This window comes from Pseudomonas extremorientalis (assembly GCF_001870465.1).
Taxonomy (GTDB): domain Bacteria; phylum Pseudomonadota; class Gammaproteobacteria; order Pseudomonadales; family Pseudomonadaceae; genus Aquipseudomonas; species Aquipseudomonas extremorientalis.
Genome location: NZ_MDGK01000058.1, coordinates 110440 through 218460, shown reverse-complemented (window position 1 = coordinate 218460; position 108021 = coordinate 110440). Strand labels below are relative to the sequence as shown.

The 108021-nt window shown below is 58.7% G+C and carries 125 protein-coding genes and 1 tRNA gene (2 of these 126 cut by a window edge); 69 read left to right on the top strand and 57 right to left on the bottom strand.

All coding sequences use genetic code 11. From position 1 onward, the window contains the following. The 12 genes from nuoC to BFN10_RS24710 form a co-directional block, all read right to left on the bottom strand. Nucleotides 1–1045, bottom strand: partial view of an NADH-quinone oxidoreductase subunit C/D gene (gene nuoC, locus BFN10_RS24765; protein WP_025858969.1) — the 5' portion only. 740 nt of this gene lie to the left of the window's left edge; only the first 1045 of its 1785 coding nucleotides appear in the window; its start codon is at nt 1043–1045; its stop codon lies beyond the left edge, outside the window. Between the two features lie 72 nt (nt 1046–1117). After that, nucleotides 1118–1792 (bottom strand): NuoB/complex I 20 kDa subunit family protein, encoded by a 675-nt coding sequence (locus BFN10_RS24760; RefSeq protein ID WP_003174719.1) that lies wholly within the window; start codon nt 1790–1792, stop codon nt 1118–1120. Nucleotides 1793–1802: 10 nt separating this feature from the next. Next, nucleotides 1803–2216: an NADH-quinone oxidoreductase subunit A gene (locus BFN10_RS24755; RefSeq protein ID WP_003219575.1), complete on the bottom strand. Its 414-nt coding sequence runs from the start codon at nt 2214–2216 to the stop codon at nt 1803–1805. Between the two features lie 659 nt (nt 2217–2875). After that, a complete protein-coding gene (aceA, locus tag BFN10_RS24750; RefSeq protein WP_003174717.1) occupies nt 2876–4201 on the bottom strand; it encodes an isocitrate lyase in 1326 nt (441 codons plus the stop codon). A 492-nt stretch (nt 4202–4693) separates the two neighbouring features. Continuing rightward, nucleotides 4694–5431: a secretin N-terminal domain-containing protein gene (locus tag BFN10_RS24745; protein WP_071491903.1), complete on the bottom strand. Its 738-nt coding sequence runs from the start codon at nt 5429–5431 to the stop codon at nt 4694–4696. A gap of 228 nt (nt 5432–5659) precedes the next feature. Beyond that, nucleotides 5660–6082: a GNAT family N-acetyltransferase gene (locus BFN10_RS24740; protein WP_071491902.1), complete on the bottom strand. Its 423-nt coding sequence runs from the start codon at nt 6080–6082 to the stop codon at nt 5660–5662. Further along, nucleotides 6075–7241, bottom strand: a complete 1167-nt coding sequence (locus BFN10_RS24735) for a ribosomal protein uL16 3-hydroxylase (RefSeq protein WP_071491901.1) — start codon at nt 7239–7241, stop codon at nt 6075–6077. The genes BFN10_RS24740 and BFN10_RS24735 overlap by 8 nt, the downstream gene beginning before the upstream one ends. 84 nt (nt 7242–7325) lie before the next feature. Beyond that, nucleotides 7326–8696, bottom strand: coding sequence for an adenylosuccinate lyase (purB, locus tag BFN10_RS24730; protein WP_071491900.1), 1371 nt, complete (start codon nt 8694–8696; stop codon nt 7326–7328). Between the two features lie 125 nt (nt 8697–8821). Next, nucleotides 8822–9445 (bottom strand): high frequency lysogenization protein HflD, encoded by a 624-nt coding sequence (gene hflD / locus BFN10_RS24725; protein WP_016969254.1) that lies wholly within the window; start codon nt 9443–9445, stop codon nt 8822–8824. Next, a complete protein-coding gene (mnmA, locus tag BFN10_RS24720; protein WP_071491899.1) occupies nt 9442–10566 on the bottom strand; it encodes a tRNA 2-thiouridine(34) synthase MnmA in 1125 nt (374 codons plus the stop codon). The genes hflD and mnmA overlap by 4 nt, the downstream gene beginning before the upstream one ends. Nucleotides 10567–10625: 59 nt before the next feature. Next, entirely contained in the window at nt 10626–11072 is a 447-nt protein-coding gene (locus BFN10_RS24715; protein ID WP_071491898.1) for an NUDIX hydrolase, read from the bottom strand. A gap of 225 nt (nt 11073–11297) precedes the next feature. Then, complete coding sequence (locus BFN10_RS24710) at nt 11298–13523, bottom strand: NADP-dependent isocitrate dehydrogenase (protein WP_071491897.1); 2226 nt, start codon at nt 13521–13523, stop codon at nt 11298–11300. Between the two features lie 493 nt (nt 13524–14016). Between BFN10_RS24710 and icd the strand changes: the two genes are divergently transcribed. Then, a complete protein-coding gene (gene icd, locus BFN10_RS24705; RefSeq protein ID WP_028616796.1) occupies nt 14017–15273 on the top strand; it encodes an NADP-dependent isocitrate dehydrogenase in 1257 nt (418 codons plus the stop codon). Nucleotides 15274–15349: 76 nt separating this feature from the next. Here the strand turns inward: icd and cspD are convergent, their stop codons facing one another. Then, nucleotides 15350–15616, bottom strand: coding sequence for a cold shock domain-containing protein CspD (gene cspD, locus BFN10_RS24700; RefSeq protein WP_071491896.1), 267 nt, complete (start codon nt 15614–15616; stop codon nt 15350–15352). A 218-nt stretch (nt 15617–15834) separates the two neighbouring features. Between cspD and clpS the strand changes: the two genes are divergently transcribed. Together clpS and clpA are read left to right on the top strand one after the other, a co-directional pair. Next, nucleotides 15835–16203, top strand: a complete 369-nt coding sequence (gene clpS / locus BFN10_RS24695) for an ATP-dependent Clp protease adapter ClpS (RefSeq protein ID WP_071491895.1) — start codon at nt 15835–15837, stop codon at nt 16201–16203. 29 nt (nt 16204–16232) lie between these two features. Beyond that, nucleotides 16233–18503, top strand: coding sequence for an ATP-dependent Clp protease ATP-binding subunit ClpA (gene clpA / locus BFN10_RS24690; protein ID WP_071491894.1), 2271 nt, complete (start codon nt 16233–16235; stop codon nt 18501–18503). Between the two features lie 183 nt (nt 18504–18686). On the opposite strand, the gene infA is transcribed toward clpA, so the two are convergent. From infA to aat, 3 genes are all read right to left on the bottom strand, one after another. Next, nucleotides 18687–18905 (bottom strand): translation initiation factor IF-1, encoded by a 219-nt coding sequence (gene infA, locus BFN10_RS24685; protein WP_002553999.1) that lies wholly within the window; start codon nt 18903–18905, stop codon nt 18687–18689. A 100-nt stretch (nt 18906–19005) separates the two neighbouring features. Further along, entirely contained in the window at nt 19006–19713 is a 708-nt protein-coding gene (locus BFN10_RS24680; protein WP_071491893.1) for an arginyltransferase, read from the bottom strand. Nucleotides 19714–19768: 55 nt separating this feature from the next. Then, nucleotides 19769–20449: a leucyl/phenylalanyl-tRNA--protein transferase gene (gene aat / locus BFN10_RS24675; protein WP_071491892.1), complete on the bottom strand. Its 681-nt coding sequence runs from the start codon at nt 20447–20449 to the stop codon at nt 19769–19771. Between the two features lie 282 nt (nt 20450–20731). On the opposite strand from aat, the gene BFN10_RS29350 reads away from it, so the two are divergent. The 7 genes from BFN10_RS29350 to cysG are packed head-to-tail and all read left to right on the top strand — an operon-like array spanning nt 20732 to nt 28451. Next, nucleotides 20732–20974, top strand: a complete 243-nt coding sequence (locus tag BFN10_RS29350; protein WP_130898110.1) for a hypothetical protein — start codon at nt 20732–20734, stop codon at nt 20972–20974. Next, nucleotides 20949–23357 carry a DNA translocase FtsK gene (locus BFN10_RS24670; RefSeq protein WP_071491891.1) on the top strand — a complete coding sequence of 803 codons (2409 nt, stop codon included), beginning with the start codon at nt 20949–20951 and terminating at the stop codon, nt 23355–23357. The genes BFN10_RS29350 and BFN10_RS24670 overlap by 26 nt, the downstream gene beginning before the upstream one ends. Before the next feature lie 54 nt (nt 23358–23411). Then, a complete protein-coding gene (gene lolA, locus BFN10_RS24665; protein WP_071491890.1) occupies nt 23412–24035 on the top strand; it encodes an outer membrane lipoprotein periplasmic chaperone LolA in 624 nt (207 codons plus the stop codon). Between the two features lie 27 nt (nt 24036–24062). Next, nucleotides 24063–25385: a replication-associated recombination protein A gene (locus BFN10_RS24660; RefSeq protein ID WP_071491889.1), complete on the top strand. Its 1323-nt coding sequence runs from the start codon at nt 24063–24065 to the stop codon at nt 25383–25385. Continuing rightward, entirely contained in the window at nt 25385–25759 is a 375-nt protein-coding gene (crcB, locus tag BFN10_RS24655; protein WP_071491888.1) for a fluoride efflux transporter CrcB, read from the top strand. Before BFN10_RS24660 ends, crcB begins: the two co-directional genes overlap by 1 nt. Before the next feature lie 16 nt (nt 25760–25775). After that, entirely contained in the window at nt 25776–27056 is a 1281-nt protein-coding gene (gene serS / locus BFN10_RS24650; RefSeq protein WP_071491887.1) for a serine--tRNA ligase, read from the top strand. Continuing rightward, the gene (gene cysG, locus BFN10_RS24645; protein ID WP_071491886.1) at nt 27057–28451 is read left to right on the top strand and encodes a siroheme synthase CysG; all 1395 of its coding nucleotides are present in this window, start codon (nt 27057–27059) and stop codon (nt 28449–28451) included. A 105-nt stretch (nt 28452–28556) separates the two neighbouring features. Here cysG and BFN10_RS24640 read toward each other — a convergent pair whose 3' ends face one another. The 6 genes from BFN10_RS24640 to tusD all read right to left on the bottom strand — a co-directional run bounded on the left by BFN10_RS24640 (nt 28557) and on the right by tusD (nt 31993). Continuing rightward, nucleotides 28557–29552 (bottom strand): glutathione S-transferase family protein, encoded by a 996-nt coding sequence (locus BFN10_RS24640; protein WP_071491885.1) that lies wholly within the window; start codon nt 29550–29552, stop codon nt 28557–28559. A gap of 88 nt (nt 29553–29640) precedes the next feature. Continuing rightward, a complete protein-coding gene (locus BFN10_RS24635; protein ID WP_071491884.1) occupies nt 29641–30642 on the bottom strand; it encodes a glycosyl transferase family protein in 1002 nt (333 codons plus the stop codon). Then, the gene (locus BFN10_RS24630) at nt 30639–30974 is read right to left on the bottom strand and encodes a TusE/DsrC/DsvC family sulfur relay protein (RefSeq protein ID WP_071491883.1); all 336 of its coding nucleotides are present in this window, start codon (nt 30972–30974) and stop codon (nt 30639–30641) included. The genes BFN10_RS24635 and BFN10_RS24630 overlap by 4 nt, the downstream gene beginning before the upstream one ends. Further along, nucleotides 30971–31249, bottom strand: a complete 279-nt coding sequence (tusB, locus tag BFN10_RS24625) for a sulfurtransferase complex subunit TusB (RefSeq protein WP_071491882.1) — start codon at nt 31247–31249, stop codon at nt 30971–30973. Before tusB ends, BFN10_RS24630 begins: the two co-directional genes overlap by 4 nt. Beyond that, on the bottom strand, nt 31249–31599 hold the full coding sequence (gene tusC / locus BFN10_RS24620; protein WP_071491881.1) for a sulfurtransferase complex subunit TusC: 351 nt from the start codon (nt 31597–31599) through the stop codon (nt 31249–31251). Before tusC ends, tusB begins: the two co-directional genes overlap by 1 nt. A gap of 1 nt (nt 31600) precedes the next feature. Continuing rightward, nucleotides 31601–31993 (bottom strand): sulfurtransferase complex subunit TusD, encoded by a 393-nt coding sequence (tusD, locus tag BFN10_RS24615; RefSeq protein ID WP_071491880.1) that lies wholly within the window; start codon nt 31991–31993, stop codon nt 31601–31603. A gap of 157 nt (nt 31994–32150) precedes the next feature. On the opposite strand from tusD, the gene BFN10_RS24610 reads away from it, so the two are divergent. Beyond that, nucleotides 32151–33314: a CaiB/BaiF CoA transferase family protein gene (locus BFN10_RS24610; protein WP_071491879.1), complete on the top strand. Its 1164-nt coding sequence runs from the start codon at nt 32151–32153 to the stop codon at nt 33312–33314. Between the two features lie 90 nt (nt 33315–33404). On the opposite strand, the gene BFN10_RS24605 is transcribed toward BFN10_RS24610, so the two are convergent. Together BFN10_RS24605 and BFN10_RS24600 are read right to left on the bottom strand one after the other, a co-directional pair. Further along, complete coding sequence (locus tag BFN10_RS24605; protein WP_071492040.1) at nt 33405–33899, bottom strand: SprT family zinc-dependent metalloprotease; 495 nt, start codon at nt 33897–33899, stop codon at nt 33405–33407. A gap of 127 nt (nt 33900–34026) precedes the next feature. After that, nucleotides 34027–34629, bottom strand: a complete 603-nt coding sequence (locus tag BFN10_RS24600) for a Yip1 family protein (RefSeq protein WP_058425452.1) — start codon at nt 34627–34629, stop codon at nt 34027–34029. Nucleotides 34630–34899: 270 nt separating this feature from the next. On the opposite strand from BFN10_RS24600, the gene ttcA reads away from it, so the two are divergent. Together ttcA and BFN10_RS24590 are read left to right on the top strand one after the other, a co-directional pair. Beyond that, a complete protein-coding gene (gene ttcA, locus BFN10_RS24595) occupies nt 34900–35724 on the top strand; it encodes a tRNA 2-thiocytidine(32) synthetase TtcA (RefSeq protein ID WP_058425451.1) in 825 nt (274 codons plus the stop codon). Nucleotides 35725–35791: 67 nt separating this feature from the next. Further along, the gene (locus BFN10_RS24590) at nt 35792–36463 is read left to right on the top strand and encodes a DNA-3-methyladenine glycosylase I (RefSeq protein ID WP_071491878.1); all 672 of its coding nucleotides are present in this window, start codon (nt 35792–35794) and stop codon (nt 36461–36463) included. 94 nt (nt 36464–36557) lie between these two features. Here the strand turns inward: BFN10_RS24590 and BFN10_RS24585 are convergent, their stop codons facing one another. The 3 genes from BFN10_RS24585 to arsC are packed head-to-tail and all read right to left on the bottom strand — an operon-like array spanning nt 36558 to nt 37913. Beyond that, nucleotides 36558–36965, bottom strand: a complete 408-nt coding sequence (locus BFN10_RS24585) for a DUF2069 domain-containing protein (protein WP_071491877.1) — start codon at nt 36963–36965, stop codon at nt 36558–36560. Further along, complete coding sequence (gene wrbA, locus BFN10_RS24580; protein ID WP_071491876.1) at nt 36949–37563, bottom strand: NAD(P)H:quinone oxidoreductase; 615 nt, start codon at nt 37561–37563, stop codon at nt 36949–36951. Before wrbA ends, BFN10_RS24585 begins: the two co-directional genes overlap by 17 nt. Then, nucleotides 37560–37913, bottom strand: a complete 354-nt coding sequence (arsC, locus tag BFN10_RS24575; RefSeq protein WP_071491875.1) for an arsenate reductase (glutaredoxin) — start codon at nt 37911–37913, stop codon at nt 37560–37562. The genes wrbA and arsC overlap by 4 nt, the downstream gene beginning before the upstream one ends. A 115-nt stretch (nt 37914–38028) precedes the next feature. Between arsC and BFN10_RS24570 the strand changes: the two genes are divergently transcribed. Next, nucleotides 38029–38490 carry a TlpA disulfide reductase family protein gene (locus BFN10_RS24570; RefSeq protein WP_071491874.1) on the top strand — a complete coding sequence of 154 codons (462 nt, stop codon included), beginning with the start codon at nt 38029–38031 and terminating at the stop codon, nt 38488–38490. Between the two features lie 78 nt (nt 38491–38568). Here BFN10_RS24570 and BFN10_RS24565 read toward each other — a convergent pair whose 3' ends face one another. The 4 genes from BFN10_RS24565 to BFN10_RS24550 all read right to left on the bottom strand — a co-directional run bounded on the left by BFN10_RS24565 (nt 38569) and on the right by BFN10_RS24550 (nt 43379). Next, nucleotides 38569–38973, bottom strand: coding sequence for an META domain-containing protein (locus tag BFN10_RS24565; RefSeq protein WP_071491873.1), 405 nt, complete (start codon nt 38971–38973; stop codon nt 38569–38571). Continuing rightward, nucleotides 38970–39410, bottom strand: coding sequence for a hypothetical protein (locus BFN10_RS24560; protein WP_071491872.1), 441 nt, complete (start codon nt 39408–39410; stop codon nt 38970–38972). The genes BFN10_RS24565 and BFN10_RS24560 overlap by 4 nt, the downstream gene beginning before the upstream one ends. A gap of 71 nt (nt 39411–39481) precedes the next feature. After that, nucleotides 39482–40471, bottom strand: coding sequence for a 2-hydroxyacid dehydrogenase (locus BFN10_RS24555; protein WP_071491871.1), 990 nt, complete (start codon nt 40469–40471; stop codon nt 39482–39484). A 154-nt stretch (nt 40472–40625) separates the two neighbouring features. Continuing rightward, entirely contained in the window at nt 40626–43379 is a 2754-nt protein-coding gene (locus tag BFN10_RS24550; protein WP_071491870.1) for a response regulator, read from the bottom strand. A 205-nt stretch (nt 43380–43584) separates the two neighbouring features. Between BFN10_RS24550 and BFN10_RS24545 the strand changes: the two genes are divergently transcribed. Both BFN10_RS24545 and BFN10_RS24540 read left to right on the top strand, forming a co-directional pair. After that, entirely contained in the window at nt 43585–44313 is a 729-nt protein-coding gene (locus tag BFN10_RS24545; RefSeq protein WP_071491869.1) for a response regulator transcription factor, read from the top strand. Further along, complete coding sequence (locus BFN10_RS24540; protein ID WP_071491868.1) at nt 44300–45670, top strand: sensor histidine kinase; 1371 nt, start codon at nt 44300–44302, stop codon at nt 45668–45670. The genes BFN10_RS24545 and BFN10_RS24540 overlap by 14 nt, the downstream gene beginning before the upstream one ends. Here the strand turns inward: BFN10_RS24540 and BFN10_RS24535 are convergent. Further along, entirely contained in the window at nt 45667–46182 is a 516-nt protein-coding gene (locus tag BFN10_RS24535; protein WP_071491867.1) for a DUF2062 domain-containing protein, read from the bottom strand. The two genes, BFN10_RS24540 and BFN10_RS24535, sit on opposite strands and share 4 nt — an antisense overlap. Before the next feature lie 135 nt (nt 46183–46317). Between BFN10_RS24535 and BFN10_RS24530 the strand changes: the two genes are divergently transcribed. The 8 genes from BFN10_RS24530 to murB all read left to right on the top strand — a co-directional run bounded on the left by BFN10_RS24530 (nt 46318) and on the right by murB (nt 53148). Next, nucleotides 46318–48543 carry a DNA internalization-related competence protein ComEC/Rec2 gene (locus BFN10_RS24530; protein ID WP_231999506.1) on the top strand — a complete coding sequence of 742 codons (2226 nt, stop codon included), beginning with the start codon at nt 46318–46320 and terminating at the stop codon, nt 48541–48543. Nucleotides 48544–48626: 83 nt separating this feature from the next. Next, entirely contained in the window at nt 48627–49262 is a 636-nt protein-coding gene (locus BFN10_RS24525) for a MotA/TolQ/ExbB proton channel family protein (protein WP_058425437.1), read from the top strand. Next, nucleotides 49259–49687, top strand: a complete 429-nt coding sequence (locus BFN10_RS24520; protein ID WP_058425436.1) for an ExbD/TolR family protein — start codon at nt 49259–49261, stop codon at nt 49685–49687. Before BFN10_RS24525 ends, BFN10_RS24520 begins: the two co-directional genes overlap by 4 nt. Continuing rightward, on the top strand, nt 49687–50697 hold the full coding sequence (lpxK, locus tag BFN10_RS24515; RefSeq protein ID WP_071491865.1) for a tetraacyldisaccharide 4'-kinase: 1011 nt from the start codon (nt 49687–49689) through the stop codon (nt 50695–50697). Before BFN10_RS24520 ends, lpxK begins: the two co-directional genes overlap by 1 nt. A gap of 24 nt (nt 50698–50721) precedes the next feature. Continuing rightward, nucleotides 50722–50907, top strand: a complete 186-nt coding sequence (locus tag BFN10_RS24510; RefSeq protein WP_003174668.1) for a Trm112 family protein — start codon at nt 50722–50724, stop codon at nt 50905–50907. Next, on the top strand, nt 50904–51668 hold the full coding sequence (gene kdsB, locus BFN10_RS24505) for a 3-deoxy-manno-octulosonate cytidylyltransferase (protein ID WP_071491864.1): 765 nt from the start codon (nt 50904–50906) through the stop codon (nt 51666–51668). The genes BFN10_RS24510 and kdsB overlap by 4 nt, the downstream gene beginning before the upstream one ends. Continuing rightward, nucleotides 51668–52132, top strand: a complete 465-nt coding sequence (locus BFN10_RS24500; protein ID WP_071491863.1) for a low molecular weight protein-tyrosine-phosphatase — start codon at nt 51668–51670, stop codon at nt 52130–52132. Before kdsB ends, BFN10_RS24500 begins: the two co-directional genes overlap by 1 nt. Beyond that, the gene (gene murB, locus BFN10_RS24495) at nt 52129–53148 is read left to right on the top strand and encodes a UDP-N-acetylmuramate dehydrogenase (RefSeq protein WP_071491862.1); all 1020 of its coding nucleotides are present in this window, start codon (nt 52129–52131) and stop codon (nt 53146–53148) included. The genes BFN10_RS24500 and murB overlap by 4 nt, the downstream gene beginning before the upstream one ends. A 62-nt stretch (nt 53149–53210) precedes the next feature. Here murB and BFN10_RS24490 read toward each other — a convergent pair whose 3' ends face one another. Beyond that, complete coding sequence (locus BFN10_RS24490) at nt 53211–53882, bottom strand: Bax inhibitor-1/YccA family protein (protein WP_071491861.1); 672 nt, start codon at nt 53880–53882, stop codon at nt 53211–53213. Nucleotides 53883–54034: 152 nt separating this feature from the next. On the opposite strand from BFN10_RS24490, the gene BFN10_RS24485 reads away from it, so the two are divergent. After that, nucleotides 54035–54125, top strand: a tRNA-Ser gene (locus tag BFN10_RS24485). Nucleotides 54126–54252: 127 nt separating this feature from the next. Here BFN10_RS24485 and BFN10_RS24480 read toward each other — a convergent pair. Genes BFN10_RS24480 through BFN10_RS24470 form a run of 3 tightly spaced genes read right to left on the bottom strand, consistent with a single transcriptional unit; the run spans nt 54253 to nt 55800 of the window. Then, nucleotides 54253–55317 carry a tyrosine-type recombinase/integrase gene (locus BFN10_RS24480; protein ID WP_071491860.1) on the bottom strand — a complete coding sequence of 355 codons (1065 nt, stop codon included), beginning with the start codon at nt 55315–55317 and terminating at the stop codon, nt 54253–54255. Nucleotides 55318–55321: 4 nt separating this feature from the next. Beyond that, nucleotides 55322–55558, bottom strand: coding sequence for a DUF4224 domain-containing protein (locus BFN10_RS24475; RefSeq protein WP_071491859.1), 237 nt, complete (start codon nt 55556–55558; stop codon nt 55322–55324). A gap of 11 nt (nt 55559–55569) precedes the next feature. After that, nucleotides 55570–55800: a hypothetical protein gene (locus BFN10_RS24470; protein WP_071491858.1), complete on the bottom strand. Its 231-nt coding sequence runs from the start codon at nt 55798–55800 to the stop codon at nt 55570–55572. Between the two features lie 144 nt (nt 55801–55944). Between BFN10_RS24470 and BFN10_RS24465 the strand changes: the two genes are divergently transcribed. Continuing rightward, entirely contained in the window at nt 55945–56607 is a 663-nt protein-coding gene (locus tag BFN10_RS24465) for a HEPN domain-containing protein (protein WP_071491857.1), read from the top strand. 82 nt (nt 56608–56689) lie between these two features. On the opposite strand, the gene BFN10_RS24460 is transcribed toward BFN10_RS24465, so the two are convergent. Beyond that, nucleotides 56690–58603 carry a DNA cytosine methyltransferase gene (locus tag BFN10_RS24460; RefSeq protein ID WP_071491856.1) on the bottom strand — a complete coding sequence of 638 codons (1914 nt, stop codon included), beginning with the start codon at nt 58601–58603 and terminating at the stop codon, nt 56690–56692. 79 nt (nt 58604–58682) lie between these two features. Here BFN10_RS24460 and BFN10_RS24455 point away from each other — a divergent pair, with 79 nt between their 5' ends. After that, nucleotides 58683–59345, top strand: a complete 663-nt coding sequence (locus tag BFN10_RS24455) for a hypothetical protein (RefSeq protein WP_130898109.1) — start codon at nt 58683–58685, stop codon at nt 59343–59345. A 174-nt stretch (nt 59346–59519) separates the two neighbouring features. Then, complete coding sequence (locus tag BFN10_RS24450) at nt 59520–59783, top strand: hypothetical protein (protein ID WP_071491854.1); 264 nt, start codon at nt 59520–59522, stop codon at nt 59781–59783. A 30-nt stretch (nt 59784–59813) separates the two neighbouring features. Here BFN10_RS24450 and BFN10_RS24445 read toward each other — a convergent pair whose 3' ends face one another. The 5 genes from BFN10_RS24445 to BFN10_RS24425 all read right to left on the bottom strand — a co-directional run bounded on the left by BFN10_RS24445 (nt 59814) and on the right by BFN10_RS24425 (nt 62037). Next, nucleotides 59814–60179 (bottom strand): hypothetical protein, encoded by a 366-nt coding sequence (locus BFN10_RS24445; protein WP_071491853.1) that lies wholly within the window; start codon nt 60177–60179, stop codon nt 59814–59816. An 81-nt stretch (nt 60180–60260) separates the two neighbouring features. After that, nucleotides 60261–60575 (bottom strand): hypothetical protein, encoded by a 315-nt coding sequence (locus BFN10_RS24440; protein ID WP_071491852.1) that lies wholly within the window; start codon nt 60573–60575, stop codon nt 60261–60263. Beyond that, nucleotides 60572–60934 carry a hypothetical protein gene (locus tag BFN10_RS24435; protein WP_071491851.1) on the bottom strand — a complete coding sequence of 121 codons (363 nt, stop codon included), beginning with the start codon at nt 60932–60934 and terminating at the stop codon, nt 60572–60574. Before BFN10_RS24435 ends, BFN10_RS24440 begins: the two co-directional genes overlap by 4 nt. A 495-nt stretch (nt 60935–61429) precedes the next feature. Continuing rightward, nucleotides 61430–61813 (bottom strand): LuxR C-terminal-related transcriptional regulator, encoded by a 384-nt coding sequence (locus BFN10_RS24430; protein WP_071491850.1) that lies wholly within the window; start codon nt 61811–61813, stop codon nt 61430–61432. Then, nucleotides 61813–62037 carry a hypothetical protein gene (locus tag BFN10_RS24425; RefSeq protein WP_071491849.1) on the bottom strand — a complete coding sequence of 75 codons (225 nt, stop codon included), beginning with the start codon at nt 62035–62037 and terminating at the stop codon, nt 61813–61815. The genes BFN10_RS24430 and BFN10_RS24425 overlap by 1 nt, the downstream gene beginning before the upstream one ends. 156 nt (nt 62038–62193) lie before the next feature. Here BFN10_RS24425 and BFN10_RS24420 point away from each other — a divergent pair, with 156 nt between their 5' ends. Beyond that, nucleotides 62194–62505, top strand: coding sequence for a DUF1654 domain-containing protein (locus tag BFN10_RS24420; RefSeq protein WP_071491848.1), 312 nt, complete (start codon nt 62194–62196; stop codon nt 62503–62505). Nucleotides 62506–62542: 37 nt separating this feature from the next. On the opposite strand, the gene BFN10_RS24415 is transcribed toward BFN10_RS24420, so the two are convergent. The 3 genes from BFN10_RS24415 to BFN10_RS24405 are packed head-to-tail and all read right to left on the bottom strand — an operon-like array spanning nt 62543 to nt 64334. Next, nucleotides 62543–63064: a hypothetical protein gene (locus tag BFN10_RS24415; RefSeq protein WP_083351476.1), complete on the bottom strand. Its 522-nt coding sequence runs from the start codon at nt 63062–63064 to the stop codon at nt 62543–62545. Between the two features lies 1 nt (nt 63065). Next, complete coding sequence (locus tag BFN10_RS24410; RefSeq protein WP_071491847.1) at nt 63066–63419, bottom strand: hypothetical protein; 354 nt, start codon at nt 63417–63419, stop codon at nt 63066–63068. Between the two features lie 54 nt (nt 63420–63473). After that, nucleotides 63474–64334 (bottom strand): S24 family peptidase, encoded by an 861-nt coding sequence (locus BFN10_RS24405; protein WP_071491846.1) that lies wholly within the window; start codon nt 64332–64334, stop codon nt 63474–63476. Between the two features lie 109 nt (nt 64335–64443). Here BFN10_RS24405 and BFN10_RS29060 point away from each other — a divergent pair, with 109 nt between their 5' ends. The 7 genes from BFN10_RS29060 (at nt 64444) to BFN10_RS24375 (ending at nt 69125) form a co-directional block, all read left to right on the top strand. Next, nucleotides 64444–64644, top strand: a complete 201-nt coding sequence (locus tag BFN10_RS29060) for a Cro/CI family transcriptional regulator (RefSeq protein ID WP_083351475.1) — start codon at nt 64444–64446, stop codon at nt 64642–64644. A 170-nt stretch (nt 64645–64814) separates the two neighbouring features. Continuing rightward, a complete protein-coding gene (locus BFN10_RS24400) occupies nt 64815–65477 on the top strand; it encodes a phage regulatory protein/antirepressor Ant (RefSeq protein WP_071491845.1) in 663 nt (220 codons plus the stop codon). Next, nucleotides 65477–66220 carry a DnaT-like ssDNA-binding domain-containing protein gene (locus tag BFN10_RS24395; protein WP_071491844.1) on the top strand — a complete coding sequence of 248 codons (744 nt, stop codon included), beginning with the start codon at nt 65477–65479 and terminating at the stop codon, nt 66218–66220. Before BFN10_RS24400 ends, BFN10_RS24395 begins: the two co-directional genes overlap by 1 nt. Next, the gene (locus BFN10_RS24390; RefSeq protein ID WP_071491843.1) at nt 66217–66912 is read left to right on the top strand and encodes a replication protein P; all 696 of its coding nucleotides are present in this window, start codon (nt 66217–66219) and stop codon (nt 66910–66912) included. The genes BFN10_RS24395 and BFN10_RS24390 overlap by 4 nt, the downstream gene beginning before the upstream one ends. Next, nucleotides 66905–67114 (top strand): hypothetical protein, encoded by a 210-nt coding sequence (locus tag BFN10_RS24385; RefSeq protein WP_071491842.1) that lies wholly within the window; start codon nt 66905–66907, stop codon nt 67112–67114. The genes BFN10_RS24390 and BFN10_RS24385 overlap by 8 nt, the downstream gene beginning before the upstream one ends. Next, nucleotides 67111–68439 (top strand): tyrosine-type recombinase/integrase, encoded by a 1329-nt coding sequence (locus tag BFN10_RS24380; protein WP_071491841.1) that lies wholly within the window; start codon nt 67111–67113, stop codon nt 68437–68439. The genes BFN10_RS24385 and BFN10_RS24380 overlap by 4 nt, the downstream gene beginning before the upstream one ends. Before the next feature lie 296 nt (nt 68440–68735). Beyond that, entirely contained in the window at nt 68736–69125 is a 390-nt protein-coding gene (locus BFN10_RS24375; RefSeq protein ID WP_173668590.1) for an antiterminator Q family protein, read from the top strand. A 59-nt stretch (nt 69126–69184) separates the two neighbouring features. Here the strand turns inward: BFN10_RS24375 and BFN10_RS24370 are convergent, their stop codons facing one another. Continuing rightward, a complete protein-coding gene (locus BFN10_RS24370) occupies nt 69185–71011 on the bottom strand; it encodes a P-loop NTPase family protein (protein WP_130898108.1) in 1827 nt (608 codons plus the stop codon). Nucleotides 71012–71303: 292 nt separating this feature from the next. On the opposite strand from BFN10_RS24370, the gene BFN10_RS24365 reads away from it, so the two are divergent. The 26 genes from BFN10_RS24365 (at nt 71304) to BFN10_RS24240 (ending at nt 93419) form a co-directional block, all read left to right on the top strand. Then, nucleotides 71304–71648: a phage holin family protein gene (locus BFN10_RS24365; RefSeq protein ID WP_071491838.1), complete on the top strand. Its 345-nt coding sequence runs from the start codon at nt 71304–71306 to the stop codon at nt 71646–71648. 23 nt (nt 71649–71671) lie between these two features. Beyond that, nucleotides 71672–72409: a hypothetical protein gene (locus BFN10_RS24360; protein WP_071491837.1), complete on the top strand. Its 738-nt coding sequence runs from the start codon at nt 71672–71674 to the stop codon at nt 72407–72409. Nucleotides 72410–72607: 198 nt separating this feature from the next. Next, nucleotides 72608–73162: a terminase small subunit gene (locus tag BFN10_RS24355; protein WP_046035594.1), complete on the top strand. Its 555-nt coding sequence runs from the start codon at nt 72608–72610 to the stop codon at nt 73160–73162. Further along, nucleotides 73125–75188 (top strand): phage terminase large subunit family protein, encoded by a 2064-nt coding sequence (locus tag BFN10_RS24350; RefSeq protein ID WP_083351473.1) that lies wholly within the window; start codon nt 73125–73127, stop codon nt 75186–75188. Before BFN10_RS24355 ends, BFN10_RS24350 begins: the two co-directional genes overlap by 38 nt. Continuing rightward, a complete protein-coding gene (locus BFN10_RS24345; RefSeq protein WP_071491836.1) occupies nt 75179–75391 on the top strand; it encodes a primosomal replication protein PriB/PriC domain protein in 213 nt (70 codons plus the stop codon). The genes BFN10_RS24350 and BFN10_RS24345 overlap by 10 nt, the downstream gene beginning before the upstream one ends. Further along, complete coding sequence (locus tag BFN10_RS24340) at nt 75388–76914, top strand: phage portal protein (RefSeq protein ID WP_071491835.1); 1527 nt, start codon at nt 75388–75390, stop codon at nt 76912–76914. The genes BFN10_RS24345 and BFN10_RS24340 overlap by 4 nt, the downstream gene beginning before the upstream one ends. Then, the gene (locus tag BFN10_RS24335; protein WP_414860442.1) at nt 76880–78973 is read left to right on the top strand and encodes a ClpP-like prohead protease/major capsid protein fusion protein; all 2094 of its coding nucleotides are present in this window, start codon (nt 76880–76882) and stop codon (nt 78971–78973) included. The genes BFN10_RS24340 and BFN10_RS24335 overlap by 35 nt, the downstream gene beginning before the upstream one ends. A 68-nt stretch (nt 78974–79041) precedes the next feature. Then, on the top strand, nt 79042–79356 hold the full coding sequence (locus BFN10_RS24330) for a DUF2190 family protein (RefSeq protein ID WP_071491834.1): 315 nt from the start codon (nt 79042–79044) through the stop codon (nt 79354–79356). Further along, a complete protein-coding gene (locus BFN10_RS24325; protein ID WP_071491833.1) occupies nt 79356–79736 on the top strand; it encodes a head-tail joining protein in 381 nt (126 codons plus the stop codon). The genes BFN10_RS24330 and BFN10_RS24325 overlap by 1 nt, the downstream gene beginning before the upstream one ends. Beyond that, nucleotides 79711–80217 carry a hypothetical protein gene (locus BFN10_RS24320; protein ID WP_231999504.1) on the top strand — a complete coding sequence of 169 codons (507 nt, stop codon included), beginning with the start codon at nt 79711–79713 and terminating at the stop codon, nt 80215–80217. Before BFN10_RS24325 ends, BFN10_RS24320 begins: the two co-directional genes overlap by 26 nt. Beyond that, nucleotides 80214–80819, top strand: coding sequence for a phage baseplate assembly protein V (locus BFN10_RS24315; RefSeq protein WP_071491832.1), 606 nt, complete (start codon nt 80214–80216; stop codon nt 80817–80819). Before BFN10_RS24320 ends, BFN10_RS24315 begins: the two co-directional genes overlap by 4 nt. Before the next feature lie 53 nt (nt 80820–80872). Beyond that, nucleotides 80873–81091 (top strand): hypothetical protein, encoded by a 219-nt coding sequence (locus BFN10_RS24310; protein ID WP_071491831.1) that lies wholly within the window; start codon nt 80873–80875, stop codon nt 81089–81091. A 5-nt stretch (nt 81092–81096) separates the two neighbouring features. After that, nucleotides 81097–81423, top strand: coding sequence for a GPW/gp25 family protein (locus BFN10_RS24305; RefSeq protein ID WP_071491830.1), 327 nt, complete (start codon nt 81097–81099; stop codon nt 81421–81423). Next, entirely contained in the window at nt 81420–82319 is a 900-nt protein-coding gene (locus tag BFN10_RS24300) for a baseplate assembly protein (RefSeq protein ID WP_071491829.1), read from the top strand. Before BFN10_RS24305 ends, BFN10_RS24300 begins: the two co-directional genes overlap by 4 nt. Continuing rightward, nucleotides 82297–82902, top strand: coding sequence for a phage tail protein I (locus BFN10_RS24295; RefSeq protein WP_071491828.1), 606 nt, complete (start codon nt 82297–82299; stop codon nt 82900–82902). Before BFN10_RS24300 ends, BFN10_RS24295 begins: the two co-directional genes overlap by 23 nt. Continuing rightward, the gene (locus BFN10_RS29785; RefSeq protein WP_231999503.1) at nt 82899–84854 is read left to right on the top strand and encodes a phage tail protein; all 1956 of its coding nucleotides are present in this window, start codon (nt 82899–82901) and stop codon (nt 84852–84854) included. Before BFN10_RS24295 ends, BFN10_RS29785 begins: the two co-directional genes overlap by 4 nt. Nucleotides 84855–84856: 2 nt before the next feature. Beyond that, nucleotides 84857–85345 (top strand): tail fiber assembly protein, encoded by a 489-nt coding sequence (locus BFN10_RS24285; RefSeq protein ID WP_083351471.1) that lies wholly within the window; start codon nt 84857–84859, stop codon nt 85343–85345. A 101-nt stretch (nt 85346–85446) separates the two neighbouring features. Then, a complete protein-coding gene (locus tag BFN10_RS24280) occupies nt 85447–86613 on the top strand; it encodes a phage tail sheath subtilisin-like domain-containing protein (RefSeq protein ID WP_071491827.1) in 1167 nt (388 codons plus the stop codon). Between the two features lie 12 nt (nt 86614–86625). Next, nucleotides 86626–87129 carry a phage major tail tube protein gene (locus tag BFN10_RS24275; RefSeq protein WP_071491826.1) on the top strand — a complete coding sequence of 168 codons (504 nt, stop codon included), beginning with the start codon at nt 86626–86628 and terminating at the stop codon, nt 87127–87129. Nucleotides 87130–87140: 11 nt separating this feature from the next. Further along, a complete protein-coding gene (locus BFN10_RS24270; protein ID WP_071491825.1) occupies nt 87141–87449 on the top strand; it encodes a phage tail assembly protein in 309 nt (102 codons plus the stop codon). 148 nt (nt 87450–87597) lie between these two features. Then, on the top strand, nt 87598–90084 hold the full coding sequence (locus tag BFN10_RS24265; protein ID WP_071491824.1) for a phage tail tape measure protein: 2487 nt from the start codon (nt 87598–87600) through the stop codon (nt 90082–90084). Between the two features lie 10 nt (nt 90085–90094). Further along, entirely contained in the window at nt 90095–90940 is an 846-nt protein-coding gene (locus BFN10_RS24260) for a phage tail protein (RefSeq protein ID WP_071491823.1), read from the top strand. Then, nucleotides 90915–91121 carry a tail protein X gene (locus tag BFN10_RS24255; RefSeq protein WP_071491822.1) on the top strand — a complete coding sequence of 69 codons (207 nt, stop codon included), beginning with the start codon at nt 90915–90917 and terminating at the stop codon, nt 91119–91121. The genes BFN10_RS24260 and BFN10_RS24255 overlap by 26 nt, the downstream gene beginning before the upstream one ends. A 97-nt stretch (nt 91122–91218) precedes the next feature. Continuing rightward, nucleotides 91219–92268, top strand: coding sequence for a phage late control D family protein (locus BFN10_RS24250; RefSeq protein WP_071491821.1), 1050 nt, complete (start codon nt 91219–91221; stop codon nt 92266–92268). A 57-nt stretch (nt 92269–92325) separates the two neighbouring features. Next, nucleotides 92326–92859 carry a glycoside hydrolase family 19 protein gene (locus tag BFN10_RS24245; protein ID WP_071491820.1) on the top strand — a complete coding sequence of 178 codons (534 nt, stop codon included), beginning with the start codon at nt 92326–92328 and terminating at the stop codon, nt 92857–92859. Continuing rightward, complete coding sequence (locus BFN10_RS24240) at nt 92856–93419, top strand: lysis system i-spanin subunit Rz (RefSeq protein ID WP_083351470.1); 564 nt, start codon at nt 92856–92858, stop codon at nt 93417–93419. Before BFN10_RS24245 ends, BFN10_RS24240 begins: the two co-directional genes overlap by 4 nt. Here the strand turns inward: BFN10_RS24240 and BFN10_RS24235 are convergent. Both BFN10_RS24235 and BFN10_RS24230 read right to left on the bottom strand, forming a co-directional pair. Further along, complete coding sequence (locus tag BFN10_RS24235; protein WP_071491819.1) at nt 93379–93642, bottom strand: hypothetical protein; 264 nt, start codon at nt 93640–93642, stop codon at nt 93379–93381. The genes BFN10_RS24240 and BFN10_RS24235 overlap by 41 nt on opposite strands. A 179-nt stretch (nt 93643–93821) precedes the next feature. Further along, a complete protein-coding gene (locus BFN10_RS24230) occupies nt 93822–94556 on the bottom strand; it encodes an SOS response-associated peptidase family protein (protein ID WP_071491818.1) in 735 nt (244 codons plus the stop codon). A gap of 389 nt (nt 94557–94945) precedes the next feature. Here BFN10_RS24230 and BFN10_RS24220 point away from each other — a divergent pair, with 389 nt between their 5' ends. Together BFN10_RS24220 and umuC are read left to right on the top strand one after the other, a co-directional pair. Next, nucleotides 94946–95371 carry a LexA family protein gene (locus tag BFN10_RS24220; protein ID WP_071491816.1) on the top strand — a complete coding sequence of 142 codons (426 nt, stop codon included), beginning with the start codon at nt 94946–94948 and terminating at the stop codon, nt 95369–95371. Next, the gene (gene umuC / locus BFN10_RS24215) at nt 95364–96638 is read left to right on the top strand and encodes a translesion error-prone DNA polymerase V subunit UmuC (RefSeq protein ID WP_071491815.1); all 1275 of its coding nucleotides are present in this window, start codon (nt 95364–95366) and stop codon (nt 96636–96638) included. Before BFN10_RS24220 ends, umuC begins: the two co-directional genes overlap by 8 nt. Before the next feature lie 3 nt (nt 96639–96641). On the opposite strand, the gene BFN10_RS24210 is transcribed toward umuC, so the two are convergent. From BFN10_RS24210 to BFN10_RS29345, 6 genes are all read right to left on the bottom strand, one after another. After that, entirely contained in the window at nt 96642–96851 is a 210-nt protein-coding gene (locus BFN10_RS24210) for a hypothetical protein (protein WP_071491814.1), read from the bottom strand. Nucleotides 96852–97232: 381 nt separating this feature from the next. Continuing rightward, nucleotides 97233–98282, bottom strand: a complete 1050-nt coding sequence (locus BFN10_RS24205) for a tyrosine-type recombinase/integrase (RefSeq protein ID WP_071491813.1) — start codon at nt 98280–98282, stop codon at nt 97233–97235. 1 nt (nt 98283) lies between these two features. After that, nucleotides 98284–98526, bottom strand: coding sequence for a DUF4224 domain-containing protein (locus BFN10_RS24200; RefSeq protein ID WP_071492035.1), 243 nt, complete (start codon nt 98524–98526; stop codon nt 98284–98286). A gap of 251 nt (nt 98527–98777) precedes the next feature. After that, entirely contained in the window at nt 98778–99320 is a 543-nt protein-coding gene (locus tag BFN10_RS24195) for a phosphohydrolase (protein ID WP_071491812.1), read from the bottom strand. Beyond that, entirely contained in the window at nt 99317–99538 is a 222-nt protein-coding gene (locus tag BFN10_RS24190) for a hypothetical protein (RefSeq protein ID WP_071491811.1), read from the bottom strand. Before BFN10_RS24190 ends, BFN10_RS24195 begins: the two co-directional genes overlap by 4 nt. Beyond that, nucleotides 99535–99933 carry a hypothetical protein gene (locus BFN10_RS29345; protein ID WP_071491810.1) on the bottom strand — a complete coding sequence of 133 codons (399 nt, stop codon included), beginning with the start codon at nt 99931–99933 and terminating at the stop codon, nt 99535–99537. The genes BFN10_RS24190 and BFN10_RS29345 overlap by 4 nt, the downstream gene beginning before the upstream one ends. 76 nt (nt 99934–100009) lie before the next feature. Here BFN10_RS29345 and BFN10_RS24180 point away from each other — a divergent pair, with 76 nt between their 5' ends. Genes BFN10_RS24180 through BFN10_RS24160 form a run of 5 tightly spaced genes read left to right on the top strand, consistent with a single transcriptional unit; the run spans nt 100010 to nt 105393 of the window. Next, nucleotides 100010–102193: a phage tail protein gene (locus BFN10_RS24180; RefSeq protein WP_162276388.1), complete on the top strand. Its 2184-nt coding sequence runs from the start codon at nt 100010–100012 to the stop codon at nt 102191–102193. A gap of 12 nt (nt 102194–102205) precedes the next feature. Then, nucleotides 102206–103456 (top strand): hypothetical protein, encoded by a 1251-nt coding sequence (locus BFN10_RS24175; RefSeq protein WP_071491808.1) that lies wholly within the window; start codon nt 102206–102208, stop codon nt 103454–103456. A gap of 59 nt (nt 103457–103515) precedes the next feature. Then, entirely contained in the window at nt 103516–104274 is a 759-nt protein-coding gene (locus tag BFN10_RS24170; RefSeq protein ID WP_231999533.1) for an SGNH/GDSL hydrolase family protein, read from the top strand. Nucleotides 104275–104311: 37 nt separating this feature from the next. Beyond that, the gene (locus BFN10_RS24165) at nt 104312–104875 is read left to right on the top strand and encodes a glycoside hydrolase family 19 protein (RefSeq protein WP_071491806.1); all 564 of its coding nucleotides are present in this window, start codon (nt 104312–104314) and stop codon (nt 104873–104875) included. Then, complete coding sequence (locus BFN10_RS24160; protein WP_071491805.1) at nt 104857–105393, top strand: lysis system spanin subunit; 537 nt, start codon at nt 104857–104859, stop codon at nt 105391–105393. Before BFN10_RS24165 ends, BFN10_RS24160 begins: the two co-directional genes overlap by 19 nt. A 311-nt stretch (nt 105394–105704) precedes the next feature. On the opposite strand, the gene BFN10_RS24155 is transcribed toward BFN10_RS24160, so the two are convergent. From BFN10_RS24155 to BFN10_RS24145, 3 genes are all read right to left on the bottom strand, one after another. Next, entirely contained in the window at nt 105705–106439 is a 735-nt protein-coding gene (locus tag BFN10_RS24155; RefSeq protein WP_071491804.1) for a hypothetical protein, read from the bottom strand. A gap of 73 nt (nt 106440–106512) precedes the next feature. Then, entirely contained in the window at nt 106513–107466 is a 954-nt protein-coding gene (locus BFN10_RS24150) for a response regulator (RefSeq protein WP_071491803.1), read from the bottom strand. Next, a protein-coding gene (locus BFN10_RS24145) for an ATP-binding protein (RefSeq protein ID WP_071491802.1) crosses the window boundary here: on the bottom strand, nt 107466–108021 show its 3' portion. The gene runs 1772 nt beyond the window's last position; only the last 556 of its 2328 coding nucleotides appear in the window; its start codon lies off the right edge, out of view; the stop codon is at nt 107466–107468. The genes BFN10_RS24150 and BFN10_RS24145 overlap by 1 nt, the downstream gene beginning before the upstream one ends.

Below are 108021 nucleotides of genomic sequence, written 5' to 3'. Positions count from 1 at the left end.
TGATGGCTTCGATGACCTTATAGGCGCGCTGACGGTCGGTGAAGGTGAAGAACACCGGGGTCATGGCGCCGACGTCCTGGATATAGGTCCCCAGGAACAGCAGGTGGCTGGTGATCCGGAAGAACTCGGCCATCATGATGCGGATGGTGTCGACGCGGTCCGGTACCTTGATACCGGCCAGTTTCTCGACCGAGAGCACGTACGGCAGGTTGTTCATCACGCCGCCGAGGTAGTCGATACGGTCGGTGTACGGGATGAAGCTGTGCCACGACTGGCGCTCGGCCATTTTCTCGGCACCACGGTGGTGGTAGCCGATGTCCGGCACGCAGTCGACGATTTCTTCGCCGTCCAGTTGCAGGATGATACGGAAGGCGCCGTGGGCCGAAGGGTGGTTCGGGCCCAGGTTGAGGAACATGTAGTCCTCGTTGGTGCCGGAGCGCTTCATGCCCCAGTCTTCCGGACGGAAGCGTGCAGCCTCTTCTTCAAGCTGTTGCTTGGCGAGGTTGAGGCTGAACGGGTCGAATTCGGTGGCGCGCGCAGGGAAGTCCTTGCGTAGCGGGTGACCTTCCCAGGTCGGCGGCATCATGATGCGCGTCAGGTGCGGGTGGCCCGGGAAGTCGATGCCGAACATGTCCCAGACTTCGCGTTCGTACCAACTGGCGTTCGGCCAGATACCGGTCACGGTCGGCACGCTCAGGTCGCTCTCGGACAGGGCGACCTTGATCATCACGTCGCTGTTACGTTCGATCGACAGCAGGTGGTAGAACACGGTGAAATCGGCGCCGCTCGGCAGCCCCTGGCGCTTGGTGCGCAGACGCTCATCCACACCGTGCAGGTCATAGAGCATGACGTACGGCTTGGGCAGGTTGCGCAGGAAGGTCAGGACTTCGACAAGCTTGGCACGCGCCACCCACAGCACCGGCATGCCGGTGCGTGTGGCCTGGGCGGTGAAGGCGTCAGGGCCAAAACGGTTATTGAGTTCGACGACCACATCCTGGTCGTCTGCCTTATAAGGCGGGATGTACAGAGCACTGCCTGTAGTCATGGTTTTTTATCGCTTTCGGTCAACGTAAAGAATGAAACCAGGTGTTCGTTCTATTAAAGAAGCGGCGCTGGATCAGACTTCGTCGGGGCTGCGCAGGTTGGTGACTGCGATACGCTGTTCGCGGCGCTGTTCCTTTTGCGAGGGCATCTCGGCGCGGTACACGCCTTGATCGCCGACGACCCAGGAAAGCGGGCGACGCTCCTTGCCAATCGATTCCTGCAACAGCATCAAGCCTTGCAGGAACGCTTCAGGGCGAGGCGGGCAGCCAGGCACGTAGACGTCCACGGGCAGGAACTTGTCCACCCCTTGAACGACGGAATAGATGTCGTACATGCCACCGGAGTTGGCGCACGAACCCATGGAGATAACCCACTTCGGTTCGAGCATTTGCTCGTAGAGACGCTGGATGATCGGCGCCATCTTGATGAAGCAGGTGCCGGCGATAACCATGAAATCCGCCTGGCGCGGCGAGGCCCGGATAACTTCGGCGCCAAAGCGCGCGATGTCGTGGGGCGCCGTGAAGGCGGTGGTCATTTCCACGTAGCAGCACGAAAGACCGAAGTTGTACGGCCACAGGGAGTTTTTACGCCCCCAGTTGACCGCGCCACTCAGCACGTCTTCCAGCTTGCCCATGTAGATGTTTTTGTGGACTTGGTCTTCTAACGGGTCGGAAACGGTTTCCCGCTCGCCGATGGGGTACTGCTCGTTAGGAGCATCCGGGTCGATCCTGGTGAGATTGTATTGCATCGCCAAAGCCTCATTGTTTCAGCTTCGCTTGCCGCTTACGACGAGCTTCCGGAGCCCAGTCAAGGGCGCCCACTCGGAATAGGTAGACAAGACCTGCCAACAGAATTGCTATGAAAACGAGGGCTTCGACGAATCCGGTCCAGCCGCTTTCGCGGACGGACACAGACCAGGCAAAGAGAAAGAGGGCTTCGATATCGAAGATCACGAACAGCATCGCGACCAGATAGAATTTGGCTGAGAGCCGCAAGCGGGCGCCACCTGTAGGCAGCATGCCGGACTCGAACGGTTCATTTTTGCTGCGGCCCCAGGCTTTTGACCCGAGGAGGCTGGAAACACCGAGCATGAAGGCGCAGAGGCCGACAACACCGAGGAGGAAAATGGCAAAGCCCCAGTTGTGGGCCATGAGTCCTGTCGCTTCGGTCATGCTGGAAATCCTTAACAGAGAGCAAAGGTCTCTGAGCTCGAAAAAGTAACGATGCAGTGACGATATGTCGCACTGCAATCAATCGCGGTGATTTTATGGCTAAACACCGGGCAAGTAAAATTCCGATAGCGAAATTATTCGATGGAATAAGCACATAGTGCACCTTCTTGGGGCTGCAGCCCTTGTGTGGCGGGCTTTAGCGGGCATTTAATCAAATGTGTTTTGTTTAACCGGTAACGAAGTTTTCACGAGCTAAATGATAATGAATATTGTTTGCGCGGGTTTTAAGCGGGTGTGTGTGGTGGGGCGGGGGAAGTTGCTGTTACTTGGTTGAATACCGCTTAGTTGCCGACGGGGATCTTTTAACCGATTTGATCCCTGCCAATACCGCTCTGGATCAATGTTTTGCACAAAATCCAGAGCCGCGTCGGCATTTCCAGTGTGGGAGGGGGCTTGCCCCGATGACGGGATGTCAGTTGATACGTCTGTGATTGACCCGCCGCCATCGGGGGCAAGCCCCCTCCCACAGGTTGATCTTCATTTTGACAGGGAGGTTTTTCACGGGGCAAAAAAACGCCCCGAACAGGTCGGGGCGTGATCTTTGTGCGGCACTGCGGTTAGGTCTTCCCTGGGGCCGCAGTGGCCGTGTACTCAGTCAATCAGTGGAACTGCTCTTCTTCGGTCGAACCGGTCAGCGCGGTCACGGACGAGGTGCCGCCCTGGATCACGGTGGTCATGTCGTCGAAGTAGCCGGTGCCCACTTCCTGCTGGTGGGCCACGAAGGTGTAGCCCTTGGCGGCGTCAGCGAACTCCTGCTCCTGCAGCTTCACGTAGGCGGTCATGTCGTTGCGGGCGTAGTCGTGCGCCAGGTTGAACATGCTGTGCCACATGTTGTGAATGCCGGCCAGGGTGATGAACTGGTGCTTGTAGCCCATGGCGGACAGTTCGCGCTGAAACTTGGCGATGGTCGCGTCGTCCAGGTTCTTCTTCCAGTTGAAGGAAGGCGAGCAGTTGTAGGACAGCAGTTGGTCCGGGTATTCCTTCTTGATCGCTTCGGCGAAGCGACGGGCTTCGTCCAGGTCCGGCTTGGCGGTTTCGCACCAGATCAGGTCGGCGTACGGCGCGTAGGCCAGCCCGCGGGCGATGGCCTGGTCGAGACCGGCACGTACCTTATAGAAACCTTCCTGGGTGCGCTCGCCAGTCACGAATGGCTGGTCGTACGGGTCGCAGTCCGATGTCAGCAGGTCAGCCGCGTTGGCATCGGTACGCGCCAGGATGATGGTCGGCGTGCCGGCAACGTCAGCGGCCAGGCGGGCAGCGGTCAGTTTCTGTACGGCTTCCTGGGTCGGAACCAGTACCTTGCCGCCCATGTGGCCGCATTTCTTCACGGACGCCAGCTGGTCTTCGAAGTGCACGCCGGCAGCGCCAGCCTCGATCATGCTCTTCATCAGTTCGTAGGCGTTGAGTACGCCGCCGAAACCGGCTTCGGCGTCGGCCACGATCGGCGCGAAGTAGTCGATGTAGCCTTCATCGCCCGGGTTCTTGCCGGCTTTCCACTGGATCTGGTCGGCACGACGGAACGAGTTGTTGATGCGCTTGACCACGGTCGGCACCGAGTCCACCGGGTACAGCGATTGGTCGGGGTACATGGATTCAGCGGAGTTGTTGTCCGCCGCCACTTGCCAGCCGGACAGATAGATCGCCTGGATACCGGCTTTCACCTGCTGGACTGCCTGGCCGCCAGTGAGGGCGCCCATGCAGTTGACGAAATCTTTGTCGGGACGGAAGGACGGCTTGGCACCTTGTGTCACCAGGTTCCACAGCTTCTCGGCGCCGAGTTTTGCAAAGGTGTGCTCAGGTTGAACCGAGCCACGCAGGCGGACGACGTCAGCAGCGGAATAAGCGCGGGTCACGCCTTTCCAGCGTGGGTTTTCAGCCCAGTCTTTCTCAAGGGCTGCAATTTGCTGTTCGCGTGTCAGTGCCATGGAAGTAAACCTCGTCGCGTGTTCTTGTGGTGGAAAAAATCCATTTGCCAGCCCTGCATTCAAATGCGTGGGCAGGGCTGCTCGCTGACCAGAAGCTTAGGCGGTCATGTCGGGTCTGGCGGGGAATGCGACGGGATGAACGAGTGGCGGGAGGGTGGAGTAGGTACAGGCGGACCGAGAACAGTCTCCGGGCGTCGTGGGCCCTCGGGTGCTCAACAGCGTGTAGCCGGGTTACCTGGTTAGCTTCCGTCCCTCGGGACAACTTCGTTCCAGTCGCAACCTCGTCAAACACGCCTTGTGGGCGGTACAGACACGAATCGGCTCGGGTGGGTAGCTTGGAGCGACGATCCGAAGGCCCTTGCCAGGGCCCCTGATTAGCGGGAGCGAGGCCATCATGCCCATGCTTTTTTGGATCGTCAAATGTTTTGTAGTGCTTTTTTTCAGGCACTACATCTTTAGTCTAATACGACTCGTCAGTCAGTTTTTGGTGCTTCAGTTCAGGGTGTCGACCTTGACCCGTACTGTCAGGTCATCGCGGCCCTGAGTAGAGTAGCTGCGGGTTGCAGAGGATTTGTCGGCCTGGGTCTCGCGATTGATGCCGGCCAGGGTGATCCATTCACCCAGGCGCCCGCTGACGGTTGTGTCGGTACTCTGTACGTTCACTACATCGGGACGCTCCTGGCTCATGCGGTCACGGTTGGTACTGATCGCCAGGTGTACGGTCTCGCCGGTGACGCTGGCGGTCACGTAGAAGCCCTGGGTCACGTTGCGATACTGGGTCTGGTTCTGCAGGCGGCCATAGCTGTCCTGCTGGGTGGTGGTCAGCGGCACGCTCTGGCCGACCTGGATCAGCGCGGGCACGCCTTCACTGGCCTGGATCTGCTGGACGCCGCCGTCGCGGCTGGTGGTGCCGTAGCTGATGATGCGGGTCTGGCTGTCACCGGTGTTCTGCTGGTTGTTTTCGTTGGTGTCGACGGTGATCAGCAGGCGTTTGGCCGGCGTATCCAGCTGGGAAAGCAGGGCGCGCAGGTCCTGGATCTTGCCGGGGTCGGCCTTGACGATAAGTTGGTTGCCGTAGGCGCTGACGGTGCCGTCCTTGCCGATGAAGTTCTGTGCCACCGGCAGCAGGTCGGCGCTGGTACGGTTGCTCAGGTTGACGACTTCGGTGTCGGCCATGGCCGCGGCGCTGGCGGTCAGGAGGAGGGCGGTGAGCAGGGTGCGTAGGGACATGTCCGTTATCTCTGCGAGTCAAAGGCTGGATAGTGCCAGTTTGTCGGCCTGGCAGGTCGCAAATTGAATCGTAGACGGCAAAATGCCCTGGCAGTGCAGGGCATTTATGGTGCTGCTGATATCGCTTTCGCAGGCAAGCCAGCTCCCACATTTGACCGCATTCCAAGGAGTGTACTCGGTCAAGTGTGGGAGCTGGCTTGCCTGCGATGCAGGCGACGCGGTGTCGGATCAGTCCCCGCGCACCATATCCACATGCGGAATCCCGACCTCAAGAAATTCGTCACTGACGATCTTGAAGCCCAGCCGCTCATAAAACGGTGCTGCATACACCTGCGCACTCAGGAACTGCCTGGTCTGGCCACGCTGTTCGGCCACGCCAATCACCGTTTCCATCAGCTTGTCGCCGACCTTCAGCCCGCGCCAGTCCTTGAGGACCGACACGCGGCCAATTTCGCCGCTGGGTAGCAGGCGGGCGGTACCGATCGGAAAATCACCTTCGAATGCAAGGAAATGCACTGCGCCGGCGTCGTCCGCGTCCCACTCCAGCTCCGGTGGAACCGATTGTTCAGCGATAAACACCGCTTCACGAATGCGCCGAATCTCGGCGATATCCTTTTGCCAGTCCGCGACACTTACGTGAATCCTATTCATCGGCAAATCCCAGGCTTCCTTGCTTGACCAATTCACACAGCAGGTCGCGACCGTCTTCGTCTGCCAGCCATTCGCCCAGGTTCTCGCTATGCAGCGCATCGGCCGAACACACCAGCTTCAGCAGTTCACGCAGCTTGCCCGGCAGGTAACGGCTCTGGCCACTGGCAAACAGCAATACATCGTCGTCCACTTCGGACCAGGCCAGGCGCGCACTCGGGTTGCGCACCAGGATCGCACCGTCCTGCAGGCTGTTGAGGAAGTCGTCTTCGCCCAACTCTTCGCCGGCCACCAGTTCAGGATAGCGCGGTTCGGTCATGAATTGGCCGAACCAGGTCAGCAGCATGCGCTCGTCGCTCATGTGCTCGGCCAGCAGGCTCTTGAGGCGGTCCAGGGCGTCGCTCTGGATCTGGTGCGGGTCGCTGACCGGCTGGGCGTCAGCGTCGGTATAGCGCTCTTCGTCGGTCAGGTACTGGCTGAGGAAGTCGGTGAAGTGGGTCAGCACTTCGGCCGCGCTCGGTGCACGGAAGCCCACGGAATAGGTCATGCAGTCGTCTTCGGCAATGCCGAAGTGCGCCAGGCGCGGCGGCAAGTAAAGCATGTCGCCCGGTTCCAGGACCCACTCGGCGCTTTCTTCGAATTCGGCGAGGATACGCAGGTCGGCGTGCTGCAGCAGCGGGCTTTCGGAGCTGCACATCTGGCCGATCTTCCAGTTGCGCTTGCCCTGGGCCTGCAGCAGGAACACGTCGTAGTTGTCGAAGTGCGGGCCAACGCTGCCGCCCGGTGCGGCGAAGCTGATCATCACATCGTCGATGCGCCAGCTCGGCAGGAAGCGGAACTGCTCCAGCAACTCGGCCACTTCCGGCACGAACTGGTCGACCGCCTGTACCAGCAGGGTCCACTCGCGCTCGGGCAGGGTGCTGAAGGCATCTTCGGCGAACGGGCCGCGACGCAGCTCCCACGGGCGCTCGCCATGCTCGATCACCAAGCGCGACTCGACTTCTTCTTCCAGCGCCAGGCCGGCCAGTTCGTCGGCGTCGATCGGGCTTTCGAAATCAGGGATGGCCTGGCGGATCAGCAGCGGTTTTTTCTGCCAGTAGTCGCGCAGGAATTCCCGTGCCGTGATGCCGCCCAGAAGTTGAAGAGGGATATCAGGATTCATGTGTAACCTATTGAAAAAAAGCACTTTTCAGACTGGAATAAAAACGCCCGGCGCGGCCGGGCGTCTCAAAGGGTCTTGCGATGATCAGATGCGCTTGGCTTGCTCTACAGCGTTGCCAATGTAGTTGGCCGGGGTGAGCAGTTTCAGCTCGGCCTTGGCGGCGGCTGGCATGTCCAGGCCGTCGATGAAAGTTTGCAGTGCTTCAGGGCTGATGCCCTTGCCGCGCGTCAACTCTTTGAGCTTCTCGTACGGGTTTTCGATGTTGTAGCGGCGCATCACGGTCTGGATTGGTTCGGCCAGGACTTCCCAGCACGCGTCCAGGTCAGCGGCGATCTTCTGCTCATTGAGCTCAAGCTTGCTGATGCCCTTCAGACTGGCTTCGTATGCGATCACGCTGTGAGCGAAGCCCACGCCGAGGTTGCGCAGCACGGTGGAGTCGGTCAGGTCGCGCTGCCAGCGGGAGATCGGCAACTTGCTGGCCAGGTGCTGGAACAGGGCGTTGGCGATGCCGAGGTTGCCTTCGGAGTTTTCGAAGTCGATCGGGTTGACCTTGTGCGGCATGGTCGACGAACCGATTTCACCGGCAATGGTGCGCTGCTTGAAGTAGCCCAGGGAGATGTAGCCCCAGATATCGCGATCGAAGTCGATCAGGATGGTGTTGAAGCGCGCAATGGCGTCGAACAGTTCGGCAATGTAGTCGTGCGGTTCGATCTGCGTGGTGTAGGGGTTGAAGCCCAGGCCCAGCTCGTCTTCGATGAAGGCGCGGGCGTTGGCTTCCCAGTCGATCTCCGGGTAGGCCGACAGGTGGGCGTTGTAGTTGCCTACGGCGCCGTTGATCTTGCCCAGCAGCGGTACGGCGGCGACTTGAGCGATCTGGCGCTCCAGGCGGTACACCACGTTGGCCAGTTCTTTGCCCAGGGTGGTCGGCGACGCCGGCTGGCCGTGGGTGCGCGACAGCATCGGCACGTCGGCAAAACGGATGGCCAGTTCGCGGATGGCATTGGCGGTCTGGCGCATCAGCGGCAGCATCACGTCATCACGGCCTTCGCGCAGCATCAGGGCGTGGGACAGGTTGTTGATGTCCTCGCTGGTGCAGGCAAAGTGGATGAATTCGCTGACCTGGGCCAGTTCCGGCAGCTTGGCCGCTTGCTCTTTGAGCAGGTATTCGATGGCTTTTACGTCGTGGTTGGTGGTGCGCTCGATCTCCTTCACACGCTCGGCGTGCTCCAGGGAGAAGTTTTCCGCCAGAGCGTCGAGCACAGCGTTGGCTTGCGCGGAAAACGCCGGCACTTCGCTGATGGCGGGGTGAGCGGCCAGGCGCTGAAGCCAGCGCACTTCAACCAGTACGCGAGCACGGATCAGGCCGTATTCGCTGAAAATAGGGCGCAGGGCCTGGGTTTTGCCGGCGTAGCGGCCGTCTACAGGGGAAACCGCAGTGAGCGAAGAGAGCTGCATGGGGTGTTCTCGGACAGTCGGGCAACGAAATGGGGCGCGTATCATACATGAAAAAATCCGCCGGTCCGTTGCCAACTGACCGGCGTATTACGCGTAACGGCTTGAAAATGGCCTGCTGCTGCGACTTATTCGTTGCGCATCAACGGGTAAAGCTCTTTGAGCAATTTGCGACGGCTGATCACCAGCTGCCAACGATGACCACCCAACTGGCGCCACAACCGCGCCGAGCGAATACCGGCCAGCAGCAGGGCGCGGATTTTCGAAGCGTTGTTCGGTTGCTGCAGGTTGCGCATGTCGCCGTGGACCTGGATCCGCTGGCGCAAGGTGCTCAAGGTGTCCTGGTACAGCGCGCCACAGGCCGCGATCACGTTTTCGTGGGCCGGGCCGAAGTGTTCCACCTGGGACTGGATCTGCGGCAGGCGTTTGCCGATGGTTTCCAGCATGTCTTCGCGCTTGGCCAGTTGACGCTCCAGGCCGAGCATCGACAGGGCGTAGCGCAACGGCTCGCGTTGCAGGGTGCTGGGGTCGCGCTCCAATGCGCCGATCAGTGCGCGATAACCTTCGCGCAGCGCCAGGTCGTCGCCGCCGTAGACCTCCAGGGTGTCCTTGGGGTCGCGGATCAGCAGGCTGCCGAGCATGCAGGTCAGGCCGGCCTCGGTGACCTGGCCGGTCTTGGCAATCTTGTCCACCAATACCGCGGCGAGGAACACCCCGCCCAGTGCCGTCAATTGCTCCTGGGTCGGGCTCATGCCTTCTGGCTCCAGGCTTCGGCGATTTCAATCACGCCGCCGCCCAGGCAGATTTCGCCGTCGTAGAACACCACGGACTGGCCAGGGGTGACCGCGCGTTGCGGGTCATCGAAGGTGGCGCGGTAGCCGGTGGCGGTTTTTTCCAGGGTGCACGGCTGGTCACTCTGGCGATAGCGCACTTTGGCGGTCAGGCGACGTGGCGTGCTCAGGTCGATCGGGTTGACCCAATAGATTTCCGAAGCGAGCAGAGCGCCGGAGAACAACAGCGGGTGCTCGTTGCCCTGGCCGACGATCAGCACGTTGTTTTCCAGGTCCTTGACCAGCACGTACCACGGCTCTTCACCGGCGTCTTTCAAGCCGCCGATGCCCAGGCCCTGGCGCTGGCCGATGGTGTGGTACATCAGGCCATGGTGACGGCCGATGACGTCGCCTTCGGTGGTGTGGATCTCGCCCGGTTGCGCCGGCAGGTATTGCTTGAGGAAGTCGCTGAAGCGGCGCTCGCCGATAAAGCAGATGCCGGTGGAATCCTTCTTCTTGGCGGTAGCCAGGCCGTGTTTCTCGGCGATCCTGCGCACTTCGGGTTTTTCCAGCTCGCCTACCGGGAACAGGGTCTTGGCGATCTGTTCGCCGCCGACGGCGTGCAGGAAGTAGCTCTGGTCCTTGTTCGGGTCCAGGCCCTTGAGCAGTTCGGTGCGGCCATCGATGTCGCGGCGGCGCACGTAATGGCCAGTGGCGATCAGGTCGGCGCCAAGCATCATGGCGTAGTCGAGGAACGCCTTGAACTTGATCTCGCGGTTGCACAGGATGTCTGGGTTGGGCGTGCGGCCGGCCTTGTACTCGGCCAGGAAGTGCTCGAACACGTTGTCCCAGTACTCGGCGGCGAAATTGGCGGTGTGCAGCTTGATGCCAATCTTGTCGCACACGGCCTGGGCGTCCGCCAGGTCGTCCATGGCGGTGCAATATTCCGTTCCATCGTCTTCTTCCCAGTTCTTCATGAACAGGCCTTCCACCTCATAACCCTGCTCCATGAGCAGAACGGCGGAAACGGAAGAGTCCACGCCGCCGGACATGCCGACGATGACGCGCTTCTTTTGTGTGTCAGAAGGGGCTGGATCACGCATAGGGTTTCAACGGGTGTCTTGAAAAAGGACGCGATTCTATCAGGCTCAGGCCTTCAAGGCTAAAGAGAAGGGCGGATCAATTCGAGACTGTGGCAGTGGCCGGCCAGATAATCATCGATACAGCGGATGATCAGCTCGCTGCGCCAGTCGTCGCGCAGGTCCATCAGTTCGTCGCGGGTCAGCCAGCGGGCACGCAGGATACCTTCGTCGAGTTGATAGTCGGGGTGGTGTTTCAGGGCCTTGGCGATGAAGCACACCCGTTGGTAGGTCACGCCGTTGCTCGGGGCGGTGTACAGGTAGATGCCGACGATACCGGTGGCCTCGACGTCCCAGCCGGTTTCTTCGAGGGTCTCGCGTACGGCGGCTTCGGTGAGGGTTTCATGCGGGTCGAGGTGGCCGGCGGGCTGGTTGAGCACGGCGCGGCCGCCCTTGAGCTCTTCGACCATCAGGAAGCGGCCGTTGTCTTCGACGAGGGTGGCGACGGTGATATGGGGTTGCCAGGTCATGGTTGCCTCTGGATTTAAGATGCGGTGCTGTCCTGGAACAGGATAACAGTCAGTGTGGGAGGGGGCTTGCCCCCGATGAGGGCGTGTCAGTTGATCTATCTGTGCCTGACCCACCGCTATCGGGGGGCAGGCCCCCTCCCACATTTTGATTGGGTTTTCTCAGCAAAAAAGCACATAAACAGAAACCCCGGCACAGGGCCGGGGCTTGTTTGCATCCTTACAACCTTACTTCAACTTGGCAATCGCCGCATTGAGGGTGTTGCTTGGGCGCATGGCCTTGCTGGTCAGCTCCGGGTTCGGCGCGTAGTAGCCGCCGATGTCCACTGGCTTGCCCTGGACGGCGTTGAGCTCGGCAACGATGGTTGCCTCGTTCTCGGTCAGGGTCTTGGCCAGTTCGCCGAACTGCGCTTGCAGTGCAGTGTCTTCGGTCTGGGCGGCCAGGGCTTGAGCCCAGTACAGCGCCAGGTAGAAGTGGCTGCCGCGGTTGTCGATGTTGCCGACTTTACGCGATGGCGACTTGTTGTTGTCGAGGAACTGGCCGGTGGCCTGGTCCAGGGTCTTGGACAGGACCAGGGCTTTCGGGTTGTTGTACGTCACACCCAAATGCTCGAGGGACGCAGCCAGGGCCAGGAACTCACCCAGGGAATCCCAGCGCAGGAAGTTCTCTTCCACCAGTTGTTGTACGTGCTTCGGCGCCGAACCGCCGGCACCGGTTTCGAACAGGCCACCGCCGTTCATCAGCGGCACGATGGACAGCATCTTGGCGCTGGTGCCCAGTTCCATGATCGGGAACAGGTCGGTCAGGTAGTCGCGCAGAACGTTGCCGGTCACCGAGATGGTGTCCAGGCCCTTGCGGGTGCGCTCCAGGGTGAACTTCATCGCGTCGACCGGCGACATGATGCGGATGTCCAGGCCTTCGGTGTTGTGGTCTTTCAGGTAAGCCTGAACCTTCTCGACCACGACGCCGTCGTGTGCACGCTGAGGGTCCAGCCAGAAGATGGCCGGGGTGTTGCTGGCGCGGGCACGGTTGACGGCCAGTTTGACCCAATCCTGGATCGGCGCGTCTTTGGTCTGGCACATGCGGAAGATGTCGCCGGCTTCGACTTTCTGTTCCATCAGCAGGTTGCCCTTGCTGTCGGTGACGCGGACTACGCCGTCAGCCTTGATCTGGAAAGTCTTGTCGTGGGAGCCATACTCTTCGGCTTTCTTCGCCATCAGGCCGACGTTCGGCACGCTGCCCATGGTGGTTGGGTCGAAGGCGCCATTGGCCTTGCAGTCTTCGATGACCGCCTGGTAGATGGTGGCGTAGCAGCGATCCGGGATCACCGCCTTGGTGTCGTGCAGTTGGCCGTCGGTGCCCCACATCTTGCCGGAGTCACGGATCATGGCCGGCATCGAGGCGTCGACGATCACGTCGCTCGGCACGTGCAGGTTGGTGATGCCTTTGTCGGAGTTGACCATCGCCAGGGCAGGGCGAGCCGCGTAGACGGCCTGGATGTCAGCTTCGATCTGCGCTTGCTGCTCGGCCGGCAGGGCCTTGATGCGCGCGTACAGGTCGCCGATGCCGTTGTTCAGGTTGAAACCGATCTGCTCCAGCACGGTGGCGTGCTTGGCCAGGGCGTCTTTATAGAACTCGGCAACGATCTGGCCGAACATGATCGGGTCGGAGACCTTCATCATGGTGGCTTTCAGGTGAACCGACAGCAGCACGCCTTGTTTCTTGGCGTCTTCGATTTCAGTGGCGATGAACGCACGCAGGGCTTTCTTGCTCAGCACGGCGGTGTCGATGATTTCGCCGGCCTGTACCGAGGTCTTTTCCTTCAGGACGGTGGCGGTGCCGTCCTGGGCGATCAGCTCGATTTTGACAGCATCAGGGCCTTCGATCTGTACGGCTTTTTCGCTGCCGTAGAAGTCGCCATTGCTCATGTGGGCGACGTGCGACTTGGAGTCGGCAGCCCAGGCGCCCATTTTGTGCGGGTGCTTGCGTGCGTAGTTCTTGACCGACAGCGGTGCGCGGCGGTCGGAGTTGCCTTCGCGCAGTACCGGGTTCACGGCGCTGCCCTTGACCTTGTCGTAACGTGCGCGGGTTTCTTTTTCCGCGTCGGTGGTTACGGTTTCCGGGTAGTCCGGCAGGGCGTAGCCCTGGGCCTGCAGTTCCTTGATCGCGGCTTGCAGCTGCGGGGTCGAGGCGCTGATGTTAGGCAGTTTGATGATGTTGGCTTCAGGCGTAACGGCCAGGTCGCCCAGTTCGGCGAGGTGGTCCGGGATAGCCTTGGCACCCAGTTGCTCGGGGAAGCTTGCGAGGATGCGCGCGGCGAGGGAGATGTCGCGGGTTTCCACGGCAATATCAGCGGAAGCGGTGAAGGCCTCTACGATAGGCAGCAGTGAATAGGTGGCGAGGGCCGGGGCTTCGTCGGTGAAGGTGTAGATGATCTTCGAGCGGGTGGGCATATTCGGATTAACTCTCTTCTTTGCTGAAAGCGTGCGCAGAAACTCGAGATGCGCCGGGTGGAGCGCGTTCGTTCAAAGTCATCCATGAGCGAAATGTCGAGGTTTCTTCGCGGTGATGTTGGGTTGCATCAGTCGAGCGTCAAGCGGGTGGACTATTGTAATAGTCCTGCTTTGTAGCGGAAGGCTGTGTTCTAGAGCGGTCCGCCGTCGTGACTCTTTGGTCAGCGGCGGCATTATACATAGGTCGCTATGCTTACGCCGAGCCTTCATACAAAAGGTGTGTCGTCCATTGGTCTAAAGGTCGCAGGTACCTGATTGCGACGAAAGTCGCACGATGTGCTCAAGATTGGCGATTTTGCCTTTGCTTTCAGGCTTGTAGGCGACAAATTATGCTGTTTTCGATGCAAATGAGCATGGCGCGAGGTTTCAGTCGCCATTTATCTGGAGTAGGCTCGAACGCAGCCAGATGTTCAATCCATAGATGGAGTTCAGCATGGGATACAAGAAGATTCAGGTTCCGGCAGTCGGCGACAAAATCACCGTCAATGCAGACCATTCTCTCAATGTTCCTGACCAACCGATCATCCCTTACATTGAAGGTGACGGTATCGGTGTCGACATCAGCCCGGTGATGATCAAGGTAGTCGACGCCGCTGTTGAAAAGGCCTACGGCGGCAAGCGCAAGATCTCCTGGATGGAGGTTTATGCTGGCGAGAAAGCAACTCAAGTCTACGACCAGGACACCTGGCTGCCCCAGGAAACCCTGGATGCGGTCAAGGATTACGTGGTCTCCATCAAGGGCCCGCTGACCACCCCGGTGGGTGGCGGCATCCGTTCGCTGAACGTGGCCCTGCGCCAGCAACTCGACCTGTATGTGTGCCTGCGCCCAGTGCGCTGGTTCGAAGGCGTGCCCAGCCCGGTCAAGAAGCCTGGCGACGTGGACATGACGATCTTCCGGGAAAACTCCGAAGATATTTACGCCGGTATCGAGTGGAAGGCAGGTTCGCCTGAAGCGATCAAGGTGATCAAGTTCCTCAAGGAAGAAATGGGCGTGACCAAGATCCGTTTCGACCAGGATTGCGGGATTGGCGTGAAGCCGGTCTCGAAGGAGGGTACCAAGCGCCTGGCGCGCAAAGCCCTGCAATATGTAGTGGATAACGACCGCGACTCGCTGACCATCGTGCACAAAGGCAACATCATGAAGTTCACCGAAGGTGCCTTCAAGGAATGGGCCTATGAGGTAGCGGCTGAAGAATTTGGTGCGACGCTGCTGGATGGCGGTCCATGGATGCAGTTCAAGAACCCCAAGACTGGCAAGAATGTGGTGGTCAAGGATGCTATCGCCGACGCCATGCTCCAGCAGATCCTGTTGCGTCCGGCTGAGTATGATGTGATCGCCACCCTCAACCTGAACGGCGACTACCTGTCTGATGCCCTGGCGGCGGAAGTGGGGGGGATCGGTATTGCGCCGGGTGCCAACCTTTCGGATACCGTGGCGATGTTCGAGGCGACCCACGGTACTGCGCCGAAGTATGCGGGCAAGGATCAGGTCAATCCGGGTTCGCTGATTCTGTCGGCAGAGATGATGCTGCGCCATATGGGCTGGACCGAGGCGGCGGATTTGATCATCAAGGGCACTAATGGCGCGATTTCTGCCAAGACTGTGACTTATGACTTCGAGCGTCTGATGGACGGCGCCACGCTGGTGTCTTCGTCTGGCTTCGGTGATGCGCTGATCTCGCACATGTAAGCGACAGGGGTAAGAAAACCGGCCACACCGTAAACGGGATGGCCGGTTTTTTATTGGGCGCCTGCTCGGTGGCTGATCAGGCTAATTGCTCTTTTGATTTTTGAGCGACGCCCTCTCTGGCTGTGCCGATGGTGACTGGCGCACTGATTTCGACTGCGTGCTTGCCTTTGGGCCCCTGAACAATGTCAAAGGAGACCGGCTGCCCCGCCTTCAGCGTTTTATAACCTTCCATTTTGATCGCTGAGTAATGCGCAAAAAGGTCTTCATCCTTGCCGTCTTCATTAATGAAGCCGTACCCTTTGGCATTGTTGAACCACTTGACCTTACCGCTTGCCATGCCCATATCCCTCTGCACCAGACTCCATCACTGGAGTATCATCCAGTTTATCCGTCCTAACCCGAATAAATAAGGTTGACTGCGCGGACCTTTTTTACCCACTGTGGGTTCTATTGGTTGTAACACCGTTTCGCCGATAGTCAAGGCGACCAGTCGGTCAGAGTTGAAATTCTGACAGGTCGCCCCCACCACTGTATTTGAACCACTGACGAACCTTTCTTTCCATGCATGCAAACAGCCAGATTCGACTAACATTCAATCAGGATCGACCGGATCAGCAACATGATGACGACGGTTCTGCAGGCATTGCTGTTCAGGAGGCCAAGCCTGCTCTACAGGCGCCGCCGATGTACAAGGTGGTTTTGTTCAATGATGACTACACACCGATGGATTTCGTGGTCGAAGTGCTCGAGGTGTTTTTTAACCTGAACCGCGAGTTGGCGACCAAGGTAATGCTGGCCGTTCACACAGAAGGACGGGCAGTATGTGGAGTGTTTACCCGCGACATCGCCGAGACAAAGGCCATGCAGGTCAACCAGTACGCCAGGGAAAGCCAGCATCCGCTACTCTGTGAAATCGAGAAGGACGGTTAACGCCGACCACTTGGGTATGAGGTGAAGCTATGTTAAACCGCGAGCTCGAAGTCACCCTCAATCTTGCCTTCAAGGAGGCTCGTTCGAAGCGTCATGAGTTCATGACCGTCGAACACCTGCTGCTGGCACTTTTGGATAACGAAGCTGCCGCCACCGTTCTACGTGCGTGCGGCGCCAACCTCGACAAACTCAAGCATGACCTGCAGGAGTTTATCGACTCCACAACGCCACTTATTCCAGTCCACGATGAAGACCGTGAGACCCAGCCAACCCTGGGCTTCCAGCGGGTGCTTCAGCGTGCCGTGTTCCATGTTCAGAGCTCCGGTAAGCGTGAAGTCACGGGCGCCAATGTGCTGGTGGCGATTTTCAGCGAACAGGAAAGCCAGGCAGTGTTCCTGCTCAAACAGCAGAGCGTTGCCCGTATCGATGTCGTCAACTACATCGCCCACGGTATCTCCAAGGTGCCCGGGCACGGCGATCATTCCGAGGGTGAGCAGGATATGCAGGACGACGAGGGCGGTGAGTCTTCTTCTTCGGGCAATCCACTGGATGCCTATGCCAGTAACCTCAACGAACTGGCGCGCCAGGGGCGGATCGATCCGCTGGTGGGGCGTGAGCTCGAGGTTGAGCGTGTCGCGCAAATCCTCGCGCGTCGTCGCAAGAACAACCCGTTGCTGGTGGGCGAGGCAGGCGTGGGTAAAACCGCGATTGCCGAAGGCCTGGCCAAGCGCATCGTGGATAACCAGGTGCCGGACCTGCTGGCCAACAGCGTCGTCTACTCCCTTGACCTGGGCGCCTTGCTCGCCGGGACCAAGTACCGTGGCGACTTCGAGAAGCGCTTCAAGGCGCTGCTCGGTGAGCTGAAAAAACGCCCGCAGGCGATCCTGTTCATCGACGAAATCCACACCATCATTGGTGCCGGTGCGGCCTCCGGTGGGGTGATGGATGCCTCCAACCTGCTCAAGCCGCTGCTGTCGTCGGGTGATATACGCTGCATCGGCTCGACCACGTTCCAGGAATTCCGTGGCATCTTCGAGAAAGACCGTGCCCTGGCACGTCGCTTCCAGAAGGTCGACGTGTCCGAGCCTTCGGTAGAAGACACCATCGGTATCCTGCGCGGGCTCAAGGGGCGCTTCGAGGCGCACCATGGCATCGAGTACACCGATGAAGCCCTGCGTTCAGCCGCTGAGCTGGCGTCGCGCTACATCAATGACCGGCACATGCCGGACAAGGCCATCGACGTAATCGACGAGGCCGGTGCCTACCAGCGTCTGCAGCCGGTCGAGAAGCGTGTAAAACGCATCGACGTGCCGCAGGTCGAGGATATTGTGGCGAAGATCGCGCGGATTCCGCCAAAACACGTCACCAGTTCCGACAAGGAGCTGCTGCGTAACCTGGAGCGCGACCTCAAGCTGACCGTGTTCGGTCAGGATGCGGCCATCGACTCGCTGTCCACCGCGATCAAGCTGTCGCGTGCAGGCCTCAAGTCGCCGGACAAGCCGGTTGGTTCGTTCCTGTTTGCCGGCCCGACCGGTGTCGGCAAGACCGAAGCGGCCCGGCAACTGGCCAAGGCCATGGGTATCGAGCTGGTGCGGTTCGACATGTCCGAATACATGGAGCGTCACACCGTGTCGCGCCTGATCGGCGCGCCTCCGGGTTATGTCGGTTTCGACCAGGGCGGCCTGTTGACCGAGGCGATCACCAAGCAACCGCATTGCGTGCTGCTGCTCGATGAAATCGAGAAGGCCCACCCTGAAGTCTTCAACCTGCTGCTGCAGGTGATGGATCACGGGACCCTGACCGACAACAACGGGCGCAAGGCGGATTTCCGCAACGTGATCGTGATCATGACCACCAACGCCGGTGCCGAAACGGCCGCGCGGGCTTCCATTGGCTTCGCGCACCAGGATCACTCGTCCGATGCGATGGAAGTCATCAAGAAGAGCTTCACGCCTGAGTTCCGCAACCGCCTGGACACCATTATCCAGTTTGGTCGCCTCAGCCATGAGGTCATCAAGAGCGTGGTGGACAAGTTCCTCACCGAGCTCCAGGCGCAGTTGGAAGACAAGCGCGTGCAGCTGGAGGTCACGGACGCGGCGCGCAGCTGGCTGGCCGAAGGCGGCTACGATGCGGCAATGGGCGCACGCCCAATGGCGCGTCTGATCCAGGACAAGATCAAGCGGCCGCTGGCCGAAGAGATCCTGTTTGGCGAGCTTTCCGACCATGGTGGCGTGGTACACATCGACCTGAAGGATGGCGAGCTGACCTTCGAGTTCGAAACCACGGCTGAAATGGCCTGATCGATAGCTACGGGCGTCAATGTGGGAGGGGGCTTGCCCCCGATAGCAGTGTTTCAGTCGCTACATGAGTGACTGATCTACCGCTATCGGGAGCAAGCCCCCTCCCACATTGGTTTGTGGCACTTGGTAAATAGCGCACACACAAAAACGCCCGGCATAACCGGGCGTTTTGTATTGACTTGCTTAGCGAGCGCGGTAAGTGATGCGCCCTTTGCTCAAGTCATAGGGCGTCAGCTCGACGCGCACTTTGTCACCGGTAAGAATACGAATGTAGTTCTTGCGCATCTTGCCGGAGATATGCGCGGTTACGACGTGCCCATTTTCCAACTCCACACGAAACATGGTGTTGGGCAGGGTGTCGACGACAGTGCCTTCCATTTCGAAGCTGTCTTCTTTCGACATGCAGTAAAGCCCTCGGTATCCAGTGAATGGCCCGGTGCAACTGCGCCAGGCAAAAGCGGCGTGCATTGTGCCCGAAAAAGGGTGTTCAAGCCAAGGGGTTCTAGTTAAGCACGACCCATCTTTGATTAATCAGCAGTTCAATGGGCCGATATTGGGTCTTGTAGTTCATCTTTTTGCAGTTCTTGATCCAGTAGCCGAGGTACACCGCCTCCAGTTCCTGGCGCAAGGCTTCGCCAATCTGCCAGAGGATCGCAAAGCGTCCCAGGCTGCGGCGTTCTTCGGCGGGTTCATAGAAGGTGTAGACCGCCGACAGGCCGTTAGGCAACAGATCGGTCACCGCGACAGCCACCAGCCGACCGTCCGCACGAAATTCGTAGAAGCGCGAGAAGGGCAGGTCGCGGACCAGGAACGTGGAAAACTGATCGCGGCTGGGCGGGAACATATCGCCGTCAGCGTGGCGTTGCTCGATGTAGCGCTGGTAAAGGTCGAAATATTCTTCGGTGAAGCGCGGCTTGGCCGACGTCACCGTCAGGTCGGCGTTGCGTTTGAGGATGCGTTTCTGGTTGCGGTCCGGTAGAAACTGCGCAACGGGGATGCGTGCGGGCACGCAGGCATTACAGTTCTGGCAATGCGGCCGGTACAGATGATCGCCACTGCGCCGAAACCCCATCTCCGACAGGTCGGCATACACATGCACGTCCATAGGCTGGCTGGGGTCGAGGAACAGCGTGGTGGCCTGCTCGTCGGGCAGATAGCTGCAAGAGTGGGGTTGAGTGGCATAAAACTTCAAACGCGCCAACTCGGTCATGATCAACCCTCGGATAAGCTTTGAAATAAGTGTAAGCCAGGAGCGCGGATGTCGCCTAGGAAACCCACGGTCCGGCGTTGGGCTGGTCCAGATGGTCGTGCAGGAACCCTGCGAAGTCGCTGCGGGATATGGCGCGGGCACCCAGGCTGTGCAGGTGATCGTTGGGCATCTGGCAGTCGATCAGCACAAAGCCCCAGGCCTGCAATTGATGGGTCAGCGTGGCAAAGCCGAATTTCGAAGCGTTGTCGGCGCGGCTGAACATGGACTCACCAAAAAACAGCTGGCCCATTGCGAGGCCGTAGAGGCCGCCTACCAGTTCACCCTTGTCCCAGACCTCCACCGAATGCGCGTAGCCGCGCTGGTGCAGTTCCAGGTAGGCGCTCTGGATGCCTTCGGTGATCCAGGTGCCATCGGCATAGGCGCGTGGCGCCGCGCAGGCCTGGATAACGGCGGCGAAGTCCTGGTCGAAGGTCACGCTGTAGCGCTGTTGGCGCAACAGTTTGCCCAGGCTGCGCGATACATGCAGTTCGTCGGGGAATATCACGGTGCGTGGGTCGGGCGACCACCAGAGGATCGGTTGGCCCTCTGAAAACCAGGGGAAGCAGCCGTGACGGTAGGCTTGGATCAGCCGTTCGGCGCTGAGATCACCGCCGGCGGCGAGCAAGCCATTGGGTTCGCGCATGGCCTTGGCCAGTGGGGGGAAAGTCAGTGAATCGCGTTGTAACCAGGTCAGCATGGCATCCAGGCTTTACGGAAGGGGAGGGGAGTGGCAGGAATGACACCTGCGGCGGCAGTGCTGATTATTGTCGACCTGGCGCCATCGGACCAGCCCGAATCGGGCATTAAGGTGGATTAGCGTGAGCAGGTGTTTCTGCAACTCTATGCCGGGGGCGTGGTCGTAATCGGGTCTGTTCCATGCAGGCCATTTGCCAAGCTTGCCTTGATTGGTAAAAACAGCTCATAAGCCTTTGTCAGCAAAGACAATGCATGCTCAAATTGAACATCTTGTGACACACAATTGGCTATGCTGCTGGAAGAGCGCCAAGCGGCGTGGCATCAGGGACACAAACCCGTACAATGCGGCCATTGTGGCGTTATCGTCATTTCATCCAGCAATAGTCCGGTGTTAAACAGTAGATTCAACGACGCTCGTTCATTTTTCAGCTGCTCGGATTGGGCAGTATTGGCAGTCATTCAACAGATGGACGCGCTAAAGGCGCAGGAAAAGACCCGTTTTGAAGAAATCCGCCGCAACACCTAAAGCAGCAGTCGTGCCGGCCTGGCGCCAGCACCTGCATTATCGCCTCAAGGAAGGTGCGCTGATCGCGATCGGCGCGCTGTGCCTGTTCCTGATGATGGCCTTGCTGACCTATGGCAAGGACGATCCGGGCTGGAGCCACAACAGCAAGATCGAAGACGTGCAGAACTTCGGTGGCCCTGCCGGTTCCTACAGCGCCGATATCCTGTTCATGGTGCTGGGTTACTTCGCCTATATCTTCCCGTTGCTGCTGGCGATCAAGACCTGGCAGATCTTCCGCCAGCGCCATGAGCCGTGGCAGTGGAGCGGCTGGCTGTTCTCCTGGCGCCTGATCGGCCTGGTGTTCCTGGTGTTGTCCGGCGCGGCGCTGGCGCATATCCATTTCCATGCACCCACCGGCCTGCCTGCCGGTGCGGGCGGTGCGCTGGGCGAGAGCCTTGGCGACCTGGCGCGCAGGACCCTGAATATCCAGGGCAGCACCCTGATGTTCATCGCACTGTTCCTCTTTGGCCTCACCGTGTTCACCGACCTGTCCTGGTTCAAGGTGATGGACGTGACCGGCAAGATCACCCTCGACCTGCTGGAGCTGTTCCAGGGCGCCGCCAATCGCTGGTGGGCGGCCCGTGTCGACCGCAAGCGCATGGTCGCCCAACTGCGTGAGGTCGACACCCGTGTCAACGAAGTGGTGGCCCCGAGTACACCGGACCGGCGTGAGCAGGCCAAGGTCAAGGAACGCCTGATCGAACGCGAACAGGCCTTGAGCAAGCACATGTCGGACCGCGAGAAGCAAGTGCCGCCAGTGATTGCTCCCGCGCCGCCCAAGCCGGCCGAACCAAGCCATCGCGTACAGAAAGAGAAACAGGCGCCGTTGTTCATCGACAGCGCCGTCGAAGGCACCTTGCCGCCGATCTCGATCCTCGACCCGGCCGAAAAGAAACAACTCAACTATTCGCCGGAGTCCCTGGCGGCCGTCGGCCACCTGCTGGAAATCAAGCTCAAGGAATTCGGCGTCGAAGTCTCGGTGGACTCCATCCATCCCGGCCCGGTGATCACCCGTTACGAAATCCAGCCGGCCGCCGGTGTGAAGGTCAGCCGCATCGCCAACCTGGCGAAAGACCTGGCCCGCTCCCTGGCCGTGACCAGCGTGCGCGTGGTGGAAGTCATTCCCGGCAAGACCACCGTGGGTATCGAGATTCCCAACGAAGACCGCCAGATCGTGCGCTTCTCCGAAGTGCTGTCGACGCCCGAGTACGACAACTTCAAGTCGCCGGTCACCCTGGCCCTGGGCCATGACATCGGTGGCAAGCCGGTCATCACCGACCTGGCGAAGATGCCCCACCTGCTGGTCGCCGGTACCACCGGTTCCGGTAAGTCGGTAGGGGTGAACGCGATGATCCTGTCGATCCTGTTCAAGTCCGGCCCGGAAGACGCCAAACTGATCATGATCGACCCGAAGATGTTGGAACTGTCGATCTACGAAGGCATTCCACACCTGCTGTGCCCGGTGGTCACCGACATGAAGGACGCCGCCAACGCCCTGCGTTGGAGCGTTGCCGAGATGGAGCGCCGCTACAAGCTAATGGCGAAGATGGGCGTGCGTAACCTGTCGGGCTTCAACGCCAAGATCAAGGAAGCCCAGGAACGCGGCGAGACCATCGACGATCCGTTGTACCGGCGCGAAAGCATTCACGACGAAGCGCCAAAGCTGACCAAGCTGCCGACCATTGTGGTGGTGGTCGACGAATTCGCCGACATGATGATGATTGTCGGCAAGAAGGTTGAAGAGCTGATCGCGCGTATCGCCCAGAAGGCCCGTGCCGCCGGTATTCACTTGATCCTTGCCACCCAGCGGCCGTCGGTGGACGTGATCACCGGCCTGATCAAGGCCAACATCCCGACGCGCATGGCGTTCCAGGTGTCGAGCAAGATCGACTCGCGGACCATCATCGACCAGGGCGGCGCCGAACAACTGCTCGGCCACGGCGACATGCTCTACATGCCGCCGGGCACCAGCCTGCCGATCCGGGTGCACGGCGCCTTTGTTTCCGACGATGAAGTGCATCGTGTGGTGGAAGCCTGGAAACTGCGCGGCGCACCGGAGTACAACGATGACATCCTCGCCGGTGTGGAAGAAGCCGGCAGCGGCTTCGATGGCGGCAGCGGCGGTGGCGACGATGATGCCGAGACCGATGCGCTGTACGATGAAGCCGTGGCGTTCGTGCTCGAAAGCCGTCGAGCCTCGATTTCCGCGGTGCAACGCAAGCTGAAAATCGGCTACAACCGTGCCGCTCGTATGATCGAAGCCATGGAAAACGCTGGCGTCGTGACCGCAATGAACACCAACGGCTCGCGTGAAGTCATTGCCCCCGGGCAGATGCGCGACTGATCCCGCGCCGCGTGACAGCACGCGGCGCGTCCTGACTACTCAATGAGGACTCCCATGCGCTTTATCCGCATGCTGTTGTTGCCGGCACTGGCCCTGACCGCTGTTTCGGCGCACGCTGACCCGGCCTCCGTCGCCAGCCTGAAGAATCTGCTCGACAAATCCCAGACCCTGACCGCGCGCTTCTCCCAGTTGACCCTGGATGCCGGCGGTACCCAGTTGCAGGAAACCGCCGGCGAAATGGCCGTGCAGCGTCCTGGCCTGTTCTACTGGCACACCGAGGGCAAGGCCGAGCAGACCATCGTGTCCGATGGCCAAAAGGTCACCCTGTGGGACCCTGACCTGGAACAGGCGACCATCAAGAAGCTCGACCCGCGCCTGAACCAGACCCCGGCGCTGTTGCTCTCAGGTGACGTGTCGAAGATCAACGACAGCTTCGACATCACGTCCAAGCAGACCAGCAACGTGATCGAATTCACCCTCAAGCCGAAATCCAAGGACACGCTGTTTGACACCCTGTCCTTGTCGTTCGGTAACGGCGTGATCAACAACATGCGCCTGATCGACAGCGTCGGCCAGCGCACCGATATCCTGTTCTCAGGGGTCAAGGCCAACCAGCCGGTACCGGCGTCCAAGTTCAAGTTCGACATCCCCAAGGGTGCCGACGTGATCCAGGAATAAATTCCCCAGAGGTTTCAAACGCTGCCCATGGACCTGTTTCGAAGTGACCCGATTGCCCAGCCACTGGCCGCACGCCTGCGTTCGACCAACCTGGATGAGTACGTCGGTCAGGAACACCTGCTCGCTCGCGGCAAGCCCCTGCGTGAAGCCCTGGAGCAGGGTGCGCTGCACTCGATGATTTTCTGGGGGCCGCCGGGGGTGGGCAAGACCACGTTGGCGCGGCTCTTGGCGAAGGTCTCGGATGCGCACTTCGAAACGGTCTCGGCGGTACTCGCCGGGGTCAAGGAGATCCGCCAGGCGGTGGAAGTCGCCAAGCAGCAGGCGGGGCAGTACGGCAAGCGCACCATCCTGTTCGTCGACGAAGTGCACCGTTTCAACAAGTCGCAGCAGGATGCGTTCCTGCCCTATGTGGAAGACGGCACGCTGATCTTCATCGGCGCCACCACCGAAAACCCTTCGTTCGAGCTCAACAACGCCTTGCTGTCGCGGGCGCGGGTCTATGTGCTCAAAAGCCTGGACGAGGCGGCGATGCAGAAGCTGCTGCAGCGCGCCTTGAACGAAGACAAGGGCTTGGGCAAGCGCCAACTGAGCGTGAGCGAAGAGGGCTTCAAGATCCTGCTGACGGCTGCCGATGGCGATGGTCGTCGTTTCCTCAACCTGTTGGAAAACGCCTCCGACCTGGCCGAAGACGGCGGTGAGATTGGCGTCGACCTCTTGCAAAGCCTGCTCGGCGACACGCGCCGCCGCTTCGACAAGGGCGGCGAGGCCTTCTACGACCAGATCTCGGCACTGCACAAATCCGTGCGCGGCTCCAACCCCGACGGTGCGCTGTACTGGTTTGCACGCATGATCGATGGCGGTTGCGACCCGCTGTACCTCGCCCGCCGCGTGGTGCGCATGGCCAGCGAAGACATCGGCAACGCCGACCCGCGTGCACTGAGCCTGTGCCTGGCGGCATGGGACGTACAGGAACGCCTCGGCAGCCCGGAAGGCGAGTTGGCGGTGGCCCAGGCCATCACCTACCTGGCCTGCGCGCCAAAAAGCAACGCGGTGTACATGGGCTTCAAGTCCGCATTGCGCGCCGCCGCCGAATATGGCTCGCTCGAAGTGCCGATGCACCTGCGCAACGCGCCGACCAAGCTGATGAAGCAGCTGGGTTATGGCGATGAATACCGTTACGCCCACGATGAGCCGGATGCTTACGCGGCCGGTGAAGACTATTTTCCCGATGAGCTTGAACCGTTGCCGCTCTATCAGCCGGTGCCCCGTGGCCTGGAGCTGAAGATCGGCGAAAAGCTCAATCACCTCGCGCAACTCGATCGACTCAGCCCCAGACAGCGGAGAAAGTAGTGTTCAAGACGATTCTTGCCGTGTCCGCAGCCGGCATCGCTGGTACATTATTGCGTTTCGCCACCGGCACCTGGGTCAGCGCCAACTGGCCCAGGCATTTTTACGCGGCGACCCTGGCGGTCAACCTGGTGGGCTGCCTGATCATCGGGCTGTTGTACGGCTGGTTCCTGTTGCGCCCGGAAGTACCGATTGAAATTCGCGCCGGCTTGATTGTCGGCTTTGTAGGCGGTCTGACGACCTTTTCATCCTTTTCACTGGATACGCTGCGCCTGCTGGAAAGCGGGCAGGCCCTGATAGCCTTCGGGTACCTGGGCATCAGCGTATTCGGCGGGCTGCTCGCTACCTGGGCCGGCCTGTCCTTGACCAAACTTTGATAAACGAGAGACCGACATGCTCGATTCCAAACTGTTACGTAGCAACCTTCAGGACGTAGCGGACCGCCTGGCATCCCGTGGCTTTGCCTTGGATGTTGCGCGCATCGAAGCGCTGGAAGAACAGCGCAAGACCGTCCAGACCCGCACCGAAGCACTGCAGGCTGAGCGTAATGCGCGTTCCAAATCCATCGGTCAGGCCAAGCAGCGCGGCGAAGACATCGCACCGTTGATGGCGGATGTCGAGCGCATGGGCACCGAGCTGTCCGAGGGTAAAGTCGAGCTGGAAAAAATCCAGTCCGAGCTGGATTCGATCCTGCTGGGCATCCCCAACATCCCCCACGAATCGGTGCCGATCGGCGCAGACGAAGACGGCAACGTCGAAGTGCGTCGCTGGGGCACGCCGAAGGCCTTTGATTTCGAGATCAAGGACCACGTCGCCCTGGGCGAACTGAGTGGTGGCCTGGATTTCGAAACTGCCGCCAAGATGTCCGGCGCGCGCTTCTCTCTGTTGCGCGGCTCGGTTGCACGCCTGCACCGCGCCCTGGCGCAGTTCATGATCAACCTGCACACCGGCGAACACGGTTACGAAGAGGCCTACACCCCGTACCTGGTGCAGGCGCCGGCGCTGATGGGCACCAGCCAGCTGCCGAAATTCGAAGAAGACCTGTTCAAGATCAGCCGCGACGGCGAAGCCGACCTGTACCTGATTCCGACCGCCGAAGTGTCGCTGACCAATATCGTCTCCGGCGAGATCCTCGACGCCAGGCAACTGCCGATCAAGTTCGTCGCCCACAGCCCGTGCTTTCGCAGTGAAGCCGGCGCATCGGGCCGCGACACTCGCGGCATGATCCGCCAGCACCAGTTCGACAAGGTCGAGATGGTGCAGATCGTCGAGCCGTCGACCTCGATGGACGCCCTGGAAGGCCTGACCGCCAACGCTGAGCGCGTCCTGCAACTGCTGGAACTGCCGTACCGCGTGCTGGCCCTGTGCACCGGTGACATGGGTTTCAGCGCCGTGAAGACCTACGACCTCGAAGTGTGGGTGCCGAGCCAGGACAAGTACCGCGAGATTTCGTCGTGCTCCAACTGCGGTGATTTCCAGGCCCGTCGCATGCAGGCGCGTTTCCGCAACCCGGAAACCGGCAAGCCGGAGCTGGTGCACACCCTCAACGGTTCCGGCCTGGCCGTAGGCCGTACCCTGGTGGCGGTGCTGGAAAACTACCAGCAGGCTGACGGTTCGATCCGCGTACCGGAAGTGCTCAAGCCGTACATGGCGGGCGTTGAGGTCATTCGCTAAATGGAATTTCTGCCGCTGTTTCATAACCTGCGCGGCAGTCGTGTGCTGGTCGTCGGTGGCGGGGAGATTGCCTTGCGCAAATCCCGGCTGCTGGCCGACGCCGGGGCGGTGCTGCGGGTGGTTGCTCCCCAGATCGAAGACCAGTTGCGTGAACTGGTACTGGGCAGTGGCGGGGAACTGATTCTGCGCGGTTATCAGGAGGCTGACCTCGACGGTTGCATCCTGATCATTGCGGCAACCGACGACGAGCCGCTGAACGCGCAAGTGTCCAGCGATGCCAAGCGCCGTTGCGTACCGGTCAACGTGGTCGATGCGCCGGCCTTGTGCAGCGTGATCTTCCCGGCGATCGTCGACCGTTCGCCCTTGGTGATCGCCGTGTCCAGCGGTGGCGACGCGCCGGTGCTGGCGCGCTTGATCCGCGCCAAGCTGGAAACCTGGATTCCATCCACTTACGGGCAGCTGGCCGGGCTGGCGGCGCGTTTTCGTGCCCAGGTCAAAGGCTTGTATCCGGATGTGCAGCAGCGGCGTGCGTTCTGGGAAGAAGTGTTCCAGGGCCCGATTGCCGACCGCCAGTTGGCCGGGCAGGGCGATGAGGCCGAGCGCTTGCTGATCGAGAAGGTCAACGGCGCGCCGCCTTATGCGCCGGGCGAGGTTTATCTGGTGGGTGCGGGTCCGGGTGATCCCGACCTGCTGACCTTCCGTGCCCTGCGCCTGATGCAGCAAGCCGATGTGGTGTTGTACGACCGTCTGGTCGCGCCCGCGATCCTCGAACTGTGCCGCCGGGATGCCGAGCGTATCTACGTCGGCAAGCGTCGCGCCGACCACGCCGTGCCACAAGACCAGATCAACCAGCAACTGGTGGACCTGGCCAAGCAGGGCAAGCGGGTGTTGCGCCTCAAGGGGGGCGATCCGTTCATCTTTGGTCGTGGTGGCGAAGAGATCGAGGAACTGGCCGCCCATGGCATTCCGTTCCAGGTGGTGCCGGGAATCACGGCAGCCAGCGGTTGCGCGGCATATGCCGGGATTCCGCTGACCCATCGCGACTATGCGCAGTCGGTACGCTTTATCACCGGGCATTTGAAGGACGGGACCTCGGACCTGCCCTGGCATGACCTGGTGGGCCCCTCACAGACCCTGGTGTTCTACATGGGCTTGATCGGCTTGCCGATCATCTGTGATCAGTTGATCAAGCACGGGCGTGCGGCGGATACCCCGGCGGCCTTGATCCAGCAGGGCACCACGTCCAACCAGCGCGTGTTCACCGGCACCCTGGCCGACTTGCCACGCATGGTGGCGGAGCATGAAGTGCATGCGCCGACACTGGTGATCGTCGGCGAAGTGGTGCTGTTGCGCGAGAAGCTGAAGTGGTTTGAAGGCGCACAGTCGCAGGTCTGAACCTTGAAAGCATCGGGGGCAAGCCCCCTCCCACATTGGACTGCATTCCAGTGTGGGAGGGGGCTTGCCCCCGATGAGGCCCTAAAAGCCAGCCAATACGTCGGATCAGTTCCACACGCCTTTGCCAATCAATTGCTTCCGATCGTGCGGTTCATCAAACCCCTGCGACGGCCCCTTCGGCACAATCCCCGTGGGGTTGATCGTGCGATGGCTGGCATAGTAATGCCCCTTGATGTGTTCGAAATCGACCGTCTCGGCCACCCCCGGCCACTGATACATCTCCCTCAACCAATTCGACAGGCTCGGGTAATCCGCAATCCTGCGCAAATTGCATTTGAAGTGGCTGTAATACACCGCATCAAAGCGAATCAGCGTGGTGAAGAGCCGTACATCCGCCTCCGTCAGGTAATCGCCGGCCAGGTAACGATGGTCGCCCAAGTGCTGTTCCAGATGATCCAGCTCGGCAAATACATCATCAAACGCACGTTCATACGCCTGCTGTGAGGTGGCGAAGCCTGCGCGGTACACGCCGTTGTTCACCGCCGGGTAAATGCGCTCGTTCAAGGCGTCGATGGTTGCGCGCAGCGGCTCGGGGTAGAAATCCAGGGTGTTGCCGGTCAATTCATTGAAGGCGCTGTTGAACATGCGGATGATCTCCGCCGACTCATTGCTCACGATGCGCTGCAGCTTTTTGTCCCACAGCACCGGCACAGTGACGCGCCCGGTGTAATCGGCGGTGTCGGCGGTATAACGCTGGTGCATGAAGGCTAAGTCGTCGAGTTTGTCGCCGGTCGAGCCATGGGCCTTGTCGAAGGTCCAGCCATTTTCCAGCATCAACCAACTGACCACGGACACGTCGATCAGGCTTTCCAGGCCCTTGAGCTTGCGCAGGATCAGCGTGCGGTGAGCCCAAGGGCAGGCCAGGGAGACATAGAGGTGGTAGCGGCCGGCCTCGGCTGTGAAGCCGCCTTCGCCACTCGGGCCTGGCGCGCCGTCGGCGGTGACCCAGTGGCGGCGTTGCGCCTGTTCGCGCTGGAACGCACCGTCCGTGCTACTTTCGTACCACTGGTCTTTCCAGTGTCCTTCGATCAGCAAACCCATGACTGGCTCCTTGGCTAATAAGCGTTGGAGCCCAGTCTAAAGGGATGAGTTCGAACTAAAAGCGCAAAGACCGGGGGTTAATCATCGATTAAATCGATTTGTCCCGTGCGATCCAGTATTGCCGGGCCAGTTCAAAGGCCTGCTCCCGTGGGTGACCCAGGCCACGCAAGGCCAGGGCCATGGTGGCGATCAGTGCCAATTGCGGGTAGCTGTCCTCAATGTCGCCGCGCCACACGGCTTTCAAGTGTTCGGGGTCGAGGGTGGCCGGCTTGACGTGGCGTTGGGCGGAGAGGGCGGGCCATTCTTCGTCCCAGCTTTCGCCGCCGGTGGTGCCGTACAGATGGCTGAGGGTGTCGGGGTTGATCTCGACCTCGCCGCCATCGCCCTTGACCACAATCACATTGTCGCCGAGCAGGCCGCTGGCATCGCGGTGCACGCCTTGGTAACCGGGATGGAAAATGCTTTGCAGCCCCAGTCGCGCATTCAGCGGGTTGAGCAGGCGCGCCAGGGAATGGATGGGCGAGCGCAAGCCTAGGGTGTTGCGCAGGTCGATCATGCGTTGCAACTGCGGCGCCCAGTCACCCAGCGGGATAAAGGCCAGGTTGCCTTTTGCATAGGCAGCCTCGACCTGCTGCCAGTTGCGGCACAAGGGAATCTGCAAACCCTCCAGCAATTGCTCGGTGTACAGCCGTCCCGCCGTGTGGGCGCCGCCGCCGTGCATGAGGATGCGCACGCCGTTTTGCGCCAGGCACTTGGCCGCCAGCAGGTACCACGGCAGGTGGCGTTTCTTGCCGGCGTAGGTCGGCCAGTCGACATCCACGTTCAGTGCCGGGGCATCCAGGCGTTCGCGCACGGCTTCGGTGAAACCGGCCAGTTCTTCCGGGCTTTCTTCCTTGTGGCGCAGCAGCATCAGGAAGGCGCCGAGCTGGGTGTCCTCGACTTTTTCGTCGAGCAGCATGCCCATGGCTTCGCGGGCCTCCTCACGGGTGAGGTTGCGCGCACCGCGCTTGCCTTTGCCCAGGATGCGCACGAATGGTGCAAACGGGTGCTCGGCAGGGGTTTGAAGAGTCAGCGGGGCAAAGTCGGTCATAAGCAATTCGTCGGCCTGGGCAGGCCCGCCAGCTTGGCGGCGAGTTTGGCGGGAGTGCCGTTGAACAGTTTGTTGAGGTGCAGGCTGTTGCCTTTTTCCGGGCCCAGCTTCAAGGCGGTGTACTTGATCAGCGGGCGCGTGGCCGGGGACAGCTGGAATTCGCTGTAGAACTGGCGCAAGAGCGTGAGGATTTCCCAATGGTCCGCGGTCAACGCCAGGGGTTCGGCGGCGGCCAGGGCGCTGGCGACTTCCTCGGACCAGGCGTTCAGGTCGACCAGGTAGCCGTCCTTGTCCAGTTCCAGGGTGCGTGTGCCTACGGTCAGGGTGTTCATAGCCAGCTGTTGACCTTGTCGTAGTCGAGCGACAACTGCACGAAACCTGGGTAATCGACGCTGTCGGCCCAGTCCGGCAAGGGCAGGTTGCGCGCCTGCATGTCTTCGGCCAGCACAAACACCTTCACACCTTTGGTTTGCAGCGCCGCGTTGTGCAGCCCATAGGCGCCGTCGCCGCAGAGCAGGATGGCGTCATTAACGCCACAGATACGCAGGCAGCTGTCCAGGCGGCTATCGGTAAACGGGGAGTGGGAAACCACATGTAGAGTCGACATCAGAGGGTTATCACCTGGTCGTAACGGTCAATCAACTGGGAGATCGCAGCGCTGTCCAGCGGCTGTGCGCTGGCGGGTGTCGTGAGGCCGCGTTCGGCCAGGCTATGGTGGCAGGCGAATACCTCGTCGATACCGAACAGGCCCAGCGCCTGCAGGTTGGCGCCGAGGTCCTTCTGCTGCACGGCCTTGGCGTCCTGATGTGGTGCCAGTTGGAACACGCCGTCGTCGAGGAACAGCAGGCCGATGGGCAGATCGAAGGCACCGCCAGCCAGCACGATGTCCAGTGCTTCGCGTGCGCCCGGGCCAGACCAAGGTGCCTGGCGGCTGATCACCAATAGGGATTTGGACATGTCACGGCCCTCCAAAACAGATCAGGCGATCGGCGGCCTGGGCGGCGTCGTGCAATTGCCCCAGGCCCGACAGCTCCCACGGCGCATCGAGGTTGACTGCACTGCGTTGATAACGCATGGCTTCCTCCTCGTTGAGCACGCCACGACGCAAGGCGGCGGCGATGCACACCACGCTGTCGAGTTGGTGCGCGCTGACAAACTCACGCCATTGGCGAGCGATGTCCTGCTCATCCTGGGGCACAACAACCGAATTGGACGCGCTGTACACGCCGTCCTGGTAGAAAAACAGCCGCACAATCTCATGCCCGCCGGCCAGTGCCGCCCGGGCAAACAGCAGGGCGCGGCGCGAGGAGGGCGCGTGGGCGGCACAAAACACTGCAATCGCAAACTTCATGGAACACTCTGCAAGCAAACGTGGGCCAATGATAAAGCCGCCGCCGCGAAAAAGCCCGCCGTGATCAAAACGGTCACTGTCGGTGACCGTTCCGGCGATTGCCGACCGGCGCAAGGCTGCCTAGTCTGTGGGCATTCAAAACCGAAATGGAGTGCCCATGTCAGGTCCCTTGGCGTCCCTCAAAGTGCTGGATTTTTCCACCTTGCTGCCTGGCCCGTTTGCGTCGCTGATGCTGGCAGACATGGGCGCCGAGGTGCTGCGTATCGAGTCACCCACGCGCATGGACCTGTTGCGCGTACTGCCACCCCACGACCAGGGCACGTCGGCCAGCCACGCCTACCTCAACCGCAACAAGCGCAGCCTGGCGCTGGACCTCAAGCAGGCCGAGGCGCTGGAGATCGTACGGGCGCTGGTCAAGGAATACGACATCCTGCTTGAACAATTCCGCCCTGGGGTGATGGAGCGACTGGGGTTGGGGTATGAGGCATTGAAGGCGATCAACCCCCGGCTGATATATGTATCGATCACCGGTTATGGCCAGACTGGCCCGTATAGGGACCGCGCCGGGCACGACATCAATTACCTGGCGTTGGCCGGGGTGGCCAGCTACACCGGGCGCCGGGACAGCGGCCCGTTGCCACTGGGCGTACAACTGGCGGATGTGGGCGGCGGGTCGCTGCATGCGGTAGTGGGGCTGCTCGCGGCGGTCATCGCCCGGCAGCAGAGCGGGGTAGGCCAGTATCTGGATGTGAGCATGACCGACTGCTCGTTCAGCCTGAACGCCATGGCGGGTGCGGGCTTCCTGGCGTGCGATGTCGAGCCTGAACGCGAAAGCCATGTGCTGAACGGTGGCAGTTTTTACGATTATTACCGCTCGCGGGATGGGCGTTGGATGTCGGTCGGCAGTCTGGAGCCTGGGTTTATGCAGCAACTCTGTGACGCGCTGGGACGGCCGGAGTTGGCGGCGCTGGGCCTGTCGCCCACACTCAAGCAGGCGCTGCAGGTTGAATTCGAGAAACGTAGCTTTGATGAGTTGTGTGAGTTGTTTGCCGGGGTGGATGCGTGTGTGGAGCCGGTGTTGAGCCTGAGTGAAGCGGTGCAACATCCGCAGTTAAGGGCTCGGGCGTTGGTCAGTCAGGTGCCCAGGGGGGATGGCTCGAGCCAGGCGCAGATTGCCTGCCCGTTGAAGTTCTCGGAGGGGTTGCCAGCGCCCAGGCATATAGGCGCTGCTGTGGGGGCGCACAGTGATGAGGTGCTGGCGGAGTTGGGGTTCAGTGTTCAGCGCATACAGGATCTGCGGCGGACCAAGGTAGTAGGGTGACTGGATCGACGCCATCGGGAGCAAGCTCCCTCCCACACTCGATAGGCGGCGCGGTCAACAGGTGGGAGGGGGCTTGCCCCGATGAGGCCCTCATTCCACCCGGGTTTCACCGGTAAACACCAGCGTCTGCCGGCACCGCCTGCACAAATACCTTCGGCCCTGAGCCACCATGCCATGGCGCTGGGGCGAGAACGGAAAGTCACTGTCCGCGCACGGGCACTTGTAGATATAGCGGGTCACCTGGCGGCGCTTCACGGCATAGGTGTGGCAACGGTCCGGCGGCAGTTCGTAGACCCCGCGCATGATCAATTGCCATTCCTCGCCATGGGGCTGGATGCGTTCACCAAACAATTGGTGGGCAATCAGGTGCGCCACTTCATGGGCTACGGTCTGCTTGAGGAAATGTTGGCTGTTTTCTCGGTACAACTGTGGGTTGAAGCGCAGCAGGTTCTCGTGCAAATGCGCGACACCGGCCTTCTGGCCCCGCAGCTTGAGGCTGACCTGGGGACGTTTGAAGCTTCGTTTGAAAAAGGATTCGGCTAGCAGGAAACAATCTTCGACGCGGGTATTGAGTTGCTCGGGCATGCTGTACATATCTCCAGAGACGCCCAGTATGCCGCAAAGCCGGGTGTTTCCGAATCTGTCAGGCGCCGAATGGTCATGCATGATGCACAAAGCCACCTTGCGGTGGCTTTGCCCACGGTTCATCTGCTCAGTTGGTATAGATCGGGCCTACGCCCAAGCCCCAGACAATCACGGTAAAGGCCATGATCGCCACCAGCACCACCAGCCCTACGGCCAGTATGGAACTGGAAAACAGGAAGCCTTCATCCGGATCAATGTTCATAAAGGTCGGCACACCTACATAAAGCAGGTACACCGTGTAGCAGATGGCCGCCGTGCCTACCACCATGCCCAGCCACATATGTGGATAGAGCGCCGCCAGCCCGCCGATGAACAGTGGCGTGGCGGTGTAGGTGGCAAACGCCACGCAGCGGGCCATGCTCGGGTTGGCGTCATAGGTACGCGCCATCCAGTGAATGAATGCACCCATCACCGCCACGCCGGCGAGCATCGCGGCGTAGGACATGATGGTCATCCACAGTGCGCTTTCCTGGGTCAGCATCACCGGCGCGCGGTTGCCGATGACCCAGCCGACCTGGGTGGTACCGATAAACGCGGAAACGGCGGGAATCGCCGCGAGAATCAGGGTGTGAGTGAGGTACATGTGGCCGATGCTTTCTTCTTTATCGCCACGGATTTCCCGCCATTCCTGGTCGGGATGGGTAAAAAGCCCCACGACGTGATGGATCATGCCAGTCACTCCTGTCGTTATTGCCATCGCCCCCCATCGGAGCGCCCACGGGCCAAATGGCCTCAAAGGTCCTGGATAGCTGTGCGACCTCTTGTCGCAGTATAGGAAGGGATGACCGGAATAACTGTAGGGCCTTTAGAGCGAATTGCGCTGTAAACGTTGGGGTTAATCGCAGATTGGAATGCAGCCCCCTCCCACATTGGAACTCGGTGATTCTTACCGGTAAAATGCTGGGCTTTTCGTCACACACCTCCAGCGGATCCAAGCGCCATGGGCACTCTTACGGTCAACCAGAACAAACTGCAAAAACGCCTGCGTCGCCTGGCCGGTGAAGCGGTCGCCGATTTCAATATGATCGAGGACGGCGACAAGGTCATGGTCTGCCTCTCCGGCGGCAAAGACAGCTACACCATGCTCGACGTGCTGTTGCACCTGCAAAAGGTCGCGCCGATCAAGTTCGAGATCGTGGCCGTCAACATGGACCAGAAACAACCGGGCTTCCCTGAGCATGTGCTGCCGGCCTACCTCAAGGAACTGGGCATCGAGTACCACATCGTCGAGAAAGACACCTACTCGGTGGTCAAGGAACTGATTCCGGAAGGCAAGACCACCTGCTCGCTGTGTTCGCGCCTGCGCCGTGGCACGCTGTACACCTTCGCCGATGAGATTGGCGCGACCAAGATGGCCCTGGGGCACCATCGCGACGATATCGTCGAGACCTTCTTCCTCAATATGTTCTTCAATGGCTCGCTCAAGGCCATGCCGCCCAAGCTGCGTGCCGATGACGGGCGCAACGTGGTGATCCGCCCGCTGGCGTATTGCAACGAGAAAGACATCCAGGCTTACTCCGACTTCAAGCAATTCCCGATCATCCCGTGCAACCTGTGTGGCTCCCAGGAGAACCTGCAGCGCCAGGTGGTCAAGGAAATGCTGCTGGACTGGGAGCGCAAGACCCCGGGCCGCACCGAAAGCATCTTCCGCAGCCTGCAGAACGTGATTCCCTCACAGTTGGCCGACCGCAACCTGTTCGACTTCACCAGCCTGAAAATCGATGAGACCGCCGCGTCGCGCTTCGTCAATGTTGTGAACCTCTGAGCCCATTCAAGGCTCTGACACACGGCGCTCGCGGGCGCCGTTTTCCATTCAATTGCCAGGAGAGGGCATGCGCGATTACAAGTGGCTGCACGAATATTGTCTGAACCGCTTCGGTTCGGCGGCCGAGCTGGAAGCCCACCTGCCTGTGCCCAAGACTGCGGCGCAATTACGCAAGATCAGTGATGATCGCTACCTGTCGACCCTGGCGTTGCGCGTGTTTCGTGCAGGCTTGAAGCACAGCGTGGTGGACGCCAAGTGGCCGGCGTTCGAAAAGGTGTTTTTCGGCTTCGACCCGGAAAAAGTCGTACTGATGGGCGCCGAGCACCTGGAGCGGCTGATGCAGGACACCAGCATCATCCGCCATCTGGGCAAGCTCAAGAGCGTGCCGCGCAATGCGCAGATGATCCTGGATATCGAGCAGGAGAAGGGCAGCTTCGGCGCGTTTATCGCCGATTGGCCGGTGACCGACATTGTCGGCCTGTGGAAGTACCTGAGCAAACACGGCCACCAGCTCGGCGGGTTGTCCGCGCCGCGCTTTTTACGCATGGTCGGCAAGGATACCTTTGTGCCGAGTTATGACGTGGTGGCGGCGTTGAACGCGCAGAAGATCGTCGACAAGGCGCCGACCAGCCTGCGCGACCTGGCGACGGTGCAGGGCGCGTTCAACCAGTGGCACGCCGAGAGTGGACGGCCGATGTGCCAGTTGTCGATGATGTTGGCGTACACCGTCAACCATTGAGGCCGGGGTGATGCCATCGGGGGCAAGCCCCCTCCCACATTGGATAGGCGGCGCGGTAACAGTGTGGGAGGGGGCTTGCCCCCGATGACGTATTTCAGGCCGCTGCCAACCGCCGGTTCAACTGATGCCGCCAGCGCACATACAACAGTGCCGTGCAAAACACCGCCAGGCTCGCCAGCATCTCCAGCACCCCGAACCACTGCCGGTTCGGGTCATACGCCGCCAGCGCGCCCTTGATGAAATACAGGTTCACCACAAAGCACATCCATGAGTGCCCGCGCGCGCTGCCCAGCAGCATGCCTGGCGCCAGCACCAGCAAGGGCACCAGTTCGATCAGCAGGATCACCCACGGCCGTGCGCCGTGCAGATCAGCAACGAACAGGTAGTACACGCACAGCAACCCCACCAGGCCAAAAAACGCCAGCAGGCTCAGCGCGCGAGCAATTCTGACCCGTGGCTCCAACCACGCCTGGGGCGGCAGGACCTTAGGCTTCCTGGCCACGACCGCCCTCCAGCAGGGTGGCGGTGTTCGCCAGGCGTAGCCCCAGGGCGCGGCACAGGGCGATCTCATGCTGGTCGAGCATGCGCTTGCCGTCCGGCCCGGCGTGATGGCTGGCACCATAGGGCGTGCCGCCGCCCTGGGTATCGAGCAAGGCCTGTTCGCTATAGGGCAGGCCGGTGATCAGCATGCCGTGGTGCAGCAACGGCAGCAGCATCGACATCAGCGTGGTTTCCTGGCCGCCGTGCAGGCTGGCCGTGGAGGTAAACACCCCGGCCGGCTTGCCGACGAGGGCGCCGGTGAGCCACAGGTTGCTGGTACCGTCGATGAAGTACTTGAGCGGCGCGGCCATGTTGCCGAAGCGGGTCGGGCTGCCCAGGGCCAGGCCGGAGCAGTGTTTCAGGTCGTCGAGGCTGGCATACAGCGCGCCTTCCTCCGGAATGCTCGGTGCCACGGCTTCGCACTCGGTTGAGATCGCCGGCACGGTGCGCAAGCGTGCCTCCATCCCGCCTTGCTCGATACCCCGGGCAATCTGCCGGGCCATTTCGCTCACCGAGCCATTGCGGCTGTAATACAGCACCAGCACATACGGCGACGTCACGGCAGGATCTCCAGTACGTTTTCCGGCGGCCGGCCGATGACGGCTTTGTCGGCGGTTTCCAGGATCGGGCGCTCCATCAATTTCGGGTGATCGGCAATGGCGGCGATCAACTGGACTTCGCTGAGGCTGGCGTCGGCCAGGTTCAGGGTTTTGTATTCATCTTCGCCGGTGCGCAGCAGTTGGCGTGCGCTGATACCCAGCTTGCCGAGCAGCGCCTTGAGTTGCGCGGCGTCCAGCGGGGTTTCCAGGTAGCGTACGACGGTGGGGGTGAGGCCACGGGCCTCCAGCAGTTCCAGCGCACCGCGGGATTTCGAGCAGCGCGGGTTGTGATAAAGCGTCAGATCGGTCATGTGCGGGTCGCATCTTGCGTAAGGTGGCGGGTATTCTACCCGTGCAGCGACCTGTCCTTAAACCGTAAGAGGCGATAGGCCGCAGCCAACGTTCATTTTTGCGAAGGATTACCCCATGACAAGGCGACTGATCGGTGCATTGGCGATCATCACAACCCTGCTGCTCAGCGGCTGCGGTAACGATTACGGCGTTGACCAATTTGGCAAGAAGGTGGCGTCCGAACGCTTGGACAAGCAGTGGCTGGTGGTCAATTACTGGGCCGAATGGTGTGGTCCGTGCCGCACGGAAATCCCCGAGCTCAATGCCTTGGCCGAACAGTTGAAGGCGCAGAACGTGGGCGTGTTCGGGGTCAACTTCGACAATGTCCAGGGCGAAGAGCTGAAAGCCGCCAGCGACAAGCTGGGCATCAAGTTCACGGTACTGGCGCAGAACCCGGAAGAGATTTTCGATATTCCACGCAGCGAAGCGTTGCCGGTGACCTACATCATCGATGACAAGGGCAAGGTGCGCGAGACGTTGATGGGCGAGCAGACGGCGGAAGGCGTGCTGGCCAGGCTCAAGGCCTTGCGCGGCTAGGGGCTACCCGGAATCAAATGTGGGAGGGGGCTTGCCCCCTCCCACATTTAGCTTCCATCAATCCATGGATTGGGAAAATCAGCCTTCCTCAAGCCACAGGCGGATCGGTTTGCCCTCGGCCGGCCAGAACCGGGTCTGCTCGATCGGCGAGATATCCCAGCGCTGCACGCCTTGCAGGGCCTGGAAGAAGCGGTGTTCCTGTTCCATCAACGCTTCGGCGCAGAGTTTGCGGGTGCTGCCGATCTGGCCGAAGCTGAGCTTCTCACCGTCGACGGTGTAGGGCGCGAACCAATGGTTGCAGCCGCCGTTGCCATAGGCGCGACCATCGGCGCCGAGGGTGACGGTCAGGTGCGCGTAATCCATCAGCGGCCGCTCGCCAATCCATTCCACCACGTAGCTGTGATCCTGTTTGAGCTTGACCGCGTCGCCGGCACAGCCGGTCAGGCCCGCCCCGAGGGCGGCGAGCAGAAACAGGCCTCTCATTGCGCAGCCTTCTGGCATTTCGGGCAGCGGTGCTTGTCGCCCTCGCTGGTCCAGCCCAACTCGGCGATCCGCGCATTGGCGGCCGGTTGCAGCGGTTCTTTGGTCAGCTTGGTTTCCACCGCAAACTCGAAGTCCAACACGGCGTCGCAGCTGTCGCAGTTGACCTTCCAGGTGTGAATCTCCAACTCCCCGAACTTCGGCCCCTGGGCCATGGCGACCCACTGGCCCGCCGGGCGGATGGAGTAGCGCGCGTCACCTTCGACGGTGAGGCGCATCGACAGGGTTTTACTGCCGCGCAGGGAGACGATCAGAACGTCGCCATGCTTGATCGAGCCACCGTTGCCGGTGACCTGGTAACGGCCCGGCACCAGGGCGCGGCATTCGATCAGGGTGTGTTGCGGGCTCAGCAAACTGAAGCGGAAATCGTGTTCGGCCATGGATCCTCCAAATAGGCGCGGCATCCTATCACGGGTGCTGGCTCATCATGAGCCTGGTATGTAACCGCTGATCATCCTTCGACGAGGTTCTGTGCCCGGCCATCGGCCCAGGCGGCAATGTTGGCCAAAGTCGTGCCGGCGATGGCGGCCAGGGCCTCGCGGGTCAGAAACGCCTGGTGGGCAGTGATGATCACGTTAGGGAAGGTCAGCAGGCGTGCGAGCACGTCGTCCTGCAAGGGCAGATCAGAGCGGTCCTCGAAAAACAACTGCGCTTCTTCCTCATAGACATCCAGACCGAGGTAGCCGAGCTGGCCGTCCTTGAGCGCCTTGATCAGCGCCGGGGTGTCGACCAGCCCACCGCGACCGGTGTTGATCAGCATCGCACCCGGTTGCATCTGCGCCAGGGACCGGGCGTTGATCAGGTGTTTGCTGTCGGCGGTGAGCGGGCAGTGCAGGCTGATGATCTGCGCCTGGGCCAGCAGTTCGGGCAGGCTCACGTACTGCGTGCCCAGGGCCTGGACCTGCGGGTTGGGGAAGGGGTCGTAGGCCAGCAACCGGCAGCCAAAGCCGGCCATGATGTTGGCGAAGGTGACGCCGATCTGTCCGGTGCCGACCACGCCGACGGTCTTGCCCACCAGGTCGAAACCGGTGAGGCCATGCAGGCTGAAATCGCCGTCGCGGGTACGGTTGCAGGCGCGGGGCAGGCGGCGGTTGAGGGCGAGGATCAGCGCGACGGCGTGTTCGGCCACCGCATGGGGCGAGTAGGCCGGTACGCGCACGATGGTCAGGCCCAGGCGCTTGGCGGCGGCCAGGTCCACATGGTTGTAGCCCGCCGAGCGCAGGGCGATCAACCGCGTGCCGCCCTTGGCCAACTGCTCCAGCACCGGGGCGCTGAGGTCATCGTTGATAAAGGCGCAGACTACTTCGTGATGTTCGGCCAGGGCCACGGTGTCGAGGTTGAGCCGGGCGGGCTGGAATTGCAGCTCCAGGCCTACGGGCAACGGTTCGCCGAGAAAGCTGTCGCGGTCGTAGGTTTGGCTGCTGAAAAGAATCACGCGCATCAAAAGGCTCCCCGCAATTAATCAGTTGGAAACGCTGGACAACTGTGGGAGGGGGCTTGCCCCCGATTAGGGTGTGTCAGCTACAGATGCTTCGACTGATACGACGCTATCGGGGGCAAGCCCCCTCCCACAGCTGATCGGCGTCAAAGTCTCTTCAGGCGCTGACCCGCGCCTCACTGGCCAGCCGTGCAATCGCCATGTCGAGTTCGTCCAGCGCATGCATGGCCTTGGCGTCATCCTGCTTGAGCAGGGTTTCGGCACGGTGGCAGGCGGCGCGCAGTTGCGGTACGCCACAGTAACGGGTGGCGCCGTGCAGACGATGCACCCGTTCAATCAGGGCGTTGTTGTCGTTGGCGTCACGGGCGATGGTGATGGCGAGTCGGTCGGCTTCCAGGGAGGCAAGCAACATGGCGAGCATGTCTGCTGCCAAATCAGACTTGCCGGCCGCCAGGCGCAGGCCTTCCTCGTGATCGAGCACCGGAAATTGCACGCCAGGGCCGAGGTTGTCGGTCGCGCGCTCCGGCCCCTGATTGCGCAGGGCCAGGCCGGTCCATTTCAACACCACCTGGGCCAGTTGGCGTTCGCTGATGGGTTTGGTCAGGTAGTCGTCCATGCCGCTTTGCAGCAAGGCGCGTTTTTCGTTGGCCATGGCGTGGGCGGTGAGGGCGACTACCGGCAATGGCGTGCCGCTGCGTTCGCTTTCCCACTGGCGGATCGCCTCGGTGCTTTGGCGGCCGTCCATGCCCGGCATTTGCACATCCATCAGCACCAGGTCGAAGGTGTCCTGCTTCACCGCGTCGATGGCCGCATAACCGCTTTCCACGGCGCGTACCCGGGCGCCCATGTCTTCCAGCAGGGTCTGGACCAGCAACAGGTTCGCCGGGTTGTCATCCACACACAGTACACGCGGTGCCCTACTGGACAAGGGTTCGCCGGGTTCGCTGCGCGTGGGGCGCGGGCTGATCAGGTCGGACAAGGCACGCCGCAATTTGCGTGTACAGGCCGGCTTGGCCTGCAATTGACTGTTGGGGTTGGGCACCGACTGATTGAACAGCATCTGTTCGGTGGTGGGGCACAGCACCAGCACTTTGCAGCCCAGGTGTTCGAGGTCCCACAGGTGCTGGTTGAGGCGCTCGGGCGGGATGTCGTTGGCAGTAACACCAAGGACGGCAAGGTCAATGGCTTGCTCGGTCTGGTGGGCACTGGTAATGCCGTTGGTCAGGCTTTCCAGGCTGGTGAACGGCGTGACTTCCAGGCCGCAGTCTTCCAATTGGTGTTGCAGCGCCTGGCGTGCCAGTTCGTGGTTTTCCAGCAAGGCGACACGATGGCCTAGCAGGGGCGCCGACGGCAGGTCCTCCACGTCGTCGCGGGTCTTGGGCAGGTTGAGGCTGATCCAGAACTCCGAGCCTTCGCCCGGCGTGCTGTCGACGCCGATTTCGCCGCCCATCTGTTCGATCAGGCGCTTGGAAATCACCAGGCCCAAGCCCGTACCGCCGGGTTGGCGCGAGAGTGAGTTGTCAGCCTGGCTGAAGGCCTGGAACAGGGCACGCACGTCCTGGTTGGACAGGCCGATGCCGGTGTCCTGCACGCTGATGCGCAATTGCACGCTGTCTTCCTGCTCGTCCTCGATCATCGCTCGCGCCACGATGGTGCCTTCGCGGGTGAACTTGATCGCGTTGCTGATCAGGTTGGTGAGGATCTGCTTGAGGCGCAGCGGGTCGCCGACCAATGCCAGCGGCGTGTCGCGGTAGACCAGGCTGACCAGTTCGAGCTGTTTGGCATGGGCGGCGGGGGCGAGGATGGTCAGGGTGCCTTGCAGCAAGTCCCGCAGGTTGAACGGAATGCTGTCGAGGACCAGCTTGCCGGCTTCGATTTTCGAGAAGTCGAGGATCTCGTTGATGATCCCCAGCAGGTTGTCGGCGGATTTTTCGATGGTGCCCAGGTAGTCGAGTTGACGCGGGGTCAGCTCGCTCTTTTGCAGCAAGTGGGTAAACCCCAGGATGCCGTTGAGCGGCGTGCGGATCTCATGGCTCATGTTGGCCAGGAACTCCGACTTGATGCGACTGGCCTCCAGCGCCTCCTTGCGCGCCAGGTCCAGCTCGATGTTCTGGATCTCGATGGTTTCCAGGTTCTGGCGTACGTCTTCGGTGGCCTGATCGATGCTGTGTTGCAGTTCTTCCTGGGCGTTCTGCAGGGTCTCGGCCATGCGGTTGATGCCAGAGGCGAGCTGGTCCAGTTCCTGGCTGCCCAGGGGCGGCAGGCGGGTTTCCAGGTTGCCGTCCTTGAGCTGGGCCACGGCTTGCTTGATCTGGCCGATCGGCGCGTTGATGGTGCGGCTGATGCGCAGGGCCAGTGCCGCGGTGCAGATCAGGCCGATGGCGATCAGCAGCAGGCTGGCGAACAGGCTGCGGTAGCCACGCAGCAACATGCCATTGTGGGACAGTTCCACCTCGACCCAGCCCAGCAGGCGGTCGGCTTCATCCGGGATCAGGTCGCCGGCGAGGTTGCGATGGCGGCCAAACACCGGCAGCAGGTAGCGCGTGGCGTCATTGCCGGTGCGTTGCAACAGGTGTGAGCTGTTGCCGATGGGGGCCTGGTTGAGCATGGTCGGGCCGGCGTGGGCGAGGGTCGCACGGTCCGGGCTGAGGAACGACACGGTGCGCACGTCCGGCTGCTCCAGGGACTGGGTGGCGATGCGCTCCAGCAGGTCGGTGTTGCGTGCACTCAAGGCGGGCGCCACCAGTGGCGCCAACTGCTCGGCGATCATTTCGCCACGTTGCAGCAACTGGGTCTGCAGTTCCGACAACTGCATCCAGGTGAAATAGCCGCCCAGCAACGAAGCCATCAGGCTGGTCGGTAATAAGGTCAGCAACAGTACGCGGCCTTTTATCCCCATTCTTGTCAGCACGCCACTCTCCTGCTACCACATTGATATCGATGATTCACACGGGCATCCGGCCCGCGCCACCTGCGCAGTGTAGCCATTTGCGCAGCGCGGAATCTTGCAAATTAATGACATATGGCAATCTTCGCGCCATTCGGCGCCCGGTGGCGATTGCCTGTAGCGGGGTAATCTTGAATAATCAGCCATTGAGAATGACTTGCAGATACTAATGAATCCCGCAGCAATTGGCCTACCCAGTATCCTGACTATTGAAGATGACCCTGTGCTGGGCGCTTATGTCCATGAGCACCTGGGCCGCTGTGGTTTCCACGTGACCTGGTGCCAGAATGGCCAGCAGGGCCTGCAGATGGCGCGCGAGCAGGCCTTTGACGTGGTGCTGATGGATATCCTGTTGCCGGGGATGGACGGCCTGTCGATCCTCACTCATCTGCGCCAGAGCCATTCGATCCCGGTGATCCTGATGTCTGCACTGGGCGCCGAAGCCGATCGCATCAGTGGTTTTCGCCTGGGGGCCGACGACTACCTGCCCAAGCCGTTCAGCATGATCGAGCTGCGCGTACGCATCGAAGCCATCCTGCGCCGGGTGGCCCTCGACCGCCGTCCGCTGCCGATCTCTGCGCCGGTGCACGACGATGCCCGCACCCTGCATTTCGATGATGAACGGTGTGATGTCTTCCATCTTGACCACTGGGCCGGCTTGACCCGCAGCGAATACCGCCTGCTGGAAACCCTGCATCGCAACAGCGAAGAAGTCCTCAGCAAACCTTTCCTGTACCAGCATGTGCTGCAACGCGGTTATGCGCCCCATGACCGCAGCCTCGACATGCATATCAGCCAGATCCGCCGCAAGCTCAAGGCGATCAACTACACCGAGCGCGAAGTGCGCACGGTGTGGGGCAAGGGCTATGTGCTGAGCGGTCACGATGACGGGCTTTGAACGCCCCTTGAAACGGCTGCCGGGCCGGCACTCGTTATTCTGGAAGCTGGCCTGCCTGCTGATCGCCTTTTGCTTGCTGATGATCTGGCTCAGTTGGTCCTGGGGCCGCTACATGGAACAGAAGAACGCCTACCTGTCCGATGAGGCGCGAGGCACCTTGAGTGGTTATGCGGTCGCGGCTGAGCAGGCGTGGAGTCGCGATGGCAGTGCCGGCGTCGACGCTTGGCTGCAGGCGATGGGCAAGCGTGAAAGTACCTGGATAGGCGTGATCGGCAATGACCTGCAATCGTTGAGCAGCATCCCGCTGAGCGACAACGAAAGCCAGCGACTGACCTTTCTGCGTGGGTTGGATTGGCCGGTGAGCCGGCATGTCAAAGGCCTGCCATGGCTGAAGATCCCGTTTCCGACCGACCCCCATGCGGGGTCGCTGGTGATCGAGTTACCCCAGCGCTTTATGCCGGGGCGCTACCAACTGTTCTGGCGAGTGGTGACCAACGGGGTGATTCCCGGACTGTTTACCCTGTTGCTGTGCATCGGCCTGTATCGGCTGCTGATCATGCCCCTCAATCAACTGCGCGAGCAGGCCAATGCCTGGCGCGCCGATCAGTTGAATACGCGGTTGTCCCACGACGCGACCAGTCGCCAGGACGAGTTGGGCGAACTGGGGCGAGCGTTCGACCATATGTCCGAGCGTTTGCAGGGCACCGTGGTGTTGCAGCAACAGTTGCTGCGAGACATGTCCCATGAGCTGCGCACCCCGCTGAGTCGACTGCGAGTGGCCTGTGACAGTGAGCAAGACCTGACGCAGCTGCGCGAGCGGCTTGGCCGTGAAATCGACGCGATGCAACGTCTGGTTGAAGACAGCCTGCAACTGGCCTGGCTCGACACCGAACGGGCGCCGCTGCCCCAGGAAGCTATCCAGCTTCAAGCGCTGTGGGACATGTTGCGCGAAAACGCTTGCTATGAGAGCGACTGGCCAGCGTCGCGGCTGCCATGCCTGCTGGGGGTGGACTGCTGGGTGCGAGGTAACCTGAATGCGTTGGCCCAGGCTCTGGAAAACATCTTGCGCAACGCTATCCGCCACTCACCGTCGGGCGGTGTGGTCAGCCTGGACGGGCGTCGCGAAGGTGATTGTTGGCATGTGTGGCTGGAGGATCAGGGCGGCGGGATCGATGAAGGGGATCTGGAACGGATCTTCGCGCCTTTTACTCGCCTGGACGGTTCACGCCCCGGCGATGGCGGCTTCGGGCTGGGCCTGAGCATCGCCCGCAACGCCGTGCAGCGCCAGGACGGCAGCCTGTGGGCGGAAAATACCGGGCAAGGCCTGCGCGTGCACCTGCGCTTGCGGGCCTGCTAAGCGCGACGCTGTTTGCGCTTTTTCCACTGGTGGGCCACCCACCAGCGCCAGTAGCCCATGGTCAGGCAATAGGCGAGGGCGCCCAGCACCAGCCCCAACACCACTGAACCCAGCAGAAACGGCTGCCACAAGGTGCTCAGTTGGCCACTGATCCATTCCCAGGTCAGATCGTCGGGCAGGCTGCGCGGTGGCACGTTCATCAGCCAGGCGCCGGTCATGTAGGTGCAGATAAAGACCACCGGCATGGTGATCGGGTTGGTCAGCCACACCAGGCTGACGGCGATGGGCATGTTGCCGCGCACGGTGATCGCCAGGACCGCGGCTAACAGCATCTGCAAGGGGATTGGGATAAACGCGGCGAACAAACCCACGGCCATTGCGCGTGCGACCGAGTGTCGGTTCAGGTGCCAGAGGTTCGGGTCATGCAGCAACGTGCCGAGAAACTGTAATGACTTATGTTCCCTGATACTCGTGGGATCGGGCATGTACCGTTTGAATAAGCGCCGGGGCATAAGGGATCCAGGTCAGTTCGAGGGGCAAGTATGCCCGCATTCTATAAACAGAAAATTCAGACTTTGTGACAAAACATCATAGGCCGCCCTGGGCATCCGGCTAAGACTGAGTGGATCACTTGAAAAGGATGATTCATGAAGACAGGGATGTGCGCGTTTGCGCTGGGGTTGCTGGCCCTGCGTTTTTTGCCGGCGTTGCCGCCTATGGGCTGGCTGGTTGCCTGGCCGGTGCTGGCGTTGATGTTGTTGCCGTTTCGTACCTACCCACTGGCGTTTTTCCTGCTGGGGCTGAGTTGGGCATGCCTCAGCGCACAGTGGGCGCTGGATGATCGTCTGATGCCTGCCCTGGATGGCCAGACGCGCTGGCTGGAGGGCCGGGTGATCGGGTTGCCGCGACAGACGGGCGAAGGTGTGCGCTTCGAACTGGCCGATAGCCGGTCGCGCAATGCCCGCTTACCCAAACGCATCCGCGTGTCCTGGCGTGGCGGGCCGCCGGTGCGCAGCGGTGAACGTTGGCGCCTGGCGGTTACCCTCAAGCGTCCGGCCGGGTTGCTGAATTTCCACGGGTTTGATCAGGAAGCCTGGCTGTTGGCCCAACGCATCGGCGCCACGGGCTCGGTCAAGGATGGCGAGCGCCTGGCGCCGGCCCGCAATGCCTGGCGCGACAGCGTGCGTCAGCGCCTGCTGGCGGTGGATGCCCAAGGCCGGGAAGCAGGCCTGGTTGCCCTGGTACTGGGCGACGGCTCAGGGTTGGCCGCTGCCGACTGGCACGTGTTGCAGGACACGGGCACCGTGCATCTGCTGGTCATTTCCGGCCAGCACATCGGTTTGCTGGCGGGTTTGATCTATGGGCTGATCGCCGGGTTGGCCCGCTACGGTTGCTGGCCGCGAACCTGGCCGTGGTTGCCCTGGGCGTGTGGCCTGGCGTTCAGCGCTGCGTTGGGCTACGGCTGGCTCGCAGGGTTTGGCGTGCCGGTGCAACGGGCTTGTGTGATGGTCGGGTTGGTGTTGGTGTGGCGGCTGCGCTTCCGGCATCTGGGGCTGTGGTGGCCGTTGCTGCTGGCGCTCAATGGGGTGCTGGTGCTGGAGCCGTTGGCCAGCTTGCAGCCCGGGTTCTGGTTGTCGTTTGCGGCGGTGGCGGTGCTGATTCTGGCGTTTGGTGGGCGGTTGGGGCCGTGGAGCCTGTGGCAGGCATGGACCCTACCGCAGTGGCTGATTGCCATTGGGCTGTTTCCGGTGTTGTTGGTGTTGGGACTGCCCATCAGCCTGAGCGCACCGCTGGCCAACCTGGTGGCTGTGCCGTGGATCAGCCTGGTGGTGTTGCCGCTGGCGCTATCGGGGACCGCATTGCTGCCATTGCCATTTATTGGCGAAGGTCTTCTGTGGCTGGCAGGCGGCGCTCTGGATGGTTTGTTCAGGGGGCTGGCGTGGCTCGCCGGACACATGCCGGCGTGGATCCCGGCGCAAGTACCATTGGTTTACTGGCTGGTGAGTCTGCTGGGTGCCGTGTTGCTACTGCTGCCCAACGGCGTGCCGTTTCGCGTATTAGGCTGGCCGATGCTGTTGTTGGCAGTGTTCCCTGCGCGAGAACTGGTGCCCCACGGGCAGATGGAGGTGGTGCAGTTGGACGTGGGGCAGGGGCAGTCGCTGATTCTGCGCACGCGCCACCATGCATTGCTTTACGACGCCGGACCGCGCACCGGAACCTTTGATCTGGGCGCGCGGGTGGTGCTGCCGTCGTTGCGAAAACTCGGGGTGAGGGCATTGGATCTGATGCTGCTCAGTCACGCCGATGCGGATCATGCCGGCGGCGCGGCGGCGATTGCCAAGAGCATACCGATCAAGCGCGTGGTGGGCGGGGAAACCGATGGGTTGCCGGCATTTATCGGTACGCAACCTTGCGTCAGCGGCGAGCGATGGACCTGGGACGGGGTAACGTTCGAACTCTGGCAGTGGCCAGGTGCTATCAGTGGTAACGCAAAGTCCTGCGTGTTGCAGGTGCAGGCCAATGGCGAGCGCCTGTTGCTGACCGGCGACATCGACCGCGAAGCCGAACAGGCCATGCTCGCGTCGCCTCTGGCGGTGCCCACCGAGTGGCTGCAGGCGCCCCACCATGGCAGTCGCAGCTCTTCGTCCTGGGCGTTTGTCGAGCGGCTCTCCCCCCGTAATGTGCTGATCTCGCGGGGGCGCGGCAATGCGTTCGGCCATCCCCATCCGCAGGTGCTGGAACGTTACCAGCGGCTGGGCAGCCAAGTGTATGACAGCGCCGAACAGGGCGCCGTGCGTGTGCAACTGGGAGCATTCGCGCCACCGGTCGTTGCGCGCAGTCAACGCAGGTTCTGGCGCGAGCGCTTACCCTAGGGGTTCAAGGCCTCGGCGGATGGGGTCTGTGGCCGACGCACCTATATGGTAAAGTGGCGCACTTTTTCGAGGGGACATTCACTGTGTGGGAATTGGTCAAATCCGGCGGCTGGATGATGTTGCCGATCATCATGAGCTCCATCGCCGCACTCGGCATCGTCGCCGAACGCCTGTGGACCCTGCGCGCCAGCCGCGTGACCCCCGAGCATCTGCTGGGGCAGGTCTGGGGCTGGATCAAGAACAAGCAACTGGACAAGGAAAAGCTCAAGGAACTGCGCGCCAACTCCCCGTTGGGTGAGATCCTTGCCGCAGGCCTGGCCAATTCCAAGCATGGTCGCGAGATCATGAAGGAGTGCATCGAAGAGGCCGCCGCCCGCGTCATTCATGAACTGGAGCGCTACATCAACGCCCTCGGCACCATCGCCGCCATGGCGCCATTGCTCGGCTTGCTCGGCACGGTGTTGGGCATGATCGACATTTTCAGTTCGTTCATGGGCTCCGGCATGACCACCAACGCGGCCGTGCTGGCCGGTGGTATCTCCAAGGCGCTGATCACTACGGCGGCCGGCCTGATGGTGGGTATTCCTTCGGTGTTCTTCCACCGTTTCCTGCAACGCCGCATCGATGAGCTGGTGGTGGGCATGGAGCAGGAGGCCATCAAGCTGGTGGAAGTGGTGCAGGGCGACCGCGACGTGGACCTGGTTGGGGGCAAAGCGTGAAATTTCGCCGCAAGCAACGGGAAAATGTCGATATCAACCTCGCGTCGCTGATCGACGTGGTGTTTATCCTGCTGCTGTTTTTTGTCGTCACCACGACTTTCACCCGGCAAACCGAACTGCGCGTCGACCTGCCGGAAGCCGTGAGCGGTTCGCCGGCCGAAGACCAGCAAGTCAAGCAACTGGACATCGCCATCAGCGCCGACGGGGTGTTTTCGGTGAATAACCAATTGCTGGAGAAAAACGACCTTGCCAGCTTGATGGAAGCCTTGCAGAAAGAGTCCGGCGGCGACACGCAGTTGCCGCTGTCCATCAGCGCTGATGGCAAGACCCAGCACCAGGCTGTGATCACCGCGATGGACGCTGCCGGCAAGCTCGGTTTCAGCCATTTGCGCATGAGCACCGTCGAGGCGGCGAGCCAACCCTGATGGCCATGTCCGATCGTTTGCTCAAGGCCTGGTACGAGGGCCATCCGGCACTTTCGCTACTGCGGCCGTTGGAGTCCCTGTATCGCCGGGTGGTGCAGCGCAAGCGCGCACGGTTCCTGGCGGGTGAGGGTGATATTTACCAAGCGCCGGTGCCGGTGGTGGTGGTCGGTAATATTACCGTGGGCGGCACCGGCAAGACGCCGTTGATCCTGTGGTTGATCGAACACTGTCGGCGCAGCGGCTTGCGTGTGGGTGTGGTCAGTCGCGGTTATGGCGCCAAGCCACCACAGTTGCCGTGGCGGGTCGAAGCCAGCCACAGCGCCGAGGTGGCGGGTGACGAACCGTTATTGATCGTGCAGCGCTGCGGCGTACCTTTGATGATCGATCCTGATCGCAGCCGTGCGGTCAAGGCGCTGCTGGCCAGCGACACTCTGGACCTGATTCTCTCCGACGACGGCCTGCAGCATTACCGCCTGGCCCGCGACCTTGAACTGGTGCTGATCGATGCCGCCCGTGGCCTGGGCAACCGTCGCTGCCTGCCGGCGGGGCCGCTGCGCGAACCGGTGGAGCGTTTGCAGAGTGTGGATGCGTTGCTGTACAACGGCGCCGCCGACGACCGCGAGGACGGCTTTGCCTTTCGTTTGCAGCCTACTGCACTGGTCAACCTGCAAACCGGCGAGCGCCGGCCAGTGGATCATTTTGCGGCGGGCCAGCAGGTGCATGCGGTCGCCGGCATTGGCAACCCGCAACGTTTCTTCAACACCCTTGAAACGCTACACTGGCAGCCGATACCCCATGGGTTTGCCGACCACGCGACTTACAGTGCCGAGGTCCTGAATTTTACGCCGTCATTGCCGCTGGTCATGACCGAGAAGGACGCGGTGAAGTGCCGCGCCTTCGCCCAGCCCGACTGGTGGTACCTCGCGGTGGATGCGCTGCCGTCGCCGGCGTTCGTCGCCTGGTTCGACACGCAGTTGATGCGTCTGTTGCCTGCCCGTCTTTTGCCTTAAACCGCTTTTTTCCAGGAAACACTCATGGACACCAAACTGCTCGACATCCTCGCTTGCCCGATCTGCAAAGGCCCGCTCAAGCTCAGCGCCGACAAAACCGAGCTGATCAGCAAAGGCGCCGGCCTGGCGTACCCGATCCGTGATGGCATCCCGGTGATGCTGGAAAGCGAAGCCCGTACCCTGACCACCGATGAGCGCCTGGATAAATGACCACCGCCTTTACCGTTGTCATTCCCTCCCGCTATGCGTCGACCCGCCTGCCGGGCAAACCGCTGCAACTGATCGGCAACAAGCCGATGATCCAGCTGGTGTGGGAACAGGCCTGCAAAAGCAGCGCCGAGCGCGTAGTGGTGGCCACCGATGACCCACGCATCATCGAGGCCTGCGAAGGCTTCGGCGCCGAGGCGGTGCTGACGCGTGAAGACCACAACTCCGGCACCGACCGCCTGGCTGAAGTGGCCACAAAGCTCGGCCTGGCGCCCGACGCCATCGTGGTCAACGTGCAAGGTGACGAACCGTTGATCCCGCCCGGCGTTATCGACCAGGTGGCCGCCAACCTGGCCGCCCATGGCGAAGCGCGCATGGCCACCCTGGCTGAGCCGATCGAAGACATCGAGACCCTGTTCAATCCGAATGTGGTCAAGGTGGTCAGCGACATCAACGGCCTGGCGCTGACGTTCAGCCGTTCTACCCTGCCGTGGGCACGCGATGCGTTTGCCAAGCAACCGGATGTACTGCCGGAAGGCGTGCCGTATCGCCGTCACATCGGCATTTATGCCTACCGCGCCGGTTTCCTGCATGACTTCGTCAGTTGGGGCCCGTGCTGGCTGGAAAACACCGAATCCCTGGAGCAACTGCGGGCGCTGTGGCACGGCGTGCGCATCCACGTGGGCGATGCACTGGAAGCGCCGCCGGCTGGTGTCGACACGCCCGAAGACCTTGAGCGCGTCCGTCGCCTGCTGGGGGCCTGATGGAGGTTTTGTTTGTCTGCCTGGGCAATATCTGCCGCTCGCCCACCGCAGAAGGCGTGCTGCGCCACAAACTGCGCGAAGCGGGGCTGACTGGGCAGGTCGATGTCGCGTCCGCCGGCACCGGTGAGTGGCATGTCGGCAACCCGCCGGACCAGCGCAGCCAGCGTGCGGCGTTGGCCCGCGGCTACGATCTGTCGGCCCAGCGTGCCCGGCAGGTCTCCCGCGCCGATTTTGCGCGCTATGACCTGATCCTGGCCATGGATCACAGCAACCTGCGCAACCTCAAGGCGATGCAGCCGGGGCAGGGCAAGGCGGAGCTGGACCTGTTCCTGCGCCGTTACGATGCCGAAGTGGACGAAGTGCCAGATCCGTACTACGAAGGTGAACAAGGCTTCGAACGGGTCCTGGACCTGATCGAACAGGCCTGTGATTTATTGGTGATCGAATTGAAGGGGCGGTTATGACCTTGCAGGTGCTTGCGCAGGTATCGCTCAAGCCATTCAACAGTTTTGGCATTGATGTGCATGCCCAGCTGTTCGCCGAGGCCCACAGCGACAGCGATGTGCGTGAGGCCCTCACCTATTCCACCGCACACAATGTGCCGTTGCTGGTGATCGGCGGCGGTAGCAACCTGTTGCTGACCCAGGACATTCCGGCGCTGGTGCTGCGCATGGCCACCCAGGGCATTCGTGTGCTGCACGACGACGGCCTGCACGTGGTGGTCGAGGCCGAGGCGGGCGAAGCCTGGCACCCCTTCGTGCTGTGGACCCTGGATCAAGGTTTCTGTGGCCTGGAAAACCTCAGCCTGATCCCCGGCACCGTCGGCGCCGCGCCCATGCAGAACATCGGTGCCTACGGTGTCGAGATCAAGGATGTATTCGCTGGCCTGACCGCCCTGGACCGCCGCACCGGCGAACTGCGCGAGTTCAGCCTTGAGGAGTGCAACTTTGCCTACCGTGACAGCCTGTTCAAGCACGAGACCGGGCGCTGGCTGATCCTGCGCGTGCGCTTCGCCCTCAGCCGCGCCAGCCACCTGAAACTCGACTACGGCCCGGTGCAGCAGCGCCTGGCGGCGCAGGGGATCACCGAGGCGACGCCGAGCGACGTCAGCCGTGCCATCTGCAGCATTCGCCGTGAAAAACTGCCGGATCCGGCGGAGCTTGGCAATGCCGGCAGCTTCTTCAAGAACCCGTTGGTCTCTCAGGTGCTGGCGGCTGAGCTGCAGGCGCTGTATCCGGACCTGGTGGCCTACCCGCAACCTGACGGGCAGATGAAGCTCGCCGCCGGCTGGCTGATCGACAAGGCCGGCTGGAAGGGCTTCCGTGAGGGAGACGCCGGCGTGCATAAGCTGCAGGCGCTGGTGCTGGTCAACTATGGCGGCGCCTCGGGGCATGACATTGCCAACCTGGCCCGCCGCATTCAGCGAGACATTCTGGAGCGCTTCAAGGTCGATCTGGAAATGGAACCCAACCAGTACTGATCTTCTGAAAACAAAAATGCCCCGCATCTTTCGATGCGGGGCATTTTTATTGAGGCAAGTAATCAGTCATCGCGGCTCATGATGCCGAAGATCTGCAACAGGCTGATGAACAGGTTGTAGATCGATACATATAGGCTGATGGTCGCCATGATGTAGTTACGTTCACCACCGTGGATGATCGCGCTGGTCTGGAACAGGATGCACACCGAGGAGAACAGCACGAAACCTGCGCTGATCGCCAGTTGCAGCCCGCTGATCTGGAAGAACATGCCCGCAACCACTGCCGCCAGCAGCACGAAGAAACCAACGGTGATGAAACCACCCAGGAAGCTCATGTCCTTGCGGGTGATCAGCACATAGGCCGACAGACCACCAAACACGAGCGCCGTCATGGCAAACGCCGAGCTGACCACTTCCGCGCCGCCGGCCATGCCGAGGTAACGGTTGAGGATCGGGCCGAGGATAAAGCCCATGAAGCCGGTCAGGGCAAATGCCGACACCAGGCCCCACGCAGAGTCGCGCAGTTTGTTGGTGAGGAAGAACAGGCCATAGAAGCCGATCAGCACCACAAAGATATTCGGGTAGCCAACGCGCATCTGCTGGGCCACGAACGCCATCACGCCGCTGAATGCGAGGGTCAGGGCGAGCAAGCCATAGGTGTTGCGCAACACGCGGCTGACTTCAAGCTGCTCAGCCTGCGCGTTACCATTCACTGCGTAATTCTGTTCGCGCATGGCGACACTCCTTCAGTTTTGAAACGTTCAGTCGCAAAGATCATAACAGACGCTCTGTAACAAGCTATGGCGAGAGTTTGACAGTGTGTTTCATTCGGGTATTATGGCGCCCGCTGAGACGGGATAGGCTACTATAATCCTGTGATGCACAAGGGAAATTGGCAGAGTGGTTGAATGCACCGGTCTTGAAAACCGGCGGACGTTAATAGCGTCTCCAGGGTTCGAATCCCTGGTTTCCCGCCAAGATTCAAACGAAAGCCCCGCGAGTGCGGGGCTTTTGTGTTTCTGGGGTTTGGTTCGGCAGAAAACCTAAAGCCTCATCGTTTCCGCATCATTTCAGGCAGTTTCCGCAACTTGTGGCGTATCTCCGTCAGCGGGTCGGCTTCACGATCTCCCCTACACGTCGGTAAACCGTCTCGGTTATCCGCTTGTCCGTATGCCCCAAGAGGCGGCTGGCGTCGCCTAAGTCAAGGATCTCACTGGCAGCTTTTGGCCGTATGTCACGGAACTGAAACTGTCGAATACTCGTCGCAAGAACGCCGTCGCCTGCCTCTCTGGCGATGGCTATTGCTTTGTCGCGAGCGTCGTCAAAGCGTAGGCGGAGCATGTGCTTGGTCACCTGCCTGCCGTCTTCGGTGATTATCAGGTAGGGGTTTCGTACGCTACGCGAGCGCCTTTGCTCTATCAGTCTTGCAACCAGGGCGCCCAAATCATTGAGTGCACCAGCAGCGGTTAGGCGAATTCGCAACTTCTTAGATGTCTTGCCCTGGGACACCTGCAGGAATTCGTTAACGGCGTCAGCCTCCCGCATCGACAGCGTGTCCGCCGGGCGCTGGGCGGTCAGGTAGGCCAGGTCCATCGCGTCACGTAGCTCTGAAGCCGCGACTGCGTACACGGCCCCCCAGATTTCCTCTGTGGCGTAGAAGTCTCGAGGCACCTCTTTGTTCTTGCGTACGCCGGCGGCAGGGTTGTTCTCGGTTAGCCCCCACTCCCGCGCTATGTTGTAGATGTGGGACAGCAGGGATATCTCCCTATTGGCCCGAACCTTGGCAGTCCGGCTGTCCCGGTACTGCGCGATGATCTGTGGCGAAACTGCATCAATGGGGGCGTCGTTGAAAGCCTTGCGAAGCTGTTTGAGGCTCAGCAGGTTGTCGCTCTGCGTCTTGGGCTTCTTACCTGGGATGATCTCCCGCTCGTAACGATCAAACACCTGGGTCAGCAGGGCGTTCTTCTTCGGTACCGGCTTGCAATCGAGCTTTGCCCATTCAGCCTTGGCGATATCCAAATCACCCCCGAGCGGGATTTCCACCCGCTTCCCGTCTTCATTCCTCCCGTCGTAGTAGTAGCCCACCCATTCTTTACCGCCTTTCAGCGTGCGTACGCGCCGAATCATTCGCGGCGGCAGGTCCCTGTTTGCCGCCTTTTTCGCTCGCATCGTTTTATCCTACTCGTGACAAGTCCAATGACCAGGCTTCGGCCGCAACGTGTTCTGCTGACGGTTTTACTCCTGCCAGCTTCATCCGGGCGTATACCCGGCCCACAACTGGCCTGCGCGCCCGGGTAAGCACGTACTTCCATCCATTCAGGTTGAGCCATGCGATCTGTCGCGACGGGATCATATAGCCAGTGATTGCCGCAATCTCTTCTTCGGAGAGGGTTTCGCTTTGCATTTCCATGGTGTGCACCTCTATGCCTCTGGTTTGTCGAGAGGGCTCGCGGGGCGTGCCGTCTTGATGATGTGGATGGCCAGGCCAAGTGTGATCAGCAGCCAGGCGCATGTGCCGGCGAATGCGTAGAGCAGTGCCTCGGTAGTGCCGGTGCCAACAAGGTCAGGCCCGGCCCAGAAGAACCAGCCGATTGTTCCTACCAGGTACAGCAAAGCGCCCAGCAGGATCAGGGTGAGTTTGATTGCGAACATGGAGCTTCCTTGCCGCGCGTGGCGGTAGACGGTGGCGATGTTAAAGTAGGTAGGCGAGATTGATATCTCGGTTATAAAATATGTTGCTTCTTCCGTTGCATTTGCGGAACATGCTTTGCTCTTAACATGGAAATGGATTTCAATATGACCTCACTAGCAAAGACAGCATTCGAAGCTAACAAAATCGATATTGAAAGGCTTTGGGAGATACATCGAACGGTTGCAGGTCATGGCGCCGGAAGAAAGTACGGCGTCGAAGTTCTTAATCGTTCTGCTATTGTTTTTATTACTGCGTGCTGGGAGTCATTTATTGAGGATTTGGCTACTCAGTCCTTTGACTTTTTGCTTGACAATGCTAAAAAGCACGAAGTAATACCTGCTAAAGTCAGGAATTATGCTGCTCGGAAATTGGTTGATGTTAAGGACCCTTCTAGGCTTTGGGAATTGGCAGATGGCGGTTGGCGGGATATTTTGAGAGCTCACAAGCAAAGCGTCTATGACGATTGGGTGGGGACGCTAAACACTCCAAAAACTCCTCAGGTGAATGCACTGTATTCGCAGCTATTAGGTATACCTAAGTTGAGCGAATGCTGGTATTGGCAGAAAATGTCCGCCGTTAATGCTGAATCAAAATTAGATGAGTATATAACTATTAGGGGGAATATCGCCCATCGTATCCGAGACGAGCACCCAATACCAAAGCTTGTTCCACAAAATTTTTTGGTTCATATTGCTCAACTCGTTGATAGGACTGAGTCTTATGTAGAGAATTATCTCTTTGAATTAACAGAAGTTAAACCATTTTGATTTTTGCTCGCGGTTCACCAACTAACTTTTTGGGCCACCTATTAATCTAGGCAGCTCATTAGCCTGAAGGGGGGTATTCACTTTATGCGGCGAGGCGTTGGTAAAGTTCGATGATGTCGGCGGCATTCGCCCTGACCAAGGCTTCGGCTTCATCTGGACAAACGCTGTTGCCGATGAGCCTGACCTGATTTGTTTTGTTGATCGGCAGCCACTGCTCGGTGCCGGTCACTGGGTCAACGAACAGGCCTCGGTCAATGATGTAGTCCTTGTCGAAGCCTTGTGCGGCTTTCAGCTCTGGCGGCTGCAGCATGCGCAAGGTGATGTCCACCAGCACATATCCGCCGATCATGACGATCTCGGCCGGCTCTTTGAAATGCTCTGGCAGATGCTCATGCATGAAGGCGGCGCAGCGGCGGGCACCTTCCATTTGATCTGGCGTCAACGTATCCGGCACCTGTACCACCTCCACCAAGGCAACCCGGTCTTTTGTCGGCAGCGTGTGCATCGGCTCTGTCAGCGAAACGCCGCCCTTGTCGCACCCGTAGTATTTCACCAGGTACGCAGTGGCCAGTCGCTGGTTGGCCCCTGCCTGGCAGATCGTCGACGTGGGCTGGTATGCCGATCGGCCGTCGCCTTTGTAGAAACCGCCGTTGGCCTGCTCGAAAAAAGCTGCCGTCACCGCGTGGTGCCCGGTGCTGGTGGCGACCACTTCAAGCGGGCCGTCAACGTCAGCCCCTACCGATCCTTTGCGGAGTGTCACCAGCGAAGCAGCGACGAGCGCCTGCTCACCGCGATTAGCTCCGGTGACCGTGCGGGCCGATTCGTCCGGCGAGTAGCCGCTGCGCTCACCGTGGTGCGTGAGGTGGGTCAGGTGACAGGCTGCCATCGCGAAATGACCACCTTTCACCTGGGCAACCTGAGTGCGCAGTGCTTCCTGTACGTCGAAGTTACGCTGCGATGACCCATTGGCACACTCGGTGAGGAACGGCGCCGCCGCGGGCTGCACCAGGCCGTGATGGGTGCCGCCGGCGCTGACGGTTGAAATCGATTCATCCACGCTGTGTGTGCTGGTGTGCGCTTGGGACGTCCCGCGCATCGGCACAATGAATGGCTTCTCACTGGTGATGACGTGGCGCCACATGCCCTTGGCCACCCGGCGGCGCGTATTCAATGCCATGGGTTTGTCCCGGAATATCGTTTTGCCCAGGTTGCTCCAGTCAATGCACTCGGCGGCCGTGCGCCAGGGCTGCTGTTTCGCTGTTGGCTTCTTGTGTCGTACCGGCTCTGGCCAAACTATCGGCAGACCGTCGCTGCGAGCCACCAAGTACAGGCGCTTGCGGATGGTTGGGGCGCCGGCGTTTGCCGCGATACGTTCGCGCCACTCGGCGTTATAGCCGAGACCTTTCACAAGCGCTTCCATCGGGACGAACTCGCCAATGGCCTGCATGATCTCCGGCATATCCGGATGTTCCGCTGGCAGGCCGGTGCTGATCGCCGCGATAAACGCTTTAAAGGTCCGTCCGCGCTCGGCTTTGATCGGTTGGCCATGATCATCGATTGGGCCCCAGCCACAAAACTCTTCGACGTTTTCCAGAAAGAGCAATCGGGACCGCGTAACGAACAACCAGCGGATCACCACCCATGCCAGACCGCGCACGCCACGATCACGCGGCGCCCCGCCTTTGGCCTTGCTGTGATGGCGGCAATCAGGCGACGCCCAGATGATCGCGACGGGCTGCCCGCCAGTGGCTTTCCGTGGGTCAACCTCGTACACGTCGGCGACGTAATGAGCTGTGTTTGGGTGGTTGGCGCGGTGCACAGCCAGGGCTATTGGGTTGTGGTTCACGGCCACGTCCGGCTCCCGATACGCCCGGGCGATGCCAGTACTGGCGCCTCCACCGCCTGCGAACAGGTCTACCACCAATTCCTTTTCGAACGGCAGGCCCATGCTCGGCTGGCCATGGATGAACTGAGGAAATTTCTGTTGTGCGGACATAGGGGATCCTCGCCGGCTGGCGTGAAATGTTGAAGTGTTGGATGATTACGTCGTCGGGATCATTCAGAGGAAGAAAGGCATGACTCAAAATCAGCAGCGCGTCATGGATCGATCTTTGGCGCTCTTATTATTTGCTGTAGTTTTTGTTGTAGTTTCGATCATTGTGGCGGTTGTCTTGTACAGATATAGGTTTAGCGGAACGTTGGCAGTTACATCCGTAGAGTGGGCTAACTTCGGTGGGTACATTGGTGGGGTTTTTGGCCCGCTCGTTTCTTTTGTAACGCTTTTGGCGGTGTTGAAGACTGTATATATGCAAAGAGAGCTTCTGGATGTTCAGAAGCATGAATTTAATCAACTACTAAAATTTCAACGTCTTGATTCCTTGAAGCAAGACGAACAGCTAGCGCTCGCCAAGTCTGAAGCTAACAGGGCAAAAGTTTTGGCCTACCAGACTTCTATCCTTAATTTGATAGAGAGCTACAGTAACGAGTTTAGACTTGATGCAAATGAAATGTTTGCTGCCGCTGAAAAAGCTTCATCGGGGCAACTAAGCATTCTTGAAGGTATCAATGCTGAGTCAAAATATAGACATCGCTGTGATAAATCTAGAGAGGTAGTTGCAGCCTTGAAGCTTCTCGCACTCGATCTTTCAGTTGCTGAGTTTTCTGATGTTAGCGAGGTTCGAGATAAATTCGCACCTCGATTAATGCAGATATTAAGTGACGGCGAAATAATGAACTAGGCGATGAGGTTTTCGGGCTGCTCGGCCTTCGTGCTGGAAGACTTGAAGCCGAGGTGAGCCTGGGGCTAAAGCTGATCGCCGATCTGGCCTATCAAATGTCGAGCTAACTGGCACAGTTCCTTGATATGGGGTATTACGGGTGACCGGCATGGAGCCGGATCAGGGAGAAAGCAAATGGTTAAAATTGCCGAAGTCGTGCTTGAGCTAACTGCCGAAGGGTTCACTAACACGGGTCGCAGAACGAAAGGAAGAGTTGTTCAGGACTTGAACGACGCCGGATTTTCAGTTCAGGTTGACGACCAAGTCAGAAAGGTCACTCTGCCAGCCGGCCCGTTTGCCACCAAAGATGAGGCGAAGAAAAGTCTTCTTGAATACTGGGCGAGGTGTGAGGAAGAGCTTATTTCGTCTGGCGCTCCTAGCTGGCAGCCAAAAGTGTAAATTGGTCACCGGCGCATAGGTTGGCGTGAATCAGGAGGGCTGTTCGATTTCGTCGTCAGGCTCTGGTGGTTCGTCTTCGAGTGACTTCATGCCTGCTGCCCTGATGATCTGCGACACCTTTTCGGTAACAAAAAAAGGTGTCGTGACACACTTGAGCATCTGCGCCGCCGTTTCGAAGTCGGCGGCGATCACGTTTCTCAGAAGGTTCTGGAACACCTCCTGCTGGTTGTTGAAGCCGTGCTGTTTCATCAGGCGCTTGAGGTCGGCCTTGAACACGTCGGCGACCTCAACCGTAAACTTCTCGACGCCCAATGAAGCGTTCTTCTCGTTCGCCTTCTCGCGCTTGCGGCGCTGCTTCAGGGCTTCCGCCGTCGGCTGCTGCTCTTCCTCGGCCATGGCCTACCTCTTCGATTTCATGTGCTGGCAAATCAAGCCATGCCTGCCGCCGGCGCTGCCGCACCTGTTTGCTGATGCGCTTCATGGATTGCTTGGGAGCTTGAAGCCGTTCTCGCAAGCAATGAGGCGGGCTCGCTTGTAGTCGATGCCTGCGGCAAGGCATGCCTGGTGGAGTGATGCGCCCGACTCGACAGCCTCCTTCAGCTTGGGGGCGATCTTGTCGCGCTCGACGCGGAGTTTGTTGCTACGCGTGCTTTTGATGGGGCCGCCTACCTCGCCGCTGACGCCCGGCGCGATCTCCTGGGCCTTGTTGCCGGCGCCGAAGAACGCTTCCAACTGCTGGTTCAGGTTGTCGATGATCGAGTCGCGCGGGTTGGGCATAGGCACGCCGATCATGGCTGCGCACCGTAGTAGGCGAACAGCACCATCATCGCGGCAAAGCCGAGCGTCCAGCGCAGCATGCGGAAACCGAAGCGGCGCGAAGTTGCTTTAGCAGCGCTGAAGAAGTCAGCTTTGCGCTCGAGCTGATCGGCGTACTGGCAGGCGCCGTCGTGGCCGGTGCGTGCGCCGCGTGAAACGCCAGTGGATCGCTCCACCACATCGAACAGGTTCTTGCCGAGCGGCACCACGTTGAAGCGGGGCACCCTCACCGGTTCTTCGCGACCGATCTTCATGTACATCTCCGAAGTGGAAAGCGAAACACGTTCCCGCAGGGCCTGCAGAACGGCTTGGCTTTGTTGGATGGCTGGGTTCATGCCGACTCCTTGGTTGTGGTTGCGTTTATTCGTCAGCAGCCTGACCGCCTGGTGAGTGCCGGTGGGCCCAGGGGAGGGTGCTGACGAATAACGGCGAGCCGTAAAAAAGCCCGGTAGGGACCGGGCTTTTCGTTGCGTTACATAGACCTCCCTATGTCACGCAGGGGGGGGCGGTCGAGCGCCTGGGTTTGAAGTTCACATGGCTGCAAATCCTCCGCTGTTCACTCACTGGGTTGGCAGTGGCCACCGTTCTCAAGGGTTGTTGCATGCAGGTGGGCGGTTATAGGCCGCGTTTTCGTCCGCATCGGAGATCGCTCGAATCTGGCTGGCGAGTAAACCGTCTTCGCCGCGTTGTTCGTCGCTCTGGCTCGGGTAAAGGTGGCCACCTTGCTATCTCGGGGCAGTCAGCCGAGCGATCTCCGATGCAGCCTGGTGCTGGGGATTACCAGGGCCTCGGGCAGTTAACGACAGGCTGTCGTGGCGCTGGTTGTTCGGTTAAGCAATCAGGCTTGGACGTTCCGCCTGACGCAGCACTCGCACTTGGGCGGTGCGGCGTTCAGGCGCCCGGCGGTCACGGCGCATGGCGTCATCGCCGATCACTGCGTGCATGGCGATCAGCGCAGCCAGGGCGAAGCACATCGGCGAGATGATCTGGCGGCGCATTGCCTCGGCAACCGCGGCGGTCTGACGGGTAACACCGAGCTTGAACATCGCGCAGGACAGCCGCTTGGCCACTGTGCAAGCCGCCACGTCAAACTGACGGGCAATCTCCTTGGCCGTCATGCCCTGGGCGGTTCCTAGCAGGTAATGCAATTCTTTCGGCGCAAGGCCACGTCCGAGATGACCCTTCCATGCGCCGCTGACGATTGTTGCTTCCATCAATGTGACTCCCGGTTGGTTTCCCAATGCACCCGGCCAACCAGGTGCATCAGTGAAAATTCCCGCTGATCTTTCGGCGCTACTGGCGCGGTACAGATCAATTCAAGTTGTTCGTCCAGCCGCGGGCCTTTCGGCTTGTTCTCCCGCTGGATAACTGCATTTGGCGCTTTACGCTGCACGCCCGGGTCAGTTGCCAACCCTCTGAACCGTTGAGGCCGGTTCATCGCTGCCTTCCATCTGGCCGGTTGTTATCCGGCGATGGCTCAAGTTAACCGGCGGTTTATATTTTAGTCAATACCGCCGGTTAATTTATTTTGTGTGCGGTTGGTGTAATCTCTCCTTTGGCTGTATATGCATACAGTATTGTATGGAGGGTTAAGATGGGCAGCGCACAGAAGAAGCAAGAGCAAAAAACAGAAATGAGCGGCATAGAGCGCCTGGCGCTGCGGGTATCATCGATGATCAATCACCCGGTGGCGCAGGTGCAGCGCTGGGTGACGATTCATCGTCTGGACACGGACGGAGATCGGGAGTGGGAAGAGGTTCTAGGAGTAATAGCCGAAACCGACGAGCTTGAGTTGACGCTCAATGACGACGGCAGCGTGACGGTGAGGTGGGAGCAGCAGGAGGTCGAGGTATCGGGGAGGGGCGAGGTTGAGTTTGAGCAGGAAGAAGAGGCGGCGCCTTTCTAACGGACAACAAAAAGCCCGCTCAATGGCGGGCTTCGTTTTACTTCTGCGGAGCCGATGCTGGTGCCTGCTCCGACTTCTGAGCTGGCGGCGTATCAAGAGCTTTCTCACTCCTACCCATTTGGAAGGATGCAACCATGTTGGAGGTGAGCATGGCGTTAAACCCTGCGATACCGATCACAATGGCGAGAACTGTGGATACTGCAGTTACTATCATGGTCGTTTTCATCGAGCCAATACTCGACTTTATTTCTCCATGATTGCTGGAAATTTGATTGAGAGTTGCCTCCATTCTCTTGTCACGTTCCGCTTGGATAGCTACAAAGGCATCTATTTTTGCAGATACGGACTCAACCCGAGCGTCCATCTTGACTTCGATGGTCTCAAGCTTTGCGTTGAATTCTTCGCGCGTAATTTCAGTCATGGATTTAGTATGTCCCACGCCTTTCACGTTGTCACTCGCTCCCTCCACTCCGGAGTGCTGAGAGGGTGCTTTGAACGCTGGTGAGGCTTTCTCAAAGCCAGCCTTGATCTCCCCGCACGTTGAGAACTTAATTTGCATTTTAGTCCTCATCTGTAGGAGATGGCCCAAATTCGAGCTCTGGTTCGATAGGATTGTCGTCAGCCCACTTCCTTACGACTTTGGCTACGTGCTGCCTTAAGTAGCCACAGCTGTCACAAAACAGACCGAAACTTGATACCGTCATCGGTCTAGCTCCGTCCTTCAGCCGGGTTACGAGGCGATAAGTATCCGGAGCATCCTCATGATCGAAGGGGCAAATAATGGTCCATGTCTCCTCGCCGCATACTGGACAGTCGCTTTCGGGATTCTTTGCTTCTAGAAACCGGACAAAATCATCCGATGTTACCGACAGCTTTGATCTCTCAGGTTTTTTAATCGTTTGATCGCTCGTCATTGCAATTCCTTTTCGGCGATTTTAGGGTGCCAAAGCACCCCTATAGCATGATAGCTATACTAAATTGGCATTCCACACCAGTAGCACGCGTGCCAGGATATAGGTGTCATCCACCCGAATATCCTCGGGATCATGATGCTTGTTGTCCGAGATCATCTTGAAGTGGCCCTTGCCTTTCTTCTGCAGCCTTTTCACGTAAAGCATGTCGTCGTGGGAGAAGAGGTATATGCCATCCCCGGTGAACTCCCGGACAGTTATGTCTACCAGCAGTGGGTCGCGATCCTTGATCGTCGGCGCCATTGACTGCCCCCAGCCGGTGATCATCTTGAGGTGGAAGTGCTCTTTGAAGGTGACGCCAAGGTCGCGCAGATGCTTGGGGCTGACCCTTATGTCCTGGAGCATTTCTGGGTATTCGTGAGGGATCTGCCCGCCGCCCATCGCCGCACGCACGTCATAGTGCGCAATCCAAACCTCGTCACCAACTTGGCCAGGGCGAGAGGATTCAACGGGGACCATGCCCCCCAAATCGCTGTGCTCGGCAGCCGCAAGGAGGTTTGCGCGAGCGGCCTCTGAAAGACCTTTTCCTTTTGCTGCGAGCATCTGACGAACCATTTCTGATGCTGACAGGCCGGCATCTTGATGATTGATACTCGTCAACCCAGCAATCTCAACTGCTAGGCGCTTACTGAAACTCTCTACTGGCACCCCGAGGAGCCTGGATAGGACGGCTGCGAACTTAGAGTTGAGCGGGTTCGTTCCGTTCAAATACATAGCTACCGCTGCGGCCGATATATCAGCCGCCTCTGCCAAGCTGGCCTGAGTTAGGCCCAGCGCATTCTTCTTCGAGACGAAGAGGGATTTTGCCGCTTCACACTCAGCCTTGAGTTCTGGGGACAGCTCTTTCTTTTTGGTCATTTGCGAAATTTAACCGTTGGTTAAGTTATTTGCGCTAACCGCCGGTGTTGCCTCAATGCTAACCGCCGGTTAATATCGCAAGCACACCTCATCCTTGTTGGGCCAAGAAATGAAGAAGACGCCATTGCCAGAGCTGGTAGAGAGGATCGGGCAGACCGCTGTCGCCAGGGCACTCGGCGTCAGCTCTCCTGCCATCTCAAAAGCACTCCGCGCCGAACGAGATATCCAGGTTCAAGAGCACTCGGACGGAACATTCACCGCTGAGGAGATACGACCCTTTCCATCGCAAAGCAGCGCTTTGGTTGGGTGAATTTTCCCCTGATTCAGAAATCGGCAAAAGTGATTTGGATTAGCTGTTGATTCATCCAGCACTCAAATCACAGGCATAAAAAAACCGCCTGGCAGGGCGGTCCTTTCAACAGCAATAAAACTTGTGGGGCCATTATGAACACACTCGTCGCTCCAAGCAATACCGTGACGATGTCGAGTCGGGAGATCGCCGATCTGACCGGCAAGCATCATCACCATGTCGTGCGCGACATCAAACGCAATCTCGCCGAGCTGAACATAGATGCATCCAGATTTGGATGCATCTATACGGACGCTTCCAATCGCAAGCAAACCGAGTATCTGCTTCCGCCGGACATCGTAATGACGCTGTTGACCGGCTACAGCGTCCCGCTTCGCCATCGTGTCGTGACACGTTTGCAAGAACTAGTAAGCGTGTCACGACACGTCGCAATTCCTCAGTCCCTGCCTGACGCACTGCGACTGGCCACCGATCTCGCCGATAAGAACAGCGAGCTCCAACGCCTCGTTTCAGACCAGGCTCCAAAGGTGGCCGCCATCAGACGGCTTGCGGCAGCTGGTGGGGCTATCTGCATCACTGACGCCGCCAAGCAGCTTGGAGTGGCTCCCTCTCGACTCTTTGCCTGGCTCGAACAGCATCGCTGGATATTTCGCCGGCACGGCTGCAAGCGCTGGGTTGCATTCCAGCCGCGCATAACCTCCGGACACATGACCCACAAAGTCACTGCGTTGAAGCCTGACCCAGAGACCGGAATCGAGCGCGCGGCCTTCGACCCAATGATCACTCTAAAGGGGCTTACACGCCTCGCTGAACTGCTGCAGGAGGCTGCGTAATGGCCGGTGACTGGATCAAATTCGAACTCACTACCCTGGACAAGCCAGAGGTTTGCCAGATCGCTGACTTTGCGGACATCGACCCAGACGCGGTCGTCGGCAAGTTAATGCGCGTGTGGGGCTGGTTCGACCAACAAACCGAAAACGGTAACGCCCCGAGCGTGAGCAAAAAGTTACTTGATCGCCTGGTTGACGTTATCGGTTTCTGCGAACACATGAAATCGGTTGCCTGGATGATCGAGATCGACGGCGTTATTAGCCTTCCACATTTCGACCGGCACAACGGGAAGACCGCTAAGAATCGGCTTCTCACGGCAAAGCGGGTTGCGAATCACAAGGCAAATAACGGTAAAGGTAACGCTGCCACCGTTAGCGGTGCGTTACCTAAAGAAGATGTAGAGAAGAATAAAGAACCTCTCTGTGCGCGTATGCCGATTGATCCTCGCATGCCCAGCGAAATGGCGCTCGACTGGAAGCCAGACTCGAAAATCCTGAAGACCTATGCGCTGCACCAGGGGGTAGCGTTGGATCTGTTCACCGATGATGCCTTGAAAGCGTTCACCGGTTACTACGAGCCGAAGGGGCAGATCAATACCGAGGCCGAGTGGGTCAGCATGTTGGTCAAGTGGGTGCGCAACGACCTCAACAGAAACTCCAACGTCAAGCCGTTCGCACCCCGTCCAGCGTCTCAAGACTTTGATGATGACGACACTGGCTGGAATGAGCAGGGGGTATCCCAATGAAAAGCGTCGCGGTCGTAACGACTGGGCTCTGGGCGAAGGTGCAGTCGGGCCAGTACATCGAAAAGGAACAAACTCTGCCACAGGAGGTTCAGGTAGAACTTAACCGCGAAACTGCCGCCGTGATCAACGGCCTGTTCCGCCAGTTGCGCGCGATTTTTCCTGCCTGGAAGCAGGCTTGGCCGGATGTGGCGGCCTACAAGGCTGCCAAAAAAGAATGGCTTCAAGCGTTTCTTGAGGCCGGACTGCGCAGCCTGGATCAGTTGCAGTTCGGTCTGATGGGCGCTCGTCAGTCAGGTCGGGACTTCGTGCCTGCGCCTGGTGTGTTTATCGCTTGGTGCACGCCGACTGCCGAGATGCTTGGCCTGCCAACGCTTTCTGCGGCGCATCGCGAAGCGTGCCGCAATGCCCATCCCTGCATGGCCGGACGTGCGCGATGGAGCCACGACGCGGTTTGGCACACCGCGAAAGAGTGTGGTTTTGAAAGCCTGAACAAGCTTGAGGAATCGCTCAGCCTCAAACTGTTCGAGCGCAATTACACTATCACAGTTCGGCGCCTTATCGAGGGCCTGCCATTGCAGAGGATGCCTTTGGCGCTGCCTGAGAGAGCTGAAGGGCGCCGCACGCCGGAGATCGGCAACAGAGCGCTTGCCGAGATGCGTGCCATGCGATCAGGAGTCGCCCGTCATGCCTGATCGCCGCCTGGCTCTTCCTGAGATCGATACCTACCGCTGGGCAGTGTTCTGCTGCTCGTTCAAGGTCGACTTGAGCTCGCCTCCGGACCACGCGCTTGCGCTGTTTGCCGACGCGGCTATGGCCAGGCGCTACGGCGCCTGGATGTGGCCCAACACTTTCGAGGTCGTTGATCTCCGAGCCCCCAAGGAGGTCACTTCGTGAACACCCAAATAAAAACCCTGACGGTGAAATTGTCGGATGCCGAGATCGCGCGCAACGCCAAGCTTGAGCACGTGCGTGACCTGCGGGATGCAAGCCATCCAGCGCTTCACTTTCGGTACTTGAAGAACCGAACGCGCGGCTCCTGGTACTTGCTCCACAAGCGTCAATGGCACCTGATCGGGCATTTTCCCGACCTCAGCAGCAAACAGGTGGTCGCGGCGCTCCCGGCGGTACGGCTGCGTGTGGCGGCTGACGGCGCTGCGAGCGTTTCGGGCTGGGTGGCCGTGGGCGAGCTGCTGGACTGGTTTGGCGATCGCATGGCTAAATCGCGAGCGCTCTCGGACAAGCGTCGGGCGGCTATCAAGTCTGCAATCAGCTGCCAGCTCAAGCCGCGCCTGGACGATTTGCTGCTGAGCGACCTCAACGCCCAAACTCTGGACAGGCAGCTGATGTGGCCGGCGCAGGAAGAGCTGTCGCTGTCCTACGTTCAGCAATTGTTCCGCCTCGTCGCCATGGCCTTCCGCCAGGCGCGCAAGCTCGACCTGATCCCCTTCAACCCGATGGCCGAGCTCAAGTTCAGCAACTTCACCACGGCCCGAATCCTGCCCAAGCCTGCGCGCCTTCGCGACGTGCAGTTACCCGAACTGGTGGCACTGCTGGCTGAGCGCTTCGAGAGCGCGCCGGGTGACGCCATGCTGGCCTTGATGATGCTTTGTCACGGCACCCGGATTGGCGAAACCCGCCAAGCACGGTGGGCTGACATTGCACTGCCGGAGCGCGAGTGGTTCCTGCCTGCCGAACACACCAAGACGAAGACCGAGCTTCGGGTGCCTTTGACCGACCAAGTTGTCGGGCTGCTGTGCCGCTACCGTGACCGCCAGGCTGCCCAGGGCTACGACGGGGCCTTTCTGTTCCCTTCGCGCCGTGGCAAGCCGCTGAGCGACAACCAAGCCAGCGCTGTATTCACCCGGCTAGGGCAGGGCGCCTGGACCAGTCACGACCTGCGCAAGGTAACCCGAACTGCCTGGACTGACCTTGGCGTCGACGGCCACATTGGCGAGATGCTGCTCAACCACTCGCTCGGCAAGATCGCCTCAACGTACATCAACACTCAGGCCAAAGAGCAGCGCCGCTTGGCGTTGGTGAAGTGGCACGACTGGTTAGATGCGCGCGGCTTCAAGGCGATTCACGCGCAGACAGGCGTTAGATATGAAGATTCGCAAAACCTCGTAGACGCCTTGAATGGCGGGGCCTGCGAGCAAGAACCACAATTTGTTAAGGGCGAGGTTTTAAAAAGTGCAGAAACGACAGGGGCCTGGCTTTAAGCGGGAGCGGATCGAGCTTGAACCCTGCTCGATCTGCAAGGGTAAGGCGGTAGTGGCGGGGGTGTTTTATGAGCTGGTTTGCACGGATTGCAACGGCTCAGGTTGGGTTGTTCAGGATACCAAGCTGGTGCTTTCTGTCGATGAGTTGGTCACCCAATTGAGTTTCAAATTGCAGCAGGTAGAGCGCGAAGTCTTGGCGTTAAAGACTCCTCCAAAACCGACATGGCCGCATAGCTAATACGAGCAACCAAACCGCCTGGGAGCAGGCGGAACAAATTACACAGGGGATTGAGAGCATGATGATTCGTAAGCCGGCTGGCCGGCCATTGGGGGACACCGAATACCTGCTGGAACAGTGGGGTTGGTGGAGAATGGGCGATATGGGTGTGCCTGGTTACACGTCTCCGACTTTTGCGCTTATGAGGCAGGCGGGCGCACAGACTTCAGCTAGTAAGAATTACTGCATAACAGATGACTGGGCCATTGCCGTCGATAGTGCGGTGGCAAGACTTAGCCACAGGGATCAACAGATGGGCGATGTTATTTGGCTATACTATGGTGCGAAATGGCCCATGGTACGGGTGGGTAAGTATTATGGTATCAGTGAAGGCAAAGCTAGAGAGTTAGCTAGGGCTGGGGCCGCATGGATCGATTGCGCTGTCAGTGGTCTACGAGAAGTAGCTTAAATTTTCTTTGAAAAGCAAGGGCCTCAATTATCTGGGGCCCTCCAAAAAATCTATTACGGCTAAGATTGATTAACTAAATCTCTAAAGTCAGTTGACCAAATTCGACTAATTCGTTTTTTTCTGAACTGTGTGGCTTTTTCATGTTCTCGGTCAATTAGGCGCATGACCTCAACTAACCAAGGTTTTTCAGTTTTGAGGGTGCCGGAAAGTTGCCCTGAAGAATATCTTTGCTCTATTCCTCTGCTAATATGTCTCCAGTGTTTTGCTGGTGATCCCATCCATTCTTGGACAAAATCGCTAGCGTTAATGCATGGCATAATATCAATGGTTGCATAATCATTGTTTCCGCTATTTGTATGGCTGACTTTTTCAGCGAATTTTGCTCCGTCTGTTGATATTAGGTTTGTGAGTATTTTTGAGAACTCAGGATAACTTTTTATCGTGGCCTGGCGTTCAATATCTCTGAAATAGTCATTTATTCTGAAGAAGTGAGGTTTGTAGCTATCTTCGACCCAGCTAGCGTAGTTGTCATAAATGTTAGAGTATGAGGTTCCGCTATGATGAATGTCTCCTCTTAGCGGTTTAACTTTGTTCTGGGTAAGAAGGTCGTCAATGTACTTTTTGCATTCGTCTTCGACTTCGTCGAGACTTCTATTTATTATAGTCATTTCTGATAGGAGAAATCTGAATGCAAATAGATGAAACATTTCACCAGGGGTGGTTATCTCTCTCTCATCGAATTGACTAATAAGTTTTTCTGCTGCGTCGCGAGATTCGGACTCGCTCAGTTCGTCAAACTTCATGAAAACTTTCCACGCAGGCAAGTCGGCAGCCTTTGTGAAGTAAAGGCTCTCGTTTAATGATGCGTGGAGTAGTGGCTCGGAATAGATGCCTTTGGTAAGCATTCTTATGAGTATGTCATCATTTAATATGCGATTGCCTAAGTCGATACTGTTATATCTCTCAGCTGCATTGTAAATCGAGGGTCGCGGAGTTGTGAAATCTCTAGTTGATGCCATTTTATGTCTAAATATAGTATTGGCTCGGTCCACAAGGTCTGTACCAACTAAGCGGCCTGCCCTGATTTCTAGGCTAAGTGCAACGAAAAGACTGCTGAGTTCTGCCAATGCTACTTCATGAGCTTTATGCTTTGGTGCAAGAAGGTTGAGTAGCCTGGTCAAGTCCTCTATGGAGTGTTTTAGTATTCGAAGAGAATAAGTCTCTGATTCGTGAAAGATGTCTAAGATTACGGATTTGAGTTTATTTATAATTGCTGCGGTGTCTGTCGATTTAATATTTTTTACAAAGCTGTCAAATGCTTCCGAGGTTTTGGGAGTGATAACTATGGTTTGGCCAAATACTTTCTCTTTGGATCCTATAAAGCTATCTGCTATTTTTTTGTCATGTGCCAGGACAACTACTCTGCATTGATGATGCTCTAGATATTTGTTGAATATTCCAAGTAAGTCATTCGTGGCGATCTTGCTCCGTTCAAGATCGTCAAAGACTAGGATTCTGTCGTTTTTCACGTGCTCTCTTATCAACGCGTTTGCCAAGCCGGCAACTAGACCACCTACGTTAACTGGACCCGCTCCAGCGCCATCCGTAGAATTCGCCAGTCCCTTTGTAATGGCAAGTGTTGGATGCATTTTTGCATATACGGTTGAATAAATTTCTTCTGTAGTTTGTGTGCCGAATAAACTAATATAATAAATTTCGTCCTTTTTTAATATTTGTGTTACTTGGTGTGTCTTGCCGGATCCCCAGTCGCCAGTTACTAATACTCCATATCCTGGGCTTGATAGGGTTTTGTAGTAATCTAAATACTCTTTTAGGTGTGAGGTTTCGTGTGTTTCATTGAGTCCGTGTAGGTTTTCGTCGTTCACGTTGATAACATCCTTGCTCTTTAGGTGGATACATAGCTTCCCATTGGTAATCTACCTTTTCTCTACGAGGTAAAAAACACTTTTCCGCGCGGAATACATCTGTTTTCATAGCAGCGTGTATTGCTGTGAACGCAGCGAGACGCCTTCAAAACCCGGCTACTGAGTCGGGTTTTTTGTTCCTATTTTCAAGCCTTGCCACTGAGCGGGGCTTTTTTGTTTTCGGCCCCACGCCTGTCTCCTTGCCTAAAGCGGATGCCAACGACGTGGATGCCGACCTATTTGAGGACTCAAGATGAACTCCGAGCATCAGGCGCTGACCGATGTACCTTTGTGGTTGTTGGTTCTGCTGAGCCTCGCCGGTTTGTCTGGAGAAATGCTTCGCGCATCAGGCAGCGATCTTGGCCTTCGCCAAATCCTTCAGCGAGTAGCACTGCGCTTTCTCGCTTCTGGCCTGCTGGGTATGGCCACGTTGCTGCTCGCAATGGCCCTGTGGAACAACCTCTACCTGGCGGCCGGCTTGGGCATCGTAATCGCCGTGATAGGTGCAGATGTTGCCGGTGGCCTGTACACGCAATTCTTGGCACGTAAGGCGGGCGTTAGCGACCCGGCTCCAGGCCGTACCACTAACGGTCAGTAGATCGACAGAATCGGGGAGGGACGATGTTCAAGGTCGACATGTCGCTGGACGCGTTCCCTGTTTCTGCGGGCATGCGGGAGCTAGAGAAAAAGCACATTCCATTTGTGATGGCTCGCACCGCGACCTTACTGGCCCAGCGGGTCAAGAAGGGCACCATAACGGTGATGCAGAAACGCCTAGACCGGCCCACCCCGACCACGCTGAACAGCCTGTTCGTAAAAATGGCCACCAAGGCGCGAGCCGCTGAGGTCTACTTCAAAGACTCATGGGCGTCGGGTATTCCTGCCGACACTTACCTTCAGCAGTCGGTGAGCGGTGGTCTGCGGCCTCACAAGCGTTTCGAGAAATCGTTGATAGCACGCGGCATTATGCGCGGCGGCCAATACGCCGTGCCCACCACGGCTTTTATGAATCAGTACGGCAACGTGTCACGCGGCACGATGTTGAAGATCCTGTCGGGCCTGGGGGCTGCTGAATCGACGCGAGGCTATCAAGCAAACGCCAATGGCAGTGCTAAAAGTCGACGTAAGGGTAACGCCCATCGCTTCTTCTCAGGTGATGTTGACGGCACGCAGGGTGTGTGGGAGCGCAAGTCGATGGGCATGGGCGATGCAGTTCGGCCGGTGTTCATCTTCGCGGATTCAGCGCCCAGGTATCGAACCATTTTCCCGTTCTTCAAGATCGGGCAAAACATCGTAAACGCGAACTATCAAGCTGACGCAGCGACCGCCTGGGCTGAGGCGATGGCTTCGGCCCGGTAATGGCCATAATCGCCGTGAATTCAGAAAAAGGGTGAAAAAAGTGGCCTTTTCTTCAATTTTCTCACCTTTTTAGCTTGACAGGGCGGCCGGTTCGAAAAATCAAAGGTACTCCCGGACCCCCACCTCTCATGGGGGTAATTCGGGCCCCGCGTCTTCGCTATATATGACCCATTTTCAAAGGTTGGTTGTTGTGTAGTTATGGCTAATCAATCGATCACCCGTAAACCCGAGTGGCTGAACAAATCACGCATGGCGGACAGCCTCGGGATTACCACGCAAGCCTTCGATAAATGGGGGGTGACGCCCATCGCCAAGATTGGCCGGGAGTCGTTTTATGACGTGCGTTCTGTGCTGGATAACCGGCTGGTTCACAAGGGCGAGAAACAACAACCGCTGGATGACGACGGCCAACCCATCGATCCGCTGATTGAGTACAAGCAAGCGCAGCAGAAACTGCGGTTGACCACTGAGCAAGCCGACGCCCAAGAAATGCGTAATCGGGTGAAAGCCAAAAAGCTGGTGCCGGTGGATTTCTGCCTGTTCGCTCTGGGCAAGTTGAGCGCGATGCTCGGCTCAACGCTGGACACCATTCACATCAAAGTGAAACGCAAGCACCCGGATATCGAGGTGCGTCACATCGAGGCTATCCAACGTGAAATAGCCGTTACGCGGAACGAAGCGGTCAACCTGGCCGACACCTTGCCGGAGCTTCTAGATGAGTTCGTCGAAGCCCTGGATGAGGGCGCTGATTGATAGCGTCCGTAAGGGCCTAACCGGTCTCTACAAGGAACCGCCACTGACGGCGGTTGAGTGGGCCGATAAGCATTTTTACCTGTCCTCCGAGTCGTCCTATCAGGAGGGGCGCTGGACCACGGCGCCGTTTCAGGTCGCCATTCTTAATGCGATGGGCAATGACCTGATCGCTGTAGTCAACGTGCTGAAGTCCGCGCGGGTTGGCTATACCAAGATGCTGGTAGCCAATAAGGGCTACAAGATCCAGCACAAGAAACGCAACGTGTTGTCCTGGTGCCCGACCGATCCGGACGCCGACACCATGATGAAGCGCCATATCGAAACGATGATCCGCGACGTTCCCCTGGTGCGCGCTTTGGCGCCCTGGTACGGCGTGAAGCACCGGGATAACACCCTGGACGAAAAGCGTTTTGATAACTCGAAAATGCTTTGGTGCCTGGGTGGTAAGGCGGCGCGCAACTACCGGGAGAAAAGCCCTGATGAAGTGATCTACGACGAACTGTCAAAGTTCGACGCCGATATCGAGGGTGAGGGCTCCCCGACGATGCTGGGGGATAAGCGCCTTGAAGGCGCGACGTTTCCTAAATCAATACGTGGGTCTACTCCTGGGGTGATCGTTGCCAGCGGTGAGGATGACGAGTCAGTGGGCGAGGGCTGCCAAATCAGCCGGGCGGCTGATGAGTCGCCGCACTTCCTTCGGTTCAACATCAAATGTCCGTGCTGCGGCACAGAGCAGCATTTGAAATGGGGAGCCTTCGACAAGCCTTACGGCATGCGCTGGCGGCTCGATGGATACGGCCAGGTTGAGAAAGCCTGGTACTTGTGCGAGTCCGGCAACGGTTGCACGTTCGAATACCACGAAATGATTCAGGCCTCAGTTACTGGCCGCTACATCTGCGAGCGCCAAGGTATTTGGACCCGCGACGGCATGGAGTGGTTTTCCGCCGATGATCAGCCAATCACCACGCCGCGATCTGTCACGTTCCACATCTGGACCGTGTACTCCGAGTTCGTTACCTGGGCTTCGGTGGTCAGTGAATGGCTGAAAGTCGGCAAGGACCGGGGAAAGCTCAAGACCTTTATCAACACCACATTGGGCGAAGCCTGGGAAGAAGACCAAGGCGAGAAACTGGAATGGGAAGTGCTGGCCAAGCGGCGTAGCAACTACCTGAAAGTGCCCGCCCGGGGTGTCGCGCTGTTCGGCGGGATTGACACGCAGGATGACCGTTATGAGGGCCGTGTTTGGGCTTTCGGCGCCGGTGAGGAAGCGTGGCTGGTCCACCGTTGGGTGCTGACCGGTGACCCTGCAAGCGTTGAGCTGCGCAAGAAAGTGGGCCAGGAAATACGACGCCAGTTCACCCGCGAAGACGGCACGCTAATGCGTGTAGAGCGCTGGTGCTGGGACTCCGGTGGTCACTACTCGGACGAAGTTCGCAAGGAAAGCAAAAAGCACGGCGTCACCTGGGTTATCCCGGTGTTCGGCGCTGCGACCTACGGCAAGAAGATTGCCACCTTCCCAAAGAAAAAGACCAAGGGCGACCGGGTTTACCTCACTGAGGTAGGTACGGACAACGCCAAGGAGCTGATCTACAGCCGCTTGAAAATCGAACCGGACGGCGACCGCCCAGTGCCTGAGTGCATCCACTTGCCGCTTAACGAGCTGGTGTGTGACGAAGACGAAATGAAGCAGCTGACCAGCGAGCGTAAAGAATGGGTGGTTTCCAAAGGCCGCCGGGTTCAGCGCTGGACCAACGGCCGCCGCCGCAATGAAGCCCTTGACTGTTTTGTGTATGCACTGGCCGCTCTGCGGATCAGTCAGGAGCGTTTTGGCCTGGATCTGGAGCAACTGGCCTTAGAGGCTCAGTTCGTTCCGGCCACGGGCGCGTGGGAGGTGCCGGAAGTGCCAGACCTGAATGAGCCAGAAGAATCAGAGCCGCCGATTGAGTCGGCGCGGCCTGAGCACCCATCAACTCAAGCCGACGCCCCTGGCGACTGGCATAACGTGGAAAGTAACGGATGGCTATAAACGCGCAGGAGATGCTGGACAAGTATCTGGAGGCAGAGGCCGCCATTCTGCTGGGTAAAACGACCATTTTTAATGGCCGCACCCACACCATGGCCGAACTGCCGCAAATCCAAGCAGGTCGACGCGAATGGGAGCGCCGCGTTAGTGCCCAGCGCGCCGCCGCGCAGGGCAGTCCGGGTTATGCCCTGGCTGAGTTTCGTTGAACTTCCTCGACCGCTGCATTGCAGCGGTTAGCCCGGGTGCGGGGTTACGGCGCCTGGCGGCACGTAGCGGAATCCAAGCCTTTGAGGCTGCCGAGGTCACGCGCACACACAAGGCGAAGCGACAAACGCGAAGCGCTGACAACTCGTTGCAGCGCGACGCTGAATCGTTGCGCGGCCAGGCTCGAAAGTTGGACGAAGACCACGACCTGGTGACGGGTATTTTCGACCGGTTGGAAGAGCGGGTAGTGGGTGGTGCCGGGATCGCGGTGGAGCCGCTGCCCCTGGATCACGCTGGCAACATTCACCTGGAGTTCGCGGCGCAAATCAAAGACCTGTGGGCCGAGTGGTCCTTGCGGCCGGAAACCTCGGGAGAGCTAACCCGGGCGCAAATGGAGCGGCTGGTGTGCCGCACCTGGCTACGTGATGGCGAGGCGCTAGCCCAGCAGTTGTTTGGCAAGGTGGCCAACTTCAAGCACTTGCATAAAGTGCCTTTTACCCTGGAGTTGCTGGAGCCGGATTACCTGCCCTGGAGCTATAACGACGAATCGAAAGGGATTTGCCAGGGCATCACACGCGACGCCTGGCGCCGGGTCGTCGGATACAACCTGCTTAAGCGTCACCCCGGCAGTGCCTTGGGTTTCAGCATGTCGGTGGATACCAAGTTCGTGCCGGCTGATCGGATGTTGCACATCGCGTACCGCAAGCGAATTGGGCAGAACAGGGGCCAGCCTCTGTTGCACGCCGTGTTGACGCGCTTGGCGGACATCAAGGACTACGAAGAAAGCGAGCGCGTTGCTGCCCGTATCAGCGCAGCCCTGGCGATGTTCATCAAAAAGGGCTCGACCGACGACTACGTGGTTGCGCCTACGACTGCCGGCAAAGACGGTCAGGCCACTGGTGCCCGAAGTATTCCGATTGCCCCGGGCATGGTGTTTGACGGGCTGCTGCCCGGCGAAGACGTGGGGATGATTGAAAGCAACCGGCCCAGCCAGTTTGTGGAGAGTTTCCGCAACGGTCAGTTGCGCGCGGTTGCGGCGGGTACGCGCATTGGTTACTCCACGGCGACGCGCAGTTACACGGGCACTTACTCGGCCCAGCGTCAGGAACTGGTGGAGTCGCAACTGGGTTACGACCTGCTGCAACACGAATTCATCGACTACTGGTCGCGCAAGGTTTACCGGGCCTTTATCGAAATGGCGTTGGTCAGCGGCGTGCTTGTGCCGCCAGGCGACGTAAACATGGATTCGGTGTACGGCGCGGTTTATCAGGGGCCGGTGATGCCCTGGATTAACCCGGTGCATGAGGCGACCGCCTGGGATGCGCTGGTGCAGGGCGGTTTTGCCGATGAGGCCGAAGTGATCCGAGCGCGTGGGCGAAACCCGCAAGAACTTAAGCGCTCGCGTCAGGCGGAAATCGAAAGCAACCGGGCGAAAGGGCTGGTGTTCAGCTCCGACGCCTATCACAAGTTCTACGGGAAAGTGACCGTCAATGCAGACCTATCAAGCGAAAAAGAGAAAGCGTGAAGCGCCGCCGCTGACGATGCCCAGGGCGTCGGTTCAGTCGTCGGTTTCGTCCGTGATTACGGCGGCAAACCAGCCAGTGGAGAGTTGGTACTCAATGCGCGCCATGGCGCGCGGTAGTGTCGAGATCCTGCTGTATGACGAGATCGGCGGATGGGGTATCACCGCCAAGCAGTTCGCCCAGGATCTGGCCGCCTGTGGTGACGTGTCACAAATCAATCTGCGCATTCACTCGCCCGGTGGCGATGTGTTCGCCGGCATGGCGATTTACAACACGCTCAAGGCCCACCCGGCCCGCGTAGATGTGTACATCGACGGTCTGGCCGCTTCTATGGCCAGCGTGATCGCGATGGCGGGCGACAAGGTGTATATGCCGACTAACGCCATGATGATGATCCACAAGCCCTGGGGCGCGCAGGGCGGTGATGCGGACGATATGCGCCGCTATGCCGATCTGCTCGACAAGGTTGAAGGAACGTTGGTGCAGGCCTACGTCAGCAAGACCGGCAAGAGCGCGGAAGAAATCCACGCGCTGTTGAAGGATGAAACATGGATGGATGGCAGCGAGGCGGTGGCAGCCGGCTTCGCTGATCAGTTGATTGATCCGCTGGTAGCTGCCGCACAACTCAAATCGAAACGCATGCAGGAGTTTGAACACATGCCGCCAGAAGCTTTTAACAGCCTGATGAACCCGCGTAACCAAGTGCCTGCCCCGGCTCCAGCTCCAACACCAGCGCCTGCCCCGGCTCCGGCAAATTCCTTGTCGGCTGATCAGATTCGCGCCCAGGTCATTGCCGAGGAAGGCGTGCGCCGTACCGGTATCACTGCCGCTTTCGGCAGTTTTGCAACTGACCATTCCGAGCTGTTGCAAGCTTGCGTAGCTGACATGGCCTGCACTGTTGAAAGTGCCCGGGCGCAGCTGTTGGCCAAGTTGGGCGAGCAGTCCACGCCATCGAATATCCCGGGTCTGCACGGTCATATTTCCAACGGTAATCTGGTTGGCGATTCGGTGCGTGCATCCCTGGAGGCGCGGATCGGCATCGCCGCAATCGAGGCCAGCAACGGCTTGAACCACATGAGTATGCGCGAGCTGGCCCGTGCATCTCTGACCGAGCGCGGCATTTTGGTGGCGACGCTCAACCCGATGCAGATGGTCGGCATGGCATTTACCCACGGTTCTAGCGACTTCGGGCAGATCCTGCTGGATATCGCCGGTAAGTCGGTTTTGACCGGGTGGGAAGAAGCCCCCGAGACGTTCCAGCTCTGGACCAAAAAAGGGCAGTTGAGCGACTTCAAAACCTCTTCGCGTGTGGGCCTGGGCGAGTTCCCGAGCTTGCGCGAAGTGCGCCCGGGCGCCGAGTACAAACACATCACCCTAAGTGATCGCGGCGAGCCGATCACGCTGGCGACCTACGGCGAGCTGTTTTCGATCACCCGTCAGGCGATCATCAACGACGACCTGTCGTTGTTGAGTGACGTGCCTTACAAGATGGGCCAGGCAGCGCGCGCGACCATCGGTGATTTGGTCTATGCGGTACTGACCAGTCCGCCGAAGATGCGCGACGGTAAGTCGTTGTTTGATGCTTCGCGCAAAAACAACGCGGCCGGTCCGGCGTCTGAGCTGTCCATTGCCAGCTTGATCGCTGGTAAGACTGCAATGGCCTCGCAAAAAACCCAGGTTGATGGTGGCAAGCCTCGCACCTTGAACATTCGCCCTGCTTACGTGCTGACCCCGGTGGCCCTGGAAGACAAGGCCAACCAAATCATCAACTCGGCCTCTGTGCCGGGCGCTGATGCTAACTCTGGCATCATCAACCCGATCCGCGGCTTTGCCAAAGTGATTGGTGAGCCGCGTCTTGATGATGCGTCGGCAACGGCCTGGTATATGGCTGCCAAGCAAGGCAGCGACACCATTGAAGTTGCTTACCTCAACGGCATTGATACGCCGTATGTGGAGCAGCAAAACGGCTTCAGCGTCGACGGCGTGGCCAGCAAGGTGCGTATCGACGCAGGCGTTGCGCCTGCCGACTTCCGTGGCCTGTACAGCGCCGCTGGTAAGTAAACCCCGCTGTCCCTGATAACCCGGCCTAGTGCGGGGTTTGTTGTTTTTGCGTTCTGGAGAATTGAGCGATGTCTAAGAATTATTCGGGTACCGGCCGGTCTTGCACGTTTGTGTCCCCTACTGGCGGCACCAAAGCCGGCGTACCTGTGGCGATCAACGCCATGGTGGTGATCCCGCTGGAAGACACGGTAAAAGGCCAGGCCTTTACCGGCGTGCTGGGTGATGCCTGGGTGCTGCCTGTCACCGGTGCGCTGAAGGCAGGCGTCAAGGTCAGTGTTTTGGCCGGTACGTTGGTCGCTGATGGCACTGCGGATGCTGTGCCCTTCGGCAAGCTGCTGACTGACGCGTCTGGCGGCTTCGCTGAAGCCCTGTTGATCCAGTAATGGCCGGCGGCTTTCGGGCTCTGGCAGATCGCATGGACGCCTTGGCGGTAGAGCGCCTGGGCGATCCAGCGACGCTGGCAGATGGTCGTAGAGTCTTCGGTGCGTTTGCCTCCCCCTTTATCGGCGCTGAAATCGGCGGCAGCAAGAGCGGCGCGGCACGTTTGGGTGGCGCAATCAACGCCGACGAGGTGTTAGAGCCCACCCTGACCGCGCGAGTGGTCGACGTGCAAGGCGTCAAAAAGGGCGACCATTTAACCATTGAGCTGCCGCCCCTGTTGGGTGGTGGCCGTTACAAGGTTGTTCGCCAGAAGCCCGATGGTTCCGGCATGGTCGACTTAGTATTGAGTGTGTCCAATGAGCGAACTGACGACATTACATGATGCGATCACTCGCATCATTAGCAAGTGCATGCCCAAGGTGGTGCATGTTGAGCAGTTCCCGGAGCTGGGCGCCGAGGTGATGACGCCGGCGCTGTTGTACGGGATTACTGACATGGCACCGGGCCTGGATCGAGGGGAGGGCAAAACGGCGGTCCTTGGTCGTTTCCAATCCTGCATTCTGGTGGAGGCAGACCGGTCTAAGGCATCGCTCCAGGCCGCTATCTTGGCTGGCCAAATGATGACGGTGCTAAAGGATCAGTTTTGGGATTTGGATTTTGTCACCGGCCCGCCGTCGCAGGTCCACGCCCAGCCTGAAGCTCCCACGCCTGAGCTTGAACAGTTCGTCATGTGGTCAGTTCAATGGATCCAGCCTTTCGAGTTGGGAGAGTTCACTTGGCCATGGCCTGACGAACCGCCTGGCTCGCTGGTTATCGACATAGAACCAGGTGACGGGCCGGTAAGTCCCGAGGACATTCAGTGAGTTACGCCAGTGCGGAACATGACCGCATGATCGCGGCCATGCTAATGCCGTGTGTGGTGGTCGGCGTGGATCTGGCGGCACCGGCGGTACGTGTCAGCAATGGCGAATGGACGAGCGCCTGGGTGCGCTGGCACAGCCTGGCGGCCGGTAAGGCGCGACATTGGCGCGCGCCAAGCCTGGGCGAGCAGGGGGTTTTGTTCAATCCCAGCGGCCAGGCGGGCATGGGGACGTTTATTCCCGGGCTGTACGGCAATGCCGGCGGACCGCCGGATAACCGGGACCATGTAGAAGTCTGGCGTTTTGACGATGGCGGCTCCCTGGTTTACGACTGGGAGGCCAAGACGTACACCATCACGCTGCCCACGGGTACGGTCACCATCAAAGTGGGCAGCACAGTGGTTACCGTTACGGATAACGCGGTGAATGCCACGGTGGGCGGTACCGAGTTCGATCTGGCGCCCGGTTGGGCCGCGATCAAATCGCCGCAGATAGCGTTGATCGGCGCGGTAGAAATCGACGGCCCGTTACACGTAACGCAAAGCATCACCGGCGACGCCGATATTCTGGCGGCCGGTAATAGCGATAACCACCACAAGCACTAACCCAATTCACCTACAGCCCGCCGCGTGCGGGTTTTTTCATGCCCGGAGAAATCATGGCCAAGCCCATCGAGAAGCCCGCAACCGAAGAACAAGCCTCCGCTGCGCCTGCGTCTTTGACGTTCCGCGATCTGGTCTACACGTCGCGCACGCTGGTTGTGCCTGATACCGATCGTACCTACCCGGTGGTCAAGAGCCTGGTTGTGGTGCCGGAATCTGACAAAGAGGCCGTGGCCTTCCTGAAGGCTCATAGCGAATACGCCCAGGAGGGTTAAGCCAGATGATCGGAATGGATCGCCACACCGGGCAACCCATATCCGGCATCGAGCATTTGCGACAGTCCATCGCGGACATCTTAAGTACGCCCCTGGGCAGTCGCCGGCACCGGCCGGAGTACGGCAGCAAGCTACGCCTGTTCGTTGACTTGCCAATCAATGCTGGCTGGAAAAGTGCGGTGCAGGCCGAGGCGGCCCATGCACTCGGCCGTAGTGAACCACGCCTAAAGCTTGAGCGCGTGACGGCGCTGTCGCTGCTGGACGGGAAAATCAATATGAGCGTTGCCGGCGAGTACCTGGGCGACAGCTTTGTCTTGGAGGTAAGCGTATGAGCATCGTGGACTTGTCGGCCTTGCCGGCGCCGGAGGTGCTTGAGCCGCTGGACTTTGAAGAGGTCTACGACGAAGGGCTATCGGCGTTTCGCGCCTATATGGGCGACAACTGGAATGCCGCGCTCGAAAGTGATCCGGTTTCCAAATTGCTGGAGGTTGGGGCTTATAACAAGGTTGGTAACCGCGCCCGGGTTAACGATGCATGCAAGGCGCTGCTGTTGGCTCACGCCACTGGTAGCGACCTCGATCAGTTGGGCGCAAACGTCAATCTGAAACGCCTAGTTATTCAGCCCGAGGATCTGCTGGCGGTTCCGCCGGTGCCGCAAGTACTTGAGGATCATGACTCGTTTCGTGAGCGCATCCAGTTGGCTTACGAGGGATTGACCACGGCCGGCCCGCGTAACAGCTACATCCTGCATGCCCGTAACGCGTCTGGACTTGTGCGGGATGCCACGGCGGAAAGTCCGTCGCCGGCAAACGTTACCGTAACGGTGCTGAGTGCGGAGGGGGATGGTACGGCCACGCCGGAACTGTTGGCCACGGTGGCTACCGCGCTGAATGATGAGGATGTGCGGCCATTGGGTGACCGGGTCAAGGTTCAGGGGGCCCAAATCCTGAAGTACCGAGTTGACGCCATCCTGCATATGAACAGCGCGGGGCCTGAGCGTGACGCAGCCTTGGCCGAAGCCAAAAGCCGCCTATCGAGCTGGATCAATCCCCGTAAGCGTCTCGGCGTTGAGGTGGCCCGGTCTGCGGTAGACGCCCAGGTGCATGTTGCAGGCGTTTCTCGTGTTGAGCTGACTGGGTGGGTCGACCTGTCACCCACAAAGGCCCAGGCCGCTTACTGCACCGGTTACGACGTGAGGTTGGCGGATGAAAAGCCTGCTACCCAGTAATAGCACCCAGCTAGAGCGAGCCATTGAAGCCGCGTTCTACGAAAAAACCATTGTTCCGTTGCGCACGCTCTACAACGCCGATACGTGCCCAGCCCACTTGTTGCTACATCTGGCTTGGGCCTGGTCGGTCGACCGCTGGGATTACCGGTGGAGCGAGTCGACTAAGCGGGCCGCCATCAGGGCCTCGTACTACATCCACAAGCACAAAGGCACGATTGGCGCATTGCGTCGCGTGGTGGAGCCGCTGGGCTATCTGATCGAGGTCATGGAGTGGTGGCAGACGGTGCCCGAGGGGGTGCCGGGCACGTTCGCGCTGAAAGTCGGCGTTTTGGACGCCGGCATTACCGAAGAAATGTACGAAGAGTTGACCCGGCTCATTGATGACGCCAAGCCCGTCAGTCGGCACATGACCGGTCTGGCGATCAGCCTGGAAACCACCGGTTACATCGGCATCGGCGCCTGTGTAAGCGAGGGTGAAGTGATCGACGTTTACCCACCAACCCCCCGCGATATCGAGGTGACCGGCACTTATGGCCTGGTCATGTGTATCGATGAAGTTGACACCCAGGACGTGTATCCATGATTGATCAGAACAGTCAGTTTTTCGCCATCCTCACGGAAGTTGGGGAGGCGAAACAGGCAAACGCTACCGCCTTGGGCCAGTCTTGGACCTTCGCCCAAATGGGCGTGGGTGATGCCAACGGCACGGACCCAATCCCCAATCGCACGCAAACCCGCCTGATCAACGAATGGCGCCGCGCGGCGGTCAATCAGGTGCGAACCGATCCGGCCAACCCGAATATCATCATCACTGAGCAGGTGATTCCGGCCGACGTGGGCGGTAAGTGGATCCGGGAAATCGGTCTGTATGACGCCGCCGGCGATCTGGTGGCGGTAGCCAACTGCGCGCCGAGCTTCAAGCCTTTGCTTGTGCAGGGGACCGGCAAGACCCAAATTATCCGGATGAATTTCATCGTCGCGAGTACCGCGAGCGTCGTCCTGAAGATTGACCCGGCGATTGTCCTGGCGACCCGTGAATACGTTGACACCCAGATTGTTGAAGCCATGGCAAAAATGGACTTTAAACATTCGGTGTTGGTGGCGACCACGGCCAGCATTGCCTTGAGCGGCGTGCAGACCATCGACGGCGTGTTGTTGCCGGCGGATGCGCGCGTGCTGGTGAAGAATCAGGGGGACGCCAAGGAAAACGGCTTGTACGTGGTTTCTTCGACCGGCGTGTGGAAGCGCACCCAGGACGCAGACAGCAGCGCCGAGGTGACGCCGGGGCTGTTTGTCAGTGTCGAGAAGGGCACTGCCAACGGCGACAGCGTTTGGCAGCTGGTGACGGATGCGCCGATTGTATTGGGCACTACTGCCCTGGCCTTTGAAATGGCTGTTGGCCGCACCGGCGTGAGCGCTGGCTCTTACGCCAATGTCACCGTCGATAAGTACGGTCGTGTTATTGCTGGTACCAATCCCACTACGTTGGCGGGGCATGGAATCACTGACGGGCTTCGTGTCGGCGCAGTGAGTCAGCAGTATCCGATTCTGGCCGCCCCGGCCCCTGGTGGGGTAGACAACACTGGTACCGGTGGTGCGCTGCAAATCCGAGAGGCTCAGGAAGTCGGCGCCGCTCAAACGACACTGGATTACGCCCCCCGTATTTTGTTCCACTGGCAAGGTTTGAAAGCTCGCGATTTGGCGATGTCGAACCTGGGGGACCTGCTTTGGGGCAGTAACTTGGTGTACCACGGCGGAAACTTCAGTCCTGCGTCCAAGGCCAACCTGGCAAGCCCCGCATTCACGGGCACCCCTACAGCTCCAACGGCTACCGCTGGCACCAATACCACGCAGTTGGCCAACACGGCCTTTGTTTGGTCGGCGGTAAACGCCTATGCAACGACTGTCACGGCCTCGCTTAACCTGAAAGCCGATCTGGCAACTTCTCTTCGGATTGGTTCGGTCAGTCGTCAGCGGCCGATTCTGTCAGGCCCAATCCCGGCCGGCGCAGACAATGGCGGAGATGGTGCGGGTGGCGCAGCCGAGATCAGGGAAGTTCAAGAAGTTGGCAACACGCAATCTGATATGAAGTACGCGCCATCGCTGCTTTTCAATTGGTCGAGCAAGTTTGCGCGCTACCTGAAGATGTCGCCTGTGGGCGATCTGGTCTGGGGTGATAAAAAGGTCTTCACCGAAGGCAATATCACTGATGTGCTGGCTACTGTCGCTATGCAGCCAAATGGCCGCGTTCTGATTCCAACTAAGGACGGAACGCCGCTTTACCTTCAGTGGTACGAGGGGCCGCTCGCTGGAGCTGAAACAGTTGCTTATCCCGCAGTAAGTCATCCTGTCCCATTCCCGACTGAGTGCCTTTTTGCTGGTGTTTTTACGAGATCCACAAGTAGCAATACGCTGTCGGATCAGATGTTCCAGATGGAATATTGGGATCGCCTGGGCGTTAAGGTTTTTCCGCAATGGTTTGGCACTGGCAATCAGTCGCTTGTTAAACCTCTGATATTTGCTATCGGGAATTGAGTATGGCCAATGAAGAAGAAGTGCCGGAGCTAGTCAGGTCCGAAGTCATTTATTACAGCGCGCAAGATTGCGGCTTTTTGTTCTTGTCTGAGCGATCAGCTTATGACGCTGCGGGTACTTGGCCGCCAGATGTTGTGGAGGTGACAGAGGACGATTGGCAGAACTTTGGCCAGAAGTCGCCGCCTCCTGGCATGCGTCGTGGTAGTGATGCTGATGGTCGCCCGGCCTGGGTCACTCCCGAGGTTTCGCCGGATGATGCGCGGGGGCAGGAGCGCGCTTGGCGTGATCGTCAGTTGAAAGCCACTGATAGCCTGGTTACGCGCCACCGCGACGAGCTTGAGGCTGATCGCCCCACAACCTTGCGCGCTGAGCAGTATCAGCAATTGCAGCGCTATCGCCTGGATCTGCGCGACTGGCCTGATTCCGAGTTATTCCCGGGCGCTTCTGATCGCCCGACGCAGCCGGTCTGGCTGGCTGGCAGCACCGAGTAACGCCCCGCATCGACGGGGCGTTTTCTTTTCCGTTACGCGTAACACGAACAACCTACGGCCTCGCCTATGCGGGGTTTTTTCGTATCTGGAGATTGAGCCCTATGAGTTTCTTTCACGGTATCACCACTTCGCTGATCGACACGGGGCCGCGCACTATCTCGCTCCCATCGTCCTCGATCATCGGCCTTTGCGACACCTTCACCCCAGGGGTACTCGGTGGCGGTAGTGCCAAGGCTGGCGAGCTGAAGCTGATCACGTCCGAGCGCGAAGCCATTGCCGCGTTCGGTGCCGATTCGGCAATTACCCGGGCTTGTCAGGCGATCTATGTGCGGGCAAAGGCTGTAATCGTCGCCATTGGCGTCCCTAAGCTCGCTGACGCCGCGCTGCAAACATCCGCCATCATCGGCGGCGTTCTGACGGACGGGCAGCGCACGGGCCTTCAGGCGCTGCTGGACGGCAAGAGCCGACACAACGCCCAGCCCAAATTGCTGATTGCCCCGGGGCACTCGGCCACGCAGGCGGTTGCCACCGCCATGGATGCCCTGGCCGGCAAGCTGCGCGCAATTGCCATTGTTGATGGTCCGAATACCACTGATGAGGCCGCCATGGCCTACGCCCTGAACTTCGGCAGTAAGCGCATCTACTTGGTAGATCCGGGCGTGCAGTTCTGGAGCACCGTCGAAAGCGCGACGGTTAACGCACCGGCTTCGGCCTGGGTGGCAGGCTTGTTTGCCTGGACCGATGCCGAGTACGGCTACTGGGCGTCACCATCGAACAAAGAGTTTGTTGGCATCACCGGTACCACTCGGCCGGTGGAGTACTTGGACGGCGACGAGACGTGCCGGGCCAACCTGCTCAATAACGCGAACATCACCACGATTATTCGCGATGGCGGTTACCGCTTGTGGGGCAACCGTACCTGTTCGGCCGATGCCAAGTGGTCCTTCGTCACCCGTGTGCGCACCTGCGACATCCTCATGGATGCGATCCAGGCGGGTCATAAGTGGGCTGTAGACCGCTCGATCACTAAAACCTATGTGTCTGACGTCACCGAGGGGCTTCAGGCCTTCATGCGTGATCAGAAGAACGCCGGCGCAGTGATCAACTTCGAGGTCTACGCGGACACCGAGCGCAACACGGCCAGCCAAATCGAGCAGGGCAAAATCTACTGGCGCATTCGCTTCACCGACGTGCCGCCGGCCGAGAACCCGAATTTCCTGATCGAAGTCACCAATGAGTGGCTGACCGAAGTTCTTGAAGCAGCCTAAGGGGGCCGAGCAATGATTCCTGAAATGTTGACCAACTGCGTCATGTTTGCTGATGGCGTGAGCTTTTCCGGTGACGTGCCGTCCATGACGCTGCCCAAACTCTCGATCAAAACCGAGGAATACCGGGGCGGCGGCATGAGCGGCCCGGTCGACCTGCCCACCGGTTTGGAAAAGCTGGAAGCGGCATTCACCACCAACGGCGTGCGTAAAGAGGCGCTGAAGTTCTTCGGCCTGGCGGATCAGACCGCGTGCAACCTCGTTTTCCGTGGATCGTTCAAGGGCCAAAAAGGCACCGTCAAGTCTGTAACTGTGACCCTGCGCGGCTCGCTCAAAGAAGTCGATATGGGCGATTGGAAACCGGGCGACAAGGCTGAAATCAAGCACGCCGTAGCCGTCACCTACTACAAGCTCGAGATCGACGGGCGTGTGATGTTCGAAATCGACTTTGCCAACATGGTGCAGGTGATCAACGGTGTTGATCAGCTGGCCGCTGAACGCTCGGCCCTGGGCCTCTAAGGATTGATGAAATGACCGATTCTCTTACTGCACCGCTGCCGTCCTGGCTGGTCCTGAGTGACGAAGGCGTTACCGTAACGCTCAAGCACAAGGCCAATCTCAATGGGGTTGTGACCGACAAGCTGATGATGCGCGCGCCCAGCGTCAAGGATGTTATAGCCGCCAAGATCGCCGGCAATGGTGACCATGAAAAGGTGGAGCTGAACTTGTTTTCCAGTCTGCTTATGGCTACTGAGGCCGAACTCACAGCCCTCAAATACAAGGACTACATGCGCCTCCAGGCGGGCTATTTTCGCCTGGTTGAAGAAGACGACGTGTAACGAGGGCACGCTTAAGGCGCTGGCCAAGCGCTTGGCAAAAGAGACGGGTTTCTCTTCTGCCGAGATCCTGGCCATGCCCTTTAACGTGATGGTGTGGTGGCTCACGGATTGAGCCGCTGTTGATCTACACGACGTATAGGGCGCGCACATGGCGAACAAACTTGCTCTCGGCCTGGTGATTGGCGGGGCCGTCAGCTCGACGGTAGGGGCGGCGTTCAAGGACGTCAGCAACAAAATAAAGAAGCTGGAGGAACAAGGTTCCCGGGCGCGGGTGCTGCAAAAGACCATCGGCGAAACCATGCGTTTGCGCGAGGAATGGCTCAAAGCGCACATGGCCGGCGAAAAGGGCGCTGATGCGCTACGGCGGAAGCTGGAGAATAATCTGGACGGCCTGCGCAAGCAGGGCGTTGAGGTGCGCAACCTTACCAAGGCTTACGCAGCTATGGGGCAGGCCGCGACCAAGGCTGAGCTTAAAGCCAAGGGCCATATGCAGCTCGATGCTGGTAAACAGCAGTTGAAAAGCAGCATAGGCCAGGCGGCGGCGGCCACGGCCGCGATGGCCGTTCCTACGAAGGTTAGCGCGGACTATGGCGCGATCATTCGTGACATTGCGATCAAAGCGAATATTGCCAACACGCCCGAAGAAGCGCAGATGTCGAAAACGATCATCGGCACGTCGCGCGATACCGGGATGGCCCGTAATCAGGTGGCCGAGGTGGTCAACGCCCTGGTGGGGGCGGGCATGGAGCTTGATAAGGCCATGTCTTACGCACCGGTGGCGGCTAAGTTTGCAATTGGCCAGGGGTCGGACGGCGGCGAAACGGCCCGCATGATCAACGCCCTGGGGCAGAACGCCAAAATCTCCGACCCGGCCGTGATGCAAAAGGCGCTGGAGGCCATCGCCTATCAGGGCCAGGCGGGCAGTTTTGAAGCGGCCGACATGGCTCGTTGGTTCCCCGAGCTGCTGGCGGGTATGGGCAAGATCGGTATCACCGGCATGGATGCGGTGACGCAACTGGGCTCAATGCTTCAGGTGCAGATGAAGACCGCCGGCGGCGCTGATGAGGCGGCCAACAACCTCAAAAACTGGATGGAGAAAATCGGTTCTGGCGATACGCTCAAGGCTTACAAGGACGCGGGAATTGACTACCAAGGGTCGATGAATACCGGCCTGCAGAACGGTAAATCAACTCTGGAGTCCAGCTTTGAGTTGGCGCAGAAGTACATTGCGGCAACGGATCCGAAGAAGGCCGCCGCGATGGCGGCCGCTACGGCAAAGATCAGCAAGGAGACTGATCCCGCTAAGGCCAAGGCCATGATTGCGTCCCTGGAGCAGGCTTTGCGTACCGGGGATCTGTTCGCGGATATGCAGGTTAAAGGCGCTTTAACGGCCTATATGCAGAACAAAGAGTTGTACGCCCAGCTCAAGAAAGACTCGGCTTCGGCCACTGGCATCCTTGATAAGAACCTTGAGGAGCGCCGGCAGGCATCGGCGCAGAAATGGGCGGAAATGGCACAGGGCATGGACGACGCCATGCGCGCCATTGGTGACGCCTTCCGACCGGTCACTGACAAGGTGGCGGATGGGTTGGCCTACGTCACCCAGGGCCTCGCCAAGCTGTCGGACGAGTCGCCCCGGGTTGTGACTGGGATCGGCGCCGCCGTGGCGGCCGTGATCGCGTTTCAGACTGCTATGAGCGGATTCAAGATCGCCAAGGGCCTGCTCAACCTTGGGCGCGGCTCGTTGATGGGTAATCCCAATATTCCGCAAAAAGTCATTGTTACCAACATGCCGATGGGTGGGCCTGGTGGCATGGATTTGGGCGGCGTCGATGACGCGGGCGGTAAGGATGGGAAGGGCAAGGGCAGGGGCGGCGGCCGTGGCAGAAGTCCGGGCCGTGGCGTTGGCGCGGGCCTGAAGGGGCCGGCAGTGTTGGCCGTAATTGAGGCCGGCTTTAAGGTCAAAGACACTTACGACAACGCTGAAACCCAGGACGAAAAAGCCGAAGGCTATGGCGCTGCGGCCGGCGGGCTTGCTGGCACTCTTGCCGGCGCTGCGGCCGGTGCGGCCATCGGGTCGGCGGTACCGGTAATCGGAACCATCTTGGGCGGTTTGATTGGTGGGTATCTAGGGAGCTTGGGCGGTGACGCCCTGGGCGGTGCCATCGGCAAGTCAATGTTTGGCTCTGACGAAAGCAAGAAGGCCATGCCCGTGGCCGGGCCATTGATGATGAAGGATGCCGGCAAGGACATCCCGCCGGTATTGGGGGATATCGCCAAGTCGTTTACGCCTTCGCGCACAGGGCCTCTCATGTTGACCAATCCAGGCCAGGGCGCTTTACCGGCAACACCTGGCACGGTTAATCCGGGTGATGCCGCGCGTTCCATGATGTTGCCGCAGGCTAGTGCCGACGCGGTTGCAGCGCCACTTGCTGCGGCTGTGGTGGCGAAGGTGCAGCCGGCGAAGATCGAGCCCAAGGTAGATATTCACGCTCCTATCACGCTCACGGTGCAAGGCGATGTGAAAGACCCGAACGAGATCCTGGCCCAGCTGCGGCCGCTGATGGAACAGCAGCAACGGGAGATCGCCCAGCAATTGGAAAGCCGCAAGCTCTACGACGCGCCCAATATCTAACGGGGGGAATATGGAATCACTGGCACAGCTACAGTCCGGCCTGAAATACCTGGCCTCTGCCGGAGAAGCGGGCCGGCGCAGTATCGACGGGGTGATTGGGCCGGTAAACGGTGCGATCAGCGAAATCACCGGCGCGGCCAACGAGCTGGAGGACCTGCCGTTTATTGGTCCTGCCGTGGGGGAAAAGCTTCAGCGTGTCATGCGCGGAATTGCCACTGCCCAGGCCAAGGTTGGCCAGGTGGTTGCTACCTATAACCGGGCCACGCGCGCCCTGTCGCAGATTGATGAGCGTCTGGATACCTTGAAAGAGCAGGCCGGTCGGGCAGCTACGGCGATCAACAAGATCGCCGGCAAGATTGACCCGTCGTTGGCCAATATCCTGCCGACCGGTGCCTTTGCCACGGACGGCACGCCGGCGAAAGAGGCGGTGAAGCCTTTCCCCCATCTGCTGATCATTCAGCCGCTGGACCCGAAGGCGCAGCCGTATTACTTCAACCTTGATACGGCGGCCTTTGATTCGCTGCGCCGCTCGACAGAGTACCGCTGGGCCTCCCAGGAGCGCCTGACGCGCCGTGCGGCCCAGCAGGCGGTTGGTATGGGGGACGAGAAAATCACGCTCAAGGGCGATATTTTCCCGGGTTACCGTGGTGGGCTTGAACAGCTCAATACATTGCGCTCGATAGGCTCCCAGCTCAAGCCGGTGACCCTGACCACGGGCTATGGGTTTGTGTTGGGTACCTGGTGCCTCAAGACCATTGACGAAGACCAAAGCGCGCTGATGCAGGGTGGTATCCCCCGCAAACAGGCGTTTACCTTGGAGTTTGTGCGCTATGGCGACGATATGCAGAACATCTGACGGGGATCTTCTGGACACCATTTGCCATAACTTCTATGGCCATCTGGTGGGCAGTGTCGAGGCAGTGTTGACGGCCAATCAGGGCCTGGCCGATGAGGATCAGCCTTACCGTACCGGCGTGCTGATTGTTCTGCCGGATCTGCCTGGCCCTGTGGATGAGCAAGTGGCGCTGTGGGATTGATTCAGCTCGCCGCTTCCAGACAGGCCTGGCGTTCGTTACACGTAACTCCCCTTTCCCTAGAGCCCGCCCAGTGCGGGTTTTTATTGGCCAATGTCCTATGACTCCGCAATTTAGAATCGTCGCGAATGGTTCCGACATTACGTCGCTGATTAATGATCGGCTTTTGCTGTTGCGCACCACGGATAAGCCCGGCATGGAGTCGGACGAGTTTGAGTTGCGCATTGATGACCGCGACGGCCTGGTAACGCTCCCCAAGCGCGGCGCCGGGATCGAGGTCTACCTGGGCTATGCCGAAACGTCCCTGGTGCGCATAGGTCGCTATGTGGTCGATGAAATCGAGGTATCCGGCCCGCCGGACACCATCGTTATCCGGGGCAAGGCGAGCGACATGCGCGGTACCGGTAAATCGATCCGCAGCGGTAGCTGGGAAGGCGTGCCACTGTCGAAAATCGTTTCTGACATCGCGGCGCGCAATGGCTGGACGCCCGCCTGCACCATTGCCACGAAGGTCGCCCGGGCTGACCAGCTCCACGAGTCTGACTTCAGCTTTGTCACGCGCCTGGCTAAACAGTACGACTGCACCGCCAAGGTGGGCGACGGTAAGTTGATGGTGATGCAGCGCCAAGCGGGCCTGAGTGCCAGCGGCAAGGTGATTGGCGCGATCACCATCACGCGCAGCGACGTAAGCCGCTGGCAATTCCGCCTTGGCGACCGTAACGCGCACAAGACCGTGGCGGCCAAGCATCAGGACAAAAAGACGGGCACGTTATCGGTGGTTTCCCTGGAGAACGACGACGTGCCGGACGGCCTGCCGGCGGTGCACACCGACCGCCATATTCACCCGAACAAGACCGCCGCCGAATCCGCGGCTAAGGCGCGTTTGGCAGCATTCAATCGCTCGACTGCCGGCGTGCGCCTCGAGATGCCCGGGTGTACGGATTTGTTTGCTGAGCGCTCGGTCAATGCCCAGGGTTTCAAATTGGGGGTCGATGGCGAGTACTTGGTGGATTCGGTGGAGCAGACATTCACCCAAGCCGGCTGGTCCACCACCGTCGAGTGCAACGGCGGCAAAAAGGGCAAGGCCAAAGCGAAGGGCAAGAAAACGAAGAAAGCCGCGATTCCCGTCAAGGTTGTCAGCCTGGCGTAGCGAGGCAGTGCACCATCCATACCCGCCGCATGCGGGTTATTCACGTTAGGAGCTTGTATGCCAATTACTCAGCAGCAGTTGCTGCAGATCCTCCCGAACGCCGGCCGCCAAGCCGGCGTTTTTGTTTCTGTCCTGAACACGGCCATGAACCGTTACGGCATCGTCGGCGCAAGACGCGCAGCTGCATTTCTCGCCCAGGTCGGGCATGAGTCGGCCCAGTTGCGCCATGTTCGTGAAATTTGGGGCCCCACGACGCAGCAAGCTGGCTATGAGGGCCGTTCCGACCTGGGCAATACCGAGAAGGGGGATGGGCCCAAGTACCGTGGGCGCGGCCTGATCCAAGTCACTGGCCGGGCGAACTACACCGCGTGCGGCGAAGCACTGGGTCTAGACCTGGTAGCACGCCCCGAACTATTGGAGCTGCCACAGCACGCCACGATGTCGGCGGCGTGGTTCTGGTCAACCCGTGGGTTGAACACTTTGGCGGATCAGGGGCAGTTCGTGAAGATCACTCGGCGCATCAATGGTGGACTCACCGGGCAGGACGACCGGCAGGCGTTGTACGACAAGGCGCTGAAGGTGTTGGCATGACGCCCGGCCAGATCCTGGCGGCAATCCTGCTGGCGGTTTCCATTGGCTTTGGCGCCGCCTGGCAGGTGCAGTACTGGCGCATGGGCGAGAGGCTGGCCGTGCAGGCCGGTCTGCACCGGGATGACTTGGCGGCTATCAGCAATGCCGCCACCGCCCAGGTACGCACCTTGCAAGAAAAGCGCTTGGTCACCGAGCAGAAGCTCGCCATCCAGGACCAACTACACATCAAGGAATTATCTGATGCCCAGCGCAACCAAGCTCGCCTGCGTGACCAGCTTGCTACTGCTGATGTCCGGCTGTCAGTCCTCCTTACCGAGGATCCAGCCAGTAGCTGCAACGTGCCTGCAACCGCCGGCGCCGTCAGCGTGGTTCATGCAGCCCGTAGAGCCCAACTTGACCCAGCGCATGCTCAAAGAATTATCGGCATCACCGACTCCGGCGACCGAGGATTGATCGCGCTACGAGCTTGCCAGGCATATGTACGGGTTTTATCAGGCAATCGGTTGAGGGGGGATTCGGCTAGTGAACCGCCGATGCCGCATGAGTCTGGGCAGCAGTGAATTTGGTAATCTCCTGAACCCAAAACCGGCGATATTTAGTTTGGTCGGGTGGTATTGGATTTTGCATAGACCACGAGGCGTCCCCGTTTAAAGCGGCGCGGTAGGCCTGCCATTCCTTCGCTTCCGCCATGTCTCGAGCGCTTTCTTTGTCATCAAACCAACCCAAAATATAGACCTCGCCTTGATCTCTCCCATGTTCCACAAGCAAATAGATATCTTTCATAACGTGGATCCGTAGCAGCGTGCTTCCCCGACGCGGGGCACTTATCAATGCTATCGGCGACGTCTTGGATTTATTTAGCATGACAGATCTTGCACTAGACTCCCGTTAGTACATTCGATCTTCAGTTGATCAAGGACGATATGGATAAGCGGCTTGCAGGTCTTTCATTTCTGCTTACCCTAGGATGGGTCACTGCCGTCGGGTTCGTCATGTGGTTTTTTAGCCGATAAGTCCGGCTCTATAAGCTCTGGACCTTGGTTCCTGACGTTGCCGACGGCTCTACCAACAGGAAACCACTCGAACTCCTCGGTCGGCTGGCATAGCTCTTTTGCGATTTCCTCCGCGCGCGCCGGCGAGAGATCAGGTTCAAGCCATTCATTGGCGAGTTCAGGGGTAAGCACCAATGGCCGGCGGTCATGTATGTCGACCATGCCCTGATCGCTGGCAGCGGTGATGATGACGAAGCCGTCACCTTCGTGCGGGTCGAGGCCTGGATGAACCTGGGCCAAGGCGCCGAAGAACATCGGCTTTCTGCTTTTTAACCTGATGAAGTAGGGCTGCTTCTTTTTCGGGTCGTCTGGGTCTTTGACCCACTCATACCAGCCCTCGCTGGGCACGATCGCCCGACCACTGGGCCAAAGCTGTTTGAAGAACTTCCCCGTAGTCACGGTCTCAACCCGAGCATTTATCGGATCAGGCCGTTTTCCTTTCGCCCAAAAAGGCGCCCATCCCCAGTGCACAGCATCAATATGCAAGCCATCCACTTTGCTGTGCAGCAGTTGCACACGCGTCGACGGCGCGACGTTGAACCGACCTATAGGCTCTGCGTCATAGCCACTGAACAACTCGATCTGAGGGCTTAGCTCCTCGATATAGATCGCCATTCCCTCGTATTGCACGAATCGGCCACACATAGACTTCTCCACACGTCGGGTGTCTGGAACCGTTCACTACCGACCATCTCTACACGGTAGACCTTTACGTGTGCAATTCGTCATGACCTTCGATATACGACAGATAAGCGAGCTTAGAGCCTGGCTTGCTCTTGATGATGACCCGGCTTTTGTTAGCGGGACGCCCGAGTACAGGTACGAGACCCGCCTGGCTATGACTGACGACCTCAAAAGTCGCGGAATTATCGACACTGGCGAGTGGCGAGCGCTGGTGGAGGAAGCTAGTACCGCCTACACCGAAGAGGTAGCTTGAAGCGCCCGCTTGTCAGATATCTCTTACACGAAATTGACCGCAAACCCTCCTACGATATTAACTGTACGTCCGTACAGTGTTTGTATAAGGCAGCACCATGAGCTTCGACATCCTGGGTCCAATTGCCAGCGGCGGCGCAAAACTGCCTCTCTGCTCGTTTCACGTACCTGCCGGTTTTCCGTCCCCTGCGGCCGATCACATCGAGCAGCATATCTCCTTGGATGAAGTACTCAACATCAGGGCTCCGCACGTCTACCTGGTGATGATCACCGGCGAAAGCATGCAGGGCGCCGGAATATTTGAGGGTGACCTGGCGGTGGTGGATCGATCCATTGAGCCAGCCCACGGCCATATCGTGGTGGCGTTGCTCAACAATGATCCTATGTGCAAGCGACTGTGCAAGCGTGGCAAGGAAGTGATCTTGCTATCCGAAAATCCCAAGTACCCCGCACGCTACGTGCTGGAAGGCGACGAGCTTTCTATCTGGGGCGTGATCACCAGCACAGTACGCAGTCATGTCTAATACGCCGGTATTTGCGCTGATCGACTGCAACAGCTTCTATGCCAGTTGCGAGCGAGTGTTCAGGCCCGATCTAGCCAAGACGCCTATCGTGGTGCTTAGCAACAACGACGGCTGTGTCATTGCCCGAAGTTACGACGCGAAGCCTTTCATCAAAATGGGCGAACCGTATTTCCAGATCAAACACAAGCTCAAGCAACACGGCATTGTCCCGTTTTCCTCAAATTACGCCCTGTACGGGGACATGAGTGAGCGGGTCATGACGCTGATCGAGAGCATGGTGCCCGCCGTCGAGATATACAGCATCGACGAAGCCTTCGCCGACTTCACTGGGATCGGTGAACTTGACGCGCTCGGCAGGCAGATCCGTGCCCAAGTACTTCGTTGCACCGGCATTCCCGTTGGTGTCGGCATTGCCAATACGAAGACCCTGGCCAAGCTGGCGAACCATACGGCGAAACGCTTGCAGGCTCAGACTGGAGGAGTGGTAAACATCACCGACCCGGTAAAGCGTGATTGGGTTTTGCGCAACACGGATGTATCTGAGGTGTGGGGCGTGGGTCGTAAAATGAAGCTTCACCTCGACGCCCTGGGCATTAAGTCCGCAATGGACCTTGCAAAAGCCGATCCTTGGACGCTTCGTAAGAAATTCAGCGTTGTCATCGAGAAGACGGCGCGCGAGCTGGCCGGTACCTCATGTCTGGAACTGGATGAGCCCGATCCGCCAAAGCAAGAAATTTGCTGCAGTCGGATGTTCGGCAAGCGGCTGACAGAGCTGGCACCCATCAAAGAGGCGGTGGCCACCTATATGATGCGAGCCTCTGAAAAGCTCCGCGCCCAGAACTCGCTCTGCAAGAAGGTCCGAGTGTGCATACGCACCGGCATGTTCAACCCGGACGAGGCGAAGTATGCGAACGGGGTGGTGGTGGACATGCCGTATCCAACCGATGACGTTCGGCTGCTCACCAAAGCTGCCGTTGATGCGCTGGACCATATTTTCCGGCCAGGATTCAAGTACAGCAAGGCCGAGGTGATGCTGATAAACCTCTGCCAGCCTGGCGAGTATACCGATGATCTGTTCGCAGTCTCGCAGCCGGCAGAAGCGACGCGAGTAATGTCAGTGCTGGACCAAATCAACGATCGATGGGGAAAGGGAACGCTCCGTTCGGCCAGCGTGCCAACGAACCCCGACTGGGGTATGCGCCGGGAAATGATGAGCCAGAGCTACACCACCAAGCTGGACCAGCTCTGGTCGGTGGCATGCAAGTAGCGATTACTCCGGCGCCATGAGAACTCCCAAGGTCAGCTTAATGAACTCTTCGTTCTCGTCGATGGTGTGCAGGGCGCCACGTATGTTTTCAGCCACCTCGGCAGATCCCCGTTGTTCAACCCAGTTCGATAGCTCCATGATCGAAGCTTCTAGGGCGAGCTGGTTTTCGTAGAGTTTTGAGAGCAGGGAAGGGAGTAGGTCTGAGTTGGGCATGGCTGTTCCTCCTTGGAGTGAACAGCGTAGCAGTCGATGCAATTGAGGTGTTTGATTTAGATCGGCAGGACGCCGGAGGAATGGTATTTCATTTCCGCAACTCCATATGCTCCCCTTGATCTGCGCGGGTTTCAGAGCTCTCAGAAATGTCATGATGTGGAAACGATGAGGGGTTAACGTATTGTTATGTATAGTAAAATCTCCAGTCTTGAAAACCGGCGGACGTTAATAGCGTCTCCAGGGTTCGAATCCCTGGTTTCCCGCCAAGATTCAAACGAAAGCCCCGCAATGCGGGGCTTTCGTGTTTCTGGGGTTTGGGTGGAACACGACGGTTTTTGAGAGGCGTTCCGAAACTTTCGGTTAGGCGTTCCGAAACTTTGCCTATTTGGTGGGTTTGGCGGTCGCACCGATCCGCCTGTAGACCCGCTTGGTAATATCTTGTTTAGTGTGCCCCAGCAGCAGACTTGCGTCGCCAATATCGACGATTTCCGATGCCGCCTTGGGCCGAATATCACGAAACTGAAACCCGCCGATCTTCGCCGCGAGCATAGGGTCGCCCTGATCCAAAGCATTTTTTTGCGCTTTCTCCCGTGCTTTGTCCCAGCGCAAGCGCAACATGCCCTTAGTCATCCGTTTCCCGTACTTGTTGATCAGTAAGTATTTGGAAGGGTGACGCACGTTCCTTTCTGTTATCTCTCTAACCAATTTCCCGAGGCTGTTTTCTCCAGCTTCTGTTCGCATCAGAATTCTGAGTTTCTGCCCGGTTTTGCCCTGGGTCACCAGGAAATAATCGCCTTCGGTATCGTCACTACGCATGATGATCACATCGGCGGGGCGCTGGCCGGTCAGATAGGCCAGATCCATTGCTTCCCTAAGCTCGGGCCCAGCCATTCCATAAACCGCATCCCAAACCACCGCATTGGCATAGTAGTCGCGCGGTACTTCCTTGTTCTTCCTTACCCCCTGGCACGGATTCTCTCGCTCAGTAAGCCCCCATTCGCGCGCCATGTTGAATATGTGAGATAGAAGGGCAATTTCTCGGTTTGCCCTAACCTTGGCTGTGCGCGCGTCGCGGTATCCGGCGATACTCGCCGGGGTGATTGAGTCGATGGGAGCGCTGTCGAATGTAGGGCGGAGCTGTTTAAGTTCGGCCAGGTTGTCTTTTTGAGTACGCTCTCCTTTTTTCGGAATGACGTCGCGGACGTACCGATCAAAGATACCCTTCATCATCGTCAGATCTGCTGGCTTCTCCTTGGCCTCGAGCTCTGCCCATTTCAATCGAGCTTTGCTCAGATCTCCGCCAAGCGGGATTTCTTTTCCCGTTGAGTCTTTGTAGTAGTAACCGACCCACACTTTGCCGTTCTTGCGAGGACGTTTACGTCGCACCATTCCAGGCGGCAGGTCCCTATTTTCCGCGTTCCGAGGCCGCATCTCAGTTCACTCTGGAGAAGTCAGGCGTCCAAACTGGTCGCATCGGCGGCGCGCTCTGCTCAACAAGCGCTGGATTGGTCATGCCGAGCTTCATGCGAGCGTACATACGCCCAACTAAAGGGCGGCCCCCACGGCTTTCTATGAAAACCCAATTACGGTCGCTAAGCCATTTTCGCTGATGGGCACGCTGCTTATAGCCCGTAAGGTCGGCTAGCTCTTCGTCCGAAAGAATTTCAGCCTCTATGGATTTGGCGGGTGAACGGGGCGTATACCCCATGACAGGCTGCGCGGGTGGGCGTTCCTGAGCGTTCAGCATTGCATCAGCGACCGCTGCCCCGCACAGCTTTTCGAGGGGTATAAGCGCCTCGTTTGGGGCGCTGGAAGGAGCAATAATGCCTGCTGCTACGCAACAGAGACTGTTTGTTTCTGGCGTGTCGACACCACTGCTGGTACGGAGCAAAGCGGCCTCGGCGCTGGTGTTTTCCTGTTTGTTCTTCATGCCGCTTTTCTCCGGTGTTCGATGGCAAGTTGGTCCATCAGGCGCTGGTGGTAGGTGAGTCGGGCTTCTGCGGCAGGCCAGGGCCGGATTGTTTCAGTCATGGGTTGTATGCCGACCAAGCAATCCCAAATAGCCGTATCGGTTGGCATGAGGTCGCGGCGTTCGGTGGCTAGTGCAATCAAGTCGGCATGGTGAACGCATGCAGGAAGTTCTGCAGCGATGTCGAAGCGCTGGCGTACGCGCTGCCATACCCAGTCTTCAAAGTCCTGATATGCATGCATCCACTGCTTCAGCGGCTTGGTCATGTCGCCCAGGTACGCTTCTGGCGCGTCGTGGAGCAAGGCCGCGAGCTTGTGTTCTTCCGGCACCAGCTCGGCGACGATGCAGCTGTGTTGCGCCACGCTGTAGAACTCGCGGGTATGCCCGTTGAAGCGGCAGAGATGCGCCAGTGAATGGGAAATATCCCGTGGATCAATCATGTCGGCGTCAGGTTCGAACAGGTCAAAACGCTTGCCGGTGTGGGTGAGGATCCAGTTCATGCTGCCTCCTTCACGAGGTCGGCCAGCAGCAGGGCGTCGTCTGTTGCTTTGTGCAGATCGCGCAGCCTGTTGTAGCCGATGAGCGCTCTCAACTGGCGGTCGAACTCTCGGTTACGGCGAGTTATGTCGTACAGTTCCTTGATCGCCTTTGTGTATTGCTGTTGCAGCGTTCCAGCGGCTTGAGGCGTCAGCCGCAGCATCGGGATGGCGCGGCTCATGTCACATCCTCCTGGCGGAAGGCATTCAACTCGTCGGCCATGCTCGAAGCGTGGTCGCGCAACATGAGTGCTTGAGTCGCGTGGCCTTTCGATTTGATGGCGTGGAAGAAGTCGGCGGCTAGTTTGAGTTTCCCCGCGATGGCCAGAAGGATCTGACGGTCCTGGGGTTCCCTGATCAAAATCAGTTCCAGGCGCTCACATCGCCGTGTGGCGTTTTCGAGAGCAGTTGCGGACGACGACTCGCCCTCCTCAATGCCCTGGATGTAGCCCTTAGCGTGGCCGTCGTCGTAGCCTTCGCTCCAGCCGTCCTTTAAGCCGCCTCGGTACCCGACCCAATACAGGATGGCGAGTGCAATTACGAAGCTGATCAAGGCGAGAGTTTCTAATGCCGTCATCGGGCGAGGGCCGCTGGGGGCGATACACCGAGTTTTTCGCGACAAGGAAGTGTTTTCCTCACTGGCGCAGATTGGCTTGAACTACGCCAATGGTACTCATGACCAGGCCGTGTGGGGCTTTCTTCAGACTCGCCACCCAGCTGAAGCGATCGCCTACGCCGACACGGCCTACGTGTTTTCCAGCAGGTACCTGCTCAACGATAACGCAGGCGTACAGAATCATACTTTTGAGGTGGACGGTCGTTATCAAGTGCCGGGCCTGCCGGATGCCAACCCGGGCGATTTCCTGCCTGGGCTTTTGCTCGATCCTTTGGACGGAATCGGTTTTACCCCGGCATGGGTCGCGGATATGTCGAACTACCGCAACTATTGCTTGGCGGAGAACTTACTCTTGAGTCCAGTGCTCGACGAGCAGGCGCCAGCGAATGAGGCCATCGCGCGCTGGTTGCAGCTGACCAACAGCGAGCTGGTATGGTCTGCCGGTCAACTCAAGGTGATCCCCTACGGCGACCAGGCTGTCACCGGCAACGGTGTGACGTGGTTTCCGAACATCACGCCAGTGGCGGATCTGACCGATGACGATTTTCTCTCAGAGGAGGGTGGGCCTCCGGTCTCGCTCAAGATCAAGAGCCAGGCCGACAGCTACAACGAGGTGTCGCTGGAGATCCTTGATCGCGATCACGAGTACAACACGGACGTGGTGCGTGCGCCTGACCAGGCTGCTATTGAGCAGTTTGGCTCCAAACCGATGGACACCATCAAAGCGTACGAGATCTGCAATATCGCCATCGGCGCCCATGCGGCGCAGTTGTTGGTGCAGCGCAAGCTGTACGTGCGCAACGAATATGAATTCTCCCTCGGCTGGCAGCATGTGCTCCTAGAGCCCATGGACCTGGTGACGATCACTGATCCTGGCTTGAACCTGCATCAGCGCCTGGTCCGGTTGATTTCGGTCGAGGAGGACGAAATGGGTAAGTTGGCGATCGTGGCCGAGGATGCGTTGCTGGGCGTCGGCAGTGCGCCCAATTATCCCGTACAGAACAAGAGCGGTTATCAAGGCAATCAAAACGTCGCGTCAGGCCCCGTCCTTCCGCCCATCATGTTCAACCCACCCGAAAGCTTGCTGCCCGCCGGCACATTGCAGATCTGGGGAGGTGTTGCCGGAGTGGGTGAAGCCTGGGGCGGTTGCGAGATCTGGATCAGCGCTGATGGTGACAGCTATCGGTTAGCGGAGACGATTTACGGCAGGGCGCGCATGGGGCAGTTGACCGCAGCGCTCGCGTCCGGAAGCGACCCCGATACGGTCAACACCTTGTCCATTCAGTTGGCAGCGGCGACCGAGTTGGCAGCCGCCACTACCGCTGAGGCAGATAGTGGCGCCACGCTGTGTTGGGTGGCTATTGAATTGCTGAGTTACCGTGACGCGGTGCTCACCGGAGTCGGAGGGTATGAGCTGAGCTATCTGAGACGCGGGCGTCTGAGCACGGCCATCTCCAGTCACTCGATCGGCTCACCGTTTGTGCGGTTGGATGATGCGGTCTGGAAATACAGCTACACGTCCGACCAGGTCGGCAAGACTGTCTGGGTCAAGTTCCGCTCATTTAACGTGTACGGCCGAGCGCTTGAGGATCTGGCGGATGTCACGGCCTACAGCGTCACGTTATCACCCGCCCGGGTAGCGCCTGATACTGCGCAAAACCTCGCCCTGGTCGGTGCCTTCGAGGCGCCGTACTTCACCGTGAGCTGGGTGGCCGGAGCTCGTGCAGAGGATCGCTTGGTACGTGTTCGTCACGCGGGCAGCAATGCTCTCCTGCGAGAGGTGGCGACCACCAGTACGGCATTCACCTACCAACGTGAAGATGCGTTGGTGGATGGTGCGCTCATTCGCAGCTATCGGGTAGAAATCATCGAGCGAAACGCTGCAGGCCAGGCACCACTGGTGTCGCTGTTGGTCACCAATACGGCGCCTGTGCCCGTTACGGGAACCACCGTCACGGTCACTGGAACCACCACAGCGGATGTCAGTTGCGCAGCCAGTGTTGAGCCAGACGCGGCCGGCTATGTGTTTGTGTATTCGACAGAGGAGGACTTTGATCCGGCAACTGCAGGAGCGATCGGCTATCAAGGCGTATCACGCACCGTGCAGATCACGGGACTGACGCCAGACACCACGTATTACCTATGCGCTGCAGCGTACGACACCTGGAGCAGTGTGCGCAGTCAACTCAACTTCGCTCCGGCGATCACCTTCATCACCTGACAGAGACTCATCATGCAACCTATTCAATTCTTTGCCGCAAGGGCTGAGGACGGCGTATTGCTGCCTGGAGCCACCGTTCACGTCTACAGCAGTGGTACCTCAATCCTTACGGCGTTGTTTAGCGACGCAGAGGCGACTGTCCCACTTGCCAATCCGACTCATGCGGATGCGAGCGCACGGGTGTTTTTTTATGCAAAAGAACGAAGGATTGACGTATCGATTGGTTACGGAGGGTATGTTGCGCCTTTGCTGAAGGACATCGTAACGACTGATCCCGAGGACATTTTAAATGTGGTGGTTGAGGCTGCAGATCGGGCTGAAATTGCGAGTAGTCAAGCTCAGCTATCTGCAGGAATCTTTGCGACTACGGCGCTCGGTTTAGCAGGTACGGTGTCGGGGAAATACTTCAGTGTGCCAACCGCCGATAACAATGAATATTTGATTCTGTACCAGAACAGTTCCGGGGTTGCGATTGAGGTCAAGCGCTACCCAAGCGCAGCGGCCGTGAGTGGTGTGACATCCCGGGTGGCAAGTATCGAGCCTCCGGTTAAGTCACTCAGTATCCAAGTCGGCAAAAACCTTTACAACAACGCGACGCAGGTTGCAGGTGGATCCTTTAATACGACAACTGGGGGAGATACGGCGCCGGGTGGGTCTTGGTATCGTAGCGAGTACATTCCGGTGGCAGCTGGCGCAACGTATAAGTTCTCTCTTGCTGCTGTCCCTGCAGCAGCGAATATGGCTTATGCTTTTTATACCGCCGCTAAAGCGTTTATTTCTGGCGCTGGAGGTGCCAACAGCGTGAGTGCTCCGGCTGGAGCTGCATATCTGCGGGTAAGCTTTAACTGGGCAGGTCCCATCACGGCAATCGTTGCTGCAGATGCGCTTCCTGGTCAGTACGTTCCATACCGGCTGGAGATGAACGGTAATAGCAGCGAGGCGGGGCTGTACATCGGTAAAGACCTGTTATCGAAAACGCTTGTTGAGACGGGGTCTGCCATAGTCGCCGGGTTGTCACCTCAATTGGATTATGTGACTGAGCGACATGCCTCTTTTATCGACACACCCTCTAATTTGTTTGATTACAGAGCACGGATAATCGGGAAAAATATTAGTTCGACAAATGGCTTAGAGGTTAACGTTGAAGGCTGGTGGGCGACCGGTTTATTCCCGTTGCTAATGACGGTGCGACTTACCGATCAACAACAAAGTCATCAACCATCAACGTCATGCCCCAGCCGCAGTTCAGTACACAAGGTGTGACAGGCGCATGGTATGACGCCGACAAGCGTTTCTTGGCCGGAATAGTGAACTTGAACAGCATGACCGCGCCTGCAGATGCCGCTTACATACGTATCTCCTCCAACAGTGCTTCACCGGAGAAGATCATGTTTACCAAGGGCGCCGACTTGCCTATCAGGTATGAGCCCTATCATTCTTCGTTATCGCTAACACGTGTGACCAATATGCTCCCACCATTTTGGGGGAAGAAATGGTGCGCATTAGGGGACTCGTTCACTCAACTGAATTTGTACGCGGCGAAGTTGTGTGAGGTTACCGGGCTGCAGCAAACTAAAAATCTGGGAGTCAGCGGTCAGCTGTTGCGTACGATGGCGGATAACTTGGCGACCGGTGATTTGGACGGAATTGATGTGGTGACCATCTGGGGAGGTACGAATGACTACGGCCACGGCAACTGTCCCCTGGGCACTCTGGCCGATCCGAAGGAAACGATCTCCATTCACGGCAACGTTCGGTATTTGATCGATAACATCCTGACCATCAAGCCTACTGTTCAGCTGTTTTTTTTCACGCCGACGAACCGGGGTCAATTTGGCTCTGAGCCGGCGCCGCCGGCATTGAACAGTTATGGCTTGAGCATCCAAAGTATTGGCAAGGCCATGATAGATGTATGCCGGGAGATGGGCGTGCCGTGCTTCGATGTCGGTGGTCAATGCGGTATCAATAGTTACAACCTCTCGCTTTACACCACGGACAACCTCCACCCAAACCAGCTTGGAGCAGACAACCTCGGTACCTTAATGGCGAGGTTCATAAACAGCCACGGTTCGCCGGTCTAAATGGCTTAAACGAACGTTCTAACGCATGGAGAAAAGCATGCCTATCACTGAGCAGCAGTTGCTGCAGATCTTCCCAAACGCCGGCCGCCAAGCCGGCGTTTTCGTTCCTGTACTGAACATGTCCATGACCAGATGGAAAATTAACACGCCGAAGCGTCAGGCGGCATTCCTAGCCCAGATCGGCCAAGAGTCTGGCCAGCTACAGTACGTGCGTGAGCTGGGGAGTGATCAATACCTCAGTAAGTACGATACCGGCTCGCTGGCCGCCAAGCTGGGGAACACCCCGGCAGCCGATGGTGACGGCCAACGCTATCGCGGCCGTGGGCTGATCCAGGTCACCGGTCATGACAACTATTTACGTTGCAGCTTGGCGTTGTTTGCTGACGACCGATTGCTGTATACCCCAGAGTTGCTTGAGCAGCCGCAATGGGCGGCAGAGTGTGCAGCGTGGTACTGGTCAGTAAATGGGCTGAACTCCCTTGCTGATAAAGAGCAATTCACTACCATCACTCGCCGAATCAATGGTGGCCTCAATGGCCTGGAAGATCGGCTGCGGCTTTGGGCTAGAGCTAGGGCGGCGTTATGCGTTTCTTCGACTTGATTCCTGCACAGTTCCGAATCGCTATCGTCGTCTTATTGCTGGTGGCTCTGGCCGCTGGATCTGCTGCGCTAGCTTGGCAGGTACAAGCCTGGCGTTACGATGGGAAGCTTGCACGCCAGGCATCGCTCCAGGCCGACGATCTGAACAATTTGACCCAGGCCGCACTACGTCAGCAGCAGGCTGAGCAGGACAAGCGTCTGGCCACTGAACAACAACTCGCCGTCTCCGATCAACAGCACATTCGAGAGTTATCCGATGCCCACCGTAACCAGGCTGCTCTGCGTGATCGCCTTGCCACTGCTGATGTGCGGCTGTCAGTCCTTCTCGACGCCACGGACTCAACCAGTGGTTGCAACGTGCCTGCCGCCTCCGGCACCGTCGATGTGGTTCATGGAGCCCTTCGAGCCCAACTTGACCCAGCGCATGCTCAACGAATTATCGGGATCACCGATACCGGCGACCAAGGATTGATCGCTCTGCGAGCATGTCAGGCATACCTCAGGGCTATCAGGCGATGATAATGCATTGAGTCTTAGAGTTAGCGGTGAATAGAGGCGTTAAGCCGGATGCTGGATCTTTAGATTGGATAGTTCTTGAATCTGAACGTCGCGGTCCGAACCTTCGCTGAAGGATAGAAGGAATTTGCGGGGCAGCATCACGCCGAGAGTGTCCACTCTCGGCGTGAATTGATGCCCACGTTACTCATTGCCGTAGTAGGCGGGGACACCAGGCCACTGATACATGTTTAAAGATAGCTAGGTTGTTAAATTAAATATCCTATCCGCAGAAAATTAATGAGCTTTTACGCATGACTATGGTGTCAATTGTCTTATTTCTTTTTCTTTGGAGGGACTAATGGGGGCGAATTGTAAAAGTCAAGAAGGTTATATTTTTTTCCGGTTAGAAGCATCGGCCAATCGGACGCAATAATCCAAGGATCTTCAAAATCATAAGGGGAGGGTTGTCGATTTAAGGGGGTTCTTTTGTCGTATATTTTTATAGCTGTTGTGCTTCTGAAGGGTAAGAATAAAACTTTGGCGTAAGGGAACTTTAATTGACTCAAATAGTAGTTTGTCCATTCGACAAGCCCTTCTTTTAGGAAGGCGCTATCTGACTCAAGAATATTGCTAAAACAAAGCAATATGACTTCGCCAAACTTCTCCTTTTCAGAGTAGGTTTCATAGTTTTTAGCTTTTGATTTGATACCGTCGAATATATAAGTCTCGGGTATCTTTACCTTGAGTTGTTTGTTTAGATTTTCTGGGTCGATACCATGATTTAATGTGTTTTCAAATTGAGCGTCAACACGATCACGTCCAAATTTTACGTCTCCGAAATATGCGAGATATTCGCGCGAGTCCACAATTGTGATTTCAATCCCTACTTTGATCGGCTCACGACCGCTACTCAAGCGTTTGTGCGGCTTCATTATTAAGATAGCAGCATCGGGCTTGTCAGTTTGCTCCTCATCGACGCTGTATTCGCCATATAGTTTGCGTAGAAGAGAGTCGGCTCCTAAAAGAACTTCGCGCTCAAGCTGGATTTTATCAGGTTCTTTATTCATGTTACTTCCTTGTTTTGTGTTGATATTTGAAAGCTGATGTATCTATAATATATATGTATGTGTGAGCGTTGACTTACTCCGCCGGCTGCTCTAGCGGCAATAAGATCTCGCTCATATCACGCAGGGCGCCGATGTATTTGGCGAATACCTGACGAATATCAGGAAAGTCGCCTACGTTTATCTCTTTATTGCCTTGTAATACCCATCCCTCGCTGCTGCGAATCTCTATAACATGGCCTAGAATATTTCTTTTTTGTAGTACGTCTATATCGTACTTTGCGCTTTCCGCCCTTAAAGCCTTTAGTTTTTCCGTTTGATCTTTATTTAAGTTGAATGCAGCCGGATTGCTTGTGGCAGCTTTTGTTAAGCGCCGGAAATGACTGAATAGCTTTGCGCTGTCAACAGCGCGAGTACTTAATCGCTCTTCTAAACCGTGGTGCATGGAAGCCTCGTACTTTTCCTTCATTCCTGTCATGAAGTCAATAACGTCTTTGTCAAGCTCTCCAAGTCTTGTTTTGCTCTGCGGGTCAGTTTTGGAAATATGAAGTACTGCGCCCTTCATGATTTGGTCACACTCTGCTACTACTCTCATAGCTAACCCCCTCATTCCTGAAAGCCTATCAAGAGATCGTGCAGTCTGTTCTATCAGTGACCCTGTACGTTCAATGAATCTGCTGCGAGCGCTACAATAAACTCCCTCAACCTCTCTGTCCGCCATCATGCGGCGCAGTACGTTTTCATCTACGCTACCGGAATAAAAAAGGATAGTGGTAGATGGGAAGAGTTCTCTAATCCTAGGTGCGATGGCATCCCCGTTCTCTGCATCTTGAAGGCGATAATCTAGGAGTATGATGTCGTAGCAATGATAGAGGCTGTGAGTGCGAGCTAACTCCTCGATGCCTTTACTGTTTGGAATGGTTTCAATTCGAGCGATGAAACCAGCTTCACCGACTCGGCGTGTCAGATTAGCTTCCTCCTCCTGGCTGAATGAATCTTCGATCCATAATATGCCAAAATCTAGATTCATTATTTCTCTCCTGGTATGAAAATTTCAAAATCCGCCCGCGAGCCATCTCCGGCAAGTACTATAGAACCATGCATTTCATTTATGATTGTAGACACGCTATACAGACCTAACCCGGTACCACTCATGGAACCGGTATAGCCACGCTCGAATATTTTAGAAGAGTCGACTTTCCTTTCGTCTATACCTAGCCCGTCATCAACCACTTTGATAATTACCGCATTTTTTCCTTTTTGAAACGCCTTAAAATCTACTTTGCTAGCTTTCGCTTTACGTGCGTTATCAAGGAGGTTGTCAACTAGAACAGCTATATCTACGGGGGAAAAATCTCTGACCAGCGTAAGATTGCCATCATCAAACGAAGCTTTTGGAATGCCAGGCACACCCAGTAAACGAACTTCGAAGTATTCATTCAGAAACTGTAATAGGTCGCCGTGTACCTTGTCCGTTTGCAATTCGATTCTAATATTTGGTGCAAAAGACAGCACGGTTCCTAATCTATCTCCTGATAGCGTTGCTCCAGCAATAGATGTTGATAGTTTTACTGCCGATTGCCTA

What these genes read in the sequence shown, in the direction of transcription:
- BFN10_RS24760 (WP_003174719.1), bottom strand. Translation starts at nt 1,792, where the DNA reads ATGCAATACAATCTCACCAGGATCGACCCGGATGCTCCTAACGAGCAG.
- BFN10_RS24755 (WP_003219575.1), bottom strand. Translation starts at nt 2,216, where the DNA reads ATGACCGAAGCGACAGGACTCATGGCCCACAACTGGGGCTTTGCCATT.
- aceA (WP_003174717.1), bottom strand. Translation starts at nt 4,201, where the DNA reads ATGGCACTGACACGCGAACAGCAAATTGCAGCCCTTGAGAAAGACTGG.
- BFN10_RS24745 (WP_071491903.1), bottom strand. Translation starts at nt 5,431, where the DNA reads ATGTCCCTACGCACCCTGCTCACCGCCCTCCTCCTGACCGCCAGCGCC.
- BFN10_RS24740 (WP_071491902.1), bottom strand. Translation starts at nt 6,082, where the DNA reads ATGAATAGGATTCACGTAAGTGTCGCGGACTGGCAAAAGGATATCGCC.
- BFN10_RS24735 (WP_071491901.1), bottom strand. Translation starts at nt 7,241, where the DNA reads ATGAATCCTGATATCCCTCTTCAACTTCTGGGCGGCATCACGGCACGG.
- purB (WP_071491900.1), bottom strand. Translation starts at nt 8,696, where the DNA reads ATGCAGCTCTCTTCGCTCACTGCGGTTTCCCCTGTAGACGGCCGCTAC.
- hflD (WP_016969254.1), bottom strand. Translation starts at nt 9,445, where the DNA reads ATGAGCCCGACCCAGGAGCAATTGACGGCACTGGGCGGGGTGTTCCTC.
- mnmA (WP_071491899.1), bottom strand. Translation starts at nt 10,566, where the DNA reads ATGCGTGATCCAGCCCCTTCTGACACACAAAAGAAGCGCGTCATCGTC.
- BFN10_RS24715 (WP_071491898.1), bottom strand. Translation starts at nt 11,072, where the DNA reads ATGACCTGGCAACCCCATATCACCGTCGCCACCCTCGTCGAAGACAAC.
- BFN10_RS24710 (WP_071491897.1), bottom strand. Translation starts at nt 13,523, where the DNA reads ATGCCCACCCGCTCGAAGATCATCTACACCTTCACCGACGAAGCCCCG.
- icd (WP_028616796.1), top strand. Translation starts at nt 14,017, where the DNA reads ATGGGATACAAGAAGATTCAGGTTCCGGCAGTCGGCGACAAAATCACC.
- cspD (WP_071491896.1), bottom strand. Translation starts at nt 15,616, where the DNA reads ATGGGCATGGCAAGCGGTAAGGTCAAGTGGTTCAACAATGCCAAAGGG.
- clpS (WP_071491895.1), top strand. Translation starts at nt 15,835, where the DNA reads ATGCATGCAAACAGCCAGATTCGACTAACATTCAATCAGGATCGACCG.
- clpA (WP_071491894.1), top strand. Translation starts at nt 16,233, where the DNA reads ATGTTAAACCGCGAGCTCGAAGTCACCCTCAATCTTGCCTTCAAGGAG.
- infA (WP_002553999.1), bottom strand. Translation starts at nt 18,905, where the DNA reads ATGTCGAAAGAAGACAGCTTCGAAATGGAAGGCACTGTCGTCGACACC.
- BFN10_RS24680 (WP_071491893.1), bottom strand. Translation starts at nt 19,713, where the DNA reads ATGACCGAGTTGGCGCGTTTGAAGTTTTATGCCACTCAACCCCACTCT.
- aat (WP_071491892.1), bottom strand. Translation starts at nt 20,449, where the DNA reads ATGCTGACCTGGTTACAACGCGATTCACTGACTTTCCCCCCACTGGCC.
- lolA (WP_071491890.1), top strand. Translation starts at nt 23,412, where the DNA reads ATGCGCTTTATCCGCATGCTGTTGTTGCCGGCACTGGCCCTGACCGCT.
- BFN10_RS24660 (WP_071491889.1), top strand. Translation starts at nt 24,063, where the DNA reads ATGGACCTGTTTCGAAGTGACCCGATTGCCCAGCCACTGGCCGCACGC.
- serS (WP_071491887.1), top strand. Translation starts at nt 25,776, where the DNA reads ATGCTCGATTCCAAACTGTTACGTAGCAACCTTCAGGACGTAGCGGAC.
- cysG (WP_071491886.1), top strand. Translation starts at nt 27,057, where the DNA reads ATGGAATTTCTGCCGCTGTTTCATAACCTGCGCGGCAGTCGTGTGCTG.
- BFN10_RS24640 (WP_071491885.1), bottom strand. Translation starts at nt 29,552, where the DNA reads ATGGGTTTGCTGATCGAAGGACACTGGAAAGACCAGTGGTACGAAAGT.
- BFN10_RS24635 (WP_071491884.1), bottom strand. Translation starts at nt 30,642, where the DNA reads ATGACCGACTTTGCCCCGCTGACTCTTCAAACCCCTGCCGAGCACCCG.
- BFN10_RS24630 (WP_071491883.1), bottom strand. Translation starts at nt 30,974, where the DNA reads ATGAACACCCTGACCGTAGGCACACGCACCCTGGAACTGGACAAGGAC.
- tusB (WP_071491882.1), bottom strand. Translation starts at nt 31,249, where the DNA reads ATGTCGACTCTACATGTGGTTTCCCACTCCCCGTTTACCGATAGCCGC.
- tusC (WP_071491881.1), bottom strand. Translation starts at nt 31,599, where the DNA reads ATGTCCAAATCCCTATTGGTGATCAGCCGCCAGGCACCTTGGTCTGGC.
- tusD (WP_071491880.1), bottom strand. Translation starts at nt 31,993, where the DNA reads ATGAAGTTTGCGATTGCAGTGTTTTGTGCCGCCCACGCGCCCTCCTCG.
- BFN10_RS24610 (WP_071491879.1), top strand. Translation starts at nt 32,151, where the DNA reads ATGTCAGGTCCCTTGGCGTCCCTCAAAGTGCTGGATTTTTCCACCTTG.
- BFN10_RS24605 (WP_071492040.1), bottom strand. Translation starts at nt 33,899, where the DNA reads ATGCCCGAGCAACTCAATACCCGCGTCGAAGATTGTTTCCTGCTAGCC.
- BFN10_RS24600 (WP_058425452.1), bottom strand. Translation starts at nt 34,629, where the DNA reads ATGATCCATCACGTCGTGGGGCTTTTTACCCATCCCGACCAGGAATGG.
- ttcA (WP_058425451.1), top strand. Translation starts at nt 34,900, where the DNA reads ATGGGCACTCTTACGGTCAACCAGAACAAACTGCAAAAACGCCTGCGT.
- BFN10_RS24590 (WP_071491878.1), top strand. Translation starts at nt 35,792, where the DNA reads ATGCGCGATTACAAGTGGCTGCACGAATATTGTCTGAACCGCTTCGGT.
- arsC (WP_071491875.1), bottom strand. Translation starts at nt 37,913, where the DNA reads ATGACCGATCTGACGCTTTATCACAACCCGCGCTGCTCGAAATCCCGC.
- BFN10_RS24570 (WP_071491874.1), top strand. Translation starts at nt 38,029, where the DNA reads ATGACAAGGCGACTGATCGGTGCATTGGCGATCATCACAACCCTGCTG.
- BFN10_RS24565 (WP_071491873.1), bottom strand. Translation starts at nt 38,973, where the DNA reads ATGAGAGGCCTGTTTCTGCTCGCCGCCCTCGGGGCGGGCCTGACCGGC.
- BFN10_RS24560 (WP_071491872.1), bottom strand. Translation starts at nt 39,410, where the DNA reads ATGGCCGAACACGATTTCCGCTTCAGTTTGCTGAGCCCGCAACACACC.
- BFN10_RS24555 (WP_071491871.1), bottom strand. Translation starts at nt 40,471, where the DNA reads ATGCGCGTGATTCTTTTCAGCAGCCAAACCTACGACCGCGACAGCTTT.
- BFN10_RS24545 (WP_071491869.1), top strand. Translation starts at nt 43,585, where the DNA reads ATGAATCCCGCAGCAATTGGCCTACCCAGTATCCTGACTATTGAAGAT.
- BFN10_RS24540 (WP_071491868.1), top strand. Translation starts at nt 44,300, where the DNA reads ATGACGGGCTTTGAACGCCCCTTGAAACGGCTGCCGGGCCGGCACTCG.
- BFN10_RS24535 (WP_071491867.1), bottom strand. Translation starts at nt 46,182, where the DNA reads ATGCCCCGGCGCTTATTCAAACGGTACATGCCCGATCCCACGAGTATC.
- BFN10_RS24530 (WP_231999506.1), top strand. Translation starts at nt 46,318, where the DNA reads ATGAAGACAGGGATGTGCGCGTTTGCGCTGGGGTTGCTGGCCCTGCGT.
- lpxK (WP_071491865.1), top strand. Translation starts at nt 49,687, where the DNA reads ATGGCCATGTCCGATCGTTTGCTCAAGGCCTGGTACGAGGGCCATCCG.
- BFN10_RS24510 (WP_003174668.1), top strand. Translation starts at nt 50,722, where the DNA reads ATGGACACCAAACTGCTCGACATCCTCGCTTGCCCGATCTGCAAAGGC.
- kdsB (WP_071491864.1), top strand. Translation starts at nt 50,904, where the DNA reads ATGACCACCGCCTTTACCGTTGTCATTCCCTCCCGCTATGCGTCGACC.
- BFN10_RS24500 (WP_071491863.1), top strand. Translation starts at nt 51,668, where the DNA reads ATGGAGGTTTTGTTTGTCTGCCTGGGCAATATCTGCCGCTCGCCCACC.
- murB (WP_071491862.1), top strand. Translation starts at nt 52,129, where the DNA reads ATGACCTTGCAGGTGCTTGCGCAGGTATCGCTCAAGCCATTCAACAGT.
- BFN10_RS24490 (WP_071491861.1), bottom strand. Translation starts at nt 53,882, where the DNA reads ATGCGCGAACAGAATTACGCAGTGAATGGTAACGCGCAGGCTGAGCAG.
- BFN10_RS24480 (WP_071491860.1), bottom strand. Translation starts at nt 55,317, where the DNA reads ATGCGAGCGAAAAAGGCGGCAAACAGGGACCTGCCGCCGCGAATGATT.
- BFN10_RS24475 (WP_071491859.1), bottom strand. Translation starts at nt 55,558, where the DNA reads ATGGAAATGCAAAGCGAAACCCTCTCCGAAGAAGAGATTGCGGCAATC.
- BFN10_RS24470 (WP_071491858.1), bottom strand. Translation starts at nt 55,800, where the DNA reads ATGTTCGCAATCAAACTCACCCTGATCCTGCTGGGCGCTTTGCTGTAC.
- BFN10_RS24465 (WP_071491857.1), top strand. Translation starts at nt 55,945, where the DNA reads ATGACCTCACTAGCAAAGACAGCATTCGAAGCTAACAAAATCGATATT.
- BFN10_RS24460 (WP_071491856.1), bottom strand. Translation starts at nt 58,603, where the DNA reads ATGTCCGCACAACAGAAATTTCCTCAGTTCATCCATGGCCAGCCGAGC.
- BFN10_RS24455 (WP_130898109.1), top strand. Translation starts at nt 58,683, where the DNA reads ATGACTCAAAATCAGCAGCGCGTCATGGATCGATCTTTGGCGCTCTTA.
- BFN10_RS24450 (WP_071491854.1), top strand. Translation starts at nt 59,520, where the DNA reads ATGGTTAAAATTGCCGAAGTCGTGCTTGAGCTAACTGCCGAAGGGTTC.
- BFN10_RS24445 (WP_071491853.1), bottom strand. Translation starts at nt 60,179, where the DNA reads ATGGCCGAGGAAGAGCAGCAGCCGACGGCGGAAGCCCTGAAGCAGCGC.
- BFN10_RS24440 (WP_071491852.1), bottom strand. Translation starts at nt 60,575, where the DNA reads ATGATCGGCGTGCCTATGCCCAACCCGCGCGACTCGATCATCGACAAC.
- BFN10_RS24435 (WP_071491851.1), bottom strand. Translation starts at nt 60,934, where the DNA reads ATGAACCCAGCCATCCAACAAAGCCAAGCCGTTCTGCAGGCCCTGCGG.
- BFN10_RS24430 (WP_071491850.1), bottom strand. Translation starts at nt 61,813, where the DNA reads ATGGAAGCAACAATCGTCAGCGGCGCATGGAAGGGTCATCTCGGACGT.
- BFN10_RS24425 (WP_071491849.1), bottom strand. Translation starts at nt 62,037, where the DNA reads ATGAACCGGCCTCAACGGTTCAGAGGGTTGGCAACTGACCCGGGCGTG.
- BFN10_RS24420 (WP_071491848.1), top strand. Translation starts at nt 62,194, where the DNA reads ATGGGCAGCGCACAGAAGAAGCAAGAGCAAAAAACAGAAATGAGCGGC.
- BFN10_RS24415 (WP_083351476.1), bottom strand. Translation starts at nt 63,064, where the DNA reads ATGCAAATTAAGTTCTCAACGTGCGGGGAGATCAAGGCTGGCTTTGAG.
- BFN10_RS24410 (WP_071491847.1), bottom strand. Translation starts at nt 63,419, where the DNA reads ATGACGAGCGATCAAACGATTAAAAAACCTGAGAGATCAAAGCTGTCG.
- BFN10_RS24405 (WP_071491846.1), bottom strand. Translation starts at nt 64,334, where the DNA reads ATGACCAAAAAGAAAGAGCTGTCCCCAGAACTCAAGGCTGAGTGTGAA.
- BFN10_RS29060 (WP_083351475.1), top strand. Translation starts at nt 64,444, where the DNA reads ATGAAGAAGACGCCATTGCCAGAGCTGGTAGAGAGGATCGGGCAGACC.
- BFN10_RS24400 (WP_071491845.1), top strand. Translation starts at nt 64,815, where the DNA reads ATGTCGAGTCGGGAGATCGCCGATCTGACCGGCAAGCATCATCACCAT.
- BFN10_RS24395 (WP_071491844.1), top strand. Translation starts at nt 65,477, where the DNA reads ATGGCCGGTGACTGGATCAAATTCGAACTCACTACCCTGGACAAGCCA.
- BFN10_RS24390 (WP_071491843.1), top strand. Translation starts at nt 66,217, where the DNA reads ATGAAAAGCGTCGCGGTCGTAACGACTGGGCTCTGGGCGAAGGTGCAG.
- BFN10_RS24385 (WP_071491842.1), top strand. Translation starts at nt 66,905, where the DNA reads ATGCCTGATCGCCGCCTGGCTCTTCCTGAGATCGATACCTACCGCTGG.
- BFN10_RS24375 (WP_173668590.1), top strand. Translation starts at nt 68,736, where the DNA reads ATGATGATTCGTAAGCCGGCTGGCCGGCCATTGGGGGACACCGAATAC.
- BFN10_RS24365 (WP_071491838.1), top strand. Translation starts at nt 71,304, where the DNA reads ATGAACTCCGAGCATCAGGCGCTGACCGATGTACCTTTGTGGTTGTTG.
- BFN10_RS24360 (WP_071491837.1), top strand. Translation starts at nt 71,672, where the DNA reads ATGTTCAAGGTCGACATGTCGCTGGACGCGTTCCCTGTTTCTGCGGGC.
- BFN10_RS24355 (WP_046035594.1), top strand. Translation starts at nt 72,608, where the DNA reads ATGGCTAATCAATCGATCACCCGTAAACCCGAGTGGCTGAACAAATCA.
- BFN10_RS24350 (WP_083351473.1), top strand. Translation starts at nt 73,125, where the DNA reads ATGAGTTCGTCGAAGCCCTGGATGAGGGCGCTGATTGATAGCGTCCGT.
- BFN10_RS24345 (WP_071491836.1), top strand. Translation starts at nt 75,179, where the DNA reads ATGGCTATAAACGCGCAGGAGATGCTGGACAAGTATCTGGAGGCAGAG.
- BFN10_RS24335 (WP_414860442.1), top strand. Translation starts at nt 76,880, where the DNA reads ATGCAGACCTATCAAGCGAAAAAGAGAAAGCGTGAAGCGCCGCCGCTG.
- BFN10_RS24330 (WP_071491834.1), top strand. Translation starts at nt 79,042, where the DNA reads ATGTCTAAGAATTATTCGGGTACCGGCCGGTCTTGCACGTTTGTGTCC.
- BFN10_RS24325 (WP_071491833.1), top strand. Translation starts at nt 79,356, where the DNA reads ATGGCCGGCGGCTTTCGGGCTCTGGCAGATCGCATGGACGCCTTGGCG.
- BFN10_RS24320 (WP_231999504.1), top strand. Translation starts at nt 79,711, where the DNA reads ATGAGCGAACTGACGACATTACATGATGCGATCACTCGCATCATTAGC.
- BFN10_RS24310 (WP_071491831.1), top strand. Translation starts at nt 80,873, where the DNA reads ATGGCCAAGCCCATCGAGAAGCCCGCAACCGAAGAACAAGCCTCCGCT.
- BFN10_RS24305 (WP_071491830.1), top strand. Translation starts at nt 81,097, where the DNA reads ATGATCGGAATGGATCGCCACACCGGGCAACCCATATCCGGCATCGAG.
- BFN10_RS24300 (WP_071491829.1), top strand. Translation starts at nt 81,420, where the DNA reads ATGAGCATCGTGGACTTGTCGGCCTTGCCGGCGCCGGAGGTGCTTGAG.
- BFN10_RS24295 (WP_071491828.1), top strand. Translation starts at nt 82,297, where the DNA reads ATGAAAAGCCTGCTACCCAGTAATAGCACCCAGCTAGAGCGAGCCATT.
- BFN10_RS29785 (WP_231999503.1), top strand. Translation starts at nt 82,899, where the DNA reads ATGATTGATCAGAACAGTCAGTTTTTCGCCATCCTCACGGAAGTTGGG.
- BFN10_RS24285 (WP_083351471.1), top strand. Translation starts at nt 84,857, where the DNA reads ATGGCCAATGAAGAAGAAGTGCCGGAGCTAGTCAGGTCCGAAGTCATT.
- BFN10_RS24280 (WP_071491827.1), top strand. Translation starts at nt 85,447, where the DNA reads ATGAGTTTCTTTCACGGTATCACCACTTCGCTGATCGACACGGGGCCG.
- BFN10_RS24275 (WP_071491826.1), top strand. Translation starts at nt 86,626, where the DNA reads ATGATTCCTGAAATGTTGACCAACTGCGTCATGTTTGCTGATGGCGTG.
- BFN10_RS24270 (WP_071491825.1), top strand. Translation starts at nt 87,141, where the DNA reads ATGACCGATTCTCTTACTGCACCGCTGCCGTCCTGGCTGGTCCTGAGT.
- BFN10_RS24265 (WP_071491824.1), top strand. Translation starts at nt 87,598, where the DNA reads ATGGCGAACAAACTTGCTCTCGGCCTGGTGATTGGCGGGGCCGTCAGC.
- BFN10_RS24260 (WP_071491823.1), top strand. Translation starts at nt 90,095, where the DNA reads ATGGAATCACTGGCACAGCTACAGTCCGGCCTGAAATACCTGGCCTCT.
- BFN10_RS24255 (WP_071491822.1), top strand. Translation starts at nt 90,915, where the DNA reads ATGGCGACGATATGCAGAACATCTGACGGGGATCTTCTGGACACCATT.
- BFN10_RS24250 (WP_071491821.1), top strand. Translation starts at nt 91,219, where the DNA reads ATGACTCCGCAATTTAGAATCGTCGCGAATGGTTCCGACATTACGTCG.
- BFN10_RS24245 (WP_071491820.1), top strand. Translation starts at nt 92,326, where the DNA reads ATGCCAATTACTCAGCAGCAGTTGCTGCAGATCCTCCCGAACGCCGGC.
- BFN10_RS24240 (WP_083351470.1), top strand. Translation starts at nt 92,856, where the DNA reads ATGACGCCCGGCCAGATCCTGGCGGCAATCCTGCTGGCGGTTTCCATT.
- BFN10_RS24235 (WP_071491819.1), bottom strand. Translation starts at nt 93,642, where the DNA reads ATGAAAGATATCTATTTGCTTGTGGAACATGGGAGAGATCAAGGCGAG.
- BFN10_RS24230 (WP_071491818.1), bottom strand. Translation starts at nt 94,556, where the DNA reads ATGTGTGGCCGATTCGTGCAATACGAGGGAATGGCGATCTATATCGAG.
- BFN10_RS24220 (WP_071491816.1), top strand. Translation starts at nt 94,946, where the DNA reads ATGAGCTTCGACATCCTGGGTCCAATTGCCAGCGGCGGCGCAAAACTG.
- umuC (WP_071491815.1), top strand. Translation starts at nt 95,364, where the DNA reads ATGTCTAATACGCCGGTATTTGCGCTGATCGACTGCAACAGCTTCTAT.
- BFN10_RS24210 (WP_071491814.1), bottom strand. Translation starts at nt 96,851, where the DNA reads ATGCCCAACTCAGACCTACTCCCTTCCCTGCTCTCAAAACTCTACGAA.
- BFN10_RS24205 (WP_071491813.1), bottom strand. Translation starts at nt 98,282, where the DNA reads ATGCGGCCTCGGAACGCGGAAAATAGGGACCTGCCGCCTGGAATGGTG.
- BFN10_RS24195 (WP_071491812.1), bottom strand. Translation starts at nt 99,320, where the DNA reads ATGAACTGGATCCTCACCCACACCGGCAAGCGTTTTGACCTGTTCGAA.
- BFN10_RS24190 (WP_071491811.1), bottom strand. Translation starts at nt 99,538, where the DNA reads ATGAGCCGCGCCATCCCGATGCTGCGGCTGACGCCTCAAGCCGCTGGA.
- BFN10_RS29345 (WP_071491810.1), bottom strand. Translation starts at nt 99,933, where the DNA reads ATGACGGCATTAGAAACTCTCGCCTTGATCAGCTTCGTAATTGCACTC.
- BFN10_RS24175 (WP_071491808.1), top strand. Translation starts at nt 102,206, where the DNA reads ATGCAACCTATTCAATTCTTTGCCGCAAGGGCTGAGGACGGCGTATTG.
- BFN10_RS24170 (WP_231999533.1), top strand. Translation starts at nt 103,516, where the DNA reads ATGACCGCGCCTGCAGATGCCGCTTACATACGTATCTCCTCCAACAGT.
- BFN10_RS24165 (WP_071491806.1), top strand. Translation starts at nt 104,312, where the DNA reads ATGCCTATCACTGAGCAGCAGTTGCTGCAGATCTTCCCAAACGCCGGC.
- BFN10_RS24160 (WP_071491805.1), top strand. Translation starts at nt 104,857, where the DNA reads ATGCGTTTCTTCGACTTGATTCCTGCACAGTTCCGAATCGCTATCGTC.
- BFN10_RS24155 (WP_071491804.1), bottom strand. Translation starts at nt 106,439, where the DNA reads ATGAATAAAGAACCTGATAAAATCCAGCTTGAGCGCGAAGTTCTTTTA.
- BFN10_RS24150 (WP_071491803.1), bottom strand. Translation starts at nt 107,466, where the DNA reads ATGAATCTAGATTTTGGCATATTATGGATCGAAGATTCATTCAGCCAG.